General features: G+C 61.1%; 104 protein-coding genes, 2 tRNA genes and 1 pseudogene (1 of these 107 cut by a window edge). 66 read left to right on the plus strand and 41 right to left on the minus strand.

Annotation, left to right across the window (positions count from 1 at the left end; translation table 11 throughout):
* Together V8J82_RS19285 and V8J82_RS19290 are read left to right on the plus strand one after the other, a co-directional pair.
* On the plus strand, window positions 1–675 hold the 3' portion of the coding sequence (locus V8J82_RS19285) for an SDR family oxidoreductase (RefSeq protein WP_339977719.1). Its footprint begins 60 nt before the window's first position; only the last 675 of its 735 coding nucleotides appear in the window; the start codon falls outside the window, past its left edge; its stop codon occupies window positions 673–675.
* Window positions 676–863: 188 nt separating this feature from the next.
* Window positions 864–2,405 (plus strand): hypothetical protein, encoded by a 1,542-nt coding sequence (locus tag V8J82_RS19290; protein WP_339977721.1) that lies wholly within the window; start codon window positions 864–866, stop codon window positions 2,403–2,405.
* A gap of 78 nt (window positions 2,406–2,483) precedes the next feature.
* Here V8J82_RS19290 and V8J82_RS19295 read toward each other — a convergent pair whose 3' ends face one another.
* Both V8J82_RS19295 and V8J82_RS19300 read right to left on the minus strand, forming a co-directional pair.
* Entirely contained in the window at window positions 2,484–3,512 is a 1,029-nt protein-coding gene (locus V8J82_RS19295; RefSeq protein ID WP_339977723.1) for an SUMF1/EgtB/PvdO family nonheme iron enzyme, read from the minus strand.
* A complete protein-coding gene (locus tag V8J82_RS19300) occupies window positions 3,512–5,119 on the minus strand; it encodes a hypothetical protein (RefSeq protein ID WP_339977725.1) in 1,608 nt (535 codons plus the stop codon). The genes V8J82_RS19295 and V8J82_RS19300 overlap by 1 nt, the downstream gene beginning before the upstream one ends.
* A 430-nt stretch (window positions 5,120–5,549) precedes the next feature.
* Here V8J82_RS19300 and V8J82_RS19305 point away from each other — a divergent pair, with 430 nt between their 5' ends.
* Complete coding sequence (locus V8J82_RS19305; RefSeq protein WP_339977727.1) at window positions 5,550–6,065, plus strand: tetratricopeptide repeat protein; 516 nt, start codon at window positions 5,550–5,552, stop codon at window positions 6,063–6,065.
* A gap of 32 nt (window positions 6,066–6,097) precedes the next feature.
* On the opposite strand, the gene V8J82_RS19310 is transcribed toward V8J82_RS19305, so the two are convergent.
* Genes V8J82_RS19310 through V8J82_RS19340 form a run of 7 tightly spaced genes read right to left on the minus strand, consistent with a single transcriptional unit; the run spans window position 6,098 to window position 11,136 of the window.
* Complete coding sequence (locus tag V8J82_RS19310; RefSeq protein ID WP_339977729.1) at window positions 6,098–6,499, minus strand: DUF8776 family protein; 402 nt, start codon at window positions 6,497–6,499, stop codon at window positions 6,098–6,100.
* 17 nt (window positions 6,500–6,516) lie between these two features.
* The gene (locus tag V8J82_RS19315) at window positions 6,517–6,903 is read right to left on the minus strand and encodes a response regulator (protein WP_339977731.1); all 387 of its coding nucleotides are present in this window, start codon (window positions 6,901–6,903) and stop codon (window positions 6,517–6,519) included.
* 8 nt (window positions 6,904–6,911) lie between these two features.
* Window positions 6,912–7,772 carry a CheR family methyltransferase gene (locus V8J82_RS19320; protein WP_339977733.1) on the minus strand — a complete coding sequence of 287 codons (861 nt, stop codon included), beginning with the start codon at window positions 7,770–7,772 and terminating at the stop codon, window positions 6,912–6,914.
* A gap of 8 nt (window positions 7,773–7,780) precedes the next feature.
* Entirely contained in the window at window positions 7,781–8,248 is a 468-nt protein-coding gene (locus V8J82_RS19325) for a chemotaxis protein CheW (protein ID WP_339977735.1), read from the minus strand.
* A complete protein-coding gene (locus tag V8J82_RS19330) occupies window positions 8,235–10,460 on the minus strand; it encodes a chemotaxis protein CheA (RefSeq protein WP_339977737.1) in 2,226 nt (741 codons plus the stop codon). Before V8J82_RS19330 ends, V8J82_RS19325 begins: the two co-directional genes overlap by 14 nt.
* Window positions 10,457–10,837: a response regulator gene (locus tag V8J82_RS19335; RefSeq protein ID WP_339977739.1), complete on the minus strand. Its 381-nt coding sequence runs from the start codon at window positions 10,835–10,837 to the stop codon at window positions 10,457–10,459. Before V8J82_RS19335 ends, V8J82_RS19330 begins: the two co-directional genes overlap by 4 nt.
* Window positions 10,834–11,136, minus strand: a complete 303-nt coding sequence (locus V8J82_RS19340) for an STAS domain-containing protein (RefSeq protein ID WP_339977741.1) — start codon at window positions 11,134–11,136, stop codon at window positions 10,834–10,836. The genes V8J82_RS19335 and V8J82_RS19340 overlap by 4 nt, the downstream gene beginning before the upstream one ends.
* Window positions 11,137–11,451: 315 nt before the next feature.
* On the opposite strand from V8J82_RS19340, the gene V8J82_RS19345 reads away from it, so the two are divergent.
* From V8J82_RS19345 to V8J82_RS19370, 6 genes are all read left to right on the plus strand, one after another.
* Complete coding sequence (locus V8J82_RS19345) at window positions 11,452–12,396, plus strand: CheB methylesterase domain-containing protein (RefSeq protein WP_339977743.1); 945 nt, start codon at window positions 11,452–11,454, stop codon at window positions 12,394–12,396.
* Window positions 12,393–12,923, plus strand: coding sequence for a chemotaxis protein CheD (locus V8J82_RS19350; protein WP_339977745.1), 531 nt, complete (start codon window positions 12,393–12,395; stop codon window positions 12,921–12,923). Before V8J82_RS19345 ends, V8J82_RS19350 begins: the two co-directional genes overlap by 4 nt.
* Window positions 12,924–13,111: 188 nt before the next feature.
* Complete coding sequence (gene xsc, locus V8J82_RS19355) at window positions 13,112–14,896, plus strand: sulfoacetaldehyde acetyltransferase (RefSeq protein WP_339977747.1); 1,785 nt, start codon at window positions 13,112–13,114, stop codon at window positions 14,894–14,896.
* Window positions 14,893–15,903 (plus strand): phosphate acetyltransferase, encoded by a 1,011-nt coding sequence (pta, locus tag V8J82_RS19360; protein WP_439650088.1) that lies wholly within the window; start codon window positions 14,893–14,895, stop codon window positions 15,901–15,903. The genes xsc and pta overlap by 4 nt, the downstream gene beginning before the upstream one ends.
* A 188-nt stretch (window positions 15,904–16,091) precedes the next feature.
* Window positions 16,092–17,426 (plus strand): omega-aminotransferase AptA, encoded by a 1,335-nt coding sequence (gene aptA / locus V8J82_RS19365; RefSeq protein ID WP_339977749.1) that lies wholly within the window; start codon window positions 16,092–16,094, stop codon window positions 17,424–17,426.
* A gap of 64 nt (window positions 17,427–17,490) precedes the next feature.
* Window positions 17,491–19,932 carry a GcvT family protein gene (locus V8J82_RS19370; protein ID WP_339977751.1) on the plus strand — a complete coding sequence of 814 codons (2,442 nt, stop codon included), beginning with the start codon at window positions 17,491–17,493 and terminating at the stop codon, window positions 19,930–19,932.
* Here the strand turns inward: V8J82_RS19370 and pdxR are convergent.
* Window positions 19,929–21,407 (minus strand): MocR-like pyridoxine biosynthesis transcription factor PdxR, encoded by a 1,479-nt coding sequence (pdxR, locus tag V8J82_RS19375; RefSeq protein ID WP_339977753.1) that lies wholly within the window; start codon window positions 21,405–21,407, stop codon window positions 19,929–19,931. The two genes, V8J82_RS19370 and pdxR, sit on opposite strands and share 4 nt — an antisense overlap.
* 187 nt (window positions 21,408–21,594) lie before the next feature.
* On the opposite strand from pdxR, the gene ltaE reads away from it, so the two are divergent.
* Window positions 21,595–22,647, plus strand: coding sequence for a low-specificity L-threonine aldolase (ltaE, locus tag V8J82_RS19380; protein WP_339977755.1), 1,053 nt, complete (start codon window positions 21,595–21,597; stop codon window positions 22,645–22,647).
* Window positions 22,647–23,606: a D-erythronate dehydrogenase gene (denD, locus tag V8J82_RS19385; RefSeq protein WP_339977757.1), complete on the plus strand. Its 960-nt coding sequence runs from the start codon at window positions 22,647–22,649 to the stop codon at window positions 23,604–23,606. The genes ltaE and denD overlap by 1 nt, the downstream gene beginning before the upstream one ends.
* A gap of 43 nt (window positions 23,607–23,649) precedes the next feature.
* Here denD and V8J82_RS19390 read toward each other — a convergent pair whose 3' ends face one another.
* Complete coding sequence (locus V8J82_RS19390) at window positions 23,650–25,284, minus strand: GMC family oxidoreductase (protein ID WP_339977759.1); 1,635 nt, start codon at window positions 25,282–25,284, stop codon at window positions 23,650–23,652.
* A 120-nt stretch (window positions 25,285–25,404) separates the two neighbouring features.
* Between V8J82_RS19390 and V8J82_RS19395 the strand changes: the two genes are divergently transcribed.
* From V8J82_RS19395 to V8J82_RS19425, 7 genes are all read left to right on the plus strand, one after another.
* A complete protein-coding gene (locus V8J82_RS19395; RefSeq protein ID WP_339977761.1) occupies window positions 25,405–26,643 on the plus strand; it encodes a TRAP transporter substrate-binding protein in 1,239 nt (412 codons plus the stop codon).
* 107 nt (window positions 26,644–26,750) lie between these two features.
* Window positions 26,751–27,461 (plus strand): TRAP transporter small permease, encoded by a 711-nt coding sequence (locus tag V8J82_RS19400; protein ID WP_339977763.1) that lies wholly within the window; start codon window positions 26,751–26,753, stop codon window positions 27,459–27,461.
* Window positions 27,458–28,837, plus strand: a complete 1,380-nt coding sequence (locus V8J82_RS19405) for a TRAP transporter large permease (RefSeq protein ID WP_339977765.1) — start codon at window positions 27,458–27,460, stop codon at window positions 28,835–28,837. The genes V8J82_RS19400 and V8J82_RS19405 overlap by 4 nt, the downstream gene beginning before the upstream one ends.
* Window positions 28,838–28,861: 24 nt before the next feature.
* Window positions 28,862–29,650: an IclR family transcriptional regulator gene (locus V8J82_RS19410; protein WP_339977767.1), complete on the plus strand. Its 789-nt coding sequence runs from the start codon at window positions 28,862–28,864 to the stop codon at window positions 29,648–29,650.
* A gap of 66 nt (window positions 29,651–29,716) precedes the next feature.
* Window positions 29,717–30,370 (plus strand): 3-oxo-tetronate 4-phosphate decarboxylase, encoded by a 654-nt coding sequence (gene otnC / locus V8J82_RS19415; protein ID WP_339977769.1) that lies wholly within the window; start codon window positions 29,717–29,719, stop codon window positions 30,368–30,370.
* 237 nt (window positions 30,371–30,607) lie between these two features.
* Window positions 30,608–32,683, plus strand: coding sequence for a hydantoinase/oxoprolinase family protein (locus tag V8J82_RS19420; RefSeq protein ID WP_339977771.1), 2,076 nt, complete (start codon window positions 30,608–30,610; stop codon window positions 32,681–32,683).
* Window positions 32,680–34,374: a hydantoinase B/oxoprolinase family protein gene (locus V8J82_RS19425; protein WP_339977773.1), complete on the plus strand. Its 1,695-nt coding sequence runs from the start codon at window positions 32,680–32,682 to the stop codon at window positions 34,372–34,374. Before V8J82_RS19420 ends, V8J82_RS19425 begins: the two co-directional genes overlap by 4 nt.
* Here the strand turns inward: V8J82_RS19425 and V8J82_RS19430 are convergent.
* Window positions 34,371–35,597 carry a TetR/AcrR family transcriptional regulator gene (locus tag V8J82_RS19430; protein ID WP_339977775.1) on the minus strand — a complete coding sequence of 409 codons (1,227 nt, stop codon included), beginning with the start codon at window positions 35,595–35,597 and terminating at the stop codon, window positions 34,371–34,373. The genes V8J82_RS19425 and V8J82_RS19430 overlap by 4 nt on opposite strands.
* Window positions 35,598–35,993: 396 nt before the next feature.
* On the opposite strand from V8J82_RS19430, the gene V8J82_RS19435 reads away from it, so the two are divergent.
* The 3 genes from V8J82_RS19435 to V8J82_RS19445 all read left to right on the plus strand — a co-directional run bounded on the left by V8J82_RS19435 (window position 35,994) and on the right by V8J82_RS19445 (window position 40,040).
* Window positions 35,994–37,922: a calcineurin-like phosphoesterase C-terminal domain-containing protein gene (locus V8J82_RS19435; protein WP_339977777.1), complete on the plus strand. Its 1,929-nt coding sequence runs from the start codon at window positions 35,994–35,996 to the stop codon at window positions 37,920–37,922.
* A gap of 346 nt (window positions 37,923–38,268) precedes the next feature.
* Window positions 38,269–38,961: a fumarylacetoacetate hydrolase family protein gene (locus V8J82_RS19440; protein ID WP_339977779.1), complete on the plus strand. Its 693-nt coding sequence runs from the start codon at window positions 38,269–38,271 to the stop codon at window positions 38,959–38,961.
* The gene (locus V8J82_RS19445) at window positions 38,958–40,040 is read left to right on the plus strand and encodes a cupin domain-containing protein (RefSeq protein WP_339977781.1); all 1,083 of its coding nucleotides are present in this window, start codon (window positions 38,958–38,960) and stop codon (window positions 40,038–40,040) included. The genes V8J82_RS19440 and V8J82_RS19445 overlap by 4 nt, the downstream gene beginning before the upstream one ends.
* A gap of 288 nt (window positions 40,041–40,328) precedes the next feature.
* On the opposite strand, the gene V8J82_RS19450 is transcribed toward V8J82_RS19445, so the two are convergent.
* The 7 genes from V8J82_RS19450 to V8J82_RS19480 all read right to left on the minus strand — a co-directional run bounded on the left by V8J82_RS19450 (window position 40,329) and on the right by V8J82_RS19480 (window position 48,645).
* Window positions 40,329–41,525, minus strand: a complete 1,197-nt coding sequence (locus V8J82_RS19450; protein WP_339977784.1) for a winged helix-turn-helix domain-containing protein — start codon at window positions 41,523–41,525, stop codon at window positions 40,329–40,331.
* A 9-nt stretch (window positions 41,526–41,534) separates the two neighbouring features.
* Window positions 41,535–43,424 carry an acyl-CoA synthetase gene (locus V8J82_RS19455; RefSeq protein WP_339977786.1) on the minus strand — a complete coding sequence of 630 codons (1,890 nt, stop codon included), beginning with the start codon at window positions 43,422–43,424 and terminating at the stop codon, window positions 41,535–41,537.
* A 105-nt stretch (window positions 43,425–43,529) separates the two neighbouring features.
* Window positions 43,530–45,353 (minus strand): ABC transporter transmembrane domain-containing protein, encoded by a 1,824-nt coding sequence (locus V8J82_RS19460; RefSeq protein WP_439650089.1) that lies wholly within the window; start codon window positions 45,351–45,353, stop codon window positions 43,530–43,532.
* 98 nt (window positions 45,354–45,451) lie between these two features.
* Window positions 45,452–45,525 (minus strand) — tRNA-Gly (locus V8J82_RS19465).
* Window positions 45,526–45,683: 158 nt separating this feature from the next.
* On the minus strand, window positions 45,684–46,577 hold the full coding sequence (locus V8J82_RS19470; protein WP_339977788.1) for a methyltransferase family protein: 894 nt from the start codon (window positions 46,575–46,577) through the stop codon (window positions 45,684–45,686).
* A 118-nt stretch (window positions 46,578–46,695) separates the two neighbouring features.
* Window positions 46,696–46,863 carry a hypothetical protein gene (locus V8J82_RS19475; protein WP_339977790.1) on the minus strand — a complete coding sequence of 56 codons (168 nt, stop codon included), beginning with the start codon at window positions 46,861–46,863 and terminating at the stop codon, window positions 46,696–46,698.
* A 177-nt stretch (window positions 46,864–47,040) separates the two neighbouring features.
* Window positions 47,041–48,645, minus strand: coding sequence for a bifunctional metallophosphatase/5'-nucleotidase (locus V8J82_RS19480; RefSeq protein ID WP_339977792.1), 1,605 nt, complete (start codon window positions 48,643–48,645; stop codon window positions 47,041–47,043).
* Between the two features lie 162 nt (window positions 48,646–48,807).
* Between V8J82_RS19480 and V8J82_RS19485 the strand changes: the two genes are divergently transcribed.
* Window positions 48,808–49,143 (plus strand): DUF952 domain-containing protein, encoded by a 336-nt coding sequence (locus V8J82_RS19485; protein ID WP_339977794.1) that lies wholly within the window; start codon window positions 48,808–48,810, stop codon window positions 49,141–49,143.
* Window positions 49,144–50,202 (plus strand): quinone-dependent dihydroorotate dehydrogenase, encoded by a 1,059-nt coding sequence (locus tag V8J82_RS19490; protein ID WP_339977796.1) that lies wholly within the window; start codon window positions 49,144–49,146, stop codon window positions 50,200–50,202.
* Between the two features lie 35 nt (window positions 50,203–50,237).
* Here V8J82_RS19490 and V8J82_RS19495 read toward each other — a convergent pair whose 3' ends face one another.
* The 3 genes from V8J82_RS19495 to V8J82_RS19505 are packed head-to-tail and all read right to left on the minus strand — an operon-like array spanning window position 50,238 to window position 52,538.
* Window positions 50,238–51,578 carry an MATE family efflux transporter gene (locus tag V8J82_RS19495; RefSeq protein ID WP_339977798.1) on the minus strand — a complete coding sequence of 447 codons (1,341 nt, stop codon included), beginning with the start codon at window positions 51,576–51,578 and terminating at the stop codon, window positions 50,238–50,240.
* A 7-nt stretch (window positions 51,579–51,585) separates the two neighbouring features.
* Window positions 51,586–52,089 carry a PaaI family thioesterase gene (locus tag V8J82_RS19500; protein ID WP_339977800.1) on the minus strand — a complete coding sequence of 168 codons (504 nt, stop codon included), beginning with the start codon at window positions 52,087–52,089 and terminating at the stop codon, window positions 51,586–51,588.
* Complete coding sequence (locus V8J82_RS19505; RefSeq protein ID WP_339977802.1) at window positions 52,086–52,538, minus strand: PaaI family thioesterase; 453 nt, start codon at window positions 52,536–52,538, stop codon at window positions 52,086–52,088. The genes V8J82_RS19500 and V8J82_RS19505 overlap by 4 nt, the downstream gene beginning before the upstream one ends.
* Before the next feature lie 126 nt (window positions 52,539–52,664).
* Here V8J82_RS19505 and V8J82_RS19510 point away from each other — a divergent pair, with 126 nt between their 5' ends.
* The 13 genes from V8J82_RS19510 to V8J82_RS19570 all read left to right on the plus strand — a co-directional run bounded on the left by V8J82_RS19510 (window position 52,665) and on the right by V8J82_RS19570 (window position 63,719).
* Window positions 52,665–53,033 (plus strand): MerR family transcriptional regulator, encoded by a 369-nt coding sequence (locus V8J82_RS19510; protein WP_339977804.1) that lies wholly within the window; start codon window positions 52,665–52,667, stop codon window positions 53,031–53,033.
* Window positions 53,030–53,257, plus strand: coding sequence for a hypothetical protein (locus V8J82_RS19515; RefSeq protein ID WP_339977806.1), 228 nt, complete (start codon window positions 53,030–53,032; stop codon window positions 53,255–53,257). The genes V8J82_RS19510 and V8J82_RS19515 overlap by 4 nt, the downstream gene beginning before the upstream one ends.
* Before the next feature lie 23 nt (window positions 53,258–53,280).
* A complete protein-coding gene (locus V8J82_RS19520) occupies window positions 53,281–53,514 on the plus strand; it encodes a hypothetical protein (RefSeq protein ID WP_339977808.1) in 234 nt (77 codons plus the stop codon).
* A 176-nt stretch (window positions 53,515–53,690) separates the two neighbouring features.
* Window positions 53,691–54,092, plus strand: coding sequence for a MerR family transcriptional regulator (locus V8J82_RS19525; RefSeq protein WP_339977810.1), 402 nt, complete (start codon window positions 53,691–53,693; stop codon window positions 54,090–54,092).
* Between the two features lie 26 nt (window positions 54,093–54,118).
* Complete coding sequence (locus tag V8J82_RS19530; RefSeq protein WP_339977812.1) at window positions 54,119–55,894, plus strand: acyl-CoA dehydrogenase C-terminal domain-containing protein; 1,776 nt, start codon at window positions 54,119–54,121, stop codon at window positions 55,892–55,894.
* A 61-nt stretch (window positions 55,895–55,955) separates the two neighbouring features.
* Window positions 55,956–56,168, plus strand: a complete 213-nt coding sequence (locus V8J82_RS19535) for a hypothetical protein (protein ID WP_339977814.1) — start codon at window positions 55,956–55,958, stop codon at window positions 56,166–56,168.
* Between the two features lie 253 nt (window positions 56,169–56,421).
* Entirely contained in the window at window positions 56,422–57,039 is a 618-nt protein-coding gene (locus V8J82_RS19540) for a glutathione S-transferase family protein (RefSeq protein ID WP_339977816.1), read from the plus strand.
* A 73-nt stretch (window positions 57,040–57,112) separates the two neighbouring features.
* Window positions 57,113–57,643 (plus strand): membrane protein insertion efficiency factor YidD, encoded by a 531-nt coding sequence (gene yidD, locus V8J82_RS19545; protein WP_339977818.1) that lies wholly within the window; start codon window positions 57,113–57,115, stop codon window positions 57,641–57,643.
* A gap of 120 nt (window positions 57,644–57,763) precedes the next feature.
* Window positions 57,764–58,975 carry an acetyl-CoA C-acetyltransferase gene (locus tag V8J82_RS19550; RefSeq protein ID WP_339977820.1) on the plus strand — a complete coding sequence of 404 codons (1,212 nt, stop codon included), beginning with the start codon at window positions 57,764–57,766 and terminating at the stop codon, window positions 58,973–58,975.
* 6 nt (window positions 58,976–58,981) lie between these two features.
* Window positions 58,982–59,404, plus strand: coding sequence for a hypothetical protein (locus tag V8J82_RS19555; protein WP_339977822.1), 423 nt, complete (start codon window positions 58,982–58,984; stop codon window positions 59,402–59,404).
* Window positions 59,401–60,378 (plus strand): hypothetical protein, encoded by a 978-nt coding sequence (locus V8J82_RS19560; protein ID WP_339977824.1) that lies wholly within the window; start codon window positions 59,401–59,403, stop codon window positions 60,376–60,378. Before V8J82_RS19555 ends, V8J82_RS19560 begins: the two co-directional genes overlap by 4 nt.
* Complete coding sequence (locus V8J82_RS19565; RefSeq protein ID WP_339977826.1) at window positions 60,375–62,573, plus strand: 3-hydroxyacyl-CoA dehydrogenase NAD-binding domain-containing protein; 2,199 nt, start codon at window positions 60,375–60,377, stop codon at window positions 62,571–62,573. The genes V8J82_RS19560 and V8J82_RS19565 overlap by 4 nt, the downstream gene beginning before the upstream one ends.
* Before the next feature lie 141 nt (window positions 62,574–62,714).
* Window positions 62,715–63,719: an alpha/beta hydrolase gene (locus V8J82_RS19570; protein ID WP_339977828.1), complete on the plus strand. Its 1,005-nt coding sequence runs from the start codon at window positions 62,715–62,717 to the stop codon at window positions 63,717–63,719.
* A 7-nt stretch (window positions 63,720–63,726) separates the two neighbouring features.
* Here V8J82_RS19570 and V8J82_RS19575 read toward each other — a convergent pair whose 3' ends face one another.
* Both V8J82_RS19575 and V8J82_RS19580 read right to left on the minus strand, forming a co-directional pair.
* The gene (locus V8J82_RS19575; protein WP_339977830.1) at window positions 63,727–64,251 is read right to left on the minus strand and encodes a GNAT family N-acetyltransferase; all 525 of its coding nucleotides are present in this window, start codon (window positions 64,249–64,251) and stop codon (window positions 63,727–63,729) included.
* Window positions 64,252–64,315: 64 nt separating this feature from the next.
* On the minus strand, window positions 64,316–64,738 hold the full coding sequence (locus V8J82_RS19580) for an NUDIX hydrolase (protein WP_339977832.1): 423 nt from the start codon (window positions 64,736–64,738) through the stop codon (window positions 64,316–64,318).
* A gap of 130 nt (window positions 64,739–64,868) precedes the next feature.
* Here V8J82_RS19580 and V8J82_RS19585 point away from each other — a divergent pair, with 130 nt between their 5' ends.
* A complete protein-coding gene (locus tag V8J82_RS19585) occupies window positions 64,869–66,500 on the plus strand; it encodes an AMP-binding protein (RefSeq protein WP_339977834.1) in 1,632 nt (543 codons plus the stop codon).
* A gap of 103 nt (window positions 66,501–66,603) precedes the next feature.
* On the plus strand, window positions 66,604–67,623 hold the full coding sequence (locus tag V8J82_RS19590) for a hypothetical protein (protein ID WP_339977836.1): 1,020 nt from the start codon (window positions 66,604–66,606) through the stop codon (window positions 67,621–67,623).
* A gap of 21 nt (window positions 67,624–67,644) precedes the next feature.
* Here V8J82_RS19590 and V8J82_RS19595 read toward each other — a convergent pair whose 3' ends face one another.
* The 9 genes from V8J82_RS19595 to V8J82_RS19635 all read right to left on the minus strand — a co-directional run bounded on the left by V8J82_RS19595 (window position 67,645) and on the right by V8J82_RS19635 (window position 78,070).
* Window positions 67,645–68,550 carry an SPOR domain-containing protein gene (locus V8J82_RS19595; protein ID WP_339977838.1) on the minus strand — a complete coding sequence of 302 codons (906 nt, stop codon included), beginning with the start codon at window positions 68,548–68,550 and terminating at the stop codon, window positions 67,645–67,647.
* 89 nt (window positions 68,551–68,639) lie between these two features.
* Window positions 68,640–69,272: a uracil phosphoribosyltransferase gene (gene upp / locus V8J82_RS19600; RefSeq protein ID WP_339977840.1), complete on the minus strand. Its 633-nt coding sequence runs from the start codon at window positions 69,270–69,272 to the stop codon at window positions 68,640–68,642.
* Window positions 69,265–70,245 carry an adenosine deaminase gene (locus V8J82_RS19605; protein WP_339977842.1) on the minus strand — a complete coding sequence of 327 codons (981 nt, stop codon included), beginning with the start codon at window positions 70,243–70,245 and terminating at the stop codon, window positions 69,265–69,267. Before V8J82_RS19605 ends, upp begins: the two co-directional genes overlap by 8 nt.
* A complete protein-coding gene (locus tag V8J82_RS19610; RefSeq protein ID WP_339977844.1) occupies window positions 70,242–71,432 on the minus strand; it encodes a phosphopentomutase in 1,191 nt (396 codons plus the stop codon). Before V8J82_RS19610 ends, V8J82_RS19605 begins: the two co-directional genes overlap by 4 nt.
* Window positions 71,432–72,748 (minus strand): thymidine phosphorylase, encoded by a 1,317-nt coding sequence (locus V8J82_RS19615; RefSeq protein WP_339977846.1) that lies wholly within the window; start codon window positions 72,746–72,748, stop codon window positions 71,432–71,434. Before V8J82_RS19615 ends, V8J82_RS19610 begins: the two co-directional genes overlap by 1 nt.
* Before the next feature lie 6 nt (window positions 72,749–72,754).
* Window positions 72,755–73,159, minus strand: a complete 405-nt coding sequence (locus V8J82_RS19620; RefSeq protein ID WP_339977848.1) for a cytidine deaminase — start codon at window positions 73,157–73,159, stop codon at window positions 72,755–72,757.
* 67 nt (window positions 73,160–73,226) lie between these two features.
* Window positions 73,227–74,786, minus strand: a complete 1,560-nt coding sequence (locus V8J82_RS19625) for a response regulator (RefSeq protein ID WP_339977850.1) — start codon at window positions 74,784–74,786, stop codon at window positions 73,227–73,229.
* A 121-nt stretch (window positions 74,787–74,907) separates the two neighbouring features.
* Window positions 74,908–77,184 carry an NADP-dependent malic enzyme gene (locus V8J82_RS19630; protein ID WP_339977852.1) on the minus strand — a complete coding sequence of 759 codons (2,277 nt, stop codon included), beginning with the start codon at window positions 77,182–77,184 and terminating at the stop codon, window positions 74,908–74,910.
* Window positions 77,185–77,302: 118 nt separating this feature from the next.
* Window positions 77,303–78,070 (minus strand): NAD kinase, encoded by a 768-nt coding sequence (locus V8J82_RS19635; protein ID WP_339977854.1) that lies wholly within the window; start codon window positions 78,068–78,070, stop codon window positions 77,303–77,305.
* Between the two features lie 236 nt (window positions 78,071–78,306).
* On the opposite strand from V8J82_RS19635, the gene glyA reads away from it, so the two are divergent.
* A complete protein-coding gene (glyA, locus tag V8J82_RS19640) occupies window positions 78,307–79,602 on the plus strand; it encodes a serine hydroxymethyltransferase (RefSeq protein WP_339977856.1) in 1,296 nt (431 codons plus the stop codon).
* A 148-nt stretch (window positions 79,603–79,750) separates the two neighbouring features.
* Here the strand turns inward: glyA and V8J82_RS19645 are convergent, their stop codons facing one another.
* The 3 genes from V8J82_RS19645 to V8J82_RS19655 form a co-directional block, all read right to left on the minus strand.
* Window positions 79,751–80,026 carry a YiaA/YiaB family inner membrane protein gene (locus V8J82_RS19645; protein WP_339977858.1) on the minus strand — a complete coding sequence of 92 codons (276 nt, stop codon included), beginning with the start codon at window positions 80,024–80,026 and terminating at the stop codon, window positions 79,751–79,753.
* A 62-nt stretch (window positions 80,027–80,088) separates the two neighbouring features.
* Window positions 80,089–80,778: a PspA/IM30 family protein gene (locus V8J82_RS19650; protein WP_339977945.1), complete on the minus strand. Its 690-nt coding sequence runs from the start codon at window positions 80,776–80,778 to the stop codon at window positions 80,089–80,091.
* An 84-nt stretch (window positions 80,779–80,862) separates the two neighbouring features.
* Window positions 80,863–81,462, minus strand: a complete 600-nt coding sequence (locus V8J82_RS19655) for a TetR/AcrR family transcriptional regulator (RefSeq protein WP_339977860.1) — start codon at window positions 81,460–81,462, stop codon at window positions 80,863–80,865.
* 250 nt (window positions 81,463–81,712) lie between these two features.
* On the opposite strand from V8J82_RS19655, the gene V8J82_RS19660 reads away from it, so the two are divergent.
* Window positions 81,713–82,759 carry a fatty acid desaturase gene (locus tag V8J82_RS19660; protein WP_339977862.1) on the plus strand — a complete coding sequence of 349 codons (1,047 nt, stop codon included), beginning with the start codon at window positions 81,713–81,715 and terminating at the stop codon, window positions 82,757–82,759.
* 117 nt (window positions 82,760–82,876) lie between these two features.
* Here the strand turns inward: V8J82_RS19660 and V8J82_RS19665 are convergent, their stop codons facing one another.
* A complete protein-coding gene (locus V8J82_RS19665; RefSeq protein ID WP_339977864.1) occupies window positions 82,877–83,458 on the minus strand; it encodes a TetR/AcrR family transcriptional regulator in 582 nt (193 codons plus the stop codon).
* Window positions 83,459–83,548: 90 nt separating this feature from the next.
* Here V8J82_RS19665 and V8J82_RS19670 point away from each other — a divergent pair, with 90 nt between their 5' ends.
* The 3 genes from V8J82_RS19670 (at window position 83,549) to V8J82_RS19680 (ending at window position 86,600) form a co-directional block, all read left to right on the plus strand.
* Window positions 83,549–83,806, plus strand: a complete 258-nt coding sequence (locus V8J82_RS19670) for a hypothetical protein (protein WP_339977866.1) — start codon at window positions 83,549–83,551, stop codon at window positions 83,804–83,806.
* Window positions 83,807–83,882: 76 nt separating this feature from the next.
* Window positions 83,883–85,169 (plus strand): homoserine dehydrogenase, encoded by a 1,287-nt coding sequence (locus V8J82_RS19675; protein ID WP_339977868.1) that lies wholly within the window; start codon window positions 83,883–83,885, stop codon window positions 85,167–85,169.
* A 6-nt stretch (window positions 85,170–85,175) separates the two neighbouring features.
* Complete coding sequence (locus tag V8J82_RS19680) at window positions 85,176–86,600, plus strand: alkaline phosphatase D family protein (RefSeq protein ID WP_339977870.1); 1,425 nt, start codon at window positions 85,176–85,178, stop codon at window positions 86,598–86,600.
* Here the strand turns inward: V8J82_RS19680 and V8J82_RS19685 are convergent.
* Window positions 86,580–87,161: a GNAT family N-acetyltransferase gene (locus tag V8J82_RS19685; protein WP_339977872.1), complete on the minus strand. Its 582-nt coding sequence runs from the start codon at window positions 87,159–87,161 to the stop codon at window positions 86,580–86,582. The genes V8J82_RS19680 and V8J82_RS19685 overlap by 21 nt on opposite strands.
* Window positions 87,162–87,343: 182 nt before the next feature.
* On the opposite strand from V8J82_RS19685, the gene glpX reads away from it, so the two are divergent.
* From glpX to V8J82_RS19705, 4 genes are all read left to right on the plus strand, one after another.
* Window positions 87,344–88,306: a class II fructose-bisphosphatase gene (gene glpX, locus V8J82_RS19690; RefSeq protein ID WP_339977874.1), complete on the plus strand. Its 963-nt coding sequence runs from the start codon at window positions 87,344–87,346 to the stop codon at window positions 88,304–88,306.
* Between the two features lie 119 nt (window positions 88,307–88,425).
* Complete coding sequence (locus V8J82_RS19695; RefSeq protein WP_339977876.1) at window positions 88,426–88,986, plus strand: cysteine hydrolase family protein; 561 nt, start codon at window positions 88,426–88,428, stop codon at window positions 88,984–88,986.
* Window positions 88,987–89,067: 81 nt separating this feature from the next.
* Window positions 89,068–90,825 carry a single-stranded-DNA-specific exonuclease RecJ gene (gene recJ, locus V8J82_RS19700; RefSeq protein WP_339977878.1) on the plus strand — a complete coding sequence of 586 codons (1,758 nt, stop codon included), beginning with the start codon at window positions 89,068–89,070 and terminating at the stop codon, window positions 90,823–90,825.
* Between the two features lie 67 nt (window positions 90,826–90,892).
* Window positions 90,893–90,967: transfer RNA gene (locus V8J82_RS19705), tRNA-Glu, on the plus strand.
* A gap of 207 nt (window positions 90,968–91,174) precedes the next feature.
* On the opposite strand, the pseudogene V8J82_RS19710 reads toward V8J82_RS19705, so the two are convergent.
* Together V8J82_RS19710 and V8J82_RS19715 are read right to left on the minus strand one after the other, a co-directional pair.
* Window positions 91,175–92,245: pseudogene (locus V8J82_RS19710) on the minus strand (tyrosine-type recombinase/integrase); the annotation flags it as partial.
* Complete coding sequence (locus V8J82_RS19715; protein ID WP_339977880.1) at window positions 92,151–92,396, minus strand: helix-turn-helix transcriptional regulator; 246 nt, start codon at window positions 92,394–92,396, stop codon at window positions 92,151–92,153. The gene V8J82_RS19715 and the pseudogene V8J82_RS19710, both read right to left, overlap by 95 nt.
* Before the next feature lie 203 nt (window positions 92,397–92,599).
* Here V8J82_RS19715 and V8J82_RS19720 point away from each other — a divergent pair, with 203 nt between their 5' ends.
* From V8J82_RS19720 to V8J82_RS19760, 9 genes are all read left to right on the plus strand, one after another.
* Window positions 92,600–93,793, plus strand: a complete 1,194-nt coding sequence (locus tag V8J82_RS19720) for a DUF932 domain-containing protein (RefSeq protein ID WP_339977882.1) — start codon at window positions 92,600–92,602, stop codon at window positions 93,791–93,793.
* 128 nt (window positions 93,794–93,921) lie between these two features.
* Window positions 93,922–96,036 (plus strand): ParB/RepB/Spo0J family partition protein, encoded by a 2,115-nt coding sequence (locus tag V8J82_RS19725; protein WP_339977884.1) that lies wholly within the window; start codon window positions 93,922–93,924, stop codon window positions 96,034–96,036.
* Between the two features lie 115 nt (window positions 96,037–96,151).
* Window positions 96,152–97,195: a DUF7146 domain-containing protein gene (locus tag V8J82_RS19730; protein ID WP_339977886.1), complete on the plus strand. Its 1,044-nt coding sequence runs from the start codon at window positions 96,152–96,154 to the stop codon at window positions 97,193–97,195.
* Window positions 97,196–97,446: 251 nt separating this feature from the next.
* Window positions 97,447–98,373, plus strand: a complete 927-nt coding sequence (locus V8J82_RS19735) for a DUF2493 domain-containing protein (RefSeq protein ID WP_339977888.1) — start codon at window positions 97,447–97,449, stop codon at window positions 98,371–98,373.
* 118 nt (window positions 98,374–98,491) lie between these two features.
* The gene (locus tag V8J82_RS19740) at window positions 98,492–98,944 is read left to right on the plus strand and encodes a hypothetical protein (protein ID WP_339977890.1); all 453 of its coding nucleotides are present in this window, start codon (window positions 98,492–98,494) and stop codon (window positions 98,942–98,944) included.
* Window positions 98,945–99,603: 659 nt separating this feature from the next.
* Window positions 99,604–99,945 carry a DUF736 domain-containing protein gene (locus tag V8J82_RS19745; RefSeq protein WP_339977892.1) on the plus strand — a complete coding sequence of 114 codons (342 nt, stop codon included), beginning with the start codon at window positions 99,604–99,606 and terminating at the stop codon, window positions 99,943–99,945.
* A gap of 167 nt (window positions 99,946–100,112) precedes the next feature.
* Window positions 100,113–100,862 carry a helix-turn-helix transcriptional regulator gene (locus V8J82_RS19750; protein WP_339977894.1) on the plus strand — a complete coding sequence of 250 codons (750 nt, stop codon included), beginning with the start codon at window positions 100,113–100,115 and terminating at the stop codon, window positions 100,860–100,862.
* Window positions 100,859–101,419 (plus strand): hypothetical protein, encoded by a 561-nt coding sequence (locus V8J82_RS19755; RefSeq protein ID WP_339977896.1) that lies wholly within the window; start codon window positions 100,859–100,861, stop codon window positions 101,417–101,419. The genes V8J82_RS19750 and V8J82_RS19755 overlap by 4 nt, the downstream gene beginning before the upstream one ends.
* Window positions 101,416–102,723, plus strand: a complete 1,308-nt coding sequence (locus tag V8J82_RS19760; protein WP_339977898.1) for a hypothetical protein — start codon at window positions 101,416–101,418, stop codon at window positions 102,721–102,723. The genes V8J82_RS19755 and V8J82_RS19760 overlap by 4 nt, the downstream gene beginning before the upstream one ends.
* 29 nt (window positions 102,724–102,752) lie before the next feature.
* Here the strand turns inward: V8J82_RS19760 and V8J82_RS19765 are convergent, their stop codons facing one another.
* Entirely contained in the window at window positions 102,753–102,971 is a 219-nt protein-coding gene (locus V8J82_RS19765) for a helix-turn-helix transcriptional regulator (protein WP_339977900.1), read from the minus strand.
* 113 nt (window positions 102,972–103,084) lie between these two features.
* On the opposite strand from V8J82_RS19765, the gene V8J82_RS19770 reads away from it, so the two are divergent.
* The 10 genes from V8J82_RS19770 to V8J82_RS19810 all read left to right on the plus strand — a co-directional run bounded on the left by V8J82_RS19770 (window position 103,085) and on the right by V8J82_RS19810 (window position 110,827).
* Complete coding sequence (locus tag V8J82_RS19770; protein ID WP_339977902.1) at window positions 103,085–103,324, plus strand: DUF2285 domain-containing protein; 240 nt, start codon at window positions 103,085–103,087, stop codon at window positions 103,322–103,324.
* 96 nt (window positions 103,325–103,420) lie between these two features.
* Window positions 103,421–103,591, plus strand: a complete 171-nt coding sequence (locus V8J82_RS23720) for a transcriptional regulator domain-containing protein (protein WP_439650090.1) — start codon at window positions 103,421–103,423, stop codon at window positions 103,589–103,591.
* Between the two features lie 154 nt (window positions 103,592–103,745).
* Window positions 103,746–104,165: a DUF2285 domain-containing protein gene (locus V8J82_RS19775; RefSeq protein WP_339977904.1), complete on the plus strand. Its 420-nt coding sequence runs from the start codon at window positions 103,746–103,748 to the stop codon at window positions 104,163–104,165.
* 175 nt (window positions 104,166–104,340) lie between these two features.
* Window positions 104,341–104,622 carry a helix-turn-helix transcriptional regulator gene (locus tag V8J82_RS19780; protein ID WP_339977906.1) on the plus strand — a complete coding sequence of 94 codons (282 nt, stop codon included), beginning with the start codon at window positions 104,341–104,343 and terminating at the stop codon, window positions 104,620–104,622.
* A 4-nt stretch (window positions 104,623–104,626) separates the two neighbouring features.
* A complete protein-coding gene (locus V8J82_RS19785; RefSeq protein ID WP_339977908.1) occupies window positions 104,627–105,085 on the plus strand; it encodes a DUF2840 domain-containing protein in 459 nt (152 codons plus the stop codon).
* Complete coding sequence (locus V8J82_RS19790) at window positions 105,055–105,603, plus strand: S26 family signal peptidase (protein ID WP_339977910.1); 549 nt, start codon at window positions 105,055–105,057, stop codon at window positions 105,601–105,603. The genes V8J82_RS19785 and V8J82_RS19790 overlap by 31 nt, the downstream gene beginning before the upstream one ends.
* Window positions 105,604–105,652: 49 nt before the next feature.
* Window positions 105,653–106,345 carry a lytic transglycosylase domain-containing protein gene (locus tag V8J82_RS19795; protein WP_439650091.1) on the plus strand — a complete coding sequence of 231 codons (693 nt, stop codon included), beginning with the start codon at window positions 105,653–105,655 and terminating at the stop codon, window positions 106,343–106,345.
* Window positions 106,346–106,592: 247 nt separating this feature from the next.
* Window positions 106,593–108,347 (plus strand): relaxase/mobilization nuclease domain-containing protein, encoded by a 1,755-nt coding sequence (locus tag V8J82_RS19800; RefSeq protein WP_339977912.1) that lies wholly within the window; start codon window positions 106,593–106,595, stop codon window positions 108,345–108,347.
* Window positions 108,348–108,361: 14 nt separating this feature from the next.
* Complete coding sequence (locus tag V8J82_RS19805; RefSeq protein WP_339977914.1) at window positions 108,362–110,356, plus strand: conjugal transfer protein TraG; 1,995 nt, start codon at window positions 108,362–108,364, stop codon at window positions 110,354–110,356.
* A gap of 9 nt (window positions 110,357–110,365) precedes the next feature.
* Window positions 110,366–110,827, plus strand: coding sequence for a ribbon-helix-helix domain-containing protein (locus tag V8J82_RS19810; protein WP_339977916.1), 462 nt, complete (start codon window positions 110,366–110,368; stop codon window positions 110,825–110,827).
* Window positions 110,828–110,985: the final 158 nt, after the last annotated feature.

Consider the following 110,985-nt stretch of genomic DNA (forward strand, 5'->3'; position numbering starts at 1 on the left):
AGCTTCGCCAAAGAAGGGCACGCGATCCAATTGGCGGCGCGGCGCCCCGAGGGCCTGGACGAAGATGCCGCCGACCTGCGCACGCGGTTTGGGGTGGAGGTCACGATCCACGCATTCGACGCGCTCGCGACGGACACGCATGCCGCATTCATCGAAGGCCTTCCAGAGCTGCCCGAAATCGCGGTCTGCGCGGTCGGGGCCATGGGCGAGCAAGATGACAGCGCCGAGGATCCCGAAAAGGCGGCCTTTGTTCTGCGGTCGAATTTCGAAGGCCCGGCCTCTGTTCTGGCGCATCTGGCAAATGCGATGGACGCGCGCGGATCGGGCACCCTGGTGGGCATCTCATCGGTTGCCGGCGATCGCGGCCGCGCCTCCAACTACGTATATGGGTCGGCCAAAGCCGGATTCACCGCGTTTCTATCCGGCCTGCGCAATCGGCTGGCATCGAAGAATGTGCATGTTGTAACGGTCTTGCCCGGCTTTGTGCGCACCGCCATGACCGACGGGATGGATTTGCCCGGCCCGCTGACCGCTGACCCCGAAGAGGTGGGCACAGCGATCCTGCGCGCCGTTCAGCGCCAGAAAAACATCATCTATACGCGCCCGATCTGGCGCGTCGTCATGGCCGTGATCCGCAACATTCCTGAACCGATCTTCAAGAAGACATCGCTCTAAGCACGTCTTCCGGAGAGTCATCAAAAAGCGGCCCCGGCTGGCGAGATTCCGCCCAGATCGCAACAGGTTTAGAAAAATGGTTACGGAGTTGTTGCTTATTTAACACTTCCAGAATAGGGCTAACCTAAATTTAGGGACAGTAAGCGCGGCGGGCACCGCGTGACGGCCAAAAGGGGCAGTGTTTCCATATGAATGGGACAGACGCCGCGCAGAACGTTGCGCGTGGGACAGATACATCCGCATGGACATTTAGCGGCTTCTTACAAAATCCGAATGGGGTATTGGCGGTTGTCTTCGCGACATCCGTGGCGACCCTGGGCGCAAGCTACGTTGTGATGTCCAACGCCGTTGATGCGCGCAACGCGGCGTTTCACGCTGCGGCATCCGCGACGCATATCCCCGCCCGGCAACGCGCAGATACGGATCGTGAGATTGCGCCGCGCATTTGGCCCAGTTTCGAAGGTGACATCGAACTGGCATTGTCGGCCCCGACAGATACCGCGCCAGCAGGCCGGACCGCACCCGCGCTTGGCGGACAGACCGTACAGACCGAGCCCACGGCGCAACCCGCTTCCGTGCAAATCGTGCAAGGGCGCCCTCCGGTCATGCCGGTGCCGCGCCCATCCGCATCCGGAGACCTGGAAGTGGTCGTGATGGCGCGCGGCATGTCCCCATTGCGGGCCGCGTCGCTTCCCCGCCCAACCACGCGCCCGGGCGCCATTACCTCACCCGCCTGGCCCGATGAGAATGGGCCGCAAACCTCCGCCTTGCTGGCCGCGATCAGCCCCCGCCCCTCGCTTCGGCCTGACAACCTGGTCGTGCGTGTGGCCGCCGACCCCAATACCATTGAGGTCGCACGAGCCGATGCCCCGGGCGCGACCGGCTTGGGAGGTGTTTTGCCAACACCCCGTGGCGGATTGTTCGGTGGCAATGCGGCGAATGGCGAGTGCTCGGCGCGCCTGGCCCGCGCAATCCCGCGGCGCCCCGGCGGAGCCTCCGGCGGGTCCGCGGTGATGGCCGCGATCGGAAACGGCTCCGGCGGATCGCGCGATGACCGCCTGGTGCAACAGGCACTAGCCGGAAACGTACCCAGCCATATTCGGGCGCTTCATCCGGTTACGCTGCGGGGCACCGTCGGCGGGCGTACGACCGAAGTGACGATCTGCGTGACGCCAGATTATCTGGCGATCGGGTCCGACACCGACAATGTGCGTGTGCCCCTGGGCCTTCCCGCGGCACTTCGGGTCGCTGAATCGTTCGATATGATGCTGCCCACGACCAGTATGGTCGACGCGATCTACCGGCAGGCGGATGTGCGCATCGCCCCCTCGCCGATGACACCCGGATCTTCGATGTCGTCGACCAATTACTTCGTGCGCCATGACGAGACACTCGATGGGCAATTTGCCCGCGCGGGCGCCCGTGATGGGCAGTTGGTCGCGGGCCACAAAAAGGATCTGGTGATTGCCAACCGCCTGGGGCGCAATCCGGGTCGCGTCGCGATCTATGGCTGGCATCGCACCAACGGCAATCCGATCCAGCCGCTGTCGACCGTGCATGGCGCCTATTATGCCGATTACAGCCACGGCATTCGCCTGGTCAGCCGCACCGCCTTTGTCGATGGTCGCGCGGTCGATCTGCGCGAGCTTCTGACGGATGAGCGTTACGCCGCCTTCCTAAACTCAGACGGCGCGCTCAGCGGTGCAACCGTTCGGATGGCATCGCTTTAACGCAGAGCGGCAACCACCTGTCCAGAAACGAAAAACGGCGCCGCAATGGGCGCCGTTTTTGTGAGTGAGAAGGCCGGATCAGCGAACGTCGCGGAAGCAGCGGAACCCGAGATGATAGTTGCGGTGGCTGCCTTCGCTCAGCACGCGCGTGCCGTGCCAGAACGGCGCCCGCCACCGGGCCCAATGCTCATGGGCCCGGATCGTGTCCCAGATGAACCACGACCCCTTCATCTCCGTCACACCCAAAGTGGTGGACCCGCGCGAGGCCATCTGATCCTCGGACAGCGGCAGGTTCATATGCTCGGCCGCGTTGCCGTCGATATCATAGACTCCCAGGGGTGAGCGGCATTGCGGGAAGCTACCGGCGGGATAGGTGTTCGACCCACACCCCGTGAAGCTGCCGCCATTGCAGGAGGCATTCTTGAACGAACCCGTTGCGCAGACACCCGATTGCCAGGCGCCAATCGAATAGGTCCCACGGGTGCTGGCGTAGTTATTGTTGTGCCAGTTCCGCATCGTGTTCACGGCGGCAGAGCCGCTCATCCCGCGGATCATGTCGAACGGGTAATCCGGAGGCAGCAACTGGCCCGCCGCGGCGCCTTCCCATTCATGGGCATCGCCGATCCGCCCGCCTTCCGCGGCACAAAGCGCAGCCGCCTCATTGGCGCGCACCCAAACCACGGGATAGACCATAGGGATATTAGGATATTCAAACATATCCGCGCAGACCGTGGCATCGCGTGGCGATTGGGTCTGCGGATCGTAGAGCGGCACCATGTAAGGCCCGCCGCAAATCCGTTCATATTCGCGGTTGCGATAGCTGGCCTGGACCTGCGCGACCGAGCCACCGACGCGGGCGGCGGCCTCTTCCGGCGTCAGCGGATGCTGCGTGACCAACGGGTTGCCCTGCCCCATCCAACCATTGGGCGAATTGGCGAAGATCTCGCGGACGCGGTTGATCTCGGAATTCGACAGGCCGCGGATCTCGCGCAGTTGCTGGAACAGCAACTCATTGCGTTCCGCCAGGCTTTGCGCGCTGACCGCGCCGCCCGTTACGGCCAGCACAGCCGCCGCCAGCGCTGCCTTAAATGTCTGCCCCAATGCCATTATTGCCTCCGCAGTAGATAAAAGAAATCACGATTGTCCGGCGCGCTGATGAAACGCGGCAAGGGGCCCGCATTGCCCCGCGGATCGGCTTCGGCCATGCCAGAGACCAGGTGCTGCACATCCATGTCTTCCCCGTCTTCATCATGCACATACAGCGCCATGTAGGTGTGTTCCTGGCTGTTCATGTCCAGAAGCATCGCATAATCGCAATCATAGGCCTGGAAGGTCCGCGCCATAGCGGACGGCGTGGCCGTCGAGAAATAGGCGTAGATCAGGAATTGGCGGCCCTCGACCTCGCGGATACAGGCGCCACCGCGCAGCGTGCGCAAATCCGCATTGGCCGAGCCCGACCAATTGCCACCGCCCCAGGACGTCACGCGCGGGCCAGGCACACCGTTTTCGACAATCGAGACGCCATTTTGGCGCGCAAAGACCAAGTCAGGCAACAAATCGACATCTTCTTCCGACCAGGTGCGCATCGACACCTCGCCGTCATGGGTCATGTAAAGCGTCGCCAGGTTCGGCCAGAGGCGCGAGATGATGGTGCCGTTCTGCATGAAGCCGTAGTGATGGCCGTAGTTGAACGTCGCATAATCCCCGAAACGCCACGCACCGTGGTCGCGTTTGAAGCCACCGGTAAAGGTCGCCGCGAGGCGTTCGACAAAGGTTGGGTTAAGCATGCCCGTGCGCACCAGCGGATCAGGCCGACTAAACCCATCGGGCCCGCTGCCTTGACCATGCCGGTTAGACGGACGCGATGACCATCCCAAAGCCGGGTGATCCGTGCCAAGCTCATATCCGATGTCGAACCGCGCCATATCGAAGGCAACGAGGTACACATCGGCCCGGCTTTCGACACCATCAAGCCGGTTCGCCCCGGGCACTTGGAAAACGTCCGAGGAGATCATGCCAGGCTGCATGACGCTGGCGTAGATCCCGGGCGCTTCATCGACCTCGTACCAGGCGCCCGCGGTCATGGCGCCCGCATCGGTGCCCAGCAATTCGAAGCCCATATAGGGCCGCATATTCGGCGCGCGATCCAGGCGGGCATTGCCCAGCAACTGGACGCCATCGATCTCCTCAAGTTCTTCTTCACCCTCCGAGGAGACCATGAAGGCATCCTCGAAAAAGGCGCCTTTGATCAGGTTCACGATGGAATCGCCGAATACGACGTTTTCGCGCAGGAACTCGGCCACAGCTTCCCGCGTCGTGCGGTTGCCGCTGACCGGATTGCGCACAAACAGGCTCCAATCACAGACCGGTGCAAAGGGCAAAGACGCGCTTTGCACGTCGTCCAACTCGCCATCATCCCAAGGGGCACAGGCAAAGCTGTCCCCCTCCCCCTCGATCAGAAGCGCCGGACCATCTTCGTCGATCAGAGAGATGTCCCACGTATCTGGATCGGCATTCTCGAAATGAACGGTACGTGCGCGACCGTTCGCCTGTGCGATCTCCAGCACAAACCAGGAATTCACATACGGGTTCATCGAAGTCAGAGTGAAACTGGTGCCATCGGCACCGGTCAGGCTTTGCGCGTTGCGAAACGGCTGCATGGCAAAGATGGAACCGGGTACGTTTGAGCCCAGTTGCGCCAGTTGGTCGGCCACAACCTCAGGGTCAGGTGGCGCGATCCCTTGAGCGTGGGCTGGTGTATGGCTGACAAGCGAAAAAACGCACGTTGCCAAAAAGCTAAGGTGCATGACAGATGGTTTAAAATAAAACAACGAATATGGTCTCCGGTAATCGATCGGACAGCGCCAGTGGGTGTCGTGAAGTGGCGGCACAAAGTGGGGCAGCGGTACTGTTGCAACAAATGCGAGCATGACGCAACGAAAGCATCATGAATCTGCGCCCATATTTGGCACGACATCCCGAACGTGATCGAAACTGTCACTACTTGATCGCAAGATGCTAAGAGACATGTATAAATTAACCAAGTCTTAACCGCGTTTTTGGTTACATTTCCATAATGCGCGGAGGCAATTGCGGTACGCATCCGGGCGATGTGAATCAGTGTGAGAAATGAGGGAAGTGGCAATGGCTAGCAAATCAGTCGGCATGTTTGATGACAATCGCTCCGGCATGCGGAAAGGGCCACCCGGCTCCGCCCCGTCCGCGCTGACGCCCTCCCCGCAGGATGCACCAACTGATATGCCGGTTGGGTCGCCGCTCGATCAGTTTCAGCTCAATCTCGCCCGCGCCTTGGAACGGTCCGAGTTTGCTCTGGCGCGCTCCATTGTCTCTGAAGCGGAGGAAAACGCGCAGGGGCCAACCCCGCTGACTTCCATCCGGCCTGTGGATCTGACGATTGCGAAGGCGCGTATCGCGATCGCCCGGAATGATGAGGGTGCCGCACGCGCCATATTGGTGACCGCGATTGAAAGACACCCAAAAGATCAAGCACTACGGACGCTGCTTGCCGAGGTGATGCTCGCCTCCGGTCAAGCGACAAATGTTCGTCCCGTCCTTCGACATATCGGCAACGACCCCGCCAGTGCGGAGGCGACACATACCGATCCAATCCCGCCGCGCACTCAAGGCACATCGACCTGAGGATAGGGTCAATTACCTGACCCGTTACATGTCTAAAACTCGATAAAATCTCCAGGCACCGCCTTGGGGAGGGATATGTTGGGCGTAGGGCGCATCGCTTCGGGTCCCAAAAGGCAATTGTCCAAAATGTTTTTCGGCCCGACCCCGGCACTTACAGTCGCGCGGGAGACCACGGCGTCGGGTTGCGCCTCCAAACAAGCAGAGAGGTTTTTTGTCAGAACCCCAACTGCGCGCACCCCTTGTCGGACATAGTCCATATTTTGCAAAGCGGCGCTGAAATCGGCGTCAGCGTCTATGGCCTTTTCATCTATTGCTCCGAGGGTTTGATCCAGCCGCTCCGTCAACGCGGCAAGGTGCAGGGTTTCCTCGGCGATATGCTTCAAAAACTCCGAGACCGAAATCTCGTCATCCACACTTGCGATGTGGTTCGACATCTTTGGACTGCCCTCCATCACAGCGGACCTACGACGCGTTCGATACAGGATTTCAGCGCTGTGGGAGAAAACGGCTTCTTGAGAAAATTATTCATTCCCAACTGCTTGCCGCGCTCAATGACCGAGGCGTCGGTGGTCCCGGTGATGAGGATAAATCCCATACGCTGCGTGGGGCCATGTCCCCTGAGCGTCTCAAGAAGCTTCAACCCATCCATGCCGGGCATGTTATAGTCCGAAATCACCATATGTACGGGCGCCGTCGAGAGTTTTCGCAACGCGGTTTGACCATCTGCACAATGGTCAATAGAGCCTATCCCCATCCATTCGAGCGCTTGGATAATCAAGCCACGGCTCGTCGACATGTCGTCGACGACCAAAACACGCAACATGTCTTTCGTGCTCATTTTCGTCCTCACTTAGGATGATGTTGATATTGCGTCACGCCGTTAGACCGCAGCACCTTGATTGCTGGTCCGGTGACACGCTCGGAATGGCCAATCATCAATTGTCCGCCAGGCTGTAGAGCGGCTGCAAATCTGGGCCATAGCCTGCGCTGCGTTTCTGGCGAGAAATAAATCACCACGTTGCGGCAGAAGATAACGTCGAATTTTCCCTGCATTGGCCATTGCTTGGTGAGATTCAACTCGCCAAATTGCACCATTTCGCGGAGGCGATCCGACACTTCATATTCATGCGCCGATCCGGCTTTGGGCAGTAAGTCTTTTCCGAGGGACGGTTGGCGGGCGATGTCGTCAGCGTCCAGCCGGTAGCATCCCAACCGCCCCTTTGCGATCATGTTGCGATCGATATCCGTGGCCAATATCCGAATATCGAGACGACCCGCATCGGAACCGGCTGCGAAAACCGACATTGCGATCGAATAAGCCTCCTCGCCCGAAGAGCATCCCGCTGACCAGATGCGCACGCGCCCACCCTTCCTCGCCCGATCAAGAAGTCCAGGCAGGATGTCGTTTTTCAACGCCTCAAAATGATGCATTTCCCGGAAGAACCGCGTCACGTTGGTCGTGAGAAGAAGGATCATCTCTTCCAGTTCGGTCGCGCCGTCAGGGCCGGTCAGCAAGGCGCAATACGCGTCGAAATCCGGCAAGTTGAGTGCGCGAAGCCGACGGCTCAGTCGTGAGACCGCCAAGCCTTTCTTCGCTTCGGACAAGACGATGCCCGTTGCCGCCTGCAGATGATCCGCAAGCGCCGTAAATGCCTCTTGCCCGATCTCCAGGCCCGACTGCGTTTCGTCGTGGTCGTCGGCCGCCATCGCGTGCATCAGGCTGCCTCAACGCCGGATGCCGGGACCACGCGCGACAGGTCCAGTTTGCGGATCATACGTTCGTCCACGAGCAAAACGCCTGAAATAAACGCTTTTACGCGATCAGAGACCATATCCGGCACCGGATGCATGGCATCATTTTGAACCGATAAGATATCGGATACGACATCGGCAAGCAGACCGATCGTCTGCCCCTCTACGACAGCGATGATAATCACATGACGCTCGGAAGGGTCCGTCGCGCCAAAACCCAGACGATCAGCGAGGTCAACCACGGGCACAACATTTCCACGCAGATTGATCACGCCTTTTACATAGCTTTGCGCATGGGGAAGCGTCGTGGTCTGGGTCCAACCGCGGATCTCGCGCACCGACATGATGTCAAAGCAGAAATCCTGTCCTGCAACGCGGAACGCCACAACCTCTTGGTCGGACGGGTCGGGTTTTGCATCAGGCTGTGACAAAGTCGCCTCCGCTGTTTTGGTGAGAGAGAGTTTCATCAACAGAGCCAGGCGCAGGTGCGATGCCACCGGCCACACCTTCGGGGTCGACGATAAGAGCGATGCGTCCGTCGCCAAGGATGGTCGCCGCCGCGACGCCATCGATGCTTGTGTAATTTGTCTCAAGGCTCTTGATGACGACCTGCCGTTGATCCTGCAGAGCATCGACGATGAGCGCACATCGCCGCTCGGTCTCCGTCTCAATTATCAGCAGAACGTGGTCGTCCAATTCGGCTGGAGGGTCTCTGAACCCGAAGATCGCGCCGAGATCTGCGATGGGGACCAATGTGTCGCGGATCGATAGAACGTGGCCACCCGACCCGATCGTATGGATTTTTGCCGTCGCTGGTTGCAACGTTTCGTGGATCGCGGTGATCGGCACGACCATTGTTTGGCCGGCGACGTCCACGACCATCCCCTCTAGGACCGCCAAGGTCAGCGGCAGACTGATCGAGAACACCGACCCTTTCCCGGGCTCAGATTGTATTGTCAGGCGCCCGCCAAGTGCCACGATTTCGCTTTTCGCGACATCCAAACCGACACCGCGCCCTGACAATTCGGACACCTCTTCCTTCGACGAAAAACCAGGGCGGAATAGCAGCCCGTCAACTTCCGATGGGGTCAGCACAGCGTCCGGTGAAATCAGGCCCTTGCTCTCTGCGATCTGGCGCACGCGGTCGCGGTCAATCCCACCGCCATCATCGGAGATTTCGATGACAACACGGCCAGATCGGTGCGCGGCCGAGAGCGTCACCGTACCTTCGGCGGGCTTGCCGGCGGCAAGGCGCGTCTCACGATCTTCCAGACCGTGATCGACCGCATTGCGCACCATATGCGTCAGCGGATCAACCAGCCGCTCGAGCACGGTTTTATCAACCTCGGCGGTTTCGCCCTTCATCACCAGTTTCACCCGCTTGCCAGTCATCGAGCTGGCATCGCGGATGGTGCGCGCCATCCGTTGAAACAGCGGTTTGATCGGCTGGGCGCGGATCGACATCACCCCCTCCTGGATTTCTCCAGCGAGTTGTTTGAGGCTTTCGAGTTCCAACAAGACATCGCTGCCGGTCGCCAGATCCAGAGACGCGACCGATTGCGACAGCATCGCCTCCTTGATCACCAGTTCACCCACCAGATTGATAAGCTTGTCGACCCGTTCAAAGTCCACGCGGATCGTTTGCGGCATAGGCGTCTTGGGCGTGGATTTCTCCGTCTGAGCATGCGCATCCGCTTGGCTACGCGTTGGTTCGGCCGGTGATGTAGGATCGTGATCGTGCACATCGGTTTCATCGGAGAGCGCCAAAACGTCTTCGGCCGGGGCACCCTCTTCCGAGGCAGCTGTAACCTCTTCCGGTGCCATCTCCGGCACGCCTGGGCCAAAGCCCAAAGAAGAGATCAGGTCCGCTTGGCGATCTGCATAAAGCGGTTTGAATTCAATCTGTGCACAGTCAGAAACGAAATCAAACACGTCCCGCAACACATCCTCGGCTGCGTCAGTGTCGATCCGAATATCCCACGACATAAACGCAGTCGTCGGATCTAATGCGGAGAGTGGAGGTACGTCGTCAGAGTTTGCCACAACCTCTGCCTGTCCAAAACGCTCCAACGCACGGAAGAGTAGCGCGGGCTCATTTCCGCTGGTGAAAAGCTCCGGTTCGGCCACAAACGAAATCTGATGGCCGGTAGCGGTCGGCTTTGACGGATCGGCGATATCGAACATCGCGTCCAAATCGAGCGACATCGGCTCGAAATTCTCCGCTGCGTCGGAAACACCTTCGTCGCCGGCACCATTTGCACCGATCACCTCATCCAAACGCGCGGTCAAGGACGCGGAGTCGCTGGCATCGATGGTGGCCTCATCTCGCGCAGCCGATACCAAATCAGACAGGTGATCGCCGCATTGCTGAAACAGCGACAAAAGATCGGGATCCGGTTGCGCTTTGCCAGCACGCACCATGTCCAGTGCAGTTTCAAAATGATGCGCAAATCCAACCAGATCATCCAAGCCGAATGCGCCTGCACCGCCTTTGACGGAATGGACTGCGCGAAAGATCACATGGATCGTTTCATCATCGCCATCGCCGTTTTGCATGAGGCCAAAGCCGTCATGCATCGCTTCCAGCAGATCCTCGCATTCCTCAAAAAAGGAGGCGCGGAATTCATCGGTGCCGCCACTCATGCGGTTTGCCCCGTCGGTGCCACACGTTCGATCGCCCAAACCAATTTTTCATCGTCGAAGGGCTTCACAATCCAACCTGTGGCCCCTGCAGCGCGTGCGCGCGCGCGCAGTTCAGGCGCACTTTCGGTGGTCAGCACGAGGATCGGCACAACCCGATTCCGGGTCAGCGCCCGTGCGCCCTCGATAAACCCGAAACCATCGAGATTTGGCATGTTGATATCGGTGATCACGACGTCCGGGTCAGTTTGGGCAAATCGCTCAAGCCCCTCTGCGCCGTCTTCGGCCAGCGCCACTTCATATCCAGCGCGCCCCAAGGCGGCACTCAACAGGTTGCGCATCGTCCGAGAATCATCAATGGCGAGGATAGACAAGCTCATCGATCAGGCTCCCCTTCGGACATATCGTCATGGGCCGCGCCAATCTGGTGCGGAGCCACGCCAAGTCCATTACAGGCCTTGTCCAACGCTGCGCTCACGGGCGTAAGCGCATATTCAATGCCGTCTTCAGCCCATTGGGCCTTGGCCGAAATCAGCACCTGCAGACCCAACGCGCCTGCGAAATCAACCTGGCTTCCATCCACCGCGATGGATTTGCCGCGCAGGCTCAACAAATCGAATGCAAGTGGCGGGGCAGCGGCGCTATCGAGATGCTGGGGTAAAGCATAGGTGTGTGTCATCGCATCGCTCACTTCACTATTTCAGCGGTCCACGTCTCATGATCACCCGCGCCCTGCCCCACATCGGGACGCGGATTTGGATCCGGTCGGTGAAAGCGGCACCCAACCGGTCGGATAGCCTCTGGATTAAGGCCCAAACTTGAATCGCAAGTTAACGTCACGCGCAAAATCTGGCCGCGCCGTTGAGCCGAATTCATGCCGCCGCCGCACGATTTGTTAACCTGTCAGCGATAGAGCAGACCCGGCAGACCTGTGATCACGCGACCCAACCGTGGCAGCGATCACAAGGCGCGAAGATCGAAGGCGGTTGGCCCTGTGACCATTCATAAGCGACATGAGCTGAAAACCATCGTCATCACGTCGTTTGGGGCGAATGGATCCGCAATGGTCGCCTCTTTGCGAGACGATCATCGATTTTCGGTCATGTCGCATTTTCAAAGCCTTGGAGAGGCCTACAGCCCGACCGAAGAGACCCCTCCGGATATCGCGATTTGTACGCAATCCATCACAGCCGCGGCTGAATTCCCGATGTATCAGGCGCTGATCGAACTTCTTGGCGTGCGATTGGTTACTGTGCCCGACCAGATCGATGCGGCGGGTATTGCGCGATTGCTGGGCATGAAGGCGGCGGAACCGCGCAAGCCCGCACCGCCCGAAACCCGCACAACGGGGCTCGACCCTCAGAAGATCATCGCCATCGGATCCTCAACCGGCGGCATTGAAGCGCTGAAACAAGTATTGTCACGGTTTCCAAGCAATTGCCCGGCCACCGTCATCGTTCAACATATCCGACCGGAATTCCTGGATGGTGTCGTCTCCCGTCTCGACGGAATTTGCCCTGCAAAGGTGATCGCGGCCGACCACAGAATGGATTTGGAGCCGGGCCTGGTGCAATTCGCCCCCGGTCTGCCGCAGCATCTGGAGGTCGATCCAAAATTGCGGCGCACCCGGTTGCGCGCCGGTCCCCCGGTATCGGGGCATCAACCATCGGTGGATGTCCTGTTTCAAAGCCTGATCCCAATTGCATCCGATGTGATCGGCGTTTTGCTGACAGGGATGGGGCGCGATGGGGCCACCGGATTGGGGGCGCTCCGCCGTGCAGGCGCTTGGACCATCGCGCAAGATGCCGAAACGTCGACAATCTACGGCATGCCGCGTGTCGCCGATCAAGAAGGTGCCGTCTGTGATGTCGTGCCGTTGAACCATATTGCAGCGGCGGCCATGCGCGCCGCGAAACGCCAGAGGGAGACGCTGCGATGATCTTGGTGACAGACCCCAGGACTTTGCATGTGATGCAGGGCCAATTGAAGCTTTCGGAAACGCCCGACGATGTCCTTGTTGCTCTTCTCGGCTCTTGCGTCGCCGCCTGCATGCGCGACCCGATCCTGAAAATAGGCGGTATGAACCACTTTTTGCTGCCCGGCGATGACCCATCCGCCAATAGCAACAGCGCGCGCTATGGGGCCCGCAGCATGGAAGAACTGGTGAACGCTTTGCTGCGCAAGGGCGCATCCCGGCGCAATCTCGAGGTTTGGCTATATGGCGGCGCAGACGTGCTGCGCAATTCGACCAAAATCGGCTCAGCAAACGCAAAATTCGCAACCGAATTCGTGAAGACCGAAGGCTTTCGGCTGCGCGGCGGCGATTTGGGTGGGAAATGTGGCCGCAGAATGCGATTTCACCCGCATTCAGGGGCTGTCGAACACAGCTATATCGAAACCGCGCCGGACATCCGTCCGATCTCGACACCGCCAGATGCATCGAGTGGCCAAGTAGAGCTGTTCTAGCGCCGCGATCCGAGATCAGGCGGCCGCCCTTCTCAACACAAAAGCCACCGCTACATATTTTTGCTATACAATAATATGTCGGCTGGATATATCCGTCGAACAATTTGGCCCTACCAAAAATGAGACCTCTAGGCTCATTAATGCGCAAGTGCGGGGACGTAGGGTCGCCTGCCTCTGGGAGATTCGCCATGAAGATGACAACCGAAGAAGCCTTCGTCAAAACGCTGCAACGCCACGGCATTGAACATGCCTTCGGCATTATTGGCTCGGCCATGATGCCGATCTCGGACCTGTTCCCGAAAGCGGGCATTCAGTTCTGGGACTGCGCCCATGAAGGTTCGGCCGGCTTCATGTCCGACGGCTATACCCGCGCCACCGGCAAGATGTCGATGATGATCGCGCAAAACGGCCCCGGCATCACAAATTTTGTGACCGCCGTCAAAACCGCCTACTGGAACCACACGCCGCTACTGCTGGTGACGCCGCAAGCCGCTAACAAGACCATTGGCCAGGGGGGCTTCCAGGAAGTGGAGCAGATGGCCCTGTTCGAAGACATGGTCGCCTATCAGGAAGAAGTGCGCGACCCCTCCCGCGTGGCCGAGGTGCTGACCCGCGTGATCAGCCAGGCCAAGCGTCTGTCCGGCCCCGCGCAGCTGAACATCCCGCGCGATTTCTGGACCCAGGTGATCGATATCGACATCCCGGAGCCCATCGAATTCGAACGCTCGTCCGGCGGCGAGAACTCCGTCGCCAAAGCGGCTGAGATCCTGTCGAACGCGAAAAACCCCGTCATCCTGAACGGCGCGGGCGTTGTGCTGTCGGAAGGCGGCATCGAAGCGTCGAAGGTCCTGGCCGAGCGTTTGGACGCGCCGGTTTGCGTGGGCTACCAGCACAATGACGCGTTCCCGGGCAACCACCCGCTCTTTGCCGGTCCGCTTGGCTATAACGGCTCCAAAGCCGGGATGGAGCTGATCAAAGAGGCCGACGTTGTCCTCTGCCTTGGCACACGATTGAACCCGTTCTCCACCCTGCCCGGTTATGGCATGACCTATTGGCCCGAGGATGCCACGATCATCCAGGTCGATATCAACCCCGACCGGATCGGCCTGACCAAGAAGGTCACCGTTGGGATCGTTGGCGATGCCGCAAAAGTTGCCAACGGCATCCTGAACCAGTTGAGCGACACCGCCGGTGATGCAAACCGCACCGAGCGCAAAGCCAATATCGCCCAGAAGAAATCGGCCTGGGCGCAAGAGCTGACCTCGCTGACGCATGAGCAGGACGATCCGGGCACCACCTGGAACGAGCGCGCCCGCGCCGCGAAACCCGATTGGATGAGCCCGCGCATGGCGTGGCGCGCGATCCAGCAGGCCCTGCCGCGCGAAGCGATCATCTCGTCGGATATCGGCAACAATTGCGCCATCGGCAACGCCTATCCCGATTTCGACCAGGGCCGGAAATACCTGGCCCCTGGCCTCTTCGGCCCCTGCGGCTATGGCCTGCCTGCGATCGTGGGCGCCAAGATCGGCCAGCCAAACGTGCCGGTTGTCGGCTTTGCCGGTGACGGCGCCTTCGGGATCGCGGTGAACGAGCTGACGGCGATTGGCCGTGGCGAATGGCCGCCGATCACGCAGATCGTCTTCCGCAACTATCAGTGGGGCGCTGAAAAGCGGAATTCCACTCTGTGGTTTGACGACAACTTCGTGGGCACCGAGCTGGACGAAGAAGTCTCCTATGCCGGCATCGCCAAGGCCTGCGGCCTGGAAGGGGTGGTGGCCCGCACCCAGGACGAGTTGACCGCCGCGCTGAACAAGGCGATCGAAGACCAGATGAAGCATGGCAAGACCACGCTGATCGAGGCGATGATCAACCAGGAACTGGGCGATCCCTTCCGCCGCGACGCGATGAAGAAGCCGGTCGAGGTGGCTGGCATCTCGGCGGACGACATGGTTCCTCAGGTCGCAGCGGAATGAGCAACATGGCGGCGGGTGCGCCCAAACACGGGCCGCTGGCCGCCATCGCCGCCCGAGCGGCGGCGGACCGGAAGCAAATTGTGCTGAGCGAAGGGTTTGATCTGCGTGTCCAAGAGGCCGCGCGGATCGCCGCAAATCAGGGGCTGGCCAAGATCACCGTGATCGGCACGCCCGATATCGCCGAGGCCGTTGGGCCCGGGGTCACGGTGATCGATCCGGAAACCTCGGATCTTCACGACGCGTTTGCCAAAAGCTTTCACGCGCTGCGCGCCCATAAGGGTGTGACCGAAGATCAGGCCGCCGCTGCCGTCCGCGATCCGCTGGTCTTTGCGGCGATGATGGTGCGCGAAGGCCTAGCAGATGGCACCGTCGGCGGCGCCGTTTTTACCACGTCAGACACCGTGCGCGCGGCCTTGCAAGTCATCGGCAAAGCCAAAGGCGCCCCGCTGGTATCCAGCTTTTTCCTGATGTCGCTGCCAGATACCCATCCGGCCGGGCAAAAGGGCCTGATCTTTTCGGATTGCGGGTTGGTGATCGACCCGAACGCGGCAGAGCTTGCGGGCATCGCACAACAAGCCGCCGCGTCAGCCCAGGCCCTGTTGGACGAAACGCCCCGTGTCGCGATGCTGTCCTTTTCCACAAAAGGCAGCGCGAAACATCCCGCCGTCGACAAGGTGACCGAGGCGACAGCGCTTGCCCGCGCGGCGGCGCCGGATCTGATCATCGACGGTGATCTACAATTCGATGCGGCGTTTGTGCCATCGGTCGCCGCGCGCAAGGCCGAGGGCTCGCCCCTGGAAGGTCAGGCGAACGTCTTCATCTTCCCCAATCTCGACGCGGGCAATATCGGCTACAAGATTGCGCAACGCCTTGGTGGGGCGACGGCGATTGGCCCGGTTCTTCAAGGCCTTGCCAAACCGGCAAACGATCTATCGCGGGGCTGCACCGCCGAAGATATCATCGATATCATCGCAGTGACGGCTGTGCAGGCCCAAACCACCGCCTGATCCATTCATTTTTCGCCACTTTTTTGAGCCCAAGCGCCATGCGTTTGGGCCTTCTATACTTGGCACAAACCACAATCCGCGGTGGCCTTAATCAAGGTTAAGTCTGGCCCTACTCCGACTCTCGCGCTGGCGCGATTTTCACACATCGTTTACCGCGCGCTTCGGCGCGCCCTTTGGGGAGGTCCACCATGGCCTATGACGCCGCCAGCAATTCGCTTGAAGCCCATTGGATGCCATTTTCAGACAATCGTGGGTTCAAGGAAGACCCGCGGCTGGTGGTGAAGGCCGAGGGGGTTCATCTCTATGATCACCGCGGGGGCCAGTTGATCGACGGCTCGTCGGGCCTGTTTTGCTCACCCGCCGGGCATTGCCACCCGAAGATCGCCGAGGCGGTCGCCAAGCAAATGACCGAATACACATATGTGATGCCGTTCCAGGCCGGTCACCCGGGCTCTTTCGCGTTGGCCGAGAAGATCAGCCGCATGTTGCCCGAGAAGATGAACCACGTCTTCTTCACCAATTCAGGGTCCGAGTCTGTCGACACGGCCATGAAGATCGTGATGGCCTATTGGAATGCGCGCGGCGAAAGCCGCCCTCGGTTTGTCAGCCGCGAACGCGCCTATCACGGCGTGAATATCGGCGGTGTGTCCCTGTCGGGCATGGTCAAGAACCGCGACATCTTCCACGCGACGGTTCCAGGCGTCATGATGCTGCGCCACACCTATGATCCGTCGGAAACCTTTATCCCCGGCGGGCGGTCCGCGCATAACGGCGTCGAACTGGCCAATGACCTGGAGCGGATGGCCCAAACCTATGGCGGCAGCAACATCGCTGCGGTCTTTGTCGAGCCCGTGGCAGGGTCCACCGGCGCACTTCCCCCCCCGCAGGGCTACTTGGAGCGGCTGCGCGAGATCTGCGACCAATATGGCATCCTGCTGGTCTTCGACGAAGTCATCACCGGCTTCGGTCGCCTCGGCACCGCCTTCGCCGCGCAGAAGTACGGCGTGGAGCCCGACATCATCACAATGGCCAAGGCACTGACCAATGGCTCGATCCCCATGGGCGCGGTGGCCTGTCGCGATGACATTTACGAAACCGTTGTCGGCAGCTCCAAGCGCGGCCTGACCGAGTTCTTCCACGGCTATACCTATTCCGGCCACCCGGCGGCCTGCGCGGCCGGCAACGCGATGATGGATATCATCGTCGAAGAAGATCTGATCGCCCGCGCCGATGCGATGATCCCCTACTTCGAATCCGCCTTGATGGACGGCCTCAAAGATCACGAATTGGTCAAGGACATCCGCGTGGCTGGCCTGATGGCCGGTGTCGAGGTTCACGCCGAAGGCGGGCCGGGCATGCGCGGGACCGAGTTGCAGAAGCGGATGTTCTGGCAAGGTCTGTCGGTGAAGTTTACAGGTGACAACGCAATCATCGCGCCGCAATTCATTGCCGAACGTCACCACGTGGACGAGATTGTGGATCGCTTCCGCACGACGCTCGACCGTATGCGCGACAACGGCTGATCTATCCGGGCCGGTGTCGCACAGGCCCCGCCCTTTTCCACCTAAACCGACCGGGTGCCCTTCCATGTCCAAAGTTCCCTCTCACGCACGCGTTGTCATTGTCGGCGGCGGCGTTGCGGGATGCTCCGTTGCCTATCACCTGACCAAGATGGGATGGACAGATGTTGTCCTTCTGGAACGCAAGCGCCTGACCAGCGGCACGACATGGCACGCGGCGGGTCTGATCGCGCAGTTGCGTGCGACCAAGAACATGACGCGCCTGTCGAAATACAGCCAAGAGCTTTACGGCACGCTTGAGGCCGAAACCGGCGTGTCCACGGGCTTCCGCCGCTGCGGCTCGATCACCATGGCGCTGACGGAACACCGCGCCGAAGAAATCCGGCGCCAGGCCTCCATGGCGCGCAGCTTTGGCGTTGATGTGGAGGAAATCGACGCCGCCGAGGTGCTGCGTCACTACCCCCATGTGAACACCGATGGCATGACGGCCGCCGTCTGGCTGCCGCTCGACGGTCAGGGCGATCCGGCGAATATCGCGCTGTCGATGGCCAAGGGCGCCCGGATGGGCGGCGCCACCGTTCTGGAGGGCGTGAAAGTCACCGGGATCGAGCAGGCAGACGGAAAGTTGACAGCTGTAAACTTTCAGGAAGAGGACGGCAGCGAAGGCCGGATCGCGACCGATATCGTCGTCAATTGCGCTGGCATGTGGGCGCGCGATTTCGGCCAGATGGCGGGCGTGAACGTGCCGCTTCAGGCCTGCGAACACTTCTACATCGTGACCGAAAACATCGACGGGCTAAAGCAATTGCCCGTGCTGCGCGTGCCGGATGAATGCGCCTATTACAAGGAAGATGCGGGCAAGATGCTGCTGGGCGCCTTTGAGCCCAAAGCCAAACCGTGGGGTCCGATCCCGGAAGATTTCGAATTCGATCAGCTGCCCGAGGATTTCGACCATTTCGAGCCGATCCTTGAGGCCGCCTGTGAACGCCTGCCGATGCTGGCCGAGGCCGGCATTCACACCTTCTTCAACGGCCCCGAAAGCTTTACGCCCGACGATGCCTATCACCTTGGCCCCGCGCCCGAACTCGAAGGCTATTGGGTCTGCGCCGGGTTCAACTCGATCGGGATCCAATCCGCCGGTGGCGCCGGTTGGGCGCTGGCGGAATGGATGGAAAATGGCATCCCGCCCTTCGATATCGGCGATGTGGACATCCGCCGGATGCAGCCGTTCCAGAAGAACCGCCGCTACCTGAAAGAACGCGCCTCGGAAACGCTTGGCCTGCTTTACGCCGACCATTACCCGAACCGTCAGAAGGCGACAGCGCGTGGTGTCCGCCGCTCGCCCCTGCACGAGCATCTGAAGGCGAACGGTGCGGTTTTTGGCGAGTTGGCCGGGTGGGAACGCGCCAATTGGTTCGCCAATGAAGGCCAAGAGCGTGAGTACAAATACGACTGGAAGGGGCAGAATTGGTTCGCCAACCAAGCCCAGGAACATGACGCCGTGCGCAACGCGGTCGGCATGTATGACATGTCCTCCTTCGGCAAAATCCGCATCGACGGGCCGGACGCTGAGGCGTTCCTGAACCGGATGGCGGGCGGTAACATGTCGGTGCCGGTGGGCAAGATCGTCTACACGCAGTTTCTAAACGCACGCGCCGGGATCGAGGCCGATGTGACGATCACGCGCCTGGCACAAGACAGCTATTTCATCGTGACGCCCGCCGCGACGCTGATCCGCGACATGGCGTGGTTGAAGATGAACCGCCGCGATGAGGTTGTCGTGATCTCTGATGCCACCGCGTCCGAGGCGGTGATCTGCGTGATGGGGCCGAATTCAAGGGCGCTGATGCAATCGGTCAGCCCACATGATTGGTCGAACGAGGCGTTCCCGTTCGGTGTGGCGCAGATCGTCGAGATCGGTCTTGGCATCGCGCGCGCCCATCGCGTGACCTATGTAGGCGAGTTGGGGTGGGAGCTTTATGTCTCCGCCGATCAAGCCGCCCATGTTTTCGAGACGCTGCATGAGGCGGGCGCCGATCACGGGTTGCGCCTATGCGGCTTGCACATGATGGACAGTGCCCGGATCGAAAAGGCGTTCCGCCATTTCGGCCACGACATCACCGGCGAGGATCATGTGCTGGAGGCGGGCCTTGGCTTTGCGGTCAGCAAGCAGAAAAACGATTTCATCGGCGCCGATGCCGTCGCCCGCAAACGCGATGAGGGCCTGCAAATGCGGATGGTGCAGTTCAAGCTGACCGATCCCGAGGCGATGCTGTTCCATGCCGAACCCATCGTGCGCAACGGTGAGGTGGTCAGCTACATCACCTCGGGCAATTACGGTCACACGCTTGGCGGGGCCATTGGTTTGGGGTATGTGCCCTGCCCCGGCGAAAAGCCCGACGAAGTTCTGGCCTCCAGCTACGAGATCGAGGTCGCCGGAACCCGTGTGGCGGCTGAGGCCAGCCTGCGCCCGATGTATGATCCGAAATCGGAACGCGCGCGCGCCTAACGCAACTGCGCGCGCACCGCATCGGCGATCAAGGCAACGCCGTCGGCGATCAGCGCGGTTTCGATCGTTGCAAAGCCCAGGCGGAGCCGGTTCTTGGGCGCGTCAAACCGCGTGTAGAAGGCCGATCCCGGCTCGACCAGCACGCTTTGTTCGCGCAGATCCGCGGTCAAGGCATCGCCGTCCAGCGCCTCAGGCCCGCGCAGCCAAAGGGTCGTCCCACCCGTTGCGCGCGCGAGCGCCGGGGTGAGGTTGTGCTTGGCCAGGGCCTCGCGCAGCACCGCGTTCCGCCGCGCCATGCGCATCCGCATCCTGCGTGAATGGCTGTTGTAATGCCCCTCGGACAGAAAGTAGGCCACGGTGCGTTGGGTCAGGCCCGGCGGATGACGCTCTGACAAGGTGCGGATCGCGCGGGCATGGTCCACAAAGGTTGCATCGGCGGTCAGATAGCCCAGCCGCAGGCCCGGAAAAATCGATTTGGAGAAGCTGCCGATATAGATGACGCGCCCGCGTTGATCCATGGATTTCAAGGCGGGCAGAGACGGCGCGGAATAGCTGGTCTCGTAATCGTAATCGTCTTCGATGATCAGAAAATCGTCTGCCTCCGCCCGCTCCAGCAGCGCGCGGCGGCGCTCCATCGGCATAGTGGCGCCGGTGGGCGCCTGGTGGGACGGCGTGACAAAAACCGCGTCGATCCCTTGCGGGATCTTGTCGACGCAGAGCCCGTTGCGATCCACCGGGACGGCTTGGATGCCAAGCCCCGCATGATCGAGCAGGTTGCGCAGCTCGGGATAGCCCGGCTCTTCCATCGCGACGACACCGCCATTCCGCCCGAACAGAACCTGCACCGCCAATGACAGCGCATTCTGTGCGCCCGCGGTGACCAGAACCTCCTCCACCGAAGCGGCGACACCGCGCCCCGAAACGGATCTCCTCACGATCTGCTCGACCAGGAACGGATCATCCCGGTCGCTTGCATCATCTGCGATTTGCTCAAAATGGCGCTTGCCCAAAGCGCGCCTGACGCAATCTCGCCAATCGTCCACGGGGAACCGCTTCACATCCGGCTCGCCGAAAATGAACGGGTAGCGATAGCGCCGCCAATCGGCGGGCTTGGCTTGCCCACCCAGGGAGGGCGGCGGATCGCCCAGCCGCTTAACCCAGTCCAGCCGGTCCCCCTTGGATGCCGGGATCGGGCGCACTGCGTCATGACGATTTGGCGCATCGGCGGCGACAAAATAGCCCGAACGGGCGACCGCCTCGATATAGCCAGAGGCCAACAGGCTGTCATAGGCAAGGCTTACCGTAATGCGGCTGATGCCCAAATGCTTGGCCAGGGCGCGCGTTGCGGGCAGCCGGTCGCCCGGCGAAAACCGTCCATCCCAGATCGCCCGCGTGATCGCATCTTTCAAACGTGTTTGCAGGCCGACATTGCTATCCTCGGATAGAAAAATGTGGTGTTCCGAGATGCTGGCCATGGCCCCTCATGCGGTCGTGTTCGGCGCAAGATGGCGCCAATTCGAAAATTGAACAAGGCCAAGGAACGCGCTTGATCTGATTTTCCGCGGATCGTGCCCCGTCGCGGACATTTCGGCGCTGTGCAAAGAAGGCTTGCGGTCCCGCCCGGCCCGTGATGCCCTGCCTACGACGCGCCAGGAGGTTCCCATGTCTCAATACAGCCCCACTGATCGCCCGAACGGCCCGGTCATTGCCGATCTGCGCTCGGACACCGTGACCAAACCGTGCGCCGGGATGCGCGCCGCGATGGCCGCCGCCGAGGTGGGCGATGACGTTTACGGCGAGGACCCGAATGTCACCGCGCTGGAACAGCGCTTGGCCGATCAGATGGGCAAGGAAGAGGGGTTGTTCCTGCCCTCTGGCACACAATCGAACCTGATCGCCATGCTGTCCCATTGCGGACGCGGAGAAGAGGTGATTGCGGGCGACAGCTACCATGTGATCCGGTATGAGGCCGCGGGCGCATCGGTTCTGGGCGGCGTCGCGCTGCACGCGCTGCCGGTGGCCGAGGATGGCGGGCTTGATCCCGAAGCCATTGCGGGCGCCGTGAAGGAGGATGACAGCCATCATCCGATCAGCCGCCTGTTGTCTTTGGAAAACACGAATTACGGCCAGGCAGTGCCCCTGGCGCGGATCAAGGCGGCGGTCGCGGCGGGGCGCGCGGCGGGCCTTTCCATCCATCTGGATGGCGCGCGGTTTTTCAATGCGATCACCGCACTTGGCTGCGGGGCCGAGGATCTGGCCGCCCCGTTCGACAGTATTTCGATTTGCCTGTCCAAGGGGCTTGGCGCGCCGGTGGGCTCGGTTTTGGTCGGCCCGCGCGATCTGATGAAACGCGCGCGGCGCCTGCGCAAGATGCTGGGTGGCGGGATGCGGCAGGCGGGCGTCTTGGCCGCCGCCGGGCTTTATGCGCTGGATCACAACGTGACGAGTTTGGCCGAGGATCAGCACCGCGCCGCAGCCCTTGCTGAGCATCTGCGCGCATTGCATCTGGGCACCGTGACCCATGCCACCAATATGGTGTTCCTGACACCTCGGGATGGGCTGGATATCGTCGGCGCCATGGCGGCCCAAGGTGTGCGCCTGGCCGCCCCTGCACCCGCCACGCGCATGGTCCTGCATAGCGACATCGATGACGATGCCTTTGCGGCGATCCTGAACGGGTTTACGCAGGCGGCGGATGCCCGGGGTGCCGCCTGATGCGTATCCTGATCACCGGCGCGGGCGGCATGATCGGCGACCGGCTGGCTAATACGCTCGCCGCGACGGGGCGGATCAACGGTGCTGTGATTACATCCATGACACTGTCTGACCTATCGGAGCCCAAAGCGCCCGAGGCCGATGTTCCGGTCCGTTGCTTGGCGGCGGATCTAACCGATGAGGCGGGCCGGGCCGCGTGTCTGGATCCCGCGCCGGATTTGATTTTCAACCTCGCCGCCATCGTCTCGGGCGCGGCGGAAGCCGATTTCGATCTGGGCTACAGGGTCAATCTGGTCGCAACAGCCGCTTTTTTGAATGATATCCGGGCGCTCGGGACCGCGCCGGTTGTCGTTTCGACCTCATCGGTGGCGGCCTTTGGCGGCGATTTGCCTGACATCGTGCCTGACACCCATTGCCTGACACCACAAAATTCCTACGGCACGCAGAAGGCGATGGCAGAGATGCTGCTGGCGGATCATTCGCGGCGGGGCCATCTGGACGGGCGCTGTGTGCGGCTGCCGACGATATCGGTCCGGCCCGGGCAGCCGAACGCAGCCGCGTCGAGCTTTATTTCCGGCATCATCCGCGAACCACTCGCCGGAGAAGAGGCCGCGCTGCCCGTCGATCCATCGCTGCGGGTCTGGATCGCCTCACCCGACTGCGCGGTCGCCACTCTGATCCATGCTGCCGGTCTGCCAAAAGGCGCGCTCGGGCCCGGCGCGGTCGTATCGGGCAGAGGATTGTCGGTGACAATTGCCGAGATGCTCGCCGCGCTGGAGCGGATCGCCGGAGCCGAGGTCGCCGCGCGTGTCACCCCCAGCCCTGACCCGGTTGTCGCGGGGATCGTCGGGGGCTGGCCCAAAGCGTTCGCATGCAGCCTTGCGACCGAATTAGGGTTTCCCGTCGATGAAAGCCTGGACACCATCATCCAAGCTCATATTCGGGACAGCGTCGCCTAACCCGTTACCAAGACGCAAAAAACACGTCGAACGCACCAGCCCCTCAAGCCTGCGCGGGAACAGCCGCACCGGCCCGCGCATCTTCCAATATAAGATCGGAGGCTTTCTCGCCGATCATGATTGCAGGGGCGTTCGTGTTGCCCGATACGATCTCGGGCATGATCGAGCAATCTGCGACGCGCAGCCCCTCAATCCCGTGAACTCGCAAACGCTCATCGACAACGGCATCGGCGCCCTGCCCCATCTTGCAGGTGCCTGTGGGGTGATAAATCGACGCCGTATTCGACCGCGCCCAATCCAATGTGGCATCGTAATCGTTGATATCGAGGCTGGGATTCGGCCGGAATTCCTCCGAGATCTTCGACGTCAGCGGCGCGTGCCGCGCGATGGTGCGCGCGATGTTCACGCCGGCCACGATGGTCCGGCAATCGGTCTCGGTCGACAGGTATTTCGGGATGATCTTCGGATAGGTTTTCGGCCCCGGCCCAGCCAGCCGGATCTCACCCCGGCTTTCGGGCCGCAATTGGCATACCGACATCGTAAAGGCCGAAAACTTATCGGCCCCCTTGCCGGGATTTTCCGCCGAAAGCGGCTGAACATGGAACTGGATATCAGGCGTGTCCATATCCTCGCGTGTCTTCATGAATCCAGTCGCCAAGCTGGCGGCCATGGTCATCGGACCTGCGCGAAACATCAAGTATTTCAATCCGATACGAGCTTGCCCAACAAGGGTCGAGACCTCATCATTCAGGGTCGGCTCGTTGCATTTATAGACCAGACGTGCCTGCAAATGATCCTGCAAATTCTTACCCACGCCGGGCAAATCGCGGATCACCTCGATCCCGTGTTCGTTGAGTTGCGCCCCCTCGCCCAGGCCGGACAACATCAGCACCTGAGGCGAGTTGATCGCGCCGCCCGACAGGACAATCTCGCGCCCGGCCTTGACCACCTGCTGCTGACCGGATCGGTCCGTGTAGACGACGCCCGTGGCGCGCCCGTTTTCGATCACCACGCGCTCGACCTGGGCATGGGTGATGATCTGAAGGTTGTCACGGCTTTTCGCGGGCTTCAGGTAAGCGACGGCAGCACTACAGCGGCGTCCGTTTCGGGAGGTGAGCTGGAAATATCCCACACCCTCCTGATCCGCGCCGTTGTAATCGGGATTGAACGGATAGCCCGCGGCCTGCGCGGCAGCGACCCAAGCGTCGGTGATCGGGCGTTGAATGCGCATATTCGACACCGAAAGCGGCCCTTGATCGCCGTGGAATTCATCGGCGCCGCGTTCGTTGTTTTCGGCGCGTTTGAACAGCGGCAGCACGTCATCCCAGGCCCAGCCGGTATTCCCCATCTGGCGCCACCGGTCGTAATCCTGCGGCTGGCCCCGCACATACAGCAGCCCGTTCAGCGACGACGACCCGCCCAAAACCTTGCCGCGGGGCCATTCGATGGAGCGTCCGTTCAGGCCCGGATCGGGTTCGGTTTTATAGCACCAATCGACTGTCGGATTGTGGATGGTTTTGAAATATCCGACCGGAATATGGATCCACGGGTTCCAATCGCGACCGCCCGCTTCAAGCAGAATGACCTTGTTGCGCGAGTCGGCTGACAGCCGGTTGGCCACGACACAACCCGCCGATCCTGCCCCGACGACCACATAATCCGCTGAAACTTCCGTCATATTCAGGCCCCTCCGCACAGAATCTACGCAAGATGAAGATTTTTCTTGCCAGTCCGAGCATAGTTTGAGCAAGATTGAGACCACAAGTATCAATTTTGCGCAATAAGGGAGGTAATGGATATGAAGGCTTCAAAAGTCCTCAGCCAGGTTTCGCGCAGAGACTTGATGAAACTCACCGGGACCTATGGTCTGTCATCGGTGATGATGGGGGCGGCAACGCTGACCGGTGCGGTGACTTTGCCGTCGCTGGCACGCGCTGTCGAGTCCACATATGACCGCCGCTATGGCACCACGGCTCGCTACGAGCTGAAGATGGGTGCCGCCGGCTTCAACGCCCGCAACCTGCTGATCGAGCGGGCCGGCGTTCTGGAATTCGCCCGTGACTTGGAGGAGCGCACGGACGGTGAGATCCGCTTGGAATTCATCGGCGACAACCAGATCTGCGGTCAGCTGAACTGCTTGGAGCGGGCACAGCTGGGCGTGGTGGATTTCTATTCCGCCTCGACGCAGAACTCTGCCGGGTCCGCACCCTATCTGAACGTGTTGGATTACGCATATATGTTCCGCTCGCGGGCGGATCAGTACCACTTCCTGTACCATCCGGAATCCATGCGTCTGCTGCGTGATCCACTGGAACGTCGCCACGGCGTCAAGTTCCTGTTCAGCCATGCAGAATTGCGCGGCATCCAACTGGGTCAATCCTTCGCCGAGCGCGACACCGTGACCAGCCTGGAAGAGCTGTTTGGCACCCGCAACCGGGTGACGGGCACGCAATTGGGCCGCATTGCAATGAACCTGATGAACCTCAACCCGACGCCCATCGCGTGGGAAGAGACGCTTGACGGGTTGCGTCAGGGCCTGATCGATGGCGCCGAGACATGGGCTTCGGCTGTGGCCTATGCCAACATGTCGCCGGTTGTCAGCCAATCGGTGGATCTGAAGTTCTTCTGCGGCACCGAGCATACCGGCATGAATGCCGAGCTGTTCGACAGCATGGAGCCGCATCTGCAGGACGCGATCATGGAATCCTCCTATCTCGCGCAGGTGCATGTCCAGGCCGCCAACGAAGCGGCGCTGGTCAACACGGTCGGCTTCACCGATCCGCCGATGCCCGGCACGATCTTTGCCGAAAACGACGTCCGCGTGGCGAAGCTGGGCGACGATCAGATCCAGATCGCCCGCGAGATGTGCTCGCCCGAATTCAACCCAGAGCCCTGGGCCGAGTGGCGTGAGCGCATCAACAACTGGCAGGGCGACGGTGCCGACACCTATCAGGAGATCTTCGACATCGCGCGTGAGATCCCCGAAGATACCCTGGCCGAAAACGTGGAGCCGCGCCGCTGGTGGCGGACCGCCTGATCTGACGGATCATTCAAAACTAGGTGACGGCGGCCCTTGGGCCGCCGCATCTTCCTAAACAGGGCGCAAAAACCCTGAACATAATTCCAAGCGCCAGGGAGGGGCTGATGGGAGACATCTTTGACGGTATGGGCGAGATCGTTGCGGCATTCGCTGCAAACGATAGCTGGGCGATCAGCGAAGCCTTGAATGGTGAAGCGGCCTGGGTTCTCGGAATGATCTTGCTGCTGTTGGGCGGGTTCATCATCATGATGATCTATCGCTTTGTGCCATTCATCGAGCGCCACCTTGAAAGTTATGTGATGGTCATTTCCTACCTGACCATCGGCGGCATCATCTTCTTCGGCGTGATCCAGCGGTTTGTGCCCGGCATGTTGGGTATGGACTTTTCGAATACACCCCAATGGCTGCGACCGTGGCCCTGGACGACCACGCTCCCGCCCTTCTTGTTCCTGGTGATGACCTGGGTGGGATGCAGTTATAACGTCAAGCTCCGCACGCATCTGGCGTTCAGCGAGTTCCGCACCAATATGGGGCGGCTGCCGCAGATGTTGCTGCTGAGCGTGGATGCGCTGTTGTGGATCGGGTTCTCGTGGGTCGTGGTTGTCACCGGCAGTCGGATCGCAGCCAACGCAGCCTCGAACTTCCAGATCGTGCCCGGCACGAACGACTTGATGCAATGGTGGTTCATCCTCGCCGTGCCGCTGTCTTTTGTGTTCCTGGTCGCCCGTGTCCTGGAAAACTGGTTCGCGGATTTCAACAATTATCGCTCAGGCAATGAGCTGATCTCACAAGCCGTGATCGGGGGTGACACATGACCGACGGTACCTTGATCACATTGCTGTCCCTCGGGGTCACAGCCTTGTTCATGCTGGGCGTGCCAGTTTTTCTGGTGATCGGCTATTGGGTCATCGGGATGTCTTTCGTTCTGGGACTACCGCTCGACAACATCAGTGCGGCTCTGTCGCGGGTGTTTACGGATGGCTTTGCGTTGCTGGCGATGCCGCTCTTCATCCTGACGGGTGACCTGATCAACCGATCCGGCATTGCGCGAAGGCTAACGGATTACGCCTATGCGTGTCTCGGCTGGATTCGAGGCGGCCTGGCCATGGCAGCCCTGGGCGCCTGCGGATTGTTTGCGGCGATCTCCGGGTCAAACTCCGCGACAACGGCGACCATCGGCTCGATGCTGCACCCCGAAATGGTGAAAGGCGGCTATGACGAGCGGTTCTCGGCTGCCACGGCGGCAGCGGGCGGGACGGTGGGGATCATCATCCCGCCCTCGATCATCTTCATCGTCTACGGCTTCTTGATGAACCTGCCGATCTCGGACCTGTTCGTGGCGGGGATCATCCCCGGCTCGCTCATGGTTCTGGCGATGATGACCGCCTGTTTCATTGTCTGCTTCAGAAACAAGTGGGGCTACATCATCGACCTGAACATCATTCGGGTGTTGAAAACCGGTGTCGGCGCCTGGCTGGGCTTCTTTGCGATCGGCCTGGTTCTGTGGGGCATCTACACGGGTAAGTTCTCGCCCACCGAAGCCGCGGGTGTGACCGTGGGCTTCTGTGTGATCGTGGGCTTCCTGTGCCTTGCCATCACCAAGCTGGTCTCGATCAGCCGTCCGGAATTCGCCACCCGCGAAGACCGTCCCGTCGATGAGCGCAGCTTTGGCGGCATGCTGGTGGTGAACGGGTTTGGCCCGTTGGAACTGCCGTCGATCACAATGCGGTCGGCGCAGATCACGGGCATCCTGGCACCGCTGATCGCGGTGTCGGTGGTGATGCAACAGATCCTGTCGGTGTTGGGGGCGCAGGCCTTCCTGACCGAGTTCGTGACCTCGATGGGTGGCTATTATGCGGTCTTGTTCACCGCCATGATCATCGTCTTCATCGCAGGCATGGTTCTGGAATCGCTGCCGGTGACGATCATCCTAGCGCCTATTCTTGCGCCGATTGCCCATGATATAGGCGTCGAGCCGGTGCAGTTCGCGGTGATCTTCCTGGTTGGGGCCTCCATCGGCTTCATCACCCCGCCCTACGGTCTTAACCTTTACGTGGCCTCGGGTGTAACAGGTGTGCCTTATTTCCGGTTGCTTCGGTACACATGGCCCTATCTGTTTGCTCTGATCTCGATCTGGATCATCGTGGCATTGGTGCCGTCCCTGTCGACTGCACTCTTGCCGAACCTGTAGGGGTAAATGGGTAGGGAAGGCAAAATGGACGGCGATACACAGCGCGATACGATTCCAACCAACCTCCGGCTCCTTTTGGTGCTGGAGGAGGTCGCGCGCGCGGGTGTTCCCGTGACACCGACTGAGGTCAACGCCCAGCTTTCCCTGCCCAAACCCACGATCCACCGCCTGTTCAATACGTTGGAGGAGGAAGAATTCCTGCAGCGCGACATGGATGGACGCACTTACTCGCCAGGGCCCCGTATGCGGGTGCTGGCGGGCGGGATCCTGTCGTCCCTGCGGATCCGGACCGCACGACAGGCCATTCTGAAGCGGTTGAGCCAGGAGATCGGCGAAACCTGCAACATCGCCCTGCCCGACCGGGACGCGATGATCTACCTGGAACGGGTCGAGACCGAATGGCCCCTGCGCATCCAATTGCCCCAAGGCACCCGCGTGCCGTTCCATTGTACGGCATCCGGGAAACTGTATCTCAGTTCCCTGACCGAAACGCATCTTTACCGCTATCTGACGGCCAGCGCGCTGACCGGCCACACCGACAATACCATCACCGACCGCGCCACCCTGAAGGCCGAGTTAGAGGACATCCGGCGTCAGGGCTATTCGCTCGACCGTGAAGAATTTATGGATGATATGGTTGCCCTGGCGGTGCCGATTTTCGACATCAACCACCGGCTGATGGCGACATTGTCGTTCCACGCCCCGACCCAACGGTTCGATCCCGAGCGCGCAATCGAGTTCCTGGGTGCGCTGCAAACGGCCTCTAAGCAATTGTCGATGCTGGTCGACGGGACACCCGATACTGAAATCTGACAATTCTTGTATATGGCGCCATGCTGGGGTTAGTTAGCGCTAACAAGAGCTCAATCGGGATATTCCATGACACGTGCCGAGACGCGACTGCGCGAACAGATGTGCATGCTGGCGAAATCCATGTTCGACCGGGGGCTGACCGGCGGTTCGACCGGCAACATCTCGGCCAGGACGGACGATGGCGGGTTGCTGGTCAGCCCGACCGGCACAAGCTTCGGCCGCCTCGACCCAGCGCGGCTATCGCGCTTTGACGGTGAAGGGCAATTGATCGACGGCGATCACCCCACCAAGGAGATGCCACTTCACGCCGCGTTCTATGACACGCGCAACACCGCTGGCGCCGTGGTGCATCTGCATTCGTGCCATTCGGTCGCCTTGTCGATGATGCCCGACGCCGATTGGGACAATTTTCTGCCGCCGCTCACCCCCTATGGGATCATGAAGCTGGGAAAGGTGAAGCTGTTGCCGTTCTTTCTGCCCGGCGATCCGGCGATGGGTGAGGCGGTGCGCGGCCTGGCGGGCAAACGCTCTGCCGTGATGCTCGCCAATCACGGGCCGGTTGTGGCGGCCAAGGATGTGGAGGCCGCCTGCAACGCGATTGAGGAATTGGAAGATACTGCGCGGCTGGCGATGATGACCCGCGGTCTCAATCCACGCGCCTTGAGTGACGCGGAGGTGCAAGGCCTGATCACCAAATTCGACGTTGAATGGGATGACTGACCCTCGTCTTCGGGCAGGATCGTGCTGGCAGCGATATGGCGCAACCTAGAAGCACCCGCCGATGGCCTACAATCTCTCGCACAACCTCCGCCAAAAGGAGCCCGGAGCGCACCACCGAAAATGGATGGCCCCAACGGCAGGCGCCGAGCGACGCTGGTTCACCGTTGGCATGAATCGGTTTGCACTCGCGGCGCTGTCCAAGGCAGTCTACTGCTGTAGACGAAGGGACGACGTGTAATGGCCATCAGATTGGGCGTGGATATCGGCGGCACATTCACGGATGTGGTCTTGGAAGGCGTCGGTGATCTGGTATCGACCAAGGTCCTGACGACCTATGCAGCCCCAGAAGCCGCGATCATCGATGGAATGCACAAGGTCTGCGCCATCGCTGGCATCGCCCCCGCAGAAATCAGCCAGATCATCCACGGCACAACACTCGCGACGAATGCGCTCATCGAGCGACGCGGCGCCAAGACGGCTCTGATTACGACCGAAGGTTTCCGCGATGTGATCGAGATGCGCACCGAGTCTCGGTTCGAGCAATATGACCTGAACCTGACCCTGCCCGAGCCGTTGCTGCCGCGGCAGATGCGTTTCACCCTGTCAGAGCGCGTCAATGCGAAGGGTGACATCATGCTTCCCTTGGATCGGACGGAGGTCGAACGGCTCGCCGAGCGTATCGCGATCACCGGTGCGGAAAGCGTCGCCGTCGGCCTGATCCACGCCTATCTCAACCCCGATCACGAACGTTTGGTACGAGATGTCCTGGCCGAAAAACTGCCCGATATCTCGGTCTCGATCTCGTCCGAGGTCTCCCCCCAGATGCGTGAATATGAGCGGTTCAATACCGTTGTCGCAAATGCCTATATCAAACCTCTGATGGCATCCTATCTGGGGCGGCTCGAAAGCAAGCTTCGCGCCGAGGGGATCACCTGCCGCATCTTTCTCATGCATTCGGGCGGCGGGATTATCAGCGTGGCAGACGCCGCGAACTTCCCTGTACGTTTGGTGGAAAGCGGCCCCGCCGGAGGCGCGGTCTTCGCAGCCCATATCGCTGCACGCTACGGGCTTGATAAGGTGCTGTCCTTCGATATGGGTGGCACGACGGCCAAGATCTGCCTGATCAAGAATCAGACCCCCAAAACCTCACGGGTTTTCGAGGTCGCCCGGACCTATCGGTTCAAGAAAGGCTCCGGCATGCCAATCTCGATCCCGGTGATCGATATGGTCGAAATCGGGGCTGGCGGTGGGTCGCTGGCCCATGTGGATGCCATGCGCCAGATCCGCGTCGGCCCGGAAAGTGCCGGGTCTGAACCCGGGCCTGCCTGCTATGGCCGCGGCGGAACGCGGCCCGCGGTCACTGATGCGGATCTGATCCTGGGCAAGCTCGACCCCGACAATTTTGCCGGGGGCTCCATCCCGTTGAAAGCGACAGCCGCACAAAGCGCCCTGACCGATCAGGTCGGCGCAGCGCTCAATATGGAAGCCGCGGAAGCCGCCTTTGGTGTGGCCGAGATGGTGGACGAGAACATGGCAAACGCGGCGCGGGTCCATGCCGTGGAGAACGGTGAGGATCTCAGCGAATACACCATGATCGCGTTTGGAGGGGCGGCGCCTCTGCACGCCGGGCGCTTATGCGAAAAGCTGGGCGTCCATCGTTTGCTTGTACCGCCCGGGGCCGGTGTCGGCAGCGCCATCGGCTTTCTGCGCGCGCCATTCTCTTTTGAGGCCAATCGGTCGGTCTACATGAAACTCAGCGATTTTGACGCCGGCCTTATCCGCAATCTGCTGAGCGAGTTGAAATCCGAAGCAACCGGGTTTGTGCGCGGCTGTGATGCCGAAGCGCCGATCATGGCTGAGTTCAAAGTCTATATGCGCTACACAGGACAGGGGTGGGAGATCCCGATTTCTCTGACCGAAGATCAAGCCATGACACCCGATGCCGCAACCTTCCAGGCGCGGTTTGAAGAGGATTACACCAAACTCTTCGGGCGGCCCGTGGCGGGCATGGATATCGAAATCACCGTCTGGTCGGTCAACGCCACCACCGCTGCAGAAAGGCCCGACCGCATCACCCTGTCAGAAGGCGGCCACACAGTCCCCGATACTGGAACGCGTGCGATTTTCGACCCTGCGACCGGCGCCTTCGCCGACGCGAAGATCATTCCCCGAGAGGCGATGAACACGGGTGACGACGCGCTTGGTCCCGCGGCAATCGTCGAAGACGAGACGACCATCATCGTACCGACCAGCCGCCGCGTGATCCGTCAGCCGGATGGCTGTATCGACATGATCGCAAAGGATGCGCCATGACCACGAATGTCGCCTATCAAGTCATGTGGAATCGCCTGATCTCGGTTGTTGAGGAACAGGCGCAGGCCCTTGTGCGCACGGCGTTTTCCACCTCCGTCCGTGAGGCTGGCGACCTGAGCGCCGGGGTCTACGACACGCAAGGCCGCATGCTGGCCCAGGCCGTGACAGGCACACCCGGCCACGTGAACGCCATGGCCGATGCGGTGGCGCATTTCATCCGCCGCATCGGGCGCCAGAACATGTTTGCGGGCGATGTCTACATCACCAATGACCCGTGGGAAGGCACCGGCCACCTGCATGACATCACCATGGTCACACCCTCTTTTCGGGATGGCGTGTTGGTCGGCTTTTTTGCCTGCACAGCCCATGTAGTGGATATTGGCGGGCGCGGCTTTGGCGCCGATGCGGCCAGTGTCTATGAGGAAGGGCTGTATATCCCGATCATGAAATTCGCCGAGCGGGGCGCGGTGGACGACACGCTGGTGCGGATCATCCGCGGCAACGTGCGCGAGCCAGACCAATTGATCGGCGACATTTATGCGCTGGCCACGTGCAATGAGATTGGGCATCGCCGCCTGAGCGACATGATGGACGAATTCGATTTGCCGGATCTGGATGGGATCGCCGCCTTCATTCTTGATAATTCCCGCCGCGCCACGCTGGAGCGGATCGCCGCCCTGCCCCGCCACAGCGCCACGGGTGAGATGCGCGTGGACGGGTTCGACGTGCCGATCACCCTTCGGGCGCGCGTGACGATCGAAGAGAACTGCATTGTGACCGATTTCGAAGGCACGTCCGGCCTCGACAAAAAGGGAATCAATTGCCCGCTGGTCTACACCAAGGCCTATGCCTGCTATGCGCTGAAGGTCGCGATCGCGCCGGAGATTCCCAACAATGCAGCGTCCTTAGCGCCATTTGAGGTGGTCGCGCCCGAAGGCACCATCGTCAATGCGCCCCATCCCGCCCCAGTGGCCTTGCGCCACATCGTCGGCCATTTCGTGCCCGATGTCGTGTTCAACGCCTTCGATCAGATCGTGCCAGGTCTGGTTCCCGCCGAGGGCGCCGGGTGTTTGTGTAATTTCCAGCTTTCCTTGCGCCCTGCCGATGACGCTCCCGATGGCGCACGACGGACCGAGGTGCTGACATTCAACTCAGGCGGTTCCGGCGCACGTCCCGAACTGGACGGGCTCAACGCCACTGCCTTTCCATCCGGTGTGATGACCATGCCCATCGAAGCCACCGAGCATGCGGGGCCGGTGATTATCTGGCGCAAGGAATTGCGCCCTGATTCCGGTGGCGCCGGCAAAACACGCGGCGGGCTGGGACAATTCATGGAGGTCGGTGCGATGCCGGGCTTTGAGTTCGACATCCAGGCCATGTTTGATCGCGGCGACCATCCGGCGCGTGGGCGCCGCGGTGGTCAAGCTGGCGCGCCGACCAGGATTGCCCAAGATGACGGCACCGCAATGCGCGTGAAGGGTAAGCAATTTGTCCCCGCCGGAAGACGCGTGCAAATGGCCTTCCCTGGCGGTGCAGGTTACGGCGACCCGGCCGAGAGAGACTCCGCTTTGGTGAAGCGGGACCTGGCGCGCGGCTATATCACGGCAGAGATGGCGGCCGAGATCTATGGACTGACTGAGACGGATATTGCGGATATCCTTCGCGCAGCGGAACGCGGTGAGGCTGACTAATCGGTCGGCGCGGGCAATACCTGCCTCAATTCTTCGAACGCCACCGCAAATTCGGCACGCGTTGTGGCAAGGTCATTTTCTGAGCCGCTTGACGACAAAAGCCGCAGAAGTTTGCCCGCGAACAGGGCCTGGGCATACATGCCCGCATTGGGATGCGTGGGACCATAAAGCCGGTCAAACACACGGTTCCACGCGTCGGCCTGGTCCTTGATGGACGCCCAAATCGAGGCGCGCAAATCCGGGCGCCGCCCCGCCTCAAGCCACAATTGGAACAGAGCGGCACTGTTCGGGCGAAAATCGCTTACCTCGCGCGCCAAGACTGCAAATGACAGATCAATCAACGCCGTCTGGGTCACCGCCTTGCGATAAACTGTGGCCGACATCGCACGATACCTGTCCTTAGACGCCGCAAAAAGCGCTTGCTGCGCCTCTGTCAGCAAATCCGAAAGCGCCGGATAATGATAGCGCGGCGTAGACCCGGCCACACCGGCGCGATTGGCCAGATTGGTGTAGCTAATTGCACCGGGACCATCCTCCAATAGGATATCGATTGCCGCGGCTAACACCGCATCCCGGGTTTTGTGGGCCTGTCGATGCAAATCCTTAGATCCACTACCATTGGGAAGCGCCCATACTTCCAACAGGACCGTGCCCGGCGCAAAGCCCGCATCAATTTGATCGCGGTCCAAACGCAGCGCCAGGGCCATGACCAAGAAGCCCAATGTCATATCCATGCGCATCTGCAATTGTGCGTCGCTCAGGCCCGGCTCCACCAGATCTGCAACTTCGCTCCACCCCACAAAAAGCCGTTCCATCCAATCCTGCACCAGGTCTTGGCGACCCGGGTCGCGCGCGGCGTCCAGATAGATCTCGGCCCAGGCCAAGGTCTCTTGCCACTTCGGCCCGGTGCTGACGCGGAGCATCCGAATGGAAAACTCCCAAAGGGTTTTGGGGCCTTTGCCCGACGTCGCCACACTTTTTTCGACGCGACCGTAATCGGCGAGGTACCCTTTCATCAAAGACATGGAAGCCGCGCGAATAATGTCGGCCTTTCGCGGGAAATAATATGTGGTCAAAGCCAGCGAAACACCGGAATGCTGCGCCAAACGCCGATGCGTCAACGCGCCAAGACCATCCTGCGCCACGATTTGATAGACCGCTTGCAATAGCCGTGCATGGGTTTTCTGAGATCGGTCTTGTTTCGGATTTTTGCCAGAATTCATGGGATCTGGCTATCGTTTCGCACCATCACTCATACCCTAATTCTCAATAACGCAGCCCTATCGAGCCAAATATCTCTAAAAGCCATATGACTGAAAACCTTGAATTACTTTCAGGTCTTTTACAATTGCCTTAGCCAAAATCAATCGCAACACATCGTATCACCATTCTCAACGATAGGATTGTTCAGTGCTCTTATCTTTAAGGGACGCGATAGAACTCATTCTTTCCGCCGCTCAGACCAACCACAACACGGGCATTTATAGGTCGGCCATACAGATGCCATCGGCGGATCCTCGCCGTCACCACAAAAGGTTCATGTTACGGAAAAACTGATGTCACCGACGGCGTCTCTCTTAGGCATCGGCAACATGTCACGCGCGAATAAGGAGATTGATGTGAAAAGCTCTCTGATGATTGCGGCAGGCCTCTTGGCCGCCACCTCCGCATACGGCAAGGACCCAAGCTATATCGGCACAATCGAGACAGTGGCCGGTGAGGCGACCGATGATATGGCGCGCGGAACTGTGTTTTTGGATGCCAACCGCAACAGTGTTTTCGATGCGGAAGAGACGGGCATCGCTGGCGTCATGGTCTCCAACGGACGCGAGGTCGTGGTCACCGGCGAGGATGGCAGCTATGAGCTGCCCGCCTATGCCGATATGAACGTCTTCGTGACCTCACCCGCGGGCTACACGCCGCCCGTCAACGAGGTCATGGTCCCGCAATTCGCGTATATCCACAAAGAGGATGGCTCGCCGGATCTGCGGTTTGGCGGGATTGCCCCCACCGGCCCCCTGCCTGCTGCGATCAACTTCCCGATGATCGAAGACGAGTCCGACCGTGCCGATTTTGAGTGCCTCGTCTTTGGCGACGCCCAGCCCTATTTCAACATGCAGGTGTCCTACGTGCGTGAAACCGCTGGAAATATGCTGGCCGGGCGCGACATGTCCAATACCGAATGCCTGCTTTTTGCGGGTGACGTAATGGGGGATGACCTGTCGCTTTATCCACGTTTCCAAGAGATCATCGCAATCGGCCAGACGCCGCAATATTATGTTGCGGGCAACCATGATCTGGATTTCGACGCGGAGACCGATGCCGACAGTTTTGACACGTTCCGTCAGGCATGGGGCCCGGAATACTATTCGTTCGATATTGGAAATGTGCATTTCGTCGTGCTCGACAACGTGCGCTATCCCTGCAACGGCGTCGACGACCATCCGTTCTGCGATCCGTCGGAAAGTCCGACTTACAACGGGATTATCACTGACCGGCAACTGGTCTGGCTGGAAAACGATCTGGCGCATGTCCCCGAGGATCGGCTGATCGTGATCAGTGCCCATATCCCGTTTCAGACCTTCACCGACAACGATGCCGCCAAGCATCAAACCGACAATTTCGACGCGCTTGTCGCGATCCTGGGTGATCGTCCGGTGCTGGGCCTGTCGGGCCATACGCACACGACAGAAAACATCCTGACCGGCGAGTATTATGAAGGATGGGAAGAGAATACCGGCGTCGGCGAGGCCCCCTTCCACCAGATTGTCACTGGGGCGTTGTCGGGATCTTGGTGGGCTGGCAGCCTGAACGATGACTTCGTGCCTGGCGTGCCACAGCGTTTGGGCAGCCCCCGCGGCTATTATGTGCTGGAATTTTCCGGCTCGGACTATGTCGAGACCTATCAATCCTTCACCCATGACCATGACGAACAGTTCCATGTCTCGTTCAACACGCCCCGATATCGCGAATGGGCGCAACGGCTGATGGGGTTCGTTGAGGCTTATGGTGAGACGCGCGGGAACATCGTGCCTCCGCTGAGCATCAATGACCTGGGCGACTTACACATGATCACGCGCGAGGATCTGGAAGATGGCACTTGGGGCGTGGTGAATGTGTGGAATGGCACCCAGGATGCGGTCGTCACGCTGTCGATCAACGGTGGCGACCCCATGCCTGCCACCCGCACCCAAGCCGGTGAGGGAGAGGCCAAGCTCAGTTCCATTGAGGTATCAGACCCCTACGCCGTTGTTCGGCAAATGACCGATACGCGCCGCGCCTTGCAATCGGCCTCTGGGGACAACGGCTACCAAGTGTTTCAAGGGGCAATCTGGCGCGGTCGGGTCGGTCCGCTGGACCCGTGGCTGTGGACCACCTCCTCACAACATTTGTGGACGGCCGATCTGCCAGCGGATCTACCCGCTGGCATCCACTCGCTGACGGTCGAGGTCTCGGACCACCACGGACGCGTCTATACTGATACAATCGCATTTGAGATTGTGGAAGAGATCCCCGAAATGGGCTGGCAAGAAGAGCTCTGGGACTAGGCCTTGCAACCGCGCGATGGGGCCGAGGTCAAGGCCTCATCGCGAGATGTCACTATGAAATATAACTGTTTTTTAATTTTATTAGGTTGTTATTCTCTATTACATCGCTAACGAAGCTCATGCTGCTTTTGACCGCCCCCCTTAGTCGAGAGAGAAAAACGCCAATCTCTATGGACTGGCGATAAGCAAGGCTATTCTAGAAACTTATTTTCCAGTTATAGAGGTTTAGTCACAACTCTCGCAGACCGTTATAGCGCAGGTCCTTGACGGAAAGGTCGTTGAGGCAACTGCCTTTACCCCTTAACCTTTCTCATAATCGCAACTGATTTCATGCGCGAGGCGCAACGTGACCTATATCTTTGATCCACATCCTCAGCCCTCCCTAGCGATAGAAAAACAGACTGAGCGCTTCCCAATACGTCGCATCTTCTGTGTCGGACGCAACTATGCCGACCATGCGCGCGAGATGGGGCATGATGATCGGGAGCCTCCTTTTTTCTTCAGCAAACCCGCCGATTCATTGGTCGAAAACGGGGCAACACTTCCTTATCCTTCCTTCACGCAGAACCTTCATTACGAAGCAGAACTGGTTGTTGCGATTGGCAAACGCGCGGACGCTGTGACGGAGGCGGACGCAGCGGATCACATATTCGGCTATGCGGCAGGCAACGATCTGACACGCCGCGATTTGCAGGCTCAGGCAAAGACAGCTGGACGGCCCTGGGATATGGCGAAGGGCTTCGACCGCTCTGCTGTGGTCGGGCCAATTCACAGGGTAAGTCAGATCGGTCATCTGTCCCAAGGGGCGATCCGACTGACGAAGAATGGTGAGGTCATGCAAGATGGCGATATCTCCGATATGATCTGGTCTGTGCCCGAAATCATTTCGTACCTATCCGGGCTTGTCACGCTGGAGCCGGGTGATCTGATCATGACCGGCACGCCAGCGGGCGTTGGCCCACTTGGCGCGGGCGACACGGCAATTGTTTCCATCGACGCATTGCCGGATCTTACCGTCACAATCGGACAGCCCACATGACTGATGACGCCCACAACTCACAGCCCGATGACAGCCCCGAACTTCGTCAGCTATATCAAGGCTTTGCCGACCAATCATTGATACCGCTCTGGACACAGCTCGGGGATTTGATGCCGGAGCACCCCAAACCCAAAGCCATACCCTATGTCTGGCGATGGGCCGATTTGTTACCTTTGGCAGAAGCGTCCGGGCGGCTTGTGCCAGTCGGGCGCGGCGGGGAGCGGCGGGCGATCGGCTTGGCAAATCCCGGCCTGGCGCCGCATGCCTATATCTCTCCGACCCTGTGGTGTGCGATCCAGTATCTTGGACCGCGCGAAACCGCGCCAGAGCATCGCCACGCCCAAAACGCATTCCGTTTTGTTGTCGAGGGCGAAGGAGTTTGGACAGTCGTTGATGGAGATCCGGTTCGCATGTCTCGCGGCGATCTCCTGCTCACACCTGGCTGGCGGTTCCATGGTCATCAAAACACCCTCGAGGCGCCAATGGCGTGGATCGACGGTTTGGACATTCCCTTTTCACAACAAATGGATGTCGGCTTTTTTGAATTCGGAGCGGATGAGGTTTCAACTCGCGAGACGCCCATCCTCTCTCGCAGCGAAAGGCTTTGGGCACATCCCGGCCTGCGCCCGCTTTCAAGCTTGGAGAGCAGCGTTTCAAGCCCGCTTGCAGCCTTCCGTTGGCAACATACTGATCGTGCGCTGACTGAACAATTGGACCTGGAAAAAGAAGGATATCCAGGTACGTTTGATCCAGGCCACGCCGCAATCCGCTTTGTGAACCCCAGCAATGGCGGGGATGTGATGCCGACCATACGCTGCGAGTTTCATCGTCTACGCGCAGGCGGACAAACCGAAAATCGCCAAGAAGTGGGTTCAACAGTGTTTCAGGTGTTCAACGGTCGCGGTGTGGCAATAATCGATGGCGTATCTCATTCGTTGGAAACAGGAGATCTGTTCACGATACCATCATGGGTCCCCTGGAGCTTACAGGCTGAAACTCAGTTCGACCTGTTCCGCTTTTCCGATGCGCCCATCATGGAGAGATTGGGCTTTATGCGGCAAGACGTCGTAAAGGAATGACGTTTCTGTGTCGTGCCATTCAGTGGATAATCTGTGAGTGCCTGAAAGCTGGAACTGTGGATAGCTGCCGGGAAGAAAGTGTATTCAATAAGCTAAGCGGTATCGTAGATGTGGATCGTTTACTCCACAGAGGGTAAAAGTGCCGCTCATCAGATTGCTCAACCCGCGCTTAAGCCCGTCACGATGGATCAGGTCGGCAATGTTCTTGCGTCGTTTGAGATTTCGTTTTCACACCTACCCGAAAGCAACAATAAGGGTGCCAGTGCGTAAGCATTTCTGGATCTGCCCTCAGACACGCAACCAGCCCTCGCAGAACTGCAGTTCCTCACATTCGGCGAACCGGGCCGCACGATCAAGTTCAGATCGCAACCTTTCCTGTCGACCGAGACCGAACTTCACACCACGCTCAGGCCAAAGCGCACGCACCACCAGACGTTTGCCCTCTCGCGACATATCAATCCGACCAACCAAACGTGTACCCTCCAGGATGGGGAACACGTAGTAGCCATAGCGGCGCTTGGCCGCTGGGACGAAAATCTCAATACGATAGTGGAATCCAAACAATCGCTCCGCGCGCTTGCGGTCGCGCAGCGCTGGATCAAATGGCGAAAGTATCCGAACGCGCTGAGATGGAAGTGGAAGCTTCGCAACCCGATCCAGGACGTCCGGCAATGCAACAGAACGGCGCGGCACGCCATCGGTGCTCATGACATCGATTTCGATCACGCGTCCGCCGCTTAGTGCATCTGCAACCCACGCCTTGGCGTCATCCGGCTTGATGAGATCGAAAAACGCGGCCAATTCGCCGCTTGTCGCAAAACCCAAACGATCCATCGCTGCACTACAAGCCCAATCCACAATTTTCTCGTCAGACCACCGCGCGTTGAGGTACTCGGCCGGTATCACACGCTCGGTCAAATCATAGTATTTCCGAAAACCAACGCGCTTCGAAACCGACAATTCGCCAGATCGCCATAGATATTCGAGTGCAACTTTTGATGGCCGCCAATCCCACCAACCTGTTGATTTCTCTTCCCTTTCACCGTCAAAATCAGCACTGCAACAAAGACCGTTCTCTGCAACGTGGGCCAAGACGTTATCAAGCTCACCATGAAAGTCCTGCCCATGCCAATTCCGCCAGCGCGCATGAAGCCGCGCGCGATCTCGCGCGAATTTTAGCCGCCAAGCTGGGAAGAATGCGGTCGGCACAACGGATGCGTCATGGGTCCAATGCTCGAAAGTTGCGCGGGAACGATCATTGATCCATCTCAGGGATCGCGGCGCATAGGTCTGACGCCGCGACCAGAGGATAAGATCGTGCGCCCGGGCAAAGGTGTTGACACTGTCGACCTGCACAAAGCCCAGCCGCGCAACCAGATCAGACAGAGCCTGACCTGTCGCAGAGCCGGTGGGAGGTTCCAGAAGCGCATGGCGATCCAGGAATATCCGACGCGCCTGATCGTTACTGAGGACCGGACGCGTCATGTCATACGATCAGGCGTCGCGCCATTGCCAAGGACGGGTGAATTCACCCAGCACCTTGCCCACACCCGCCTCATCGGCTTCGTCGTTACGGTCCAGATGTGCGACAAGGCCACGCTTCTTGTCTTCCACCACCGAGACCACGCGCGCCGTATGTCCGGCATCTTCAAGGGCGCCGTTATAGATCCGAGTGATGGCCAATCGGCGCAGATCGGGTTTGAACACTTTTCCCACCGCAGTCTTGGGCAATTCATCTAGAATTTCCAAGTATTTGGGGATCGCGGCACGCTCGTGGATATGCTCTTTGCAGTGCGTTAACAAATCTTCGACGGATACATTCGCGCCATCGACTAACTCCACGTAAACACACGGCAATTCCCCTGCAAACGCGTCAGGCTGTCCGATCGCACCTGCAAAGGCCACAGCATCATGGCCGGCCAGCGCCTCTTCGATCTCGGCTGGGTCGATGTTGTGACCGCCGCGAATGATCAGATCCTTCGCGCGCCCCGTAATCCAAAGATAGCCATCGCTGTCGATGCGCCCAAGATCGCCCGTACGCAAATAGATGTCGTGGTGAAACAAATCATGATTCTTGTCGATTTCGGTATAGGTCGACCCCTCGAAAACACCCGGATTGTCGACGCAAATCTCGCCCACCTGATCAACGGCACATTCGCGCGGCCCATCCGGGGTCTGTGTAAGGATTCTCACACTGGTATGCGGGAAGGGAATGCCGATCGATCCAATTTTCTTTTCGCCTTCGACCGGATTGCAAGACACCAAACAGGTCGCCTCAGTCAGCCCGTATCCCTCGATCAAGGTCACACCGGTCGCCTTTTCAAACCGGTTAAACAGCTCTACCGGTAACGGCGCTGATCCTGAAAAGGCTGTTTTCACCGAAGAGATATCCGCATCCACCGGGCGCTGCATCATCGCAGCAATCGCAGTGGGCACGGTGATGATAAAGGTGACTTGCCAACGCTCGACCAGTTTCCAGAAATTGTCGAACACCCCCTCGCCGCGATAACCTTGGGGCGTGGGGAACACCACATGGGCACCTGACGAGACCATGGCCATCAAGATCACATGGCAGGCGAAGACGTGGAACAACGGCAACGGACAAATCACCGTGTCGTTTTCGGTAAACAGCAGCGTGTGACCGATCCAACCGTTATAGATCATCCCCGAATACTTGTGCTGAGCGACCTTCGGCATGCCGGTGGTACCGCCGGTATGGAAGTAACAGGCCACACGATCCTCAGGCGGGTCTTCGAAGCTCAACTCCGTTGGCTGCTTGGCGCATTCTGCGTTGAAATCAATCACCTTTGCGCGGTGCTTGGGTGGGTTCTTTGGCCGGATCAGCGGCACGATAAGCTTCTTGACGCCTGTCAGATAACGCCACAGATCAACTTCAAGCACCGTTTCGACATTGGGCGCCAACGCCACCGCTTCATTCACTTTTTGCGCCACGTCCGTTTTGGGGAAGGCACGCAGCGTTACCACAGCTTTTGCGTTTGTCTCACGTAAAATGGCTGCGATCTGCTCTGCATCGAGCAGCGGGTTGATCGGATTTGCGATTCCCGCAACCGCCGCCCCCATCAAGGTGATCGCAGCCTCGTTACAATTTGGCAGCAGATAAGCGACAGTGTCCGTCGGCCCCACGCCAAGTGATCGCAATAGGTTCGCGGTCTGGGTCACCCGGGCATGGACATCACGCCAGGTCAGCGTCTCGGCCGCATCCGAAGGCCCAGAGAACAGCTGAAACGTGATCGCGTTCAACGCGCCATGCGCCGTCGCGGTTTTCGTCAATAACTCATATAAAGTAGATGCCGGTTGACTCTCTGGCCAAGGCAAATCTGTTTCGATATCCGCAATGTCCTCGACCGTGGCAAATCGCGCCATGCTATCCTCCCCGTATTTGTTTTTGAGCCCCTTATATAGGGAGCTTCTCCCGCTGAAAAACATCACGGAAATAGACGGGTCGCGCAAGCGTAACGCAACGGCGCCCTATTCGGCGGCAAGACCTGCCGTGAATTGCAACCGCGCCAGCCGCGCATATAGCCCGCCTTCGGCGACCAAAGCATCATGCGTGCCTTCGGCAACAATCTGTCCGTCTTCGAACACCAGGATGCGGTCAGCCTGCTTAACGGTGGCCAGACGATGCGCCACGATCAGGGTGGTGCGCGTCTTCGACAACTCGCCCACCGCGTCTTGCACGGCGCGCTCGGATTCAGCGTCCAAGGCGGATGTCGCCTCATCCAGAAGCAGGATCGGGGCGTCGCGCAGGATCGCCCGAGCGATCGCGATGCGCTGCTTCTGGCCTCCCGACAACATCAAACCGCGCTCGCCTACGTAAGTGTCATAGCCCTGCGGCAGCGCGGTTAAGAACCCATCCGCAGCCGCCGCTTTGGCCGCGGCCTCAACCTCTGCATCGCTTGCGTCGGGACGTCCGAACCGGATGTTCTCACGCGCCGAGGCTGCGAAGATGACCGGGTCCTGCGGTACCAGCGCCATCGCGCTCCGGAAGGTTTCGCGTGCCATTTGCGGCAGCGCCACACCGTCGACCTTAATCACACCGCTCTCGGGGTCGTAAAACCGCAACAGCAGTTGAAACACGGTTGACTTCCCTGCCCCCGAAGGCCCCACCAAGGCCACTGTTTCACCCGGTTTCACGACGAAGGAGACATGATCCAAAGCTGCCGTTTCAGGCCGCGTGGGATAGTGGAACCGCACGCCTTCAAACGCAATCTCACCACGCCCGCCCTGCGGCAGGACGATGTCATTCTCCGGGTCAGCAACGCTGTCATCGGTGCCCAGCAATTCCACCAGTCGCTCCGTTGCCCCGGAGGCGCGCTGCAACTCTCCCCAAATCTCCGACAGGGCCCCGACCGAGCCTGCAACCATGATCGCGTAGATCAGAAACTGGATCAGAACGCCGATCGACATCTCTTCGGCCCGCACGTCGCGCGCGCCCATCCACAGGACACCGACAATGCCGCTGAAGACCAGAGCGATGACGATCACCGTCATCACCGCACGCGTCCCGATGCGCTTGCGCGCGCTGTCAAAGGAGAATTCGGTGACCTCGTCGAACCGCGCCGTCGATGGGCGTTCATGGGTAAAGGCCTGAACCGTCTGGGCCGCCAACAAGGCCTCAGACGCATTACCGGAGCTTTCGGCAATCCAATCCTGGTTCTCGCGGCTGAGCACGCGCAACCGCCGCCCCAGCACGACGATGGGCACGATCACCAACGGCACGATCAGCAAGACCGCCAAGGTCAGTTTCGGTGACGTCCAGAGCATCAAAGCCACGCCACCGAGCAAAATCAGCAGGTTACGCAGCGCTACCGATACGCTGGACGAGATAACGCTCAGCAATAATGTCGTATCGGTGGTGATCCGGCTCAGCACTTCGCCGGTCATGATCCGTTCGTAGAAGGCCGGGCTCATCCCGATCATCCGATCGAACACCGCCTTGCGGATATCGGCGATCACCCGTTCGCCCAGACGTGTGACCAGATAATATCGCAATCCCGTACCAAGCGCCAAAAGCGCGGCGATGCCCAGGGCTGCGAGAAAATACTGATCGAGCAGTTCGACGCTTTCGGTCTCGAACCCATCGACCACCCGGCGCACTGCCAGCGGCAACGCCAGCGACACCATCGCCGTCAGGATCAAAGCCGCGATCGCACCGGCGACCATCTTCCAATACGGCGCCATGAACGGCCCCAGTGCCGCCAAACTGCCGATACGTTTCGATGTCGCCCGCTCTTCATTTGCGGATGGCTTTGGCGGCATGACCGGCGCGGCTTGGATCTGATCTTGTGGCATGTCGCTCAGCTATGTCTGTGTTGGCCGTGGATACAAGTCGCCGCCGACCTCGGCAAGGTAAACACGCCAATGGGGCGCGTCGTCAGATCGGGGTGGAGTGGAGCGGGTAGCGGGAATCGAACCCGCACCAAGAGCTTGGAAGGCTCGTGTGATACCATTTCACCATACCCGCCCATATCGTTGGCGTAGGCCATGGACTTGGTCCGGTCAAGGTCCATATCGCCGTTGTGCGCCCCTGAAACCGTCCCTGTCTTTCCCCGGAATCGTTTCCAGAAAGTCCAAATTCCGCCGCGTTCACAGGGGATTGTGTAATGTATCGGAGCGGCGGCATCACCTCCCTCGCTGGCGCTCCTCTCTCCCTGTTGGACTAAGGTCGCCCATTTGGGCGGCCTCTTTTTTTGTCGGGCGCGCCAGCCGTGGCACCATGTAGGGCACCCGGGCCGCATAAGCCTCGAAGCGTTCGCCGTAGCGCGCCCGAAACCGACGCTCCTTCAACAGCGGCGCGATGACGCAATAGGCCGTGAGCAGCAGCGCCAAGACCAATTGATCCGGAGTCCAGACCGGCACCGCCCAGGTGGTCAGCGCGAAGGCCAAGTAAATCGGCTGGCGGATCACCCGAAACATACCAGTCTGGGGCATATCGGGAAATCGCGGTTTGCGCTTGGCCATCAGGCTCATCCAGCCCAACGCGCCCGATTGCACCTCGGCGCCCGCATCGAAACTCGCTTTCATCAAAAACAGCCAGCACGCGGCGTAAGCCGTCAGGACCACCCATAAGACCGCGCCCTGAGCCTGCCACCAGATGACGCCGGACGGTGTCCAGAGCGCAAAAAGAGCCAGCAATTGAAGCGAGGCGATTAAAGCGTAGCTCGTCGTTACCAATGTCGCGCCATGGGCGCCGCGCGCCAAAACGCGGCCACCGCGGCGGGTCAACAGCAGCGAATGGACAAGCGGGAATTGCAGAACCAAACCGGCATTGGCCATCCAAGCCCAGCCACCGGGTACGTTGCCAAAGCTGCGCGACATGCCAAAGCCCATCGCGACTATCATGGCCAGCACCGCCGCCGCAAAGACCAGATGCGTGATCACGCCCAGACCCAGCGCCAGCGCGATCCGCTCCCTGCCCGGCGGCGGCGCCAAGACGCCATTCAGCAAGTCCACCAGGCGGGCGATATGTCCGTCACCTGCCGGGCGCGGCACCTGTATCCGTCTTGTTCCATCCATGACCGGGGCACTTAGGGGGCCTATGGGTCAGGTAAAGCGACAGGATGCCGCCATGCCGAAACGAAAAACCCGGCCTGTGGTACAGACCGGGTGTCGGTGGGCTTGAGATGCGGCGCGATTAGCGGCCGTAGATCGCTTGATGGGCAATCTTGCGTGCGTCGCCGGGGTAGAACCCCAGATCTTCAACCGCCAATTCGGTCGAGACAGAGGACAGTTCCGCGACGGTCCGACGGTAAGCCGCGCGCTTTTCGGCAGCATTCCGGATTTGGGCGAAGATCGAGGCCATGATGATGCTCCTTTTGGCTGGCGTTTCGTCTCTCGTGCTCTCGATATGTTAGCGCTCACCCAAAGAACAATTCCCCGTTTCGCCAAACCCGCCTTGCACCCAGCGCATGGCAAAGAAAAACCGGCCCCAGGATGCCCAGGGCCGGTCAAATTTTTCGAAAAGTCAGATGACTAGGGTTTACTCAGCCGTCGAGATCCGACCATCGGTATAGGGCGCATAGGGGCTGTTGGCGCTGATATACTCCGCCACCACTTGCTCCAAGCCCGGTCCAAAATCGTACACGTCTGTCGCGTCGGTCTCGAAGATATCGTAACCGTCGCCGCCGCCGCGCATGTAGTTGTTGGACACAACGCCATAAACCGCTTCGGGGTCAATCGGCGCAAAGCCGTCACCCTCGGCAACCTCAACCGACACGATCCGGCTGCCGGGCTCGGCACTGGGGTTCCAGGTATAGCGCATACCTGAGACCTGCGGGAACCGGCCCGCCACTTCCTCGACTTCGCTCACACCGTTTTCCAGCGCTTCGACGATGCCCGCCCCGGTCAATTGGAACGTCGCCAGCGTGTTCTGGAACGGCAGAACCGTCAAAACCTCGCCCATCGTCGTCTCGCCCCCATCGATGGAGGCGCGCAGACCGCCGCCGTTCTGAATGGCGATGGTGATGCCCTGATCGGCCACGCGCTCCAGCATTGCATCGGCCACGAGGTTGCCCATCGGGCATTCCTCGACCCGGCACACGCTGCGGTCCCCTTCGATGAAGTCGGCGGTCTCGCCAACCACTTCGCTCATCGCCTCTTCGATGGGCTCGGCCAGTTCCGCCACCCGAGCCGCGATGGTCTCGTCGGGCGTGACAGAGGCATCCAGCAAGATCGTGTCGCCGGTGGCCGAGACCAGGTTGCCCTCATCGTCGAAGGTGGCCTCCAGGTGCCCCAGATACTTCGAATAGGCATAGGCCTGCACGATCGGCACCTCGATCCCATCGGGATTGGCCACCATCAGCGGATAGGGGTTCGTTGCGCCCTCATCTGTGTTGGAAAACAACGTGTGCGAGTGCCCGCCCACGATCAGGTCCAGGCCGGTGACTGCCTCGGCGATGCGCACATCGTCCTGCCAGCCGACATGGGTCAGTGCGATGATGATGCCAACGCCCGCCTCGGTCAGCGCGTCGACATCGGCCTGCAACCCTTCGATCTCGTCAGAGAAAATCACGTTGTCGCCGGGCGACGAGGTCTCGGCCGTATCCACCGCAAGGGCGCTGATGATGCCGACCTGCACGCCGTCCACATCCAGCACGACATGGTCCTGCAACCGGCCTTCGATCGCGGGTTCCTGGCTGACATCGACATTGCCCGAGATCACCGGGAATTCGACCATATCGATAAAGCTGGCAAAGCCTGCCGGGCCCAGATTCCATTCATGGTTACCCGACGCCATCACGTCGACGCCCATGGCATTCATGAATTCAGCCGCCGCCGCACCGCTATAGGTCGTGAACATGGCCGAGCCCTGGAACTGGTCGCCCGCATCCAGGAACAGCACGTTCTGCCCTTCGAGCTCGGCGCGCAAATCGGCAACCGCCGTGGCAATCCGCGCCACGCCGCCGAAGCATTCACCCGCCGCGTCATCTTCGGCATTGCAGGTGGAATCAAAGCGGTTGATCGGCTGGATGCGGCTGTGCAGATCGTTGATATGCAGCAGATGCAGCGTCGTTTCCGCTGCGGCAGGCACCGCGGCCATCAGGCCGGTGACCATCGCCGTGGTTCCAAGAATACGTGCAATCATGGACTTCTCCCCGAAATTTCTTGAGACATTTTATCATCAGACATCCGCCAGCATGGCGGCAGGCGTCGCCTGCGTAAAGACGTGACATGACAGTTTTGTGACAGTTTTTTCCACGCAGTGTGACACTTGACGTCGGGGCGTGTGCAGGGGAAACCACCGGCCATGCGTATCTACAAAATTCTCCGCCCCGAGGAATGGGCCACGCTGGAACGCGATGGCGAAACAGCGGGCGCGCCGATCGATCTGGCCGATGGCTTCGTGCATTTCTCAACCGCTGAGCAAGCCGCTGAAACCGCTGCGAAACATTTCGCGGGCGTCGAGGGGCTGGTTCTGGCTGCGCTTGAGGCGGATGATCTGGGCGACGATCTGAAATGGGAGCCCTCGCGCGGTGGCGCGCTGTTTCCGCATCTCTATGGGCCTTTGCGGCTGGCCGACGTGATCTGGCACGCACCGCTGCCTGTCGTGGACGGCGCGCACCTGTTCCCGGACAACATGTGAATGCTGGAAACGCTCGGCCTGACCCTGCTGCGAAAGTTGCCGCCGGAAACCGCCCATACTGCCGCGCTGACCGCTCTGCGCGCAGGGCTTGCGCCCCTGCCCGGTGTGGTCACCTCATCACGGCTGAAAACCAGGATCGGCGGGATTGATCTGCCCAATCCGGTGGGGTTGGCCGCCGGATTCGATAAGAACGCCGTTGCCATTGCACCCCTGCAACGGGCTGGCTTTGGGTTCATAGAGGTGGGCGCCGCCACTCCGCGCCCGCAGCCCGGCAACCCGAAACCGCGCCTGTTTCGGCTGGAAGAAGATCGCGCCGCGATCAACCGGTTCGGATTCAACAATGACGGCGTAGCGGCGATTGCAGAGCGGCTGGCCAAAGCACCTCGCGCCATCCCGACCGGCCTCAACCTAGGCGCCAACAAGGACAGCACGGATCGGATCGCGGATTTCGCCGCCGTCTATCAGACCTGTGCCGCCCATATCGATTTCGCGACGATCAATGTCTCGTCTCCCAACACTGAAAAGCTGCGGGATCTGCAGGGACCGGCCGCGTTGGCTGAGATCATTTCCCAGATCGACGCGGTGCGCCAAGCGCAACAGAGCCCAACCGCGCTGTTCCTGAAGATCGCCCCCGATCTGAGCGATGCCGACTTGGCTGCGATCACCGAGGTTGTCATGGCGGTGCCGGACCGGATCCAAGCGATTATCGCCACAAACACCACGCTGGATCGTGACGGATTGCACAGCGCCCAAGCAAACGAAAGAGGCGGGCTATCCGGACAGCCTTTGTTCGAAAAGTCTACCCGCATCCTGGCCAAGCTATATCAGATGACCGACGGAACCGTGCCCCTGATCGGGGTGGGCGGCGTCAGCTCTGCCGATCAGGCATATGCAAAGATCAAGGCGGGCGCCTCGGCGGTGCAGCTTTACACTGGGCTGGTCTATGGCGGGCTATCGCTGGCGGCAGAAATCGCCCATGGGCTCGACGCTCAGCTTGAACGCGATGGGATCGGCAACGTAACGCAAGCGGTTGGGATCGACGTCGCAGGCTGGCTTTAGTTCACCGATGTTAAGCGCGCCGGATCCGCATTTCATCACGAAATGCGGGCGCCCCGCTCCAGGGCCGGATAGCGGCTGGCCAGGGTCAGCCCCCGCGCGGCGAAACTGATCAACAAAGCCGCCCAGACGCCATTGTTATCATATGCCGGGATCAAGATCATCGCAGCCATCACATAGATCAATGCGCTGATCACCATCATATTGCGCATGTCCTTGCCGCGTGCGGCGCCGATGAAAATCCCATCCAGCATCCAGGCCGCCCATCCGACCAATGGGGCGGCGACCATCCACGGCAGATAGGCACGCGCGGCGGCCTGCACGTCGGCATCTTTGGCCAATATGTCGATGAAGGCGGGGCCTAACACAGCGAACGCCAAAGCCATCCCAGCGCAAATAATCGCTCCCCAGCTTGAGGTCAGAAGCGAGGCACGCCGCAAGCGCCCGATATCCCGGCGACCGTAGGCACGCGCCACAAGGGTCTCGGCGGCGAAGGCGAATCCGTCCATCGCGTGGGCCGTGAGATACATGAACTGGATCAGCACCTCGTTCGCGGCCAGCGTGACATCGCCAAATTGCGCGCCCAGGAAGGTGAAAGAGGTGAAAATCGCCATCAGCAGGGCCGAGCGGATCAGGATATCGACGTTCAAAAGGGCCATCTTCACCAATCGCACCCGGTCGAAGACGCGTACCCAATCGCGCCAATCGGGCCGGGCAAACGCATCACGGCAAAACCACAGACCCAGCCCCGCGCCGACGATTTCGGCAATCGCAGTGGACAGGGCCACCCCGGCCACGCCCCAGCCAAAGCCCAGCACAAACAGGAAATTCAGCCCGATATTGAGGCCATTCATAATCAGTTGAATCCAGAACACCGCGCCGGTGCGCTCTTGCGCGATGAGCCATCCGGTCAGCGCATAGACCGAGATTGCAAAGGGTGCGGTCCAGATCCGGATGAACAGGTAATCGCGCGCGAGCGCCTCGACCTCCGCGCTGGTGGGCTCCCAAGAAAAGGCGGCCCAGATGATCACCGGGTAGAGTGCGGTCAAGAGCACTCCTCCAACACCCGCGACCATCAAGGCCCGTGTCAGGATCGCCGAGACTTCTGCGCGGTCGCCCGCGCCCTCGGCCTGCCCCACCAGACCGACCGTCCCCATGCGCAGGAACCCGAAGATCCAGAAGACCGAGGTCAGAATGATCGCCCCGATGCCCACCGCCCCGATTGGGGCGGCCTCACCCATCTGACCCACCACACCGACATCCACGATGCCCAGAAGCGGCACCGTCGCATTGGACAACACGATCGGCACCGCGATTTTCAGAACCCGGCGGTGTGTCAGGGGCTGCGGTGGGGCGCTGGCATCGGCTGGCGCGGTCATGGCTGGCTTATCCCGGGTCGGGCATGACAAAATGCCCGGTCGCCTGGGCGAAAAGACGGGTGCGATTGTCCTGCCACGCCTCCACATGGACGCTGGCATAGCGTCGGCCCGAGCGGTTGACCCGTGCGCGTGCATAGGCATCGCGCGGCAGGCCGGATCGCAGATAATCCACGGTGAAATCGACCGTTTTCGGCATACGCGGCAAGGTATCGGGGCTAAGCGCGTCGGCATCCATCCGGCCGCTTTCGATTTCTTCCCAGAGGATATGGAAGCCCAACTCCATGATCGCCGCAACCTCCAGGAACGAAGCCGTGGCGCCGCCATGCAGGGCGGGCAGCAATGGATTGCCAATCAGCTTGTCGTCATAGTTCAAAACCGCGGTCAGCTCATCTCCGCGGCGATCAAAGCTGATCCCCATGGTTGCGATATAGGGGACCGAAGCGACCAAAACCGCCAATGCGCGGTCGCGCCGTTCTTTCACCACATGGATGGGTTCGGGGCGGGGTCTCATGCCGATGCCTCCCGCTGAACGGTAAAGGCACCGGTGGCCGCCGCAACGGGCCGCGTCGGATCTTCGTCGAAGGCCTGCGCCCGGATGAACGCGACAGACCGGGTCACATGATAGCATTCCGCCCTTGCCGTGATCGTCTGCCCGGGCGTCGCGGGGCGCATGTAATCGATCCGCAAATCCAACGTCGCGGTGCTGGCCACCGCGTCGGGATGGCTCATCACCGCCGCCCCGCCACAGGTATCCATCAGCGCCGATACAGCGCCCCCATGGATCACACCGGTGCCGGGATCCCCCACCAAAGCCTTAGAATAGGGCATTGAAATCGCGGCCATCCCATCACCAATCTCGGTCAGTGTCATACCCAGCGATTGCGAAAACGGCAGCGCTTCGATCATCTGCCGGGCGATCCGCGCCTTGTCCGCCGGGGTGAGGTTGGAAGTGTCTGCCATAGGATCTCTCATCTGCCGATGCGCAGATGTTGCGCCCCATTCCGGCGGGCGCAAGGGCGAAGTGCCTTAACAATCGTCGCGCAAGGCGGCATACTTAGGACGGGAGCGAGAAGAGCTTGGCAGATCATGGCACCGGAACGGCTTGATTTTAAACAGATGTGTGCCCGGTTCGACGTAACGCCGCGCACCTTGCGGCATTACGAATATATCGAGTTGCTGTCGCCTGAACGCGAGGGCCGGTCCCGGTTTTATGGCCCCCGAGAAGTGGCGCGCATGACCTTGATCCTGCGGGGCCGCCGGTTTGGATTTTCCCTGGAACAGATCCGACAATGGCTTGAAATCTACGATCGCGGCGAAGGCTGGGAGGCGCAGCGCGATATTTGGCTGAATATGGCCGATGCGCAGCTTGACGAATTAAAGCAACGTCGCGTCGAACTGGATGAGATCATCGACGAGTTAAAATCGCTGCGCGACGAGACAGCCGCAAGCGAATGATCCGTGCAGGAATTCTCGCGCTGCTGGCCACGCCGGTTATCGCTGATACCCCCCTGTCCCCGGTGACCGATTGGCAACGGATACATCCTGGCGGTGTTGTCGCGGACGCCACGCTGGAACCGCCGCACATCACGATCACCGCACCGGGCCACGCGCCTTGGGTGATCGGATATTGGGTGCGCCCCTACGCCATTATCCCTCACCTGATGACGAGTATGTCCTAGTATCGAATGCGGGTGGCAACATCTTGGATGCGGGATTTGACCGCGATGACCCTGTCTTGTGGGTCATCCAAAGGCCAGGTGAGGAGATTGCCCATGTTCCCCTACGCGCGCTGATCCGCCACGGCGATCTGCACCCGACGACATCGGGCTATGTCTGGATCGACACATATACCTGGTCGGTCGAGGGATGGGCCTTCACAACGCCCGATGGTCAGCATTGGCATCTGAGCACGGGGCTGACCCTGACGCGCCGCTAGGCAACGCATGCGAAGTTTTGTTGCGACTGACCCTAAGTCAATTTTGCTTACCTTTCGTCAGCGACAAAGTGACGTGACGTCTGAATTACGTAAACGTCATCCAATCTTGTATGCTGCCCCAACGACTCGCATTTGGCGGTCACGGCACAGGTAATCAGTAGTAGCGAGACCATACCATGACCTCCGAAACCATGACGATCCGCGAGATGTGTGACGCCTTTGAGGTGACACCGCGGACTCTGCGCTTCTACGAAGCGAAAGAACTGCTCTTCCCGATCCGCGAAGGCCAACGTCGCCTGTTCACACGACGAGACCGTGCGCGGCTGAAATTGATCCTGCGCGGCAAGCGCTTTGGCTTCAGCCTGGAAGAGATCCGTCAACTTCTTGACCTATACTATGTCGGCGACAGCCAGGAGACGCAGCTAAGCCGTACCCTGGATATCGCCAATGACCGTCTCACCGATATGGAGCGCCAGCGCTCGGAATTGGACGAGGCGATCGAGGAACTGCGCAATCAGATGCAATTGGTCAGTGACATGCTGTCCACGCGCGGCGCCACAACAACCGCAGCAGAATAACCGACAAGATTCTTCGGGAGGAACCGATGCCCAGCTACACCGCCCCCATCAAAGACATGCAATTCATCCTGCATGACGTGCTGAACATCTCCGGCCATGACATCACCGGCTATGATGAGCTCGACACCGACTATACCGCCGCCATTCTGGGTGAAGCGGGCAAGATGGCGACCGAAGTTCTTACGCCGCTGAACGTGGTGGGCGACACGCAAGGCTGCCGGATGGAGAACGGCGTGGTCTACACGCCCGACGGGTTCAAAGAGGCCTTCGAGCAGGTCAAGGAAGGCGGCTGGCCCGGCGTCGACATGCCCGAAGAATATGGCGGCATGAACCTGCCCTACATCATGAACACCGCCGTGGGCGAGATGTTTTCGTCCGCCAACCAGGCGTTCACGATGTATCAGGGCCTGACCCACGGAGCCGCCTCGGCGATCCTGGCCCACGGCTCGGACGAGCAGAAAGACACCTATCTGCCCAAGATGGTGTCCTGCGACTGGACCGGCACAATGAACCTGACCGAGCCCCATTGCGGCACGGATCTGGGCCTGATGCGCACCAAAGCCGAGCTTCAGGACGACGGCAGCTACAAGATCACCGGTCAGAAGATCTTCATCTCCGCCGGCGAACACGACATGGCCGACAACATCATCCACCTCGTCCTCGGCAAGATCACCGGCGGGCCGGAGGGGATCAAAGGCGTGTCGCTCTTCATCGTGCCAAAATTCCTGGTGAACGAGGACGGCTCGCTCGGCGCCCGCAATGGCGTCAGCTGCGGCAAGATTGAAGAGAAGATGGGTATCCACGGCAATTCGACCTGTGTGATGAACTATGACGAGGCCACGGGCTACTTGCTAGGAGACGCGCACAAAGGTATGCGCGCCATGTTCACCATGATGAACGAGGCGCGTCTGGGTGTTGGCATGCAGGGCCTCGCCCAGGCCGAGGTCGCGTTCCAGAACGCGCTGGAATATGCCAAGGATCGCCTCCAGGGCCGCGACGTGACCGGCGTGAAGAACCCCGACGGTCCCGCCGATCCGCTGATCGTGCATCCCGATATCCGCCGCAACCTGATGGAGCAGAAGAGCTTCGCGGAAGGTGGCCGTGCGTTCCTTCTCTGGGGCTCGGCCCTGATCGACCGCGCCCATCGCAATAGCGACAAGGATGCCGACGGGCTGATCTCGCTGCTGACGCCGGTCATCAAAGGCTTCCTGACCGACAAGGGCTATGACATGACCGTCCAGGCCCAGCAGATCTATGGCGGCCACGGCTACATCGAAGAATGGGGGATGTCGCAATTCACCCGCGATGCCCGGATCGCAATGATCTACGAAGGTGCAAACGGCGTTCAGGCCCTGGATCTGGTGGGCCGCAAGCTCGCTCAGGATGGCGGCAAACATGTCATGGCCTTCTTTGATCTGGTGAAGACGTTCTGCAAGGAAAACGCCGACATTGAGGGGATGGACGAGTTCATCGCACCGCTGAAAGCAGCCTCGAAGGATCTGCAAGCCGCAGGCATGTATTTCATGCAGGAAGGCATGAAGAACCCCAACAACGCGCTGTCGGGCTCGTATGATTTCATGCACCTGTTCGGGCATACCTGCCTGGGCTTGATGTGGGGAATGATGGCGAAAGCCTCGCTCAAAGCCCTTGCAGACGGCACATCGGATCCCGATTTCCACAATACCAAACTGGCCACGGGGCGGTTCTACATGCAGCGCACCCTGCCGATGACCGCGACGCATCTGGCCCGGATCCAGAGCGGCGCGGATCCGGTCATGGCGCTGGACGTGGCGAACTTCTGATTGCAGGTTGCGCGGCGGCACCCTTGCCCGCCGCGCAATCTTAGAAAGACAGAGGATCTCAATGCCCAAACGCCTTCGCCTGACCCGCCGCCCAAACATCGCGATGAGCGAGGATGGCTACCGCAAACTGCGCAATCTGTCGAAAGAGGCGGGACTGGATGAGGGGGAATTTCTGTCCTTTGTGTTCGAACATTGGGGCAGTGTCATCAACGAGGAGAAATTCATCGCACGGATCCGGATCTTCAATTCCGAAATCGACGACCGCAAGCGCTAGGCGCTCGACAAGGGAGGCGCCGCGAAGTCCCGCGAGGTCCCCGGTCCAGAAGGGAGCATCGCGGCCCAACACGGCGCCTGTATCGTCTGCGGGGCGGAGCGATCCGCCTGATCCGCGGCCTGCAGGATAGGCCAACTTGGTTAACAATGTGTTAGGGACCCGTTCGGCCCTTAACACTGGCGCGGCGCGGGCCCTTTCGGCCCGAAGCTGCATACGAACGAGACGACTGCGCGCATCGCCACGGGAGGGTCAGATGACGAACACACTCTATTGCTTCGGAGAAAGCGGGAACGCCTACAAGGCGGCTCTGGCATTGGAACTGGCGGGGGTCGATTGGCAGCCCCGATTTGTGGACTTCTTCAAGGGCGAAGGCCGCAGCGCGGCGTTTCTGGAATTGAATCCGATGGGCGAGGTGCCCGTTTTGGATGCCTCAGGCACCATTCTGACGCAATCCGGCGTGATCCAGGATTGGGTGATGGAGGCAACCGGAAAACTAGGGGGTGATCACCGGGAAATCCTGCGCTGGACAATTTACGACAACCAAAAGATCTCAGGCGTCGCCGGCCCGTTGCGCTTCATGATGAATTTTCTGCCCGCCGAAAAGCGGAATGCCGATGTCCTTGCCTTCCTGACAGGACGCCTGAACGCCGCGCTCAATGTACTTGAACGACATCTTGCCGGACAAGACTGGGTTGTGGGCGATAGCTTGACTTGCGCCGATATCAGTTGCGCCGGATATCTGTTTTATGAGGAACCGTTCAACTTCAACCGCGCCGATTGGCCCGCAATCGACACCTGGCTGACCCGCATTCAAAGCGTGCCGGGATGGAAGCATCCCTACGATCTCATGCAGCGGGCCCTGCCCGTATGACCACGCGCCCCGCCACATTCCTGCTGTATTTCAGCGCTATCGTCACAATCGCCCAAAGAAGGTGCAAACAGGCATGGTCAGTCAACTCGCCCTTGGCGCGATCTGGGGCTATCAACGCTATCTCTCACCGCGAAAAGGGTTCCGTTGCGCCCATTCGGTCCTGCATGGCGGCACCGGCTGTTCGGGATTTACCAAACATGCGATCCGCGACCATGGCTTTTGGGCCTCGATCCCGCTTATCCGCGCCCGGTTTGCCGATTGCCGCGACGCCTCGCAGACCCTCCGGGCGAATTGCCCGATCCACGCCAATGAAGCAGATCCCGGCCCGCGGCGCGGCAACCCGCTGCGCAAGAAACGCGGCAATCCGCAGAAGCGTAAGAGGGGCGAAGACCCAGGCAACGAGTCCGATTGTTCCCATTGCGATTGCAGCCTGTGGTCGCTGGTCCCTGCCTTCTGTGCGGCAGGCACGGCCTCTGGCGGGCCAGGCAATGCACAACCCAGCGCAGCGCCAGAGCCTTCGGGCGGTGATGGCTGCATGCCCGGCGATTGCTCCGCTCCGTCCTGCGATGGCGGGGGCTGCGATTGCAGCCCATCCTGCGGCTAGGCGGTCCCCCGCCCCTCACCCAAGCTTGATGACACATCCGGTTGCGCAGTTGCGCAAACCGTTCCCCAATCAGACACCGGCCAAGCCCCTTCTCTTGGCCCAGACCATCGGAGTATTCCCATGACCGACGCCTATATCTATGACGCGATCCGCACGCCGCGCGGCAAGGGCCGCAAGGACGGCGCTCTGCACGAGGTCACCTCGGCCCGCCTGTCGGCCTTCACGCTCAATACCCTGAAAGAGCGCAACCACCTGGAAGGCCATGCCGTCGAGGATGTGATCTGGGGCAATGTCACCCAGGTCATGGAACAGGGCGGCTGCCTGGCGCGGGCTACCGTTCTGGCCTCCGACCTCGATGAAAGCATCCCGGGCCTTGCCATCAACCGTTTCTGTGCCTCAGGGCTGGAAGCCGTGAATCTCGCCGCCAATCAGGTGAAAGGCGGCGCGGGCGACGGCTATATCGCGGGCGGGGTCGAGATGATGAGCCGTGTCGCCATGGGCTCGGACGGGGCGGCCATGGCCGTCGATCCGCAATTGGCCATGGACAGCTATTTCGTGCCGCAAGGCATCTCCGCCGACATCATCGCAACCGAATACGGCTTTAACCGCGACGAGGCGGATGAATTCGCCGTCGAAAGCCAACGGCGCGCCGCCAAGGCTTGGGAGGAAAAACGCTTCGGCAAATCGGTCATCACCGTGAAGGATCAAAACGGCCTGACGATCCTGGACCGTGACGAATACATGCGGCCCCAGACCGACATGCAGTCGCTCGGTTCCCTCAAGCCCGCCTTCAAGGAGATGGGTGAGGTCATGCCCGGCTTCGACACCGTCGCCTTGATGAAATATCCCCACCTTGAGGCGATCAACCACATCCACCATGCGGGCAATTCCTCGGGCATCGTCGACGGCGCGGCTGCTGTCTTGATCGGCAACAAGGACTTTGGCGAAAAATGGGGCCTCAAACCCCGGGCGCGGATTAAGGCGAACACTAAGATCGGCACCGATCCCACGATCAACCTGACCGGCCCAGTCCCCGTGACCGAGAAAATCCTGGCCGAGACCGGCATGTCCTTCGGCGATATCGATCTGTTCGAGGTCAATGAAGCCTTTGCCTCGGTCGTGCTGCGCTTCATGCAGGCCTTCGACGCCGACCACGATAAGGTCAACGTGAATGGAGGCGCCATTGCCATGGGCCACCCCCTGGGCGCCACGGGCGCAATGATCCTCGGCACGCTGCTGGATGAGATGGAGCGCACCGATAAGGAAACCGGTCTGGCGACGCTATGCGTGGCCGCGGGCATGGGCTCGGCGACCATCCTGGAGCGTGTGTAACCGCAAATGGATCGCGATGTATTTCAGGATTGGCTAGACCGAGTCGGCGCGGCGGTGATGGCGGGCGATTACCCCACCTATGCCGCCGCCGTGTGCTTGCCGTTTACGCTGATCACTGAAACCACCACGACCAATGTCGAAGACGACGAGACCCTGCATGCAGGGTTTGCCGGATATCGCCAGATGCTCGAAGACAACGGCATCACCCATATGGTGCGCCTCTCTTCAGGCGTGACGCCCTTGGGGGCGGGTCTGATCGTCGGGAATTACACAACCCACCTGCTCGCCAATTCCCGCCCGGTGATGCAGCCTTTTGTCAGTTCGATGACCCTGCGCCAACAGGACGGCGTCTGGCGCGCCACCAGCATCGTCAACTCTCTGTCCAGCATGGCCTGGCCAGAGGCACGATCAGCGGACAACACCCGATGAACGCCGCGATCAAAAACGACCCGGGCTTGGATGCCACCGCCGAAATCTACCAGCGGCACCTTGATACCGTCTCGGACCTGCTGCTGAGTGGACAAGCGGATCAGGCCGTCGCCCATTTCGACCGGCCCTTTATCATTCGCATCAGCGACCGTGAGGATCTGTTTGAGACCCACGACGATGTGCTGTCGGAAATGCAGTCCATCGCCGATAGCCTGGCAGGCCATGGCGCCACGCATTTCATTCGTCTAGTGAAACGTGCCCAACGTCTGTCCGATACGCTGATCGAGGGCTGGCACGAGACCTACATTCTGCGCAACGCCTATTCGATCCTGCCCAGCTACATGAGCTACATGGTACTGCGCCTGGATGAAGAGGCCGGGCTTTGGAAGGTTGCCGAAGCCGAGCATGAATTGGGCAATCTGCGCTTTCCGCTCCACGCCGCCCATAGCCAGCCGGGCGTTTTTGCAGACCGCTGGAAAGGTAAGATTGCGGATATCCGCGTTGGCCTGACCCGGGCAGAGCCGCTTTACGATGCCTTTTTGAACGTATTGGATACCCATCAGAATGCCGGTGATTTCGATGCATGGTCCGCGCAATTCTCCTACCCATTGACCGCGCATTACGACGATTCAGACCATATTTTCGCAACCGCCGAGGAAATGCGCGGTTTCTTCGACGCAATGCGCGTCAAGTTCAACACGCCCGGCGCCAGGATGGAGCGTCGGATCCGCTCCGCCCAATTCATCGCCGCAGATCGGATTTGCGGCTATCATAGCACCCATATCACAGGCGATCCGACGCGACGCTTCGGCCCTGTCAAAAGCCGCATGATCCTGACCCTGACCGAAAATCATTGGGCGTGCAGTTCCGTCACCAATGCCTTGTCGAACCCCTTTGGGCAGGACCACGACCTACAGGTCGCCCCGGACATCCCGACAATGCGCGAAATTCAGAAGAGGATAAGGAAATCATGACTGATTTCACGATGCAGATCGACGCCGATGGCGTTGCCGTAATCACCTGGGATGTACCCGGAAAATCGATGAATGTTCTGGCCCGCGAAGCCTTCGACACCTGCGAAAGCCTTGTGGATGAGGCTTTGGCCAATGACGATGTCAAAGGCATCGTCATCACCTCGGGCAAGAAAGACTTCGCCGGTGGCATGGATCTGAACGTTCTGGCGTCGATCCGTGAAGAGGCGGGCGACAATCCGGCCCAGGGTCTCTTCGATTTCACCATGAACGGCCACCGCATCCTGCGGAAAATCGAACGTGCGGGGATGGAGCCGAAGACCAATAAAGGCGGTAAGCCGATTGCCTGCGCCATCACCGGCACCTGCGCGGGCATCGGGACCGAGATCGCCTTGGCATGCCACCACCGCGTTATGGCCGACGGCAAAGCCAAGATCGGCCTGCCCGAAATCCTCGTTGGCATCTTCCCCGGCGCGGGCGGCACGACGCGCTATTCCCGCATGGTCGGCGCCATGGCCGCTGCGCCCGTCCTGCTGGAAGGAAAAATGCTGGAGCCCAAGAAAGCGAAATCCGCGGGGCTGATCGACAATGTCGTGCCAGCCGATGAGCTGTTGCAGGCCGCCAAGGATTGGGTTTTGAACGCGAAACCTGCTGATATCGTGAAACCTTGGGATGCGAAGGGCTTCAAAATGCCCGGCGGCGCGCCCTATCACCCCGCTGGTTTCATGACCTTCGTGGGCGCCAATGCGATGATCCACGGCAAGACCAAAGGCGTCTATCCGGCGGCCAAGGCCCTACTGAGCGCGGTATATGAGGGCGCCCTGGTCGATTTCGACACCGCGATCCGGATCGAAGCGCGGTATTTCACGCAGATCCTGATGAACCCATCCTCTTCGGCGATGATCCGGTCGCTCTTCGTGAACAAACAGGCGCTTGAGAAGGGCGCCAACCGCCCTGCCGTCGACGACCAGACCGTCAAAAAGGTCGGCATCCTGGGCGCGGGTATGATGGGCGCAGGCATCGCCTATGTCTCGGCGCTTGCGGGCATCGAAGTGGTGTTGATCGACGCGGCCCAAGACTCGGCGGATCGCGGCAAGGCCTATTCCGAAGGTCTGCTCGACAAGGGCATGAAGCGCGGCAAGGTGACAGAAGAGAAGAAGGCCAAGGTTCTGGGCCAGATCACCGCCACGACCGATTACGACGCGTTGAAAGGCTGCGATCTGATTGTCGAGGCTGTGTTCGAGGACCCGAAGGTCAAGGCCGAGGTGACCGCCAAGGCCGAGGCCGTCATGAACCGAGATGGGATCTTCGCCACCAACACCTCCACCCTGCCGATCACCATGCTCGCCGACGCATCCAGCCGGCCCGAGCAGTTCATCGGCATCCATTTCTTCTCGCCCGTCGACAAGATGATGCTGGTGGAGATCATCAAGGGTAAGGCGACCGGCGATCAGGCCGTGGCCAAAGCGCTCGATTTTGTGCGCCAGATCCGCAAAACGCCCATCGTGGTGAATGATGAACGCTTCTTCTACGCCAACCGCTGCATCCTACCCTACGTGAACGAAGGCGTGCGGATGCTGCAGGAAGGCGTCGAACCGGCGCTGATCGAAAACGCCGCGAAGCTGGTCGGCATGCCACTCGGGCCCCTGCAGTTGACCGATGAGACCTCGATCGATCTGGGAGCCAAGATCGCCCGGGCGACCAAGGCGGGCGATCCGAATTACGACGACACCACCGATGAGCTGATCTTCTGGATGGAGGAAGAGGGGCGTCTGGGCCGCAAAGCCAATGCGGGCTTCTACGCCTATGATGACAACGGCAAGCGCCAGGGCCTGTGGAACGGTCTGGGCGAACGCTACAAAGTCGCCGAGGATCAGCCAGAGCTGACCGATGTGCAGCATCGCCTTCTCTTCGCCCAGGTGCTTGAGGCAGTGCGTGCGCTGGAGGCGGGCGTGTTGATGGATATCCGGGAAGGCGATGTGGGCGCGATCCTGGGTTGGGGCTTCGCCCCTTGGTCCGGCGGCCCGTTCTCCTGGCTCGACATCCTCGGCACGGCATATGCCGCCGAACGCTGCGACCAGTTGGCCGCGGCCCATGGAGCCCGCTTTGCCTGCCCACCGCTGCTGCGCGAGATGGCGGAGAAAGGCCAAAGCTTCTACGGTCGTTTCGGCACAGGCGTGGACGCCAAAGCCGCCTGATCGATCCTAACTTCAGCAAAAGGCGCCTCCTCGCAGGGGGCGCCTTTTTCTATGCGCTTTGATTTGTGTTCGCCGCGCCGCCTTCCTAAATATGCTGTACGCTTATCACCCTGAGAGCCCAACGCCTTGAGGATACGTTCCGTGATCGCCGCAGCGCTGTTGCTGGCCTTACTCGTCGGGCTTGCGCTGTGGCGGCTGACCGACCACGATTTGGATCGGCGCAGCAGCACGCCCTTCGTGTTCCAAAATGTCGGCACCCAACTCTCCGGCACGCTTTGGACGCCTGACATCCCAGTCCAAGCCATTGTCGCCCTGGTCCATGGCGACGGCCCGCAAGACCGGACATCTGCGGGCGGCTATGCCCCGTTCATCAATTCGCTGCTGGATCACGGCATCTCGGTTGCGGCCTGGGACAAACCGGGTATCGGCGCCTCAGACGGCAATTGGCTGCACCAATCCATGGCAGACCGCGCCGCCGAGACCCGCGCGGCGCTGGATGCCCTCGCCCAGCGTTTTGACGGCCTACCCATCGGCGCGCTCGGCTTCTCGCAGGCCGGATGGGTCCTGCCACGCCTTACATCGGATGATGCCGATTTCCTGGTTCTGCTCGGTCCCGCCGTGTCCTGGCAACAGCAAGGCGACTACTTCACGCGCACCCGTTTGGTAGGCGAGGGTCTAGATGATGCCGCCATCGTAGCGGCCCTCGCGGAGGAAACGCGCGCCGATGAAAACCTCTTCGGCCCAGGCGCTGAACATCGAGAGCCGCCAGAGGGCCTCACGCCGGACCGCTTTCGCTTCATTCGCACCAATCGCGTTGAGGATGCCAGCGCCGCCCTGTCGCAGCTTGATCTGCCGCTTATGGCGATCTGGGGCGCCGCTGACCTGAACGTGGACGCGGCCCATGATGCTGCGATCTACCGAGACCTGGCGGGGGATGCGCATCCGGACAACGTGATATCGCTCTGGCCCGACGCGACCCATAGCCTGCTCCGGGCTGGCCCCTATAATTGGCAATTGCCCGATCAGTGGCCCTGGCACGCACAGCTTCGGTTCCTGATCGAAGGGCGCCATGCCTTTGCGCCGGGCGCGCTCGACGCCATCACAACCTGGATCCTGGATCGCCGCCCGTTGGACGCCGCACCCTAGCGCCCCGCTACAACTCCATCTCAAAGAATACCAGCAACGCGGCCACATCCTCGGGCAGCTCATAATACGGCCCGCGGCGCACGAACCCCAATTGATCGTAAAGCGCGATCGCGCTCTGAAGCTTGCGCCCGGTATCCATCAAGATCCGCTTAAACCCACGCTCCCGGCAGAGCGTGATCAACGCCTCCATCACCGCCCGCCCAACACCCTGCCCCCGCACCGCATCGCTGACATAGACGCGCTTGATCTCGGCCACCCCCGGCGACAGCGTATGGACCATCCCGCAGCCCACGGCGCGATCCCCTTTCCACGCCAACAAAATCGCACCTTCGGGCGGTGCATGATAGCGGCCAAGCGCGGCCATCAAACGGGAATACTCCTCCTCCGGGTAGAAGTGCAGAACCGCCGCCGCATCGCGCCCACCCAAGCCCAGCAGCACATCGCGATAGGCCCAGCACAACGCCCGAGCGGCGTCAAAGTCGGCCTCGGTGACGGCCTCGCGCAGGTGCACGGTCTCTTGATCTAAATCCAACCAACAGCCCCTTTCGATCTGTTCAACGCACGCTCTCGGAAAATCGAACAGCAGCCTGCAGACATCAATGCGCCGACCGGAATGCCTGCGACGCGAAGAACTCCGCCACTCTTGGCCGAAAATGCGGCACCGCGTCCTCGCGACCGCAAAACACACCTGCTGGCATCAACTCCCATCGCTGCCCCTCATCCCCGAACCGGATCGCCTCCATCTGCGTCACAGTGATCGGCGCAGCGTAGAAATACGACGCCTGACCGGTCAGACCCGGATATCGCTTCTCCCAAATGATCGGGGCGTCGCTGATATCCAGCCCAAGCTCCTCCCTGATCTCCCGCAGCATCGCGGCCCGGGGCGTTTCACCCGCTTCGATCCCGCCACCCGGCAAATCCCAATGGTTCGGGAACTTGATACTGGCGCAATCGTCACGCAGCATCGAGATGAGCGAGGCGCCCCGAAACAAAATGATCTTCGCGCCGCTTTGGGACATTAATATATCTAAGCGCGCGGTCGACACCGATGCAATCATGCCAACGGGCGCTGCCGCATCGCCTCCACCCTTTCTTTTTGACGCAAGGTTCGGCATCACTAGTCAATTACGCGATTTGGGAGGGTGCGCGATGGGGTGGATGAGCGACGAGACGGGGCTTGAGAAGAACGCGGCGAATTTCGTGCCGCTCACCCCGCTCAGCCATTTGACGCGCGCGGCGCAGGTATTTCCAACGCGGATCGCGGTGATCGATGGCGACCACAAAGCGACCTATGCGGACTACCACGCGCGGGTGTCGCGGCTGGCCTCGGCGCTGGCGAAACAGGGGATCGCACCCGGCGATGTTGTCGCGACGGTCCTTCCGAACACCTACCCCCATGTAGAGGCGCATTTCGGTGTGCCCGCCGCGGGTGCGGTGCTGAATGCGATCAATATCCGTCTCGATGTGTCAACCGTCGGCTACATCTTCGATCATGGCGAGGCCAAAATCATCTTGGCGGATACCCAATTCCTGCCTCTAGTGGAGGCTGCCATTGATGCGATGGAGGGTCCTGCCCCTCAGATCATCGAATGCCCCGATACCGAGGCCGGCCATCCGGCCACCGGGCGCTACACCACCTATGAACAGCTTCTGGCCCAAGGCGACCCCGACACGCCTTGGATCATGCCGCAGGACGAATGGGAAAGCCTGGCGCTGAACTACACGTCAGGCACCACCGGGCGGCCAAAGGGCGTCGTCTATCATCACCGCGGCGCCTACCTCATCACGATGGGCACGCCGATTGCCTGGCGGATGACGCTCTATCCGACGCTTCTGGCGATTGTGCCGCTGTTTCACTGCAACAATTGGTGCCATACTTGGACGATGCCCGCCGTGGGCGGCACGCTGGTTTGCTGCCGCGATGTCACGGCGGGGGCGATTTATGACGCCATCGCTGATCACGGCGTCACGCATTTCGGCGGCGCGCCCATCGTCTTGAACATGATCGTAAATTCGAAATCCCAGGATCGCCGCAGCTTCGATCACGTGGTCGAGGTCTTTACCGCAGGCGCGCCGCCCGCTGCCGCGACGCTGGCCGCGATTGAAACGATGGGCTTCCACGTGACCCAAGTTTACGGCCTGACGGAAACCTACGGCCACGCCACCGAATGCACCTGGCAGGATGCCGATTGGGCCGATCTTGGCCTTGATGAGCGCGCCGCGATCAAGGCGCGCCAGGGCGTGCCGCTGCCCAATATGGATCGGATCGCCGTGCTGGACCCCGAGACCATGGCGCCGGTGCCGCGCGATGGGGAAAGCCAGGGCGAAATCATGATGCGCGGCAATTCCACCATGAAGGGCTATTACAAGAACCCGGAAGCCACGGCCGAGGCCTTTGCGGGCGGCTATTTCCACTCCGGCGATATCGCCGTGCAGCATCCTGACGGCTACGTCCAAATCGCCGACCGCGCCAAAGACATCATCATTTCCGGCGGCGAGAATGTCAGTTCGGTCGAGGTTGAAGGCGTTCTGATGCACCACCCGGCGGTCTCCCTTTGCGCCGTTGTCGCCAAACCCGATGACAAATGGGGGGAAGTGCCCTGCGCGTTTGTGGAGCTGTTGGAGGGCGAACAGATCGATGAAGCCGCGCTGATCGCCTTTGCGCGCGAACGCCTCGCCGGGTTCAAGACGCCCAAACGGGTGGTCTTTGAAGATTTGCCAAAAACCTCCACGGGCAAGATCCAGAAATTCGAATTGCGCAAACGGGCGGCTGACATCTGATCGCAGGCGTCGGACGCCAAAAGCAATCTCAGACCGCATGCCGTTTACCCATGCACCTGGCTGAGATATCATCCAAGTCCAACGAATGGCGCGCGAGCAGCGAATGACGGCCCTCAAAGATTATCGACGCCTCGAAGCGCTCGGCCTATGGCGCGAGCGACCGGAGGATCAGCGCCGTGAAGTCATCGTATCGCTTGGCGAGGCGACGCTTGTCATGTCGTCGGCAGCGGGGGATGCGCTGGGGCATTGGTCGCTTCCGGCCGTGGAACGGCTCAATCCTGGGCAGGAACCCGCGCTCTACGCCCCCGCCGCCGATAGCGACGAAGAACTCGAAGTCGGTGAGCCGGAAATGATCGCCGCCATCGAGCGTATCCGCACCGCCATCGCCAAATCGCAGCCCCGCCCGGGCCGTCTGCGTCTGGCGCTAAGTATCGGCTTTGGCCTTGGCGTATTGGCGGTTGCGATCTTTTGGCTGCCCGAGGCGATGATCCAACAAACCGTCAGTCTTTTGCCCCAGGCCAAACGGGCCGAAATCGGGCGCCAGATGCTGTCTGAGATCACACAGATCGCCGGGCGACCCTGCGGCGCACCAACCGGGCGCGAGGCGCTGATGCAGCTGGCCGCCCGCACCTTCGGCACGGACGCGCCGCCACGTGTCGTCGTCGTGCCCGCGACCATCCCCGACACAATGACCTTGCCGGGCAATATCATCGTCGCTTCCGCCGATTTGGCCGAGGATTATGAAACGCCCGAAGTCTTTGCGGGCTATCTTCTGGCCGAACGGATACGCGGTGCCGGCGCCGACCCGATCGAAACTTTTCTGCGTGAGGCGGGTCTGGCCGTCACCCTGCGCCTGCTGACCACGGGTGAGGTCCGGAATGACGCCATCCACGGCCACGCTGCGCGGCTGCTGTCGCGCGAAGGCGTACCGGTCTCTGACACTGCGCTGATCGACAGCTTTGCCGCCGCGCGCATTTCATCGGAACCCTACGCGTTCGCCCGTGACGTATCGGGGGAAACTGTCTTGGGGTTGATCGAGGCCAATCCAATGCGCGGCAGTGCAGCCACCCCGGTGCTGAGCGATGCCGATTGGGTCAGCTTGCAAGAGATTTGCGCCAGCTGACCTTCTGCAAGCCAGCGCGGTTCAGTCGCGCGTGACGGCACCGGCAAACCCGGCCCCACGCGCCTGAAGCACCGCGCGGCCCAGCGCCTGCGGATCACCGTAAGGACCTGCCATCACCAAAAACGCTGCAGCCCCGCTGCGCTGCACCTGTCCGATGCTGGCGGGCATGCCCGCGTTTGTCAGACGACGATAGGCGGACACTGCTTCTTCTCGTTCCGCATAGCTCCCGGCCAGCACATGACGATGCCCTGCCCCAACGCGGACCTCCGGTGCCACATTCCGGGGCTCATCACCGCGGCTTGACGGTGTCGCCTGCACAGCTTGAGACGGTCGACTAGACACAGACGATACCACAACGCCATGTCCGTAGGTGATTGGGACCGGCGCAGCCTGGCGGGGTACCGTTTCGGTCCAAACCCGCGCCATCTGCGCATCGCCCGTCGCGGTTCCAACGCCGCGATAGGGGTTCAGCCGCCCATCATCCCAAGCTGCGTTGTAACCGGCTGGCGGCGTGCTGAGCGACCAGGTCCGGGGCACACCGGTGGCCACCGCCCCTGATGTATCGACCACAATGATCGGCGGAAGATCTCTGGGAGGCGTGGCCTGGGCGCGCACCGGCATACGTTCGGGCGGGGATACAATCGGCGCGCCGGTTGTCTGTGCTGACGCGGGCGCAGCACCGGCGCCCAAGCTGGGCGTCTGACCACAAACAGGTTGCCGATTGCTCGATACGCGTGGCGCCCATTCAGTCGCTGCCCCAAAGCCAACGCGCACGAACACGCAGCCTCTGCTGTCGACATACTGATCTTCAGTGTAGCTGGCAGGTGGCACCTCGGCAGGTGCGTTTTGCGCCATAGCCGCTCCCGCAGAACTCAACCCCACCGACAAGCCGAAAACAGCCGCGCGCCGCCATAGCGTCCAAGCCATGTCAAATCCCCTAAAATCTCACAGACCGCAGCACTCTGGGCCGAGTCGCCCGGCCAAGTAAAGAAAATCCAAGTGGAGGGAATCTAAGCCTATTTCGTTCCGAACATCCGGTCGCCCGCATCGCCCAGACCCGGCACGATATAGCCGTGGTCATTCAGATGGGTATCGAGCGCAGCTGTCACGATGGGCACATCCGGATGCGCCTCTTTCATCCGCGCCACCCCTTCGGGTGCGGCCAGCAGACACAGAAAGCGGATGTTCTTCGCGCCGCCTTCCTTCAGCAGATCAATCGCCGCGGCTGAGGAATTGCCCGTCGCCAGCATCGGATCGACCACAATCGTCAAACGATCCTCCAGCGCATCGGGCACCTTGTAGTAATACTGCACCGGCTGCAGCGTGTCCGGGTCGCGATAGAGGCCCACAAAGCCGACCCGCGCATTGGGGATCAGCTCCAGGATACCGTCCAGCAACCCATTGCCCGCCCGCAAGATCGACACCAAGGCCAGCTTCTTACCCTGGATCGCCGGGGCGTCCATCGGCTGGATCGGCGTCTCGACCGTCACGGTCGTCATCGGCAAGTTGCGCGTCACCTCATAGGCCAGCAAATGGCTGATTTCGCGCAGCAATTGCCGAAAACTCTTGGTCGAACACTCCTTGTCGCGCATCAGGGTCAGCTTGTGCTGTACCAGCGGGTGGTCGACGATGGTCAGATGGTCACTCATGGGTCAGGCGCTCCCTTATCGTGTCGCGCGTGGCCTCGTCGCAAAAAGCGGCGTCCAGCGCGGTGTTGGCAAAATCTGCGAAATCGCTCTCATCATAGCCGAAGACCCGTGACAAGTTTTCATATTCGCGGGTCATGGTGGTGTGGAAAAACGGCGGGTCGTCGGTTGAGATCGTGACCTTCACACCCCGGTCCCGCAAACGCTGGATCGGATGGGCTTCCAGCTTCGGATAGACACCCAGAAATACGTTCGAGCCCGGGCAGACCTCCAAGACGATGTCCCGCTCGGCCAGCAGATCGCACAATTCAGGGTCATCGATGGCTTGCACACCGTGGCCGATCCGGGCGGGCCGCAACGCCTCGACCGAGTCGCGGACGGATTTGGCGCCGCCCCATTCCCCCGCATGGGTTGTGATCGCGAGCCCGGCCTCGCGCGCGCAATCGAACGACCAGGCAAAATCACTTGGGGCACCCATCATCTCATCGCCGCCCATGCCAAAGCCAACCACCCACTCACTGGCGGTTTCTGCCGCACAAGTGGCCACCGCTTTGGCCTGTTCGGGCCCGAAATGGCGGATGCAGGTCACGATACCGCGTAGGCTGATGCCCATATCGCGCTCGGCCGTATCAGCGACCTCTTGGATCGCCGCCAAATACTCACGCCAAGCCGCCACATCGCCGCCGCCGCAAAAATCGGGGCTCAGGAAGGCTTCGGTATACACAACCCCGTGGCTGGCGCTTTCCTCCAGCAGGGCACGGGTCAGCCGCGCAAACTCCTCGGGTCCGGTCAAGACTGAGGTTGCCGCCTCATAGACCTGGAGGAAATGGCTGAAATCGCGATAGGCATAGCTGCCATCCTCGCGGAAAATCTTACTAAGATCGACGTTCTTTTCCTGCGCAAGGCCGCGGATGAATGCAGGCGGCGCCGCGCCTTCGAAATGCAAATGCAATTCGACCTTCTTGATATCTCTCACAAAAAGCTCTCCCCCGCGCCGCGCTCCGGCAGCCCCAGATAGGCGGCGACCGATGCACCTACATCGGCGAACCCGCGGATCCCCACCTGCCCGGAAATGGGGGCCTTGGCAAGGACTGGAACACGCTCGCGGGTGTGGTCGGTGCCGGTCCAGGTGGGATCATTGCCATGATCGGCCGTCAAGATCATCAGATCATCCGGTCGCAATGTGTCCAGCACTGGGCCAATGGCGGCGTCGAACCATTCCAGATGACGTGCATAACCTGCCACATCTCGCCGGTGGCCGTAGAGGCTGTCGAATTCCACGAAGTTCGCAAAGATCAAGGCACCATCGGGCGCATCTTCGACCGCCTGCGCCAGATCCACCATCAGTTTGGCGTCGGGCCCTTTGGTGACCGAACTGACACCCCGCCCCGCGAAAATGTCGCTGATCTTGCCAATGGTGATCGTATCGCGTCCAGCGCCTTGTGCCCAATCCAGCAGGGTCGGTGCCGGTGGGGTCAGCGCATAGTCGCGCCGATTGCCCGTCCGTTCATAAGCGCCCGGCGCGCCGACAAAGGGCCGTGCGATCACCCGGCCCACCCGCATCTTATGCAAGATCGGCGCCAGATCCGCACAGAGCTGATAAAGCCGGTCGAGCCCATAGCTGTCCTCATGGGCCGCGATCTGAAACACGCTGTCGGCCGAGGTATAGCAAATCGGCCACCCGGTTTCTTGATGCTCCTCCCCCAGACGCGCGATGATCTCGGTGCCCGAGGCATGTTCATTGCCCAAGATACCGTCGATACCTGCGATGCGTTTGACATCGGCAATCAGATCCGCCGGAAAGCTATTGGTCTTCTCTGGAAAATAGGTCCAATCAAACGGCACGGGCAGACCCGCCAATTCCCAATGGCCAGACGGCGTATCCTTGCCGGGGCTCACTTCCTGGGCCGCCCCCCAAAGCCCAGTCGGCACCGCCGAAAACCCCGGCGCCGCCTCATCCGAGGCTAGCTGGATCGCGGCTCCCAAGCCCAACGCATCCAGGACCGGCATGCGCAGGGGCGCACCCTCTGCCCCGCGCCTTTGCGCGATATGGGCCAGCGTGTTGGCGCCGGTATCGGGGATGTCACCGTTGAAAAACTGCGCCGCATCCGGTGCGCCGCCGATGCCGACGGAGTCCATCACCACCAAAAATGCCCGCGGCATTATCCGATCCTTTCTACGATCAGGGGCGGCACCTCGACCACGCCGTCGCTGAGTGTGAACGCCTTGCGAAGATCCGCGGCGACGGCCCGCCCGGCTTCTTCGGTTGCCGCATGGATCCGCGCGAGAGGGCGGGAATTGTCCACGGTTTCGCCAAGCCGCGCGATATCGGACAAGCCCACCGTAAGGTCAATTCGGTCCTTGGCCCGCATCCGGCCCCCGCCCAGTCGCACCACAATCTCGCCCAGCATCCGGGTATCGACAGCGGCAATCTGTCCGGCTGCGCTCGGGTGGATATCGAGCATCACCCGCGCGGCGGGCAACCGGTCGGGCCAGCGTTCCACAAAATCAGCCGGACCGCCCAATTCGGCGACCATATCACCGAAGACCGAGGCGGCATCGCCCCGCTCAATCGCGCCGCGGATCCGCCCCTCACCATCGGCGGCATCGGCCGCCAGACCACCGAGCGCCAAAAGCTCGCCGCCAAGCGCAATGGTCAACTTCGCCAGGTTTTGATCCAACGCGTCGCCCGATCCGGTCAGGACTTCCATCACTTCAATGATCTCCAGCGCATTGCCAGCGCTGGCGGCAAGCGGTTGGTTCATATCGCTCACCAAGGCGGAGGTCATACATCCCGCACCCTGGGCCGTGCCGACCAAAGCCTGCGCCAAATCCAGGGCCGCGCCTGGCTCTGCCATGAAGGCGCCGCTGCCAGTTTTCACATCCAGGATCAAAGCCTCAAGCCCCGACGCCATTTTCTTCGACAAGATCGACGCGGTAATCAGGTCGATCGAGTCAACCGTGCCTGTCACATCCCGCACCGCATAAAGCCGCTTGTCGGCAGGTGCGATATCGGCGGACGCGCCGACGATGGCGCAGCCCACATCAGCCACAATGTCCTGAAAATCGTCGGGATGCACATCGGTGTTGTAGCCGGGGATCGCCTCCAGCTTGTCCAATGTGCCGCCGGTATGGCCCAACCCACGGCCTGAAATCATCGGCACAAATGCGCCACAAGCCGCAAGTGCGGGTGCAAGGATCAGCGACACGCAATCCCCCACGCCGCCGGTCGAATGCTTATCGACTACCGGGCCATCCAGGCGCCATTTCAGGCGCTGACCCGTTTCGGTCATTGCATTGGTCAGTTGCACCCGCCCGTCCGAGCCCAACCCATGGGTGCAGACCGCCATTGCAAAGGCGCCGGCTTGCGCGTCGCTGACCGTGCCGCAGGCCAGGCCCTCGGCAAACCAGTATAATTCCGCCTCTGTCGGTCTGTCGCCGCGGCGCAGCTTTTCCAGGATCGTGCGCGCGTCGCTCATTCCTGTTTAGTCCACACGCGCCATATGGCTGGCCTCGAATTGACCCGGCAGCAAATCGGCAACCCGCATCTCTTTCAGAACGCCTTCTGTCGTGGCCATTTGCACCACAACTTCACCATCGGCAAATTCAGCCAGTTTCTGACGGCAGCCGCCGCAGGGCGGCACCGGCGCGGGGCTATCGGCGATCACGGTGATCTCGGCGATGCGGGTTGCCCCTGCGGCAATCATTGCCGCAATCGCACCGGCCTCGGCGCAAGTCCCTTCGGGATAGGCCACGTTTTCCACGTTGCAACCCACATGAACTGATCCGTCCGAGGCGCGAATCGCGCAGCCAACTTGGAACTTGGAATAGGGCGCATAGGCGCGAAAACGCACCGCCCTGGCGTGGTCGAGTAATGATCTGTCGGACATTGCGACCGTTCCCCTGGCGTTGTTTCAACCAGTGTGGAGCCCTGCCGCGACAAGCGCAAGGGCGGCCCTAAAGACAGGCGTCGCGTCGCGCCTCGATGGCCATCAGAAGGTCCAACAGATCCGCGCGGACAGGCGCGTAGATGCCGGTCAGATTGCCCAGGCGACGCCGTTTCGCGGCAATGTTGAGCACCTCAGCCAATTGGCAGAGCCGCTCGGCCCCGACAGCGCCCGAAATCGCGATCAGGATATGGGTTTGCGCCCGGATAATGGCGACGGATCCGGCAGCCACGCCGCCATCCAACGCTTCGCGCACGGCACGCAGATCTTCGACAAGCCGGTTCAACAATTCCTCGCGGTCATCGGGCCCTGCCGCCTCCAAAAGCCGCGCCAGCCGCGTATCGTCCATCTTGATGGCAAACCCCTCGGCCCCGGTCCGGCCCAAGGCCACATCTTCGGGATCAGGTAAGCCGACCGGTCGCCCGACATGGCGCAAAATAGCTCGTCCAAAATCCGCCGACGAGCTGATGGGTTTGCCGATGATCGCGTCCGCGCCCGCGGCGTAAATCGCCTCACGATTGTCACGCAGCACATAGGCCGTGATCGCAACCAGAGGCATGTCGGCATAGCGCCCCCCGCTGGCGCGCACCCATTGCATCAACTCCAATCCGTTCATCCGCGGCATTTCGATGTCCACCAGGGCGATATCGAAGCGCTCGCGTTGCAGGGCATCGGTGGCGGCGACACCGTCGGCGACAAAAACCGCCTTTCCATTCATCTTGTCCAGCATCTGGCGCAAGATCATCTGATTGGTCAGGTTATCCTCTGCGACCAGGATCTTCAGGTCGGACAGGTCCGGGATATCCATGGCCTCCGTTGCGGCTCCGTCGCCGGTCCAATCCAACAAGGGCGCGGGCAGGATCAGCGCCGCCGTCCCGCCATTGCGCACCGGGTCGTTCATCAACGTCAATTCGGCGCCAACCTCATCGCTGAGATCCCGCGCGATCCGCAGACCCAAGCCCGACCCACCGGTCTTGCCCAGCGCGCGTGTGGTATCACCGGCGGCCATTGCGCTGAGCAAGGCCGGCGGAAAACCGGGACCGTCATCGCAAATGCAAATCGTCAGACCCATTTCTTCGTCAGCCAGAAGCTCGACCGTGACATCGCCGCCCGGCACATGGACCAGCGCATTGCCCACCAAATTGGCTAGGATCCGCTCCAGCAATAACGGGGGCACCCGCAGACGTTGCGGCAATCGACCGATTGTCCGGATCTGAAACCGACTGCCACGCTCTGCCGCGCGGCCGGTCCAACGTCCATTCAGTGCGTCAAGCCAGGGCGCGAGGTCCAATTCCGCTGCACCGCGCTTTACCACCGTCTCGCCCGACGCGGCCATCAGGGTCTCGTCGACCAAGGCCGCCAATGTGTCAGCAGCGGCGCGCACCCGATCAAGTTGCGTCTGCGTCCGCAGATCCAATCGGTCGGTCTCGACCAGCCGCAGCCCGCCCACCACATCGGAGATCGCGGATCGGATGTCGTGGGACAGTTTTTGCAGCACATCAACCGACGACGCAGAGGTGATATGCGCCTGATCTCGCCGCCCAGATGTTGGCTCGGAGGAACGTGTCATAACCGGCCCATGTCAGGAGAATTCGCGCCTGTATACCAGTCGCGGGCTCACATTGCTATAAAATGCGCCAAGTTACGATCCACCGTACGGTGGGCTGTGGCCGATAGACCACCGCGCCCGCTTACCCATAGTGACTGACCGGTGTCCCAGCCAAGGCGGAGATATTCAGCAGGCCCCGTGCGGTGATCGAAGGCGTCACGATATGAGCGCGGTTGCCCATCCCCATCAGGATGGGTCCCACCTCCAGCCCATTGGCCTTCGCTTTCAGCACATTGCGCGCCGCGCCCGCCGCATCGGTCGATGCAAAGACCAACGCGTTGGCCGCGCCCTCCAGCCGACAATTCGGGAAAACCCGCGCGCGCAGCTCTGGGTCCAGCGCGCTATCGACATGCATCTCGCCCTCATAGATGAAATCGCGGGTTTCGGCGTCCAGCAGATCCAGCGCCGCGCGCATCCTCACCCCGCTATCGCTGTCGAGATTGCCGAATTGGCTGCCGGAACACAGTGCAATCTTGGGCTCGACCCCGAAACGCCGGACATGGCGCGCACAGGCCACCACCGTTTCGGCGATCTGGATCGGCGTCGGGATCGGGTTGATCTGCGTATCTGCGATGAACAGCGGGCCGTCTTCCAGGATCACAAGGCTGAGCGCGCCGGTGGCGCGATGCTTGTCCGATCCTAACACCTGACACACATAATTCAGATGCCATAGATATTGCCCGAATGTCCCGCAAATCAGGCTGTCGGCATCGCCGCGATGCACCATAACGGCCCCAATCGCGGTGGTGTTCGTGCGCATGATCGCCCGGGCCAGATCGGGGGAAACCCCGCGGCGCGCCATCACCCGATGATATGTTTCCCAATACTCCCGATAGCGCGGGTCGTTTTCAGGGTTCACCAATTCCACATCGCGGCCCGGCGCAATGACCAGGCCGGCCCTTTCGATGCGCTGCGCGATGACATCGGGCCGCCCGATCAGGATCGGCATATCCGTGGTTTCCTGCACCATCGCCTGGGCCGCGCGCAACACCCGCTCGTCCTCACCTTCGGCAAAGACGATCTTACGTTCAGCGGTGGCGGCGGCATCGAAAACGGGCCGCATGATCAGCGCCGATTTGAACACGCTCTGGTTCAGCTTGGCCCTGTATGCATTCAGATCCTCCAAAGGCCGCGTCGCCACACCCGAGCTCATCGCCGCCTCGGCCACGGCACTGGCAACAACCGCGGTCAAGCGCGGGTCGAAGGGTTTGGGGATCAGGTAATCGGCGCCAAAGGTCAGCTGCTCCCCCTTATAGGCGGCCGCCGCCTCGGCGCTGGTCGTGGCCCGCGCCATGGCCGCGATACCGTCGATACAGGCCAGCTGCATCGCGTCATTGATCTCGGTCGCGCCGACATCCAAGGCGCCGCGAAAGATGAAGGGGAAGCACAGGACATTGTTGACTTGGTTGGGAAAATCGCTGCGCCCGGTTGCGATGATCGCATCGGGCGCCACGGCCCGCGCCGCGTCAGGCAGGATTTCCGGCGTCGGATTGGCCAGCGCAAAGATGATCGGACGCGCCGCCATCTTGGCGACCATATCCGCCGTCAACACCCCCGGCCCGCTCAGGCCCAGAAACAGATCGGCCCCGCTGATCACATCCCCCAAACCCTTCGCCTCGGCCCCCTGGGCAAAGGCGTCTTTCTGCGGCGTCGAGCCCCCGCGGCCCTCATAGACAAGACCGTCGATATCGCACAGCCACACATTCTCACGCTTCACGCCCAGCTTCAGCAGCATGTTCAAGCAGGCGATCCCAGCCGCCCCACCACCGGTGGAAACAACCTTGATGTCCTCGAACCGCTTTCCGGCGACCTGCAAGGCATTCGTCGCGGCAGCTCCGACCACAATAGCAGTGCCGTGCTGGTCATCATGGAACACTGGAATGCCCATGCGCGCCCGGCACAGCTCTTCCACGATGAAACAATCCGGGGCCTTGATATCTTCAAGGTTGATGGCCCCGAAAGTCGGCTCCAGCGCACAAACGATATCGGCCAACTTTTCCGGGTCGGATTCGTTCACCTCAATGTCGAAGCAATCGATATTGGCGAATTTCTTGAACAGAACCGCCTTTCCTTCCATCACCGGCTTGCTCGCCAGCGCGCCGATATTTCCAAGGCCCAACACCGCCGACCCGTTGGAGACCACCGCCACCAGATTGCCCCGCGCCGTGTAGCGCGCCGCATTGGCCGGATCATCGCGGATCTCCAGGCTGGCCTCCGCGACACCCGGCGAATAGGCCCGCGCCAGATCGCGCCCATTGGCCAAGGGCTTGGTCGCCCGGATCTCCAGCTTTCCAGGCCGTGGATTGGCATGGTAGGCCAAGGCCGCATCCCGCAACCCATCCGGTTTGTCACTCTCCATCACCCGTTCTCCACTTTTCCGCCGGCTCAGACAGGCCGCGCCGTCCCCCGACATATTCCGCGGCAGCACGCGCGGCCAAGGGCTCCCGTCAGGGGGCGTGCGGTCGCGCGTTTCCCCGTCATTGGAACTGCTCGCGCAACAGCCGCTCCTCCAACCCATGGCCCGGATCGAACAGGATCCGGTGCTTCACACTTGGCTCTGACCTGATTTCCACCGCAGATACCGACTGAACCGAGCGGCTGTCGGCGTCTGCCATGACCGGGCGCTTGTCCGGTTCCACCACTTCGAACCGCACCACCGCGGCCTTGGGCAGCAACGCCCCGCGCCAGCGCCGCGGTCGAAATGCCGCCACCGCCGTTACCGCCAACACATCCGCGCCAATCGGCAGGATCGGTCCGTGGGCAGAATAATTGTAGGCCGTCGATCCCGCGGGCGTGCTGACCAATGCACCATCGCAGACCAGCTCCTGCATCCGCAGCTTGCCATCGACATGGATCCGCAGCTTTGCCGCCTGGGGTCCCGCGCGCAGCAAGCTCACCTCGTTGATCGCCAGCGCATCGACGGTCGAGCCGTCTTGGCATTCGGCATGCATATGAAGCGGATTGATCACCGCTTCTTCCGAGGCTTCAAGCCGATCAATCAGATCGTCCTCGCCGTAACCATTCATCAAAAAACCAACCGTGCCGCGATTCATCCCATAGACTGGCGCGGGCAGCGCCTGGGTGCCATGGAGCGTCGACAACATGAACCCGTCGCCCCCCAGCGCGACGATCACATCGGCATCGCGCGGTGCGAAACTGCCAAAGCGCGCCTCAAGCCGTGCTTTGGCGTCTTGCGCCAGCGGCGTCTCTGACGCCAGAAACGCGATGTTACGCGCGGCGGGCATGGCGCGGCCTCCCTCAACTTCTCCCGCCGACCGGCGCGGCGTCCCTCGTCTTAAGGCCCTGACCATTGCCTGCGCCCTTCGGAAACACAATCCATTATCGGGGCGTCATCGCCACTGCCAAGGGCTTGAAACGCCGGTTTTGCCGCGCCACACGCCGCGATCAAGGCTTTCCTGACCTGGGAAAACGGCCTACATCGCTCCTCAATTCAGCAACAATGCCCCGAGGAGGAGCTGCCATGAACGCCCCCCACCGCGATGAGACGTTTTTCACCGAACGCCTGGAAACCCGCGACCCCGAGATTTTTGCCGCGACCGGTCAGGAGTTGGGCCGCCAGCGCAATGAGATCGAGCTGATCGCATCCGAAAACATCGTCTCCGCCGCAGTGATGGAGGCACAGGGCGGCGTGATGACCAATAAATACGCCGAAGGCTATCCGGGCCGCCGCTATTACGGGGGCTGCCAATATGTCGATATCGCCGAGGAATTGGCCATCGACCGCGCCAAGCAATTGTTCAATGTGGGCTTTGCAAACGTCCAGCCTAATTCCGGCAGCCAGGCCAACCAAGGTGTCTTCACCGCGCTGTTGCAGCCTGGCGATACGATCCTAGGCATGAGCCTCGACGCCGGTGGTCACCTGACCCATGGCGCGCGGCCTAATCAATCGGGCAAATGGTTCAACGCCATCCAATATGGGGTCCGCAAGCAGGATCTTGAGGTCGACTACGAGCAGATCGCCGAATTGGCCGCCGAGCATAAGCCCAAAATGCTGATCGCGGGCGGCTCGGCCATTCCGCGGATCATCGATTTCGCCAAGATGCGCGAGATCGCCGATAGTGTCGGCGCCTATCTTTTGGTCGATATGGCGCATTTCGCGGGCCTGGTGGCGTCGGGTCACTACCCCTCGCCCTTCCCGCACGCCCATGTCGCGACAACGACCACCCACAAAACCCTGCGCGGCCCGCGCGGCGGCATGATCCTAACCGATGACGAGACCATCGCCAAAAAGGTGAACTCCGCAATCTTTCCCGGCATTCAGGGCGGCCCCCTGATGCATGTGATCGCCGCAAAGGCCGTGGCCTTCGGTGAGGCGCTGCGCCCCGGCTTTAAGGATTACCAAGCCCAGGTCATTGCCAATGCCAAGGCGCTGGCCGACCAGTTGATGAAAGGTGGCCTCGATATCGTCACTGGGGGCACTGACACGCATTTAATGCTGGTCGATCTGCGGCCCAAAGGCGTGAAGGGCAACGCGACTGAAAAGGCGCTCGGCCGCGCCCATATCACCTGCAACAAGAACGGCATTCCGTTCGATACTGAAAAGCCGATGATCACCTCCGGCATCCGGCTCGGCTCGCCCGCCGGCACCACCCGAGGATTTGCCGAGGCCGAGTTCCGCCAGATCGCCGATTGGATTGTTGAGGTTGTCGATGGCCTCGCCGCGAATGGCGAGGACGGCAATGCCGAGGTTGAAGCCAAGGTCCGCACAGAGGTTGAGGCGCTCTGCGCCAAATTCCCAATCTATCCGGATCTGTGATCGGCCCTCTGCGGGTTGGCGCGACGCAAATTGATCTACCATTGATCTAGCTTGCGCCGCTCTGATCGCTTCGAAATGCAAACGCCCCGGACCGAAATCCGGGGCGTTTTTCATGTCATCTTGGGGTCGCCGATAGTGTCGGCAACACTCACACCTCCTCTTTCAGGGCATCTTCCAGCAGCTTTTCGTTGCGGGCCTCTTCGATCTTCGCCAGGCGGTCATCGCCCAGCCGCATATCAAAGCGGTACTTCACAACATTCACCAGGCTCAGCGTCAGCAGCACGATGCCCATGCCCCAATAACCCTTGGTGGAGAGCGGCACATCGGTCGACAGCCAGAGCGAGATGGCCAGCAAGCCATAGGCCAGCGCAACGCCCAGGAAGTTCAGGTTCATAATCAGGGTGTTATGGTGACGATCATTCATTGGTCTTGTCCTTTGGTAGAGTGTATAAATCTGGGGATAAATTGCGGATTACTTATCGTGAATTACTTGTCGTCCGCCTGCTGCGCCTTCAGGCGCGAGAGCACATCAGCCGCGGTGGATTTCGTCGGATCGCCAAAGCCTGCCTCGGCCAACCGGTCGGACATGTTGGTTTGATCCAAGCCTTGGTCGATCTCCTTCAGGATCTGCGTTTGTTCGAACGGATCGTCGCGGTTCAACACCCGCGCGATCAGCGCCTCGGCCTCTTCAAATGCGGTGTCCTGGGCCACATTACGGCCAAGACGTTTCTGGATATCGGCCTCTTTCTTCGCCGCTCGCGCGGCCAGAGCCCCCTGTTTTAAATCGATAATTCGGCGATGCGCCCCTTCGATCGAATGCCGCAGCTTCAGGATCCGCGTCTCCAGCCGCTCCACTGTGCTGCGGCGGATGGTCAACTCGTTTTCCAGCTGCGCCACCGCTGTTGCGGCCTCGGTTGCTAAGTCTTCACGACCTTCATCCAAGGCCAGTTTTGCGCGGCCCATCAGATCCGCAATTCGATTTTGCAGCGCCTCGACTTGCCGTGTTTCACCGCGCTCGCGCTGCATCAAAGAGGCCAGAGTGAATTTCGCCGCCTTCAGGCTGGCCTCAGCCTCGCGGATCTTTTGGTCAATCAGTTCAATGCTGAAATGATCCCGCAGCCGTTCTTCTGCCCGTGCATTGGCGCCGTCGAATAGGGTTGTCAGTGTTCTAAACATTTCGCCCTCCAAGAAATGAACGTTGTTCATGAATCGGATATAGCGATTCTCCGAACGCCGTTCAAGAAAAAATATGAACGACGTTCAATTTTTTTCGCCGACTTGCTCCAGAAGCAGGCAGATCATCTGCTCTAATTGCGGCTTCGGCACTGCGGAGATCCTGTTTTCAAGGCCCAACAGCACAATTCCATGCACGGACGAAAACAGGGTGCGGGTCATCAAATCCAGCGCATCGGGGCTGTCATCCGGAAAAATCTTGGCCAAGGGCGCCTTGATGAACGCAAAAAGCTGCGCCAGCGATGTGTCGTACCATTCGGGGACGTGGGTATCGTTGGTCATCTCGATATCGAACAGGGCCCGCCACAGCCGCGGATGGTCGCTGGCAAAACCCAGATAAGCGTGGGACATCGCGATCAGTTGGTCGTTCGGCGTTGCTTCACGGCTTTCGGCCACAGCCTGCGCCACGCATTCCCCGAGACGCACAAAGGTGCGGCCATTTACCTGCAAGATCAGCGCATGCATGTCATCGAAATGCGTGTAGATGGCCCCGACGGCGCAGCCCGCCTCGCGCGCCAGATCGCGCGCCCGCAGAGAGCTTAGGCCATCCGCTGCAATCTGCGCCTCGGCCAAATCCACCAGTTTGTCCCGCAATGCGGCTTTGCGTGCCTCAACTTTTCCGACCATGCTTGCCTCTTGAACGATGTTCACGCGTCCAGACTTGGCGCCACTGCAGAAAAACCGCAACCCATGATCAGCAGAGACCCGCCAACACCGCGCGCTGCTTGGCGTAATATTGCAACGTCCATGGCGCCATGACAATTTGAACAATCGTAAACACTTCTTAAATACTACGCGGGCGGTGCGGGCCGCCGGAACCAATGCTGGGACAAGACGTTTCAGCCATGCAAACACGACTAAGATCTGGATCGGACCAATGCACGCCACACCGACCCGTCCTGAAATTACACCGACCTATCGCAAAGAGGCCGAGCGCGAATTGCGCCGCTTCACACGAAGCTGGACCAAACGGGACAACCGCCTGGCATCGCTGAGTTTCTTCGGCAGCTTTGCCGCTTATTTCTTCACACTCTGGCTTACGGTTTTAGCTTGGCCCATCTGGTGGCTGGTGGTGCCGCTGATCGTCATCAATGCTTTTGCCGGTGTCCGGCTTTATGTGCTACAACATGATACCGGACATAATTCGTTGTTCACGACCAAGCGGCTCAACACGCTTGCAGGTCACGTGCTCAGCGCCTTCACTCTGACACCTTTCGCTGTTATGCAACACAACCATAACGAGCATCACAGCCATCTTGGTAACCTGGATGAGCGGGATACCACCGAGATCTCCACCATGACCCTGCGCGAATGGAACGCGGCAGGGTTCTGGAAACGGTTGCATTATCGCCTCTATCGCAGCCCGCTGCTGATGATCCCGGTGGGCGGCTTGCTGACCTACGCGCTCGCCTATCGCTGGCCGAAGAATTCTGCGCGGATCGCACCGCGGCAAGTGTTGGTCCACAATGCTGTTCTGGCACTCTGGGTCTTTGCGATTTGGCTGATGGCGGGCGGGCCGGGGCTTGTGATCTATGCGGGCACAGTCTTCGCCGCAGGCTGTATCGGCGTGTTTCTAGTCTACCTGCAGCACAATTTCGAAGATACATGGTGGGATCGCAAACCAGATCTCAACCCGGCCCGCGCGGCGCTGCAAGGATCATCCGCCCTCGATCTGGGTTGGTGGTTCGACTTGGCCGTGGCGAATATCACCTACCACGACATCCATCATTTCAACGCCAACATCCCGTCCTACCGATTGCGCGCCTGTCATGTGGCGCTCCGCCAACAATATGAGGTGCAGACCATCGGCTGGTTGGAGGCGTTTCGCTCCTTTACCCTCAAGCTTTGGGATGAGGATCAGGAGCGTTTGGTGCCCTTCCCAAGGCAGCGTCACACCGCACCGAACGCAGTGTCCGCCCAATAACGTGGTGACGTCGCCACATTCCGTGGCAACGCGGCCCGGTGAGAGGCTCCGCTTTCCGACCGGAAAGTGGGGTCCGAGACGGGCCGCCCTTCGCTCAGCTTCACATCGTAATAGCGATCAGGCTGACACCGCCTTACGCACCATGCCCCAATAGATGTCCTCGACATCGACCCGGCTGAGCCTGCCGCCATCCTTGAACCAGGTCGTCACCCCGGTCAGCATCGCGATCAAGCCCATCGTCGCAAGCTTCACATCCGGCACATCAAATTTGCCATCCGCGACGCCTGACCGAAGCACCGCCTCCAGCCGCGCTTCATAGGCGCCGCGCAACCGTTCGACCGCCGCGAAATTCTCAGGCGTCAAATTGCGCAATTCCATATAGGCAATGAAAACCAGGTCGGGTCGATCAAGGTGATAGCGGATGTGATGCCGGGCGAAATCCTCCAACTCGGCCACCGGACCGCCACCGGGGGGCTGCCAATCTTCCAACAAATCGCGCAAGTGATCTGTCATCAACTCAAACAGCAGCGTCTGCTTGTCGGGTGTATAGAGATAAAGCGCGCCCGCCTGAACGCCGACCTCCGCCGCGATCTGGCGCATCGAGACGGCTGCAAATCCATGGCGCGCAAACAATCTCAACGCGGCGTCGCGAACCTTGGGCCCTGTTGTCCCGGCGTGGCTGCCTTGCTTTCTTGCCATCCGCGCACCTTATCTGAACGCTCGTTCAATTCAAGACAGAGCCCACTGCATCGCTGGACTTGCGCCCTGACCATGGGCTACGGCTAATCCATGACTTCAGCTCCGCGTTTTCTCGCCCTTGCGCTTTTTGCTCTCACGGCCTGTTCGCCGGGTGGCCCCGAATTGGCGCAACGCATCTCGCCCGAAGCGCGGGCGCAAGGCTACCCAACATTGCTGCCGCTCGACAGCTTGCTCAGCACCGCAGAAGGTGAGTTGCCGCGAGACGCCGCAGATGAAGGTCGCGACCTGGATGCGCGTGCCGCCGATCTGCGCCGTCGCGCCGCCTGGCTCAGATCCCTGCAACTTTGAAGACACCACGCGTTGCAGCCCTGGCGATGACCCGCTACATCGGCGCCACCCGATTTCACTGCGTCCGGAGGCCCCGATGACCGACCCTATTCGACTTGGCATCGCCGGGCTTGGCACCGTTGGTGTGGGCGTTGTCAAAATCATCCAGCGCCAGGCAACTTTGCTGTCGGCCCGCACTGGACGCAATCTGGTTATCACGGCCGTATCCGCCCGCAGCCGTGACAAGGATCGTGGCGTCTCGTTAAAGGACTATGCGTGGGAGGACGATCCGGTCGCCCTCGCCAAGCGCGACGATGTGGATGTCTTCGTGGAGCTGATGGGCGGCGATAGCGGTCCAGCCAAAGACGCAACCGAAGCCGCGCTTCATGCGGGCAAAGACGTGGTCACCGCCAATAAGGCCATGCTGGCCCATCATGGCCAAGCGCTTGCGGAGTTGGCCGAGGCACACGGCGCCGCGCTGCGTTATGAGGCCGCCGTCGCAGGCGGCATCCCGGTGATCAAAAGTCTGACCGAAGGCTTGGCGGGCAACCGGATCACCCGCGTGATGGGCGTCATGAACGGCACCTGCAATTACATCCTGACGCGCATGGATGCAGGCGGACTGACCTATCAAGAGGCTTTTGATGAGGCCGATGGATTGGGCTACCTTGAGGCAGATCCGAACCTGGACGTGGGCGGCATCGATGCGGGTCACAAGCTGAGCCTTCTCGCCGCCATCGCCTTCGGCACAAAGGTCGCGTTCAACGACATGCGCCTGGAAGGGATCGGCCAGGTCTCGATCGACGATATCCGCCGGGCGGGCGATCTGGGCTATAAAATCAAACTGCTGGGCGTGGCGCAGATGACCGGGCGGGGTCTGGAACAGCGCATGACCCCCTGCCTGGTCCCGGCCAGCTCGCCACTGGGGCAGCTTGTCGGCGGCACCAATATGGTGGTGATCGAAGGCGATGCGGTCGAGCAGGTGGTCCTGCGCGGACCCGGTGCAGGTGAAGGCCCAACCGCCAGCGCCGTGATGGGGGATATCTGCGATATCGCGCGTGGATTGCGCCTGCCGGTCTTCGGCCAGCCCGCCGAAACGCTGACCGAGGCGACGCCTGCCAATGCTGAAAGCCCTGCCTGTTTCTACCTGCGCATGGCGCTGATCGACAAACCGGGCGCCTTGGCAAAAGTCGCCACAGCCCTGGGCGAAAACGGCATCTCCATCGACCGGATGCGCCAATACGACCACCAAAGCGGTCCGGCACCGGTACTGATCGTCACCCATAAATGCGCGCGCCCCGATTTGGATGCGGCCCTGGCGGCCTTGCCCGCAACAGGCGTGGTCTTCGGCGACCCCGTCGCGCTGCGCATCGAAGATGTATGATGCGTTTTGATTGATCGCATCCTCGGCCCTCTGCTGATCCTAGACCACGTCACCGATGGTCAGATGCATCTGGCGGCGATCTTCGTCGTCCCACCGGGCGAGCTCCCCGGACCGATCGACACCGGCCAGCAACATGTCGTGCCGACATATCTGCTTGGCTATCCGGGTGCTGAGGTTTTCCGTGCACGGTTCAGCCTGCCTGCCGACGGGCCATCCGCTTACATCTGGAACGGCACCACCTATGATCTCGCGGGCCTACCCGACCGGAATTTGCGCCTCGCCTATGCGTCGTGCAACGGCGAGGAACATGGCGATCTGACCCGGGACGAGGCCGAACGGAATGTGATGTGGGCCCGGCTTGGCGCCAGCCATCGCAAGGCGCCGTTTTCCCTGCTTCTCCATGGCGGCGATCAGATCTACGCCGATGAAGCCACAAAGGGCCATCCCTTGAGCGAGGATTGGCCCGACAAGATCCCGCGCGATCCCCTGCCCCATGATATCGCCGATCTTCGCGCATATCTGCGCGCAGGCTTCCTGGAGCGGTACGCGGTGCAGCTGGCTCAGACCGATTACGCATGGCTTGTGGCGCGGGTGCCGTCGCTGGCGCAATGGGACGATCATGACATTTGCGATGGTTGGGGCTCATTGCAGCGCTCGCGCACCTACTCGCCGGTGGGCCAATGCCTGTTCGAGGTGGCACGCGAGGCCACCTTGGCGTTTCAGCACGGCACCGTCGCGGGCGATTTGCCCGCGAAATTCATGGATCCCGGCGGCTATCATCTGGGCTGGCAGATCCAAACGCCGGGGTTGCGTCTGCTTGCCCCCGATCTGCGGTCAGAGCGGACGCGCCGCCAAGTCATGGATGAGGGTGGCTGGAACTGCATCGAAGCGCAGGCGGCAACGCCGTTCCCAGGCCGCACATTGGTGATGTCGTCTGTTCCGCTGCTGGGGCCACGGCTGTCTGTGCTTGAGGCACTGATGGTTCTGATCCCGAAAATGCAGAAATACGAAGACGATCTGCGTGACCAATGGCAAAGCCGTGCCCACCGGGCCTCGTGGCAACGGATGCTGCGCGCGATGATGACCATGCAGGAGGCGCCCGGCCAAGATGTCACGATCCTCTCGGGCGAGATCCACCTGGCCACCCGCGCCACGATGGCCGCGAGCAATGGCGAGCCGATGCACCAGCTTGTCGCCTCGGGCATCACACACCGTTCCCCGCCTAAGGGCTGGGCCCGGGCGCTGGGGGCTCTGTCGCGTCTTGGTGAAACACCCTTGCCTGGTCATCCGATTCGAATCCGTCGCATTCCTGGCCAACGCCTGCGCTATGTCGCGCAACGCAATGCGCTGATCCTTGAATGCAAAGATGGGTCCTGGCACGCGATCTGGGAATTTGAACAGAGTGGCTCCTCACCGCCTTTCCAGATCTGACACCACCTGCGCACGCTCATCGCCGACGTCGTTGATCCGGGATGTCAAAATGTGATCCCGCCATTGCCCGGCAATCTTCAAATAGTCGCGGGCATAGCCCTCTTTCTCAAAGCCAAGCCGGTTCAACAGACGCGCACTGCGTGTGTTGTCGGGACGGTAATTCGCCATGATCCGGTGCAGACCATGATCCGCAAAGATACGGGGGATGAGCGCTGATAGCGCCTCGTACATCAGGCCTTGGCCTTCCTGATCGCCATCAAGCGAATAGCCAAGATGGCAGGCTTGAAAGGCACCGCGAACGACATTGGTGAAATTGCAAAGGCCCAAGATCGCTCCATCGGCCTCCGCCCTCAGCGCATAATGAAACGATGTGCCTGCCTTCGCAGCTGCGGCCTGATCGGTTGCTCGATCAAACCATGCCTCAACACTGTGATACCCGTCCGGGCGGGTCGGCGCCCAGGGAGCGAGATGGTCCGCGTTGCGTCGATGATAGTCGGACAGCATTTGCGCCTCTTCCGGCGCAACACCTCCGATCCGCAAGCGAGATGTCTGGATCAACATGCTATGATTTTCCTCAGTTTGCATCGCACGGCGCACAAAGACCCTGCCGTGTTCGCCTAAGGATCGGCAAGGAAGTGTCGGTTTTTCCCGTGACAAGGTTTATTGGCGCCCCCAACCTTGCCGCAATGCGGCGCGCCCGCTATTCGAAGGCGGAAATGTAGTGCAACGCCGTAAGGAACCCCATGGCCAAAACCGACTTTAACGACCGTATGCTGTCCCTGGGCCTCGCCCGCGTGTCAGAGGCGGCGGCGATTGCCTCTGCAAACCTGATCGGGCGCGGCGATGAAAAAGCGGCTGACCAAGCCGCGGTGAACGCAATGCGGGATCAGTTGAACAAGCTCGACATCAAGGGTGTCGTGGTGATCGGCGAAGGCGAGCGCGACGAGGCGCCGATGCTTTATATCGGCGAAGAAGTCGGCTCTGGCACCGGCCCCGAGGTTGATATCGCGCTGGACCCGCTGGAAGGCACCACGCTGACCGCCAAGGATATGCCCAACGCGCTGACCGTGATCGCCATGGGCCCGCGCGGCTCGATGCTGCACGCGCCGGATGTCTATATGGAAAAGCTGGCCATCGGGCCGGGCTATCCCGATGGGATTGTTAGTCTGGACCAGAGCCCGGGTGAGCGTGTCCGCCTTTTGGCCGCTGCACGCCAATGCACAACCTCCGACATTACCGTATGTGTCCTGGACCGTCCGCGGCACGCCGACATGATCGGTGAATTGCGCGATACCGGTGCGGCGATCCGCCTGATCACAGATGGGGACGTGGCTGGTGTGATTCATTGTGCCGAGGCCGAGACAACCGGAATCGATATGTATATGGGCCTGGGCGGCGCGCCCGAAGGTGTGCTGGCTGCCGCCGCGCTGAAATGCATGGGCGGGCAGATGTGGGGGCGCCTGACCTTCCGCAATGATGATGAAAAAGCCCGCGCCGCGAAGGCAGGCATCAAGAAGCTCGACCGCATTTATTCGCGCGACGATATGGTGACAGCTGATGTGATCTTCGCCGCAACCGGTGTCACGGATGGCTCGATCCTGCACGGCATCAAGCGCGAGCCCACACATCTGACGACCGAGACAGTCCTTATGCGGTCGAAAACCGGCTCCGTCCGGCGGATGAGCTATCGCAACCCGAGGGGCTGAGCCATGCGTTCGCGCAACTCAATGCGAAAGCCGGTGCCCACTTTTCGGATTGCGCGCGTGATCCCCCTATCGCGCAATGTGATCCGAAAACCGGTACCCACTTTTCGGATTGCGCTCTGATGGCCTCAGCGCTGATCCTGATCGACATCCAGGCGGGCTTTGACGCGCCCGTCTGGGGCGCGCGCAACAATCCCGGCGCCGAAGCCAATGCCGCGCGATTGCTAGCCGCCTGGCGCGAGATGTCGGCACCGATCTGCCATATCCGCCATATCAGCACCGAGCCCGGCAGCCCGCTTGGGCCCGGCCCCGGTACCGCGTTCAAGCCAGAAGTCGCGCCTGTCGAGGGTGAGGCGATTTTTGAAAAGTCCGTCAACTCCGCCTTCATCGGCACCGAATTGGAAGATCACCTAACCCATTCCAGCTTGGGTGATGTTGTGATCTGCGGCCTGACCACGCCGCATTGCGTATCGACCACCACACGGATGGCCGCGAATTTGGGCTTCGACGTGCGATTGGCCCATGATGCCTGCGCCGCCTTCAGCACCAATGCGGATACGGGATGGGCCGATGGATTGGCGCCGCTTGATCCGCAAACCATCCACGATACGGCCATTAGTCACCTCCATGGTGAATTCTGCCGCGCCATGACAACCGATGCCCTTCTAATCGAAGGCCCCTGACCCGGCGAAGACACGCATGCACCGCGATGTTTGCGGAATCGGCTATACGCACGGTCCGATTTCAGGATATTGTGTGTCACAATGAAAGATCTACGAGATACAGCTTATTTGGGCGTCGAGTCGTCCCTCACAGGGCGGCGCTGGATCGGCCCAGCGCCCGATGTGGCGCGCGCGGCCGAGGCGCTGATCCAGACGGGGGACCTTCCGCCCGCTGTCGCCGCCGTGCTGGCACAACGCGGCATCACGCCCGAGGCCGCGCCCAGCTTTCTGGAACCCGCCTTGCGCGACCTGCTGCCGGACCCGATGGTCCTGCGCGATATGGGCCCTGCCGCGGATCGGGTCATTGCCGCTGCCAAAGGCGGCGAGCGGATCGCGATTTTCGCCGATTACGATGTCGACGGCGGATCGTCTGCCGCATTGCTGATCTGGTGGCTGCGCGGGCTTGGGCGGCAAGCCACGCTCTATGTGCCCGACCGGATCGACGAAGGTTACGGCCCGAACGAGGCCGCGATGGCAGCGCTGGCCAGCAACCATGACCTGATCATCTGCGTCGATTGCGGCACGCTGTCTCACGGCCCAATCGCAGCCGCCCAAGGCGCTGATGTTATTGTGCTGGACCATCACCTGGCCCAGGCCGAGCTACCGGTTTGCGTGGCGGTGGTGAACCCCAACCGACAAGACGAAGACGGGGCGCTCGGCCATCTCTGTGCCGCGGGCGTGGTGTTTCTGGTGCTGGTCGAGGCCAACCGCCGCCTGCGTGTCGATGGGGTCATGGGCCCCGACCTGATGGGGATGCTCGACCTTGTTGCCCTGGCCACCGTCGCCGATGTGGCGCCGCTGCTGGGTGTGAACCGCGCCTTGGTGCGCCAAGGCTTGAAGGTAATGGCACGCCGCGCCCGCCCCGGCCTTGTGGCCTTGTGCGATGTTGGCCGGCTGGACCGGGCGCCCACCTCTCATTCGCTTGGTTTCGTCCTGGGCCCGCGCGTGAATGCAGGCGGTCGGATCGGCGCGGCGGATCTGGGCGCGCGCTGCCTCTCAACCGACAATATGGCCGAAGCCGAAGCGCTGGCCCGCCAACTCGACACACTGAATGCCGACCGGCGCGAGATCGAAACACGTGTGCGCGAAGCGGCCTTGGGCCAAGCCGAGGCACGCGGGCTCGACGCACCGCTGGTCTGGGCCGCAGAAGATGGCTGGCATCCGGGCGTCGTGGGCATCGTCGCCTCGCGCCTCAAGGACCAGACGCGGCGCCCCGCGATTGTCATTGGCTTTGACGGCGATGAGGGCAAAGGCTCGGGCCGCTCGGTGGCGGGTGTCGATCTGGGCGCGTCCATCCAAAGGTTGGTGGCCGAGGGGCTGATCGAAAAGGGTGGCGGACACCGCATGGCTGCAGGTCTGTCGCTGAGCCGCGCTCAGTTGGAGCCCGCCATGGCCAAACTTTCGGATTTGTTGGAACGTCAAGGCGCGGGCCAAGGCGGGCCGAGCGATTTGCGGCTGGACGCGACGCTGATGCCCGCCGCTGTGACCCCCGATCTGATCGAACAGATCGAGGCAACAGGGCCCTTCGGCGCCAGCGCCCCTGCCCCGCGCTACGCCCTGCCCGCCATGCGCATCCGCCACACGCGCCCCGTCGGCGAAGGCCATCTGAAGCTAACACTCGGGGATGGCGGCCCCATCACATTGGACGCGATTTGCTTTGACGCAGTGCGCCAGGGCCTCGACGCGCTCGCCGCCCATGATGGCCGTCCGGTCCATGTCGCGGGCCGGATCGAATTGAACCATTGGCAAGGCCGCAGCCGCGTCCAACTGCGCCTAGACGACGCAGCATGGGCTGAGTGAGACTTTCGTGAAGAATCCTCTTGAACCCCCGGCAAGGTTTTTCTAGACACCACCTCACGCCAAGAGTGGCCCGTTCGTCTATCGGTTAGGACGCCAGGTTTTCAACCTGGAAAGAGGGGTTCGATTCCCCTACGGGCTGCCATTTCCCTGAAATGTTTCTTATTTCTAAATGGTTACAGAGCTGTTTTGTCCCACCGCCCGGACGGGCTACGAAAAGTGGGACACTTTCTGTTGGAGCGCCAAGCGCTGTGAGCTTCCGAAGAGCGCTTGCAGCTCGTTGCTTCTGCGACGCTCCCTTGGTGTATCGTGTGACCTCCTTCGAAGTCTGATGACCAGTGATCGCCATGATCTCGAATTCGCTGCAACCGAGCTCAGCCAGCCGTGCGGCCGCCGCCTTCCGTAAGCCGTGGACCGAGCAGTTCCCGAGCCCCGCTGCATCGCACCATTTGCGAAACCGATTGCCAAACCCGGCCGCCGTGAAGGGATTGCCGTATTCGCTCAGCAGGAAGGTCGGCTCGCCGACCCTTTCCTCGCTCAGATATCGCTGAAGATCGGGGATGATCGGGATTTCAAGGCGGACAGGATGCTGATTGCGCCCTTTGTGTTGCGTAAACACAATCCAGAGCACCCCATCGCTGTCTTCCCGTACATCCTTCCAACCGAACCGCACGAGGTCGGATCGGCGCTGACCGGTATAGAGCGCAAGCGCGAGAGCCAGCCGTGCCATGCTGCCGAAGGGATGTGCCCTCTCATAGGTCTCTATCTCTTCGAGGCTCCAGGAGTGATAGCCTTCCGCATTCGTGCTCAGGTATTCGACCTGAGCCGCCGGATTGCTGTCATGCAGATCGTAGCGCACGGCGAACCGAAACAACTGGCGCAGCGTCTTAATCATGGTGTTGGCGGCTGCTGGCGTCTTCATCATCTCGTCGCGGCGCATCCTCACGTGGCGAGGAAGGAGCTTCGCATAGGGCTTCTCGCCATCGCCATGTTTCTGGCAGAACCGCTCGAGGATCGACCGACGGGCCTGCCGCGTGGAGGCGTCGAGTTGCTGGTACATCGATGACTTGAAATACTGAGTGCAGAGCCAGTAGAGCGTACCGGGCTGCCCTGTCCTTGGCTGACCTTTGTCCCTCTTCTTCTTTTCCTCATAAGCCCGACCCGAGGCGGCGCGCTGGTAATCGATCAGAAACTCCGGCGAGCCCACAGGACCGCGCAGCCTGATCTTCGGATGCCCCGCGCGGCGATAGTAGACCCGAACGTTGCCGTGGCGGTCGGTGTCTTCCACCACGTATTTCATCCGCCGCATCTTCATCCAGGCTTGGCCCTCATAGTTCCCATGGATTGTCCTCAACGGCGCAGCCGCCTTCCAATAGATCGAATGCGCGGTCGACCTGTCGCCTATCCCAAACACGACGCCCATCGATGCGCTTGGGCTCGGGCATGCGCCCGTCCGCAACCAACGTGTCGAACTTCGACACTCCCACACCAACGTACTCGGCGGCTTCCGCCCTGGAAAGGCCGCGGCGTTCCGGAGGCTGGCAAAAACGGCTCTCGGCGAGGTTTCGCTCCATCTTGCACGTTCCAGCGCTTCAATACTCGTTTCTTCAAACTGTCGGCCCAGCCTTCAGACGTCTAGGCTGCGATGTCCAGCGAAGCGCAAAGACCGGTGCTGTCGCGCGGCTTTCGGTCCGAGAGGCAAAGGCTGCGCCGGGCCCGCTGACGGGTTTGGAGGCTGAGAGAGAAGCTCCCGGCCGCCCGTCGCGGAGGTTTTCCAATGGATAGCGAAATCATCGATGCCGGGCGTGACATGAGCGGCGGCTACAAGGTGGATGTGTCGCGCGGCACGAACGTGGACCGCGTGTCGTCCGAGTGGTTCTCGCGGCCGGACGACGAGCGCTATCTGTCGCTCGACGACCTTTTCGCCTGGGTCAAGGGCCGGGCGGAGCGGAGCCGGACGCGCACGGTGGAGAGTGCGGCGATCCGGGTCGAGGCGCACCGCGACGACCCGGAGAAGCTGGACCTCGTCCTGCCTGGCGCGGATGAGCCGGTTGCGCCGACCCATTGGTCCTTCGGCAAGCTCTCCAGCCTCGTCGGTGCGCCCGCAACCTATCTGCGGCAACTGCCCGCGCCGCTGGCCGGCATCAACCTGCAATACGGGCTAACCAATCACCGGGCCGAGCAGATCAAGACCATGGAGGTCGCGAACGGTCGCACGGAACTGCGCGCCGTGACCGGCCCCGACTATGGCCGCATCTACGACCACGAACTGGTCTCCGCCGTGCAGCGGATCGCGGGCAACGGCACCGGCGACACGCGCTGGAAAGTCCCCGGCGTGCTCGACTGGTCAACCGGCATCTACAATCCGCGCGTTGACGCCACGAAGGAGACGACGACGCTCTACGCATCGGACCGCGACGTGTTCCTGTTCCTCGTCGATGACCTCAATCCCATCGAGGCGGGGCTGTTGCCCGATGGCTCGCCCGACCTTTATTTCCGTGGGTTCTACTGCTGGAATTCCGAGGTGGGCGCCAAGGCGCTCGGCATTGCCAGCTTCTACCTGCGCGCCGTCTGCCAGAACCGCAACCTCTGGGGCGTCGAGGACTTCCAGGAGATCACGATCCGGCACTCGAAATACGCCGCGTCCCGCTTCGCCCGCGAGGCCGCGCCTGCGCTCAGCCGTTTCGCCGAGTCCTCGCCCGCACCCTTCATCGATGGCATCCGTGCGGCGCGGGAGAAGATCGTCGCGCGGACGGACGAGGATCGTCAGGATTTCCTGCGCAAACGCGGGTTCTCGAAGGCGGAGACGGGGCGGATCGTCGAGGCGGTCCTGACCGAGGAAGGGCGTCCGCCGGAAAGCGTCTTCGACTTCGTACAGGGGATCACGGCGGTAGCGCGGTCGAAGCCACAGCAAGATGCGCGGCTCTTGCTCGAAGGCAAGGCCAAAACACTTCTGGCGCAGTCGGCCTGATCGTCCCGGCCGGTCGCTCGGTCTATCCGCGGTCCCCCGCTCCAGAGGGAGAGGGTGGCCGTGGACTTCGTGACGGGTTTGGAGGTCGAGAGAGAGGCTCGCGGCTGGCCCGTCGCGGAGATATCCCGATGACCAAGCAAGAGAAGATCACCCTCAGCGCCTCGCGCGACATCCCCTTCAACAAGCTGATGCTCAGCCAGTCGAACGTGCGCCACGTAAAGGCGGGCGTGTCGATCGAGGAACTGGCCGAGGACATCGCGCGGCGGACGCTGCTCAGTTCCATTACCGTCCGGCCCGTGCTGGATGAGAGCGGCGCCGAGACCGGCATGTACACGATCCCCGCCGGCGGGCGGCGGTTCCGGGCGCTGGAACTGCTCGTCAAGCAGAAGCGCATGAACAAGACAGCACTTGTGCCCTGCATCGTGCGCACAGACGGGCTCGCCGAGGAAGACAGCCTCGCCGAGAACGTCCAGCGCGCGCCGCTGCACCCACTCGACCAGTTCCGCGCCTTCCAGGCGATGCGCGAGAACGGCCGCACAGAGGAGGAGATCGCCGCGGCCTTCTTCGTCTCGGCCAGCGTGGTCAAGCAGCGGCTGAAGCTCGCCGCGGTCGCGCCCTCGCTGCTCGACGCCTATGCCGAGGAGGAGATGACGCTCGACCAACTCATGGCCTTCACGGTCAATCCCGATCACGCGCGGCAGGAGCAGGTCTGGGAGGCGTTGCAGCGGCACTATTCGCGGCAGCCCTACGAGATCCGCCGCATGCTGACCGAGGGTGCGGTGCGGGCCTCGGACAAGCGGGCTCAGTTCGTCGGGCTCGACGATTACGTCGAGGCCGGGGGCGAAATCCTGCGCGACCTGTTTCAGCAAGACGATGGCGGCTGGCTGCAGGATGCCGCCCTGCTCGACGTCATGGTGCGCGAGAAGCTCGCCGAGGAGGCCGAAGCGATCCGTGCCGAGGGCTGGAAATGGGTCGAGGTCGATACCGAGTTCCCCTATGGCCACACTTTCGGGATGTGCCGAGTCCATGGCGAGGCGGTGCCGATGAGCGACGAGGAAGCCGCCAGCTACCAGGCGCTGAAGGCCGAATACGACGCGCTCGAGGCCGAGCATGCGGAGGCCGACGAGTTGCCCGAGGACGTCGATGCCCGGTTGGGCGAGATCGAGGAGGCGATGGAAGCACTCGAGGCCCGTCCGATCCGGTTCGAGGCGGAAGACCTCGCGCTGGCAGGAGCCTTCGTCAGCATCGACAGTTCAGGGCGGCTGCGGGTCGAGCGCGGCTATGTGCGGCCCGAGGACGAGCCGGTCGAGGAGGTGGAGGACATTGGCGAGGTCGCACCGCAAGCGGCACCGATCGACGACGCTGATGACACCGTCGCGTCTACCACGGACGAGGAGGAAGAGGAAGACGGCCTGAAACCGCTTTCCGACCGCCTCGTCATGGAACTGACGGCCCATCGCACCCTGGCGCTGCGCAATGCGCTGGCCCAGGACCCGCAGGTCGCCTTCCTCGCGGCGCTGCACGCGATGGTCCTGCGGCTCTTTTATCGCTACGCCGTCGACAGCTGCATCGAGATCGAACCGCGCAATGCCGCCTTTGGATCGCAGGTGCCGGGCCTCGGCGACACAGCCTATGCGCAGGCCATCGACCAGCGCCACGAGAACTGGGCACGGAACCTGCCGAAGGCATCCGAGGACCTCTGGGAGTCGCTGACCGAATTCGACAGCTGCAGCCGCGAGGCGCTCTTCGCCCATTGCGTGGCGATGAGCGTCAATACCGTCCACGATCCCTACCAGCGCCGACCGCGCGCCATCGCGCATGCGGATGTGCTGGCCGGGACCGTCGGGCTCGACATGGCCAAGGCGGGCTGGACGGCCACCGGTGACAGCTACCTCGGCCGCGTGACCAAGGCCCGCATCCTAGAGGCCGTGCGCGAGGCGAAAGGTGAGGACGCCGCTGACGGGATCGCCGGGCTGAAAAAGGCCGAGATGGTGACCGCTGCCGAGGACCTGCTCTTGGGCACCGGCTGGCTGCCCGAACCTCTGCGCACGCCGCCGCTGCCGGAAGAGGATGCCCCGGAAATCGAGCTGGTCGACGAGGCGGACCGCTCCGACGACGACCCTTCGGAAGACGATCCCGACACCGGCGAAGCGCAATCGGCGGGAGACGGCGGCGCACCGGCTATCGGAGATTCCGAGCCTACGGGGGAAGATGATCCCGTCGCCGGTGACGCCTTCGCCTGAACCGCCGCCGAGTGACCTTCGAGCAGGTCGGAGCTCCTTCCCCCCGAGTTTCGGCAGCCGGGGTCCGCCAGAAATGGCGGGCCCCTTTTTCTATCCACGACAGGAGGCACAAAGCATGCACAGCCCCGCCGCCGACATCGCCCGCCGCCTTGCCGAGGATGCCGAGGCCGTCTGCCGTCACTACCTCACGAACGGGCGCAAACAGGGCCGCTACTGGGTTGTTGGCGATGTGCAGAACACACCAGGCCGCAGCCTCTATGTCAGACTGACCGGTCCGATCTATGGTCCCGGTGCCGCCGGAAAATGGACCGATTCCGCAACCGGGCAGCACGGGGACCTTCTGGACCTGATCGCCCTGAACATGGGTATCACCACCCTGAGGGACGCGCTGGACGAAGCGCGCAGGTTTCTCAGCCTGCCGCAGACAGACAGGGACCGCGCCGCCAATCCGCCAGCCAGTCGTGGCTCACCTGAGGCGGCACGGCGGCTCTGGGCCATGGGCCAGCCGATGTCGGGCACCTTGGCCGAACGCTATCTCGCCGGACGCGGCCTTACCGGGCTGGGCTATCTCGACAGTCTACGGTTTCACCCGAACTGCTTTTATTGGCGCGAGGATCACGCACTGAACGATCCGCCCGAGACTTGGCCCGCCCTGCTCGCCAAGGTAACGGACCTCGATGGACGGCTCACCGGCCTGCACCGCACCTGGCTTGACCCCGCCACTGCGGACAAGGCCCCGGTCATTCCACCGCGCAAGGCGATGGGTAATCTCCTCGGCTATGGTGTTCGCATCGGCAAACCGGTCAGCGTGCTGGCCGCAGGCGAAGGGCTTGAGACCATGCTCTCCCTGCATCTGGCCCTGCCGGAGTTGCCTGCGGTGGCGGCTCTGTCCGCCAATCATCTCGCAGCCCTGCAGCTGCCCGCCGATCTTCGCCGCCTCTACATCGCCGTCGATGCCGACCCGGCGGGCCTGTCCGCCGCGGACCAACTGGCGCATCGGGCCATCGGGGCCGGGATCGACGCCGTCCATCTCTCCCCCTGTCTCGGCGATATCAATGACGATCTGCGGGCCAATGGCCGCGACGCGTTGCGCGCGCATCTGCGTCCGCAACTGGCGCCCGAGGATGCCGTGACCTTCCTCGACCACGCCGAGGATTGATCGGAGTCGGCGCAGCCGGCCAGCGCCTCCGCGATCAGAGCCACGCCTTCCGGCCTTCCGAGAGCGGGCAAAACGGAGCAGAGCCCGGACGGGCCCGCAACGGCCATGGCCGTCCTCCGCTGCGCTTCGGTTCCACCCCATCGCGCGGGCGCGACGGGGACCCCTGAGAATGCAGACCCGTCCGGCCCCCGCTTTTCCGTTGCCCGGGAAGGCCGCGAGAGGCGCGGTCTTCGACAAACGGAGACGACATCATGACCGACACACATCTTCAAACCCGATCTTCCACCGCCGTCGTGCTCGAGGAACTGCAGCTCTACGGCTGGCGCCCCTTCACCGACGAGCCCGATCCCCGCCCCCTGCCGGAGCTCGACGCCATTCGCACCGCCGTCGCCGACATTTTCGACGCGCTCGTCTTGACGCTGTCCGACACGCGGTTGGAGCCCGACCTCGAAGACCTGCTCTGGTCCACCACGAACCTTTTCCACCGCATGGCGACCCGGACCGGCCGCGAACTCGACAGCAACGAACAGGCGCAGAAACGGGCACAGCGCGAACAGGACGGGTCCGAAGTTCGCTCGGTCGAGCTCGAGACCCTGATCGCGGAGGGCATCACGCTCATCGAGCGGCGCAATGCCTTTGAGGCCATGCGCGATCTTGCGGCCGAGGGCTTCGAGGCGCATCTCGGCCAGACCTGGCACCCGCGCACAGGCAGCCACGTGAACCGGCGCACCCTGACCGCCTCGTTGATCGGCAGCCGCGATCACATCGCCGCCAAGCGCCGGGCCGATCTGGAACCGCTGCTACCGCAAGGCACGAAGATCGCCTTCAGCGGCGGGCTCGACTGTACCGATCACACAGCTATCTGGGCGGCGCTCGACCGCGTCCACGCGAAACACGCCGACATGGTCCTGTTGCACGGCGGCGCGCCGCGTGGGGCCGAGCGCATCGCCACTGCCTGGGCTGACAATCGCGCCGTGACGCAGATCGTCTTCAAACCCGACTGGACGCGGCACGGCAAATCGGCCCCCTTCAAGCGCAACGACCAGTTACTCGACACTCTGCCCATCGGCCTCATCGTCTTCCCGGGCTCAGGCATCACGGAAAATCTCGCCGACAAGGCCCGCACGATGGGCATTCCGCTATTCGACTTCCGGCCGAAAGCTGCCCCAACGGCATGACTGGATTTCCGCCGACGCCCGCCCCGAACTCTCCCGGGGCGGGCCGTTTTCTGCTATGATCCGCCCGTGCCAATGGAGGAGGTGGCGGCGCGATCCTTGTTCTCGAAAGGAGTGCCTCATGTTTTTCTCCACCCTCTTCACGCTGTTCGGCCTTGGTGCGCTCTGCTGGATCCTGTTCAACCTGGCCGTCTACGCCCTGCCCTTCGCGATCGGCCTGACGTCCGGCATGTATCTGTATGAGTCCGGCCAAGGCGTCTTCCTGTCGATCATTGCGGGCCTCTTCATCGGCGGCTTCATCGCGGCTCTGGGGGAATTCGCCTTTGACCGCATCCGGTCCGTTCCTCTCAAACTCGCCATCGGGCTGATCTACGCGGTCCCCGCCAGGATCGCCGGGTTTCATGCGGCAAAGGGTCTTGCCGAATTCGGCAGCGCGGGCGCCGCGACCATCACCCTCCTGTCTTGGCTGGGCGCGCTGGTCGTGAGCGGGACCGCTTGGGCGCGGGTATCGGGCTGGTCCGAGGTCAACGCCTTGTCCGACCCGCATCCGCACAGGTCTTTCGACGAACGCTGAACGCCCTGTGAAGCTTGCGCCGGTGCCTGCCGTCCCGCCACATCGTCAGCGTGCGCCGCAACCGATTGCTGCAAAAGGTCTCGATCCTCGCCGACACAGCAGCTTTGCGGTTGGGCAGGATCGGCTGAGCAAAGCCAGATCGCCGAAACCCACGTCATGGCGCATGGCCCCGGTCGCGCATGCACCTGCATCGCCGGCAGACCGAATATCACGGCAGACAAACACAGACACGGCGAGAGGGGGCAATCCCGGAGTACCGAAGCACGTTCGGGACATGCACCGTTTCCGCCTGCACGCTAAAACCTGTCTTTGCACGACGTCCGCTGCCGGGGTCTTGCGCGGTCCAGAGGTAGCCTGTCATCCCCTCTTCCATGGCATGAAGCCACGCGTCCCTTGCGGGCCTCTCAGCGGCTGATCTGACCGGGATCGGCTGACGCCTCGACCGCCTAGGCCGCAACGGCCGGTCCGGACTTTCTTCCCCTGGCGCCCCCGAACAATATCGGGTCCGCCATTCATCGCGGAACAAGAAAGACCGGCCTCGCCGTCCTCCGCTAGCGCTGCGGGCCACAGGGGCTGCGTCGGCGGATCGCCCCGGTCCTGACGATCGCCATCGAGGCCGCGAATGGCGCGGGCTCGGACAAGCCAAAAGGAGATATGACATGGCCACCATCGGAACCTTCAAGAAGACCGGCCGCGAATACGTCGGCGAAATCGTCACCCTGAGCGTGCAGGCGAAAGCCGTCCGCATCGTCCCCGAGGACAGCACCCCGAACGACAACGCCCCCTCTCACCGCGTCTTCGTCGGCCGTGCTGAGATCGGCGCCGCCTGGTCCAAGCGCTCGACCGAGGGCCGCGACTACCTGAGCCTCAAGCTCGACGATCCGAGCTTCACCCAGCCGATCTACGCCAACCTCTTCGACGATACGGTGATCGAAGGCGGCGAAGAGACCTTCAGCCTCATCTGGTCACGGCCAAATGGTCGCCGAAGCAACGACCAGTAGTGCTTTGGGTCGGCCGGGCCAATCCCGGCCGTTCCCAACCCAAGCGGTATGCTATGCAACAGCGGTACGATTTCGCCGAAAACGCGCTTTAGCCTTCAATCAGTACGCAGACTAAACGCTGCGTGTTACGCTGCAAATTGGGAAGGGTGGCCAAAGCGAGCCATCCTATGCAAACACCGATTTCGATTGTTGAACCCTATCTTTCGATAAGAGACGCAGCGGGCCTGTGGTCGAAGTTGCATGAAGACGTAGAGCAATGTGGCTTTCGGCGCATCTTTTATGCGGGTGCGCGTCGGCGCAGTGCCAATCACGACCATTCGCCGGACGATACCATTGTCAAATCCAGCTACGGCGAGGAGTTCGACCGCTTCTTCATTGATGGCAATGCGTTCACCTCTGACGTCAATACGCAATGGGCGCTATACAGCGAAGGTGCCGTCAGTTGGGATCTCACGCGCAGGCTCAAGTCTCGTGGTCAATTGAATCCAAGGCAGGTCGAGATCCATGACCGCTGTAACGACCTCGGTCTCGTAAACGGCTATACCGTCAGCCTCGGCTCTCGGAGTACGGGGCTTGTATCCGGATATGGGTTAAGCGCCGATGATATGTCGGAGCAGGCAGAAGTGGACCGAATTTGGTCGCGCAACAGGTCACTTCTCCTCAGCACCTTAAGCATCTTTGATCTTGTTATACGGCTTGTGCCCGACATCCCAAACGGTTCTGAGCTGACTAAAAGGCAGGGCGAGGTCCTGGAGTGGGCGGGTGACGGCAAAACCATCGATGATATCGCTGAGATCATGGGGCTCCACAGAAGCACAGTAGCCAAGCACATGTCAGACGCACGCGCGCGACTTAGGGTAGCCAACACCCTACAGGCCGTGGTTCGGGCAACCGTCCAAGGACAGATATACAGATGAGGAAATCTCGCAAACTAGGCTTCTTAGCGGGCATCGCGGCGATTGCTATGATTGGCGTCCTGGCGATCAGCAACGTGCGCGCTGACCTCCTTTTTGATCAACGTCATCGCGACTTGGCCCGCGTTCTTTCCGACATTGTTCACCGGGCACATAGTATGGCGGCTCTTGGCGAAGTCGTACGGCCCGAAGCCGCCGTACCAGCGATCACGCTTGCTGCGCCCGATTTACATGACGGATGGGTCCCGACATGCGAGGTTCCAGTCACGATCGCTGGATCCGACCCAACTCGATATCTGCTCAGCCTGGTACTCGTGCCCCGTGATCGACTGGGGGAGCAGGGCGCAAGCTTCACGGCCTATTCATTCTTCAGTGGTGAACCAGCGTTGACCGCCGACGCTCTCGCACCGCCATTTGCCGATTGGCTTGTGGGTGAAGAAGGCGGCTTCTCAGACATTGAGGCTGATGCCAACGCGCTTCTAGCACCGTCGAGGGTCGAGGTCGAAACGAACGAATGTGATGGATTTTCTTTCTACGTGATCAGCGGAGAAGCGCGATGACCACATTGGAAATGCGGGTCAACATCTACAATAACAGCACCATCGGACACGCGAACGTGTCATTCTATTCTAACGGCGACCATCAATTCACCCTGGGAGCCAACATTCTCCTTGAGACACCGAAGCTAGGTCTTCCTCAAACTCTCCCGTCAGTGCCTGATGACGGCATCTACCTGGATGAGAGCGCATATCATCTTGCCGAAGTGGCGGCTGGAACAGTGACCTGGGCCTCGGTTCCGCTTGATGAAGCCGCCTACGCTGATCTGCTTAACCAAGCCCGCAGTTTGGAGAATACAACTTACAATTACAGTGTATTGACTGAGGCGTGCGTCGACCTTGTCGCAGAGTTTTACGAGATGTCTGGCCACCCAGGTGAATTTGGTGACCTCTTTGCAGCGGAGGATCGGCATGGATCGTTGGTGTGGAGCAGGGTCCCATCTTCATTGAACCCACAACTGGGCCTCTGGCCGGAGGACAGTCCACTTTATGTTCCGCCTAAGGACGGAGTGCCGGGCGTTCTAGACTTACCGGATCCGCTAACCTTCAGCTATTTGTCGTCCCCCAATCCGCATCCGAGCCACAAGAAAGCACCGCCATTCTTTGAAGCGCAAAAACCGGAACCAGAGTTAAAGCCAACTGATCAAGAGGGTGAAGCGTCAAAGGGCGGGTATGGTTTAAATTCAGACGGTCGGAGCTTGCTTCCGTCGGCGCCATGGAAAGACTGGAGCCCTGACGCGGACCGCTTGAATGAAAACGATCAATTTGCCCATAAACCCGCTGCTGCTGCATTGGAGACAACCGAATACCTCGATGGGCAGGACGAGTTGAAGGAGGCCGATTGGCATGTCAATGTCTCTGACAAAGACCTTGGCCACGGTCTAGAGACTGCCCCAAGGCCCGTTGAGTTCGAAAAAGATGAACCCAATTTCCTCTGGACAGAAGCTCCCAACGATACTCGACGGGCAGACCACCGCGAACCAGTTCTGAAGCCAGACGCGACCCACAGGCAGTCCGGCCGAGACGATAAAACAGTGTTCGAAACTAAGAAAGCGCAGGTCTCAACGCTAGAAACGGATCAAACCAAGCAGAAAGATATTCAACGCGAGCTAACGTTTAGCATGGTCGAGGATCACTTTGAGTTTAAAGACGATGAGCAGCCCGAAATGTCGACAGATGTGCCACGCGACGAGCACTTTGAGGCGAAGTCTCAGTCGAGAGAGCCAACTTATTCAGATTTCGATAGATCGCCGGGATCCGTAACCCAAGATACGTACGAACCGACGGATTGGTTCAGCCCGTTCTGATCCGCGTTTTGCTCAACGCTCCATAGTCTTTATCGCTTGGTTTCGGGATCAATAAGGGCGCATGCGGAGACGCCGAGTACGGACGCAATACGATCAAGTACGTCTATGCTTGCGGCATAAAGCTCACGCTCCAAGGCACTTATGTACGTTCGATCGAGGTTGGCCCTATGGGCAAGTTCTTCCTGCGACACGCGAGCCTCGCGTCTGAAGGCTTTTAGGTTTCTTGCCAAGATCTGCCTGCTGCTCATGTGCAGTAGTCAGACCTCTTGTCGTGTATTTAACCACGGAGTATACTCTGCATTAAAGATTACCACGCTTTGACGGAACTCTCATCTGATCACCCCTTTTAACGGCGCTTGGTATGTTGTCCGACCAAAATGGCAAGCAGCACACTACCGACGATCTCAAGAAGTACTTGAGACTGCTTGATGCAGAAGCGGAGGGCGCGGATTGGAAAGAGATTGCGAGTTTGCTTCTGGAGTTTGACGTTACTGCAGATCCTGATATCGCGAGACAAATATACATGGACGAGTTGTATGCAGCGCATGAGCTTGCTGAAGATGGTTATCTTCGATTCATGCTTAAATCGGGACGCGGCTAAAGCGCTTGCTGTCACCTAGCAGATCTACCACTCGAAAAAGTTTGTTAGATGCAGACATCTCCGAAGGGATTTTCATCCCCACGCGAGGGCGGTGTCATGGCCTCCGACTGGAGAAACGCGGCGGACTACGATTACCTCGACAACTTAGACGTTTCCGGCTTGGCTTGGGAGTGCTTGCGACGCAACGCGCGATACCGCGCTGACTACCCGCAGATGAGGGACGGACTGAAATCGCCGGCTGCATGGGGGTTACGATTTCCCGGTTGATCCGAACATCGAAGCTCCCAATGCACCCGTGTTCTGGACTCCATCGATCGCTCCCGCAGCGGTAGGTTTCGTTGCACCGCTTCCGGGTGATAACACTGCTTCGACGCACCTCAATGCAAATGATGTAACCATCATCGGAACCGCAGATGGGTTGATGTTCGTGCGCTTGTCGAGCGGCGCATTACTTGTCTTGGAGCCAACCAGCCTGAGCCGTCCGGTCGGTATTCTGGTGCCGCTGGACGAGCATTGGGAAGCGCGTCTCGAGACGATCAGGACGCTACGCACTCTGCTTTTGACCTCTACAAGAGCGCGGGCGCCTCTGACGCCGCAACAGCGTCGCCGCATTCTGTTGGCGCTTCGTACGCTCGATGCGCGCCACGACCGCGCCAGCTACCAGACGATCGCTCGGCAGATCTTCGGCGCCGATGCCGTATCGCGGGAACATTGGAAGACCAGTTCCTTGAAGGCCCAGGTCATTCGTCTGTCGGCTCACGGTACGCACCTGACCTCCAAGGGATATCGCTTTCTCCTTCTCGGTAGGGGTCCAACGGGACGCAACAAACCGCGCAAGTGAGTCTCCTAGGAAGCCCTATGCATCGTCATTTGTGGCCGCCACCTGCGGCCGTCTTAGCGGGTGACGATTCCGCGTTTTCACCTTCGTCATCCCTGCCTGCTGTCCTTCTCCGTTTTGATGCCCTCCGACAGCCCGCGGCGCGCCGCCGCGAGACACCGCAACCGGAGACGCTCAAATGCCCGCCCCCAACGAAGGATTGCCGCCCCGCTACCTCAGAACCCCGGAAGCCGCTCGTTTTCTCGGCTTGTCTGGTCGCACTCTCGAGAAACACCGTACGTACGGGACCGGGCCGCGATACTCCAAGATCGGCGGACGTGTCGTCTATGCGATCGACGATCTGCGGGCCTGGGTCACACGGGGCGAGAAGACCTCGACCTCGGATAATTGCGAGGACCGCGTCCTACCTGCCAAGCGGCACGCTGCCATTTCGCCAGCCTATCTGCGACGGGGGCGCTGAGGCAGTGCAGACAATCGTCCACCTGTCATGGATGGAAGGGCGCGTCGAACGCTGGATCCGTTTCGGTCGGATCGCCGAGGAAACCGTACTGACCAGTTCGGAGAAACGGGTCGCATTTGCCCCTGGCTCGGTTTTCGCGTTCGTGCGGTGGTCGTCGAACGACTATGGCACCGTTGAGAGCAGGATCGACATACTGCGGGCAGTCCGCGCGCAAGACCCTTGCTCTACAGTCCCCTGCGTCACACCGGGCGGCGAGCTTCTGCTCCGCCTCTCCGGGTGGCCGAAAGTCGAAGCCGCCTTGCGGTCGATCGACACTGTCGAGAGTTATGGCATTGCGCCAGAAGAGGTCTGTCCGGACCATTGGCGGCATGTTCACAACCGCCTGACCGCCACACTGGAGCCCCGAGCCTACATCCCTGCCCGACACGCGGCATGGCTGAAGCGCCGGATGATTTCGACATGATCGCGGCTGTGCCTCCCCTCCTCGCAGTCGTCTTGTCCCTTGGCCTGCTCGCAGCGGCACATATAGACCGTGCCCCGCGGCTGGTCTGGAACGCCACGGCTAGCGTCCCGCTTGGATTGTACCTGGTTCGGCGTTCGCACGAGCGATCGCTTGGCGACCTTGTTGCCTTGCGTTTGCCGGAGGAGGTCGCATCCTGGACGGTAGAACGCTGCTACATTGGCGCGAATACGCTGCTCCTGAAACGTGTTGCTGCCGTCTCTGGCATGACCGTCTGCCGCGACGAAACCGATATCAGCATCGACGGAACGCCTGTTGCCCAAGCAGCGCTGGCCGATCGACACGATCGCGCTCTCCCTCGCTGGACGGGCTGCATCACTCTAGCGCCCGACGAAGTTTTCCTGCTGATCGCAGATGTGCCGGACAGCCTCGATGGGCGGTACTTTGGTCCGCTTCCGGCGGACGCAATCCTCGGACGCGCCATCCCCCTTTGGACACATGGAGGGGCAGAAGATGCGTAGAGCCGAACCCTCCCACAGCCGTAGGTATGCGATTGTCACAACCGCGTTCTTGCTGGGCCTCTGGGCACCGGTCACTAAAGCACCGTCGACCGTAATCGCCAAGAATCACACGACTACTGCAGCTGACCAGCAATCCATCGACATCCATATTGCAGAAGCAGCACGCAGGTTCGGCATTCCGCAGCACTGGATACGAGCCGTCATGCAGGCAGAAAGCGCGGGCAATGCGCGCGCCGTTAGCAGCGCCGGTGCAATGGGCCTCATGCAGATCATGCCAGGAACCTGGGCGGAGCTGAGCGCTGCCCATGGCTTTGGCTCGAACCCTTTCGACCGCCGCGAAAACGTCCTCGCGGGCGCGGCTTACCTCCGCCAAATGTACGACCAGTTCGGCTCGCCGGGTTTTTTGGCTGCCTATAATGCGGGCCCCGGACGGTATGCCGAGCACCTACGAACCGGGCGCACTCTGCCACGCGAGACACGCCGCTACGTTGCCGCCCTTTCGCAAGAACTTGGGTTTTCCGATGCGGCGCCGTTGCAGCCGATCCGCACGGTTTCTGCCGACCGATGGCAAGCTGCCCCGCTTTTTGCACCCCTCACAGCTTCGCGTGAAACGCAACGCAGAGTCGCCTCTGACCGCACACCAGTCAATGTTCAGATCGCATATGACCCGATACAGCCCCGTTCACAAGACCACCAACCGAACTCGCTTTTTATCTCCAGAACCGTGGAGCCAGACCGATGACCGCAGCGATCTGGCTCCACCCCGTTACGTCGTGCTGCTTCGTATGGAATGCGGCAGGCGGAGGATTGCAGCCCAACTCAACGACGGGAGGGCAAGATAAAAGGCCGGGCGCGCAAGGCATCTACGGCGTTGTTGTTGTTAGGGTTTTTGCGTGCTGCGCACTTGGGTATAGTGCTGCGCATACAGCTATACCCCTGATTGCAGACAACTTTCGCCGTGCCATGCCTGATTTTGCGGAAGTCTTCGCATGAGCCAGCGCGATGACGACATCCGCATCAAGCCGGGGCGCATCCGTGACAAGGGGCCCTCGGCGAGGCGCGCGAAAAGCTTCGTCGGACAGGTCATGCGTGCCGCGAAGAATGCGGGGCATACTGGCAATCATTTCAGGACGAGCGGAGGTCGGGCTGGACGGTCGACCTTCGGGCGCGGACGCTTCGTCAGAGTCTCCCGCGGCCTCGCGCGAACGCAGCGACGGGTCGTGGTAAATGCGCGGATCGTCCGACATCGCGGCCAGAAGTTCAGATCGGCGCCGTTCGCCAAGCATCTCGACTATCTGAAGCGCGAGGGCGTCACCAAGGACGGCCGGGATGCGGCCATGTTCGACAAGGAGCATGAGCAGGCCGACGACCGCGCTTTCGCCACCAGCACCGAAGACGACCGCCACCATTTCCGCTTTATAATCTCACCAGAAGACGCCGGACAGATGGAGGATCTCCGCGCCTTTACCCGTGACCTCATGGCCCAGGCCGAACACGATCTCAGCACCGAGCTTGATTGGGTCGCGGTCGATCATTGGAACACCGACAATCCGCATGTCCATGTGCTGGTGCGCGGCAAGGCCGATGACGGCAAAGACCTCGTCATCTCGCGCGATTACATCAGCCGCGGCCTGCGCGGCCGTGCCGAGGAACTCGTCGAGCTCGAACTCGGACCACGAACCGAGAAGGACATCGCCGCCGGTCTCGATGTGGAGGTGAAAGCCGAGCGCTGGACCGGCCTGGATCGCGCGCTCCGGTCCTATGCAGATGACACGCTCGGCGTCGCCGACTTGCGGCCCGGCGCGACCGATCTAGACGACAAAGACCTCAAGCGCCGGATGATCGGCCGGGCGCAGACACTGGAACGGTTCGGGCTCGCGGACAAACTCGCGCCTTCCGTCTGGCAGCTCAAGCCGGGCATGGAAGAGACGCTGCGCGACCTGGCCTTGCGCGGTGACATCATCAAGACGATGCACCGGGCGATGGGCGGTCAGGCGCGGGCGACATCCGACTTCGCCGTCGAGGGACAACCGGACGACCCGGTCCTCGGTAAACTGGTCGATCGCGGCCTGCACAACGAACTCTCCGGCGAAGCCTATGCGATCATCGACAGTGTCGACGGGCGTCTCCATCACCTGCGGTTCCGCGATCTCGATCTCACCGGCGACACGCCGGTCGGCGGTATCGTCGAGACGCGGAGTTGGGCCGGGAAGGATGGCGGGGTCAAGCGCCTCGCGCTGGTCGGCCGGTCGGATATCGCGCTCGACAAACAAGTCGATGCCAACGGCGCGACCTGGGTTGATCGGCTGGCGCTCGCCAAGGCCCGTGCGCCGCTTGCGCAAAGTGGATTCGGTGCCGAAGTCCGCGACACCCTTGAGAAACGCGCTGAGCACCTGATCGGCCAGGGCCTCGCAATGCGGCAAGGCCAGCGCGTCACCTTCGCGCGCGATCTCCTTAAGACACTGCGCCAACGCGATCTCGATAGAGCTGCAAGCAAAATCGTTGATGACACCGGCCTGCCGTTCAAAAAGTCTAATGACGGCGAGGCCGTAGCTGGCACGTATCGCCAACGCCTCGATCTCGCGTCGGGCCGCTTCGCGATGATCGATGACGGGATGGGCTTCGAACTCGTCCCCTGGAAACCCCAGCTCGAAAAGCATCTCGGCCAGACCGTCTCAGGGACCGTCACGGCGAGCGGCGGCATCGACTGGTCGCTCGGACGCAAGCGCGGTCTGTCGATCTGACGCCGGAGAACCCTATGACCTCGAAGAAACACGCATCACCCGCCACCGCCATCCTCTGGGGTCAGATCCTCATCGTCTCAACCGTCGCGCTGCTCTTCGTCTGGGCGGCGACGGAATGGGTGGCGTTCCGGCTCGGTTTTCAATCCGAGCTCGGCGAGCCGATGACGACGATCTCCGGTCTGCCGATCTACGCGCCCTGGAAGGTCTTCGTCTGGTGGTACTGGTACGATGCCTATGCGCCACGCGTCTTCACGGAAGGCGCGATCATCGCCGGAGCCGGTGGTATCGCTGCCGTCGGTGTCGCGATCTTTCTCTCCGTGTTGCGCGCCCGCGAAGCGAGCAATGTCACCACCTACGGCTCCGCCAGGTGGGGGACCGAGAACGATATGCGCGCGGCGGGATTGTTCGTCGATGATGGTGTCGTGCTCGGACGCTACCAGGCCCGCTACCTTAGACACGACGGCCCCGAACACGTGCTCTGTTTCGCGCCGACGCGCTCCGGCAAGGGCGTCGGGCTCGTCGTACCGTCGCTCCTGACCTGGCCGGGCTCGGCGATCATCCACGACATCAAGGGTGAGAACTGGCAGCTCACGGCGAATTACCGTTCCCGCTTAAGCCGCGTGCTGCTCTTCGATCCAACCGATCCCAACTCGGCGGCCTACAATCCGCTGCTCGAAGTCCGACGCGGCGACAGTGAAGTGCGAGACGTCCAGAACGTCGCCGACATCCTGGTCGATCCCGAAGGCCTGCTCGAACGACGAAACCATTGGGAGAAGACCAGCCATTCGCTTCTCGTCGGCGCGATCCTGCACGTGCTTTATGCCGAAGCGGACAAGACGCTGGCAGGCGTCGCAGCCTTCCTCTCCGATCCGAAGCGCCCGATCGAGTCGACGCTCGCGGCGATGATGCGCACGCCGCATCTCGGCGATCACCCGCATCCAGTCGTCGCGCAGGCCGCGCGGGAACTTCTCAACAAGTCGGAGAACGAACGATCGGGCGTCCTCTCGACGGCGATGAGTTTTCTTGGGCTCTATCGTGACCCAGTCGTCGCCAAGGTCACGCGCCGCTGCGACTGGCGGATCGACGATCTCGTGACAGGCGATAGGCCGGTGACGCTTTACCTCGTGGTGCCGCCATCGGACATATCGCGCACCAAGCCGCTGATCCGTCTCGTGCTCAATCAGATCGGTCGACGGTTGACCGAAGACCTGCACGCCAAGCGCACCCATCGCATGCTGCTGATGCTGGACGAGTTTCCAGCACTTGGACGGCTCGACTTCTTCGAGAGCCAGCTCGCCTTCATCGCCGGCTATGGGATCAAGGCATTCCTGATCGCCCAGTCGCTCAACCAGATCGAGAAGGCCTACGGGCAGAACAACGCGATCCTCGACAACTGCCATGTGCGCGTCGCCTTCGCGACAAATGACGAGCGCACAGCGAAGCGTGTGTCGGACGCGCTTGGCACAGCGACCGAGATGCGGGCGATGAAGAACTATGCGGGCCACAGGCTGTCGCCTTGGCTTGGGCATCTGATGGTCTCGCGGCAGGAGACAGCACGGCCGCTTCTGACGCCCGGCGAGATGATGCAGCTCCCGCCCACCGAGGAGATCGTCCTGGTTTCCGGCGCGCCGCCGGTGCGCGCAGACAAGGCGCGCTACTATACGGACCCGCAGTTCAAGGCGCGGATTGTGCCGCCGCCGGATCGCAATGCGCGGGCCGGAGTGGCTGGCAGCATGACGGACGATTGGAGCGGCCTTGAACCAATAGCTGCGCCACCACCGAAGAAATGGAAGTCATCGAGCGACGACACCGATGGCGGCATACGTCGGCAGCCGGATCTCCCCGAACATGAAGACATCGCCCCCGAAGCGGCACCTGCACGCAGCGAGTTCGCTGTTCTCGATGACGACCCGGAAGACGATGCACAGCGCGCAAAAGCCATGCGCGACCGGTTCGGCACCGTCGCAAGACAGGCCTCGCTCGATCCCTTTGACGGGATCGAGCTCTAGGAGGTGGCTGTGAAGAAAGAGCGCCTGAACGTGTATTTCGATCCGGCTCTATCGGCCGAGTTGGAGGCGTTGGCCGCGCGGCGGAAGGTCTCGAAATCGCAGATCGTGGAGGCCGCACTTGCGGCGTTCTTGTCGCCCGACGGTGCCGATCAACGGGAGGCCGCCATCGTGCGACGTCTGGATCGACTTACCCGCGCGGTCGAGCGCTTGGAGCGGGACGTGTCGATCGGGAATGAAGCCATCGCCCTATTCGTGAAGTTCTGGCTGACGACGACACCGCCATTGCCCGATGAGATGCGCGAGGCCGCACAGGCATCGGGAAAGGAACGCTACGATGGATTCATAGAGACGCTCGGGAGACGGATGGCGAAGGGCAAGACACTTACCAAGGAGGTTTCGGAGGACCTGAGTCTGAGGCTTCGAATTCGAATTGACCTCTCCGAGCCTATACCGGAAGGGACTCAGTGCTAACGGTCGCAGATGCAGCAACTTGATCGCTTGGGTCTTGTCTAGCCCCCTGTGTCTGGGCCACTAATTGGTGGTTTTTCTAATGTGGTTTCTGGGATTGATGGCCGCATATTAAGCGCTTGATGCGGAAGGGTGTGGTTGTACTGGCTAAGCCAATGATC

Origin of the sequence: Gymnodinialimonas mytili (assembly GCF_037544085.1) — a bacterium.
GTDB classification, from domain to species: domain Bacteria; phylum Pseudomonadota; class Alphaproteobacteria; order Rhodobacterales; family Rhodobacteraceae; genus Gymnodinialimonas; species Gymnodinialimonas mytili.

Coding starts and splice junctions, on each gene's coding strand:
- V8J82_RS19390 (WP_339977759.1), bottom strand. CDS start 25,284: ATGACGGAAGTTTCAGCGGATTATGTGGTCGTCGGGGCAGGATCGGCG.
- V8J82_RS19650 (WP_339977945.1), bottom strand. CDS start 80,778: ATGTTTAGAACACTGACAACCCTATTCGACGGCGCCAATGCACGGGCA.
- V8J82_RS19350 (WP_339977745.1), top strand. CDS start 12,393: ATGATCTTGGTGACAGACCCCAGGACTTTGCATGTGATGCAGGGCCAA.
- V8J82_RS19495 (WP_339977798.1), bottom strand. CDS start 51,578: ATGACCGCGCCAGCCGATGCCAGCGCCCCACCGCAGCCCCTGACACAC.
- pta (WP_439650088.1), top strand. CDS start 14,893: ATGAGCAACATGGCGGCGGGTGCGCCCAAACACGGGCCGCTGGCCGCC.
- V8J82_RS19635 (WP_339977854.1), bottom strand. CDS start 78,070: ATGCCCGCCGCGCGTAACATCGCGTTTCTGGCGTCAGAGACGCCGCTG.
- V8J82_RS19765 (WP_339977900.1), bottom strand. CDS start 102,971: ATGAGCAGCAGGCAGATCTTGGCAAGAAACCTAAAAGCCTTCAGACGC.
- V8J82_RS19555 (WP_339977822.1), top strand. CDS start 58,982: ATGGATCGCGATGTATTTCAGGATTGGCTAGACCGAGTCGGCGCGGCG.
- V8J82_RS19560 (WP_339977824.1), top strand. CDS start 59,401: ATGAACGCCGCGATCAAAAACGACCCGGGCTTGGATGCCACCGCCGAA.
- V8J82_RS19630 (WP_339977852.1), bottom strand. CDS start 77,184: ATGGAGAGTGACAAACCGGATGGGTTGCGGGATGCGGCCTTGGCCTAC.
- V8J82_RS19655 (WP_339977860.1), bottom strand. CDS start 81,462: ATGGTCGGAAAAGTTGAGGCACGCAAAGCCGCATTGCGGGACAAACTG.
- V8J82_RS19790 (WP_339977910.1), top strand. CDS start 105,055: ATGGCTGAAGCGCCGGATGATTTCGACATGATCGCGGCTGTGCCTCCC.
- V8J82_RS19645 (WP_339977858.1), bottom strand. CDS start 80,026: ATGAATGATCGTCACCATAACACCCTGATTATGAACCTGAACTTCCTG.
- V8J82_RS19530 (WP_339977812.1), top strand. CDS start 54,119: ATGCCCAGCTACACCGCCCCCATCAAAGACATGCAATTCATCCTGCAT.
- V8J82_RS19775 (WP_339977904.1), top strand. CDS start 103,746: ATGTTCGTGCGCTTGTCGAGCGGCGCATTACTTGTCTTGGAGCCAACC.
- upp (WP_339977840.1), bottom strand. CDS start 69,272: ATGAGTGACCATCTGACCATCGTCGACCACCCGCTGGTACAGCACAAG.
- otnC (WP_339977769.1), top strand. CDS start 29,717: ATGACACGTGCCGAGACGCGACTGCGCGAACAGATGTGCATGCTGGCG.
- V8J82_RS19805 (WP_339977914.1), top strand. CDS start 108,362: ATGACCTCGAAGAAACACGCATCACCCGCCACCGCCATCCTCTGGGGT.
- V8J82_RS19725 (WP_339977884.1), top strand. CDS start 93,922: ATGACCAAGCAAGAGAAGATCACCCTCAGCGCCTCGCGCGACATCCCC.
- V8J82_RS19695 (WP_339977876.1), top strand. CDS start 88,426: ATGGCCTCAGCGCTGATCCTGATCGACATCCAGGCGGGCTTTGACGCG.
- V8J82_RS19525 (WP_339977810.1), top strand. CDS start 53,691: ATGACCTCCGAAACCATGACGATCCGCGAGATGTGTGACGCCTTTGAG.
- glpX (WP_339977874.1), top strand. CDS start 87,344: ATGGCCAAAACCGACTTTAACGACCGTATGCTGTCCCTGGGCCTCGCC.
- V8J82_RS19310 (WP_339977729.1), bottom strand. CDS start 6,499: ATGTCGAACCACATCGCAAGTGTGGATGACGAGATTTCGGTCTCGGAG.
- V8J82_RS19580 (WP_339977832.1), bottom strand. CDS start 64,738: ATGTCCCAAAGCGGCGCGAAGATCATTTTGTTTCGGGGCGCCTCGCTC.
- V8J82_RS19780 (WP_339977906.1), top strand. CDS start 104,341: ATGCCCGCCCCCAACGAAGGATTGCCGCCCCGCTACCTCAGAACCCCG.
- V8J82_RS19430 (WP_339977775.1), bottom strand. CDS start 35,597: ATGAATTCTGGCAAAAATCCGAAACAAGACCGATCTCAGAAAACCCAT.
- V8J82_RS19485 (WP_339977794.1), top strand. CDS start 48,808: ATGCGTATCTACAAAATTCTCCGCCCCGAGGAATGGGCCACGCTGGAA.
- V8J82_RS19290 (WP_339977721.1), top strand. CDS start 864: ATGAATGGGACAGACGCCGCGCAGAACGTTGCGCGTGGGACAGATACA.
- V8J82_RS19715 (WP_339977880.1), bottom strand. CDS start 92,396: ATGGAGCGAAACCTCGCCGAGAGCCGTTTTTGCCAGCCTCCGGAACGC.
- V8J82_RS19515 (WP_339977806.1), top strand. CDS start 53,030: ATGATCCGTGCAGGAATTCTCGCGCTGCTGGCCACGCCGGTTATCGCT.
- V8J82_RS19540 (WP_339977816.1), top strand. CDS start 56,422: ATGACGAACACACTCTATTGCTTCGGAGAAAGCGGGAACGCCTACAAG.
- yidD (WP_339977818.1), top strand. CDS start 57,113: ATGGTCAGTCAACTCGCCCTTGGCGCGATCTGGGGCTATCAACGCTAT.
- V8J82_RS19320 (WP_339977733.1), bottom strand. CDS start 7,772: ATGGCGGCCGACGACCACGACGAAACGCAGTCGGGCCTGGAGATCGGG.
- V8J82_RS19330 (WP_339977737.1), bottom strand. CDS start 10,460: ATGAGTGGCGGCACCGATGAATTCCGCGCCTCCTTTTTTGAGGAATGC.
- V8J82_RS19370 (WP_339977751.1), top strand. CDS start 17,491: ATGTCCAAAGTTCCCTCTCACGCACGCGTTGTCATTGTCGGCGGCGGC.
- V8J82_RS19760 (WP_339977898.1), top strand. CDS start 101,416: ATGACCACATTGGAAATGCGGGTCAACATCTACAATAACAGCACCATC.
- V8J82_RS19770 (WP_339977902.1), top strand. CDS start 103,085: ATGTTGTCCGACCAAAATGGCAAGCAGCACACTACCGACGATCTCAAG.
- V8J82_RS19395 (WP_339977761.1), top strand. CDS start 25,405: ATGAAGGCTTCAAAAGTCCTCAGCCAGGTTTCGCGCAGAGACTTGATG.
- V8J82_RS23720 (WP_439650090.1), top strand. CDS start 103,421: ATGGCCTCCGACTGGAGAAACGCGGCGGACTACGATTACCTCGACAAC.
- V8J82_RS19750 (WP_339977894.1), top strand. CDS start 100,113: ATGCAAACACCGATTTCGATTGTTGAACCCTATCTTTCGATAAGAGAC.
- V8J82_RS19450 (WP_339977784.1), bottom strand. CDS start 41,525: ATGACGCGTCCGGTCCTCAGTAACGATCAGGCGCGTCGGATATTCCTG.
- V8J82_RS19595 (WP_339977838.1), bottom strand. CDS start 68,550: ATGGCTTGGACGCTATGGCGGCGCGCGGCTGTTTTCGGCTTGTCGGTG.
- V8J82_RS19585 (WP_339977834.1), top strand. CDS start 64,869: ATGGGGTGGATGAGCGACGAGACGGGGCTTGAGAAGAACGCGGCGAAT.
- V8J82_RS19720 (WP_339977882.1), top strand. CDS start 92,600: ATGGATAGCGAAATCATCGATGCCGGGCGTGACATGAGCGGCGGCTAC.
- V8J82_RS19475 (WP_339977790.1), bottom strand. CDS start 46,863: ATGGCCTCGATCTTCGCCCAAATCCGGAATGCTGCCGAAAAGCGCGCG.
- V8J82_RS19550 (WP_339977820.1), top strand. CDS start 57,764: ATGACCGACGCCTATATCTATGACGCGATCCGCACGCCGCGCGGCAAG.
- V8J82_RS19565 (WP_339977826.1), top strand. CDS start 60,375: ATGACTGATTTCACGATGCAGATCGACGCCGATGGCGTTGCCGTAATC.
- denD (WP_339977757.1), top strand. CDS start 22,647: ATGCGTATCCTGATCACCGGCGCGGGCGGCATGATCGGCGACCGGCTG.
- V8J82_RS19625 (WP_339977850.1), bottom strand. CDS start 74,786: ATGACACGTTCCTCCGAGCCAACATCTGGGCGGCGAGATCAGGCGCAT.
- recJ (WP_339977878.1), top strand. CDS start 89,068: ATGAAAGATCTACGAGATACAGCTTATTTGGGCGTCGAGTCGTCCCTC.
- V8J82_RS19615 (WP_339977846.1), bottom strand. CDS start 72,748: ATGAGCGACGCGCGCACGATCCTGGAAAAGCTGCGCCGCGGCGACAGA.
- V8J82_RS19510 (WP_339977804.1), top strand. CDS start 52,665: ATGGCACCGGAACGGCTTGATTTTAAACAGATGTGTGCCCGGTTCGAC.
- V8J82_RS19590 (WP_339977836.1), top strand. CDS start 66,604: ATGACGGCCCTCAAAGATTATCGACGCCTCGAAGCGCTCGGCCTATGG.
- V8J82_RS19490 (WP_339977796.1), top strand. CDS start 49,144: ATGCTGGAAACGCTCGGCCTGACCCTGCTGCGAAAGTTGCCGCCGGAA.
- V8J82_RS19685 (WP_339977872.1), bottom strand. CDS start 87,161: ATGTTGATCCAGACATCTCGCTTGCGGATCGGAGGTGTTGCGCCGGAA.
- V8J82_RS19620 (WP_339977848.1), bottom strand. CDS start 73,159: ATGTCCGACAGATCATTACTCGACCACGCCAGGGCGGTGCGTTTTCGC.
- V8J82_RS19400 (WP_339977763.1), top strand. CDS start 26,751: ATGGGAGACATCTTTGACGGTATGGGCGAGATCGTTGCGGCATTCGCT.
- V8J82_RS19535 (WP_339977814.1), top strand. CDS start 55,956: ATGCCCAAACGCCTTCGCCTGACCCGCCGCCCAAACATCGCGATGAGC.
- V8J82_RS19445 (WP_339977781.1), top strand. CDS start 38,958: ATGACTGATGACGCCCACAACTCACAGCCCGATGACAGCCCCGAACTT.
- pdxR (WP_339977753.1), bottom strand. CDS start 21,407: ATGGCCAGCATCTCGGAACACCACATTTTTCTATCCGAGGATAGCAAT.
- aptA (WP_339977749.1), top strand. CDS start 16,092: ATGGCCTATGACGCCGCCAGCAATTCGCTTGAAGCCCATTGGATGCCA.
- ltaE (WP_339977755.1), top strand. CDS start 21,595: ATGTCTCAATACAGCCCCACTGATCGCCCGAACGGCCCGGTCATTGCC.
- V8J82_RS19735 (WP_339977888.1), top strand. CDS start 97,447: ATGACCGACACACATCTTCAAACCCGATCTTCCACCGCCGTCGTGCTC.
- V8J82_RS19740 (WP_339977890.1), top strand. CDS start 98,492: ATGTTTTTCTCCACCCTCTTCACGCTGTTCGGCCTTGGTGCGCTCTGC.
- V8J82_RS19405 (WP_339977765.1), top strand. CDS start 27,458: ATGACCGACGGTACCTTGATCACATTGCTGTCCCTCGGGGTCACAGCC.
- V8J82_RS19340 (WP_339977741.1), bottom strand. CDS start 11,136: ATGACACACACCTATGCTTTACCCCAGCATCTCGATAGCGCCGCTGCC.
- V8J82_RS19315 (WP_339977731.1), bottom strand. CDS start 6,903: ATGAGCACGAAAGACATGTTGCGTGTTTTGGTCGTCGACGACATGTCG.
- V8J82_RS19470 (WP_339977788.1), bottom strand. CDS start 46,577: ATGGATGGAACAAGACGGATACAGGTGCCGCGCCCGGCAGGTGACGGA.
- V8J82_RS19425 (WP_339977773.1), top strand. CDS start 32,680: ATGACCACGAATGTCGCCTATCAAGTCATGTGGAATCGCCTGATCTCG.
- V8J82_RS19505 (WP_339977802.1), bottom strand. CDS start 52,538: ATGGCAGACACTTCCAACCTCACCCCGGCGGACAAGGCGCGGATCGCC.
- V8J82_RS19410 (WP_339977767.1), top strand. CDS start 28,862: ATGGACGGCGATACACAGCGCGATACGATTCCAACCAACCTCCGGCTC.
- V8J82_RS19480 (WP_339977792.1), bottom strand. CDS start 48,645: ATGATTGCACGTATTCTTGGAACCACGGCGATGGTCACCGGCCTGATG.
- V8J82_RS19500 (WP_339977800.1), bottom strand. CDS start 52,089: ATGAGACCCCGCCCCGAACCCATCCATGTGGTGAAAGAACGGCGCGAC.
- V8J82_RS19305 (WP_339977727.1), top strand. CDS start 5,550: ATGGCTAGCAAATCAGTCGGCATGTTTGATGACAATCGCTCCGGCATG.
- V8J82_RS19295 (WP_339977723.1), bottom strand. CDS start 3,512: ATGGCATTGGGGCAGACATTTAAGGCAGCGCTGGCGGCGGCTGTGCTG.
- V8J82_RS19745 (WP_339977892.1), top strand. CDS start 99,604: ATGGCCACCATCGGAACCTTCAAGAAGACCGGCCGCGAATACGTCGGC.
- V8J82_RS19420 (WP_339977771.1), top strand. CDS start 30,608: ATGGCCATCAGATTGGGCGTGGATATCGGCGGCACATTCACGGATGTG.
- V8J82_RS19665 (WP_339977864.1), bottom strand. CDS start 83,458: ATGGCAAGAAAGCAAGGCAGCCACGCCGGGACAACAGGGCCCAAGGTT.
- V8J82_RS19335 (WP_339977739.1), bottom strand. CDS start 10,837: ATGAGCTTGTCTATCCTCGCCATTGATGATTCTCGGACGATGCGCAAC.
- V8J82_RS19670 (WP_339977866.1), top strand. CDS start 83,549: ATGACTTCAGCTCCGCGTTTTCTCGCCCTTGCGCTTTTTGCTCTCACG.
- V8J82_RS19800 (WP_339977912.1), top strand. CDS start 106,593: ATGAGCCAGCGCGATGACGACATCCGCATCAAGCCGGGGCGCATCCGT.
- V8J82_RS19455 (WP_339977786.1), bottom strand. CDS start 43,424: ATGGCGCGATTTGCCACGGTCGAGGACATTGCGGATATCGAAACAGAT.
- V8J82_RS19675 (WP_339977868.1), top strand. CDS start 83,883: ATGACCGACCCTATTCGACTTGGCATCGCCGGGCTTGGCACCGTTGGT.
- V8J82_RS19730 (WP_339977886.1), top strand. CDS start 96,152: ATGCACAGCCCCGCCGCCGACATCGCCCGCCGCCTTGCCGAGGATGCC.
- V8J82_RS19755 (WP_339977896.1), top strand. CDS start 100,859: ATGAGGAAATCTCGCAAACTAGGCTTCTTAGCGGGCATCGCGGCGATT.
- V8J82_RS19660 (WP_339977862.1), top strand. CDS start 81,713: ATGCACGCCACACCGACCCGTCCTGAAATTACACCGACCTATCGCAAA.
- xsc (WP_339977747.1), top strand. CDS start 13,112: ATGAAGATGACAACCGAAGAAGCCTTCGTCAAAACGCTGCAACGCCAC.
- V8J82_RS19460 (WP_439650089.1), bottom strand. CDS start 45,353: ATGCCACAAGATCAGATCCAAGCCGCGCCGGTCATGCCGCCAAAGCCA.
- V8J82_RS19610 (WP_339977844.1), bottom strand. CDS start 71,432: ATGCCGCGGGCATTTTTGGTGGTGATGGACTCCGTCGGCATCGGCGGC.
- glyA (WP_339977856.1), top strand. CDS start 78,307: ATGAACGCCCCCCACCGCGATGAGACGTTTTTCACCGAACGCCTGGAA.